We start from the raw sequence: 115,343 nt of genomic DNA on the forward strand, positions 1-115,343 counted from the left end.
TACTATAATACAAAACGGATGAAGGCGAAGTTAAAAATGAGCCCGGTACAATACCGAACTCATTTTGAGCAAGCTGCCTGATGAAATAACCGTGTCTAACTTTTTGGGGTCACTTCAAAAAGCTAGGTTAAGGCTTTCGTTTATTTGTGTTGGTCTTGTGGAGGGATTTTCACATATTCTAAAAATTACCATGAAATAATAGATTTATTAATCTATAAATAATTTAATACACAATTGATGGTTATAATTGAATCGGCATGTAATTTTTAGTTCCCTTTATTCTACTTTGTAAGACTATTAAGCTAAGCATTAGACCTATCTAATGTTTTCCCGCGCTCTTTTTTCATAATGATCTTTTTTAAATCTATTTTCGTAGTTAAAATCCCTACTAAAACAAGAACCGCCCCTAAGTAACCTTTTGCTTGAAGTACTTCACCTACAAAAATAAAAGCAAACAATGCAGCGAAAACGGGTTCTAATGAAAAAATAAGGCCTGTATGTGTTGGAGTCGTATACTGTTGGGCTGCGGTTTGGCCGATAAAGCCAATCGCACTGCACAGAATACTTAATGCTAAAATAGAAATCCATGATTCTGTTGTGTTAGGAAGATGTGGCTCTTCTAAAAATAAAGATAGCAGCAGCGCCCACGCCCCAGTAAAACCAAGCTGTAAAATCCCAAGGGTAATGGAATCTACATTCTTCGTCAACTTATCAGTAACAATGATGTAAATGGCATAAAATAATGCTCCTAAAATAATGAGGAAATCTCCCGAACTAATCTTTAACCCATTATTTAAAGTTAAAAGGGCTATGCCTAATATTGCGAAGCCTACGCCAAAAATAATTCTTTTTTCCACTTTTTGTCTAAAAAAGACTGCTAATAATAATGGAACAAAGACAACAGCGAGACTAAATAAAAATCCTGCATTGGAAACAGATGTGGATTCAACTCCAATCGTGACAACCGATATGGCTAAGAACAAGATAGTTCCTAATAAAAACCCATATTTAATTATATGAAAATCAATATGCATGAAGCGTTTGTAAAATACGAGCCCTGCTAAAACAAAAGCTATACCAAACCGCAATGCGATTAAGTTAAAACCTTGAATAGACTCAAGGCCCATCTTCATAAATAAATAGGATGAACCCCAAAACATAGTGACGATCAGCATTGTTAAATCTGCCTTAAATTGTTGAGTATTCATTCCTGTCCTATTTACACCCTCGAGCGCCTTATTTCCATTCATTTTTTATCACCTGACCGATCCAAAAATTGATTATTTTCCATTATAATTGTAAAATTTGAATAAGAAAAATGAATGTTTTTAAATAAATGCATGAAAATATTTCATGCAAAAGGAGTGATTAAACTGTCACTTGCTAAGTTTGAAATATTTAGTACCGTTGTAGAATTAGGGAGCCTCACGAAAGCAGGGGAAACACTCGGTTTAACGCAATCCGCTGTGAGTCATGCCATTGCCAGCCTTGAATCAGAATGGGGATTTTCTATACTCAATCGCGGACGTTCAGGTATTCATCTGACGAGCAATGGAGAGCGTATCTTAAAATACATTCGTGAAATTCTAAAATGGAACGAAGAAATGGTTCAAGAAATAGCGAATATCAATGGTCTGGAAATCGGGACAGTACGGATTGGAACGATTTCGAGTGTGTCTATTCACTGGCTGCCTGAAATCATGAAATTGTTTAATGAGTTTCATCCTTCTATCGAAATCAAACTGCTAGAAGGGGATTATGATGATGTTGAGCATTGGATATCAACTGGCTTGGTTGACTTTGGCTTTGTCTCCCTGCCGACATCACAGCATTTTGAAGTGATTTCATTAAAAAAAGATAAAATGCTCTGTATCCTCTCAGATAAACATCCTCTTACTGAGCAAAAGGAGATTCGTTTTGAAATGATCAAAGAGGAGCCCCTAATCAAGTCGAAAAAAGGGAGCGATAACGATTTAAAAAGAATTTTAAAAGAAAACAATGTCACCCCAAATATAAAATTTGAACTCTCAGATGACCAAGCAATTATTTCAATGGTTGGAAATGGCATGGGAATCAGTATCCTTCCAGAAATGGTATTGCATCGGGTGCCAGCCAACGTTCGAATTCTTAAGTTAGAGGGAGAAAATTACCGTACAATTGGTATTGCTGCTACATCTTTTAAAAGCCTTGCTCCCGCTACGAAAAAGTTCATTGAATATTTGAAGTCATGGATAAGTGAGCCTGCACGCTCCAATGAGATTTAACAATGGAATTAGTCCGTCGGGGTCAGGCTTCAACCTTTTCTTTCCTACCTTTTAAGAGTTGATATCTAAAGGGGGCTTTTAGTAAGTGAAAGGATTGCTTATTTACCAAAAAAGGCAAAAACGTTGGCTAATGTGCAATGGAGAGACTTTCCTTGTACCACACATGGTAATAAGCGGAGCTATCGGGCAATGGAGAGACTTTCCTTTTACCACATAAGGCAATAAACGGAGCCGGCGGGCAATGGAAGGACTGCTCTTTTACCACAGAAGGTAATAAACGGTATTGGCGGGCAATGAAAGGACTTCCCTTTTACCGCATAAGGCAATAAACGGTGTTGGTAGGCAATGGAAAGGCTTTCCTTTTACCACAAAAGGCAATAAACGGAGCGGCCGGGCAATGAAAGGACATCCCTTTTACCACATAAGGCAATAAACGGAGCTAGCGGGCAATGAAGAAGTAATTCTTCAAAAAATATGCACCGAACTCCTGATGAAATAAAAAATGGAGCATTGTATATGAACAATGCTCCATTAAAGTTACTAAGTTTTCTAATTACTCACCTAGATCCACATTATGATACACTTGCTGCACGTCGTCTAATTCCTCAAGGGCATCAATCATTTTTTCAAATTTTGCTTGTGCATCTTCTGGCAATGTGATTTCATTTTGGGCAAGCATCGTGATTTCTGCAACTGTAAATTCGGTTACACCTGCATTTTTTAATGCTTCCTGTACGGCATGAAAATGGTCAGGCTCTGCATACACAATCACTGAGTCTTCCTCTTCTAAAATATCGCGTGCATCTACATCAGCTTCCATAAGGATTTCAAGCACATCATCAGCTGTTTTACCCTCAAGGCCAATAACAGCAGTTGCATCAAACATGTATGCCACAGATCCGCTGACTCCCATATTTCCGCCGTTCTTTCCGAATGCCGCACGTACATCTGATGCTGTGCGATTCACGTTATTTGTTAAGGCATCAACAATGACCATTGAACCATTAGGCCCGAAGCCTTCGTAGCGAAGCTCGTCATAGTTCTCATCAGATCCACCCTTAGCCTTATCAATCGCACGGTCAATAATATGTTTTGGTACATTGTATGTTTTCGCGCGTTCTAGTACGAATTTTAATGCTTGATTCGCTTCTGGATCAGGCTCGCCCTGCTTGGCTACTACATAAATCTCGACTCCGAATTTCGCATAAATCCGACTAGTATTGGCATCTTTAGACGCTTTTTTTTCTTTAATATTATTCCATTTACGGCCCATATTGACCACTCTCTTTCTACTTTGAATCGCTCTAATTGAAATGAGACTTATAAAAACATGCTCTGTCCTCATTTCCTTCCATAAAAATATTAATACTAAATAGGCTTTTTCTTCAATACCTTTTCAAAAAAACTTGATTCCAATTTGATTAGAATTGAAACCATTTTTGCTTCAATATTCCATATTATACCTCACCTCATTCAATTTAACGAATCACTAGCAAATAAGAGGATATTGCCTCAGCATGGTAGAATAGGTTTTTATCAATAGTGAAGGAGTGTAACATGAGCGAACATTTAATTCATTATACAGAGGAAATTCCAAATCCCGATCAGCTATATCTGCTTTATAATCATGATGGCTGGAATGATTTTTTGAAGTTGCCGAAAGAAACCCTGCATAAAGCCATGCTCCAAAGCTGGTGTGTTGTCAGCGCTTATGACGGCGAACAATTAATTGGCACTGGGAGAATCATTTCCGACGGTGTCATCAATGGCTATCTTTGCGGTTTAATTGTCCATCCAGATTATCGAAATAAGGGCATTGGAAAGGAACTCGTGCGGAGATTAGTGGGAAAGGGTAAAAATGCAAACTTATATGTTCAGCTATTTAGTGAAGAAAAAAATGCTTCCTATTATGAAAAGCTTGGCTTTGAAATTTTTACTGTTGGGATGAAGCAAGTTTAACAATGAAGCTTCGGGTTTTTCTGACAAACTGAATGATATTTTGATTGAAAGACAGGCACTAAACCGTAGAGTTTTCTGAATTTTCCTATTTACTATTAAAAACATTTGCGTTATGATAATACCACACTATTTTCGGGGAGGTTAGGAACCATGAAAAAATCAAAAGTCATTTCCTTTGCGCTGCTTTTTGTTTTTTCCGCCTTCCTAATTACCCAATATCCAGGGGGACATACGAAAGCTTTCGTGAGCCATGAACAAAAAGCGGTCATGTCATCTGATTCGCTGGAAGAGTTTCTTTTAAAGGAAGATATTAAAAAGAACCTGTTCAAACCCACTTTTAACATGGAAGCTAAATGTGTATTAGCACTTGCCTTTTTCTTATTTTATAGCAAGTTAATAAGGTCTTCCCGCAAAAACATTTTCTTTACACCGGTATTTTACCAATCGAATTATGTGATCCACTCTCCTTCTTTTTCATAAAAAAATAAGGAGGGGAAATATATGTGGATCCGCTTTCTCATGATTGGTGTATTTTCACTTACTGCATCAAGTTTGTTATTTTATCAGGGAATGGAAATTTTCCATGCATTCACTGATTTGGTTAGAAAGAATTAACTAATATAAAGCCCGTTTCAGATTGCGCTGAAACGGGCTTCTTTACGCTCAAAAACTAGTACTCAATATCTTCAAAGTCCTTCGGCTGAGGGACTGGCTGTTTCGAATTTGGATCGGCAAACTCCCTTATCAGCCTTTGTTCATCTGTTTGCTCATCACGCGCGTTTTCATGATCTCTTTTCTGCTCCTTCATATCGATCATCCCCTTTTTGAATGATTGTAACTTCTTCTTTAAAAGGGTTCGCTATTTATGAGGAAAAATTCATCTATTCATAACAAGAGCAACTTTTATTATTTATTCACCAATGTTTTTAGGCGGGACCCAGGAAAATGCGTGTTATTAACCCAAGGCCACCGTTTTCGATGGTGGCCTTGAAAAATGCGTGCAATGAACTATTCATTGAGACCGTTTTTGATGCTTGCCAAATTAAACGCGCACCATTAACCTGTCATGGCCGTCATAGCCCCCAAATTATCCAGCTTTCTCTTCTATCATCTCACCTTTCTTCTCCTTCGAAAAAAACCAGCCGCCTAGTGCGATAGCGATCAGCACAGCATAGAATGTGATTTTCCACCCCATCGAATGGGCAAATGATGAAGGGATTATAGATAATGCTGGGTGGGCAAGTGTGATGACTGATAGCTTCACTCCGACCCATCCGACAATCATAAAGGCGGCGATTTCCAAGCCAGGCTTTGTTTGCAGCAGCTTAACGAAAAAGTTTGCAGCAAATCGCATAATAATTAATCCGATAAAGCCTCCTGCAAAGATGACGATAAACTTCCCGCCATCAAGTCCTCCGATATTCGGCAAGCTTGTATTTGGCAGGGCTACGGCTAAAGCAACCGCTGCGAGTATAGAATCAATCGCAAACGCAATATCAGCTAGCTCTACTTTAAAAACAGTCATCCAAAAACCTGATTTTTTCTCCCCTTTATTTGCTGTTGCTTGTTCCCCTTTTTTCACGACTAGCTTTCTAAAGATATGGTTAAAGGCAATAAATAATAAATATAGGGCACCAATTGCTTGAACCTGCCAAATATCAACTAAATAAGAAATCGCAAACAGAGAGCCGAATCGGAAAATAAATGCCCCGGCAAGACCATAGAATAGCGCTTTTCTTCTTTCCTTTTCAGGTAAATGTTTGACCATTATAGCTAATACAAGCGCATTATCTGCTGCCAAAAGCCCTTCGATTCCTATTAAAAGTAATAATACCCATCCATATTCTAATAAAAGTGATAAGTCCATTATTTAAAATACCTCCATTTAAAATTAAATGCATTTAATTAGTAAATGTGTTATGTCTAATTATTTTTCCTATTTTGTAATGTTGCTTTCTCCTCGAGACGTTTTTCAATATTTTCTAATAGAGCTTTGTCTTTCATGATTTCTTCCTTGTTTTCCTTTAGTAGCTCAGCAAAATTAAGTTTTCTTCTCTTTAGCATGTTGAATCCCCCTATTTTCTGATTGTCCTTTTCAAATCTTGCCAACAAAAAAACCTTTACCTACAGCGGTAAAGGTTTTAAAAACAAACAAAAAGACCTTTACCCCAAGTAGGTAAAGGTCTTGCTAACAACGATAGTAAGTTGCCGACAAGGCCGGGAGTCATAAACTCCGAAGTGACGACTTTGCCGTAAAAGCTACTCCCCTTTAGGAGAAACTATTCAATTTCATTTCTTACATTAAGAATAAAAGAATGTTTATGAATTGTCAAACACATTTTTTTACATATTATAACGTAAGCCAAAACGGCTCGTTTTCTTTTTCGTTATAATATGCTTATTATCAATGCGCTTTTCAATTTCATCAAGCTGTTCTCGATCTCTTAATAGCTCTTCTCTATTTTTACTAATTAAACTTGATAATGTGACTCTTTTTCTACTCATTTTACATATCTCCCTTATCCCATGTTGTTATAGAATTTATCCCCGTTTTGCTTTTGCTAAAATTCAAATATTACGCGTGAATGGCTCTCCCATCAACAGCCAATGCCGCTTCGCCAATTGCTTCTGCTAATGTCGGGTGTGGATGAATCGTTCTAGCTATATCCATAGCTGTTGCTTCGAGCACACGGGCAAGGCCCGCTTCGGTAATCATATCAGTCACATGAGGTCCGACCATATGGGCGCCTAGCAGCCTATCCGACCCCTCTTCTACGACAAGTTTCACAAATCCGTCTGATTCACCGAATACAAGCGCCTTTCCAATGGCACGGAAAGAGAATTTTCCTGTCTTCACTTTATAGCCTCTAATTTTCGCTTCATCCTCTGTATACCCAACACTCGCTACCTCAGGGCTGCTGTAGATGCACTTCGAAACTAAGCTTAAATCAAGTGGAGCCGGATATTTACCAGCCATATGCTCAATCGCGATGATGCCTTCATGAGAAGCCACATGGGCAAGCTGCAAACCGCCAATGACATCACCGATTGCATAAATGTTCTCTTCATTTGTTTGATAAAATTCGTTTGTCACAATAAATCCGCGTGCCACATCGATTGTCGTATTTTCAAGACTAATGCTCTCTATATTCGGAAGGCGGCCAACTGAGACAAGCAGTTTATCAGCTGAGAATGTTTTTTCTTCCCCTTTATGCTCGGCTTTAATTGTGACCCCTTCTCCTTTTTCCAGCGTTTGCGGAAGTACTTTTGCACCTGTTACAATCTTAACCCCTTTTTTCTTCATTAAGCGCTGGACTTCTTTAGAAATATCGGCATCTTCTGTCGGAATGATCCGATTAGCAAATTCGATTACGGTTACTTCTAATCCGAAGTCTACGAGCATGGACGCCCATTCAATTCCAATCACTCCGCCGCCAACAATAATGATTGATTTCGGCAGTTCTTCCATTTGCAGTGCTTCATCTGATGTCATCACATATTTTCCGTCTGCCTCTAATCCTGGAAGTGTTCGCGGACGTGATCCGGTAGCAATGACTATATTTTTAGGAACAAGAGTCGCCTCTTCTCCATTGTTTAACTCTACTAAAATATTTCTAGACTCTAAAATTCTGCCTTTTCCTTCATACACATCAATTTTTCCTTTTTTCATTAAGTGCTGTACACCTTTAAATAGGCGATCCGTTATTTCTGTTTTCCTCGCCTGCACTTTGGAAAAATCAAGTCCAACTTCGGGAGCGATCACGCCATAAGCGGCAGCATTTTTTGTCGTAGCATACACTTCCGCACTTCTAAGCAGCGCTTTACTCGGGATACAGCCAGCGTGAAGGCATGTTCCGCCAAGCTTTCCTTTTTCTACGATCGCTGCAGTTAATCCAAGCTGCGAGGCACGAATGGCTGCAACATAACCACCTGTACCGCCACCAATAATAACAATATCATATTCTTTGGTCAAAACAATCTCTCCTTCGGGATATATTGTGAACATCTTAACAATCTTCCCAATTTCACCCTTCATCCACTTATCTCAATTCAGTTTTCATACGAGCGTAATCGCCGTGAACACCAACAATTGATTGTGGTTTATATAAGAAAGGACAGAAAAAGGGTATGATTGTCTACCCTTCTCTGTCCTTTTACCTGAGAGTTTATGCCCAAATTCATATGGGGTCCCCTTGGGTGTCGTACAACTTTATCCCACTCTTAACGGGCAGTAAGATCCTCCACTGATGGAAGATTCACTTTATACGAGCTCTCCAGAGATGCGTCCCGCTGTGGTTCCTCTACCTGAGAGATTTGTTCCAAGGGTCTCTTTTTGGAACTTGCTCCTTCGGTGGCTAATTGTAATGCTCTCTCCCACAGCCGTCATCCGCCTGTATTGAATTTTCTATAAATTTAGAATAATACTTTAGCGCTGTAATGTCAACCATTAATTTTATATTATTATAATAATTTGATAGGGTATTCACAATTTGTTCAAAACTACAAATAATTCCTATTGGACCTTCAATTAAAGAGGGAATTTTTTTTTGTAGAATATGGAAGGTAATATTTGCATTTACTAAGATTGAGCATTCATTTAGGAGGATGTTAATTGGGTTATTTCTATTAGCTATTATTTTTACCTCTTTATCTTATTTTCTAGGAGATCGAACTTTATTTCAGCAGATTCACTGGGTTCATCCCTTGATCATCGGCACATCAGTCGGTTCAGCAGGCGCATTAGCCGAAAAACTGCATGCTCCAATGTGGCTTATCATCGTTCTACCGTTCCTAATTGGAATGGGCTTGTTGCTCTCTTTTCTAGATTGGAATGTATTTGAGTTTTTATGCACCTATATTCTTACTCTATTCTATTACACGATTTTGCATATTATACTGAGCAAATTTACAAACTTTCATTCTCTTATTCCTGCGTGGAAGCTTAATTAGTAGTGTGAAAAATTATTGACACTTTTCCCTTCACATATTAAAATAATATTCTTTGAGAAAAATCTCAACGTGGTTCGTAACCATCCCACGATAAAAAACTAAGGAGAGAATTGAATATGAACGTCAAAACCCTTGTTGGGAATGGGATTTTAGCAGCATTATATATTGCTGTTTCCATGCTCATTCAGCCTTTTGGATTTACTAATATCCAGTTTCGGGTTTCCGAAATGTTTAACCACCTAGTTGTATTTAATAAGAAATATATTTTCGGAATGGTGCTAGGTGTATTTTTAACAAATTTACTGTTTTCACCAATGATCGCCTATGATCTCATTTTCGGTGTTGGGCAAACGGTTATTTCCTTATTAATTACGATTGCTTGCTGCCGTTTTATTCAAAATATATGGGCTCGCATGGTTGTGAACACGCTTGTTTTCACCTTTACTATGTTCTTAATTGCTCTTGAATTGCACCTTGCCTTTGGTATGCCTTTTATGTTTTCATGGCTTACAACTGCAATTGGTGAATTCATCGTTATGGCTGTCGGAATGCCAGTCATGTATGCACTCAATAAGCGCGTAAATTTTGAAAAATTAATATAAAGTCTATGGAGATGCCTAATTAAAGGCATCTTCTTTTGTTGTTCAGCTCCACAAGGAACTCTTCTTCGAATAGTCGTCGTAGGAACAATTTGAACTTTAATTGTTTCGAAGGCACTTCCGCATTTCTATTTTCTATACAGTTACAGCTGCAAAAAATTCATCATAAAGCGCCTGTACCGCTCTCTTTTCATCTATTTCCTTTACACCGAACATCATACTTACTTCGGACGAGCCTTGGTTAATCATTTCGATATTTACTCCAGCTTTTGCTAATGCTTTAGAAGCTCGAGCTGTCGTTCCGATATTATGGCGCATGCCTTCTCCTACAACCATGATCAGTGCAAGGCTATGTTCAATGACCACTTCATCTGCATCGAGCTCTGTTTTAATTCTTTCAATAATCTTCTCTTCCATTCCTGGAGCAAATTGATTTTCTCTCAAGATAACCGAAATATCATCAATGCCTGATGGTGTATGTTCATAGGATAGGCCGAAGCTTTCCAAAATAGCCAGTAGTCTGCGCCCAAAGCCAACTTCTCTATTCATTAAGTATTTGCTCACATAAATGCTACAAAAGCCTTCATCACTTGCAATTCCTACAACCGGGCCATTTGTGTTATTACGCTCATAAACAATTTTTGTACCTGGGGCAGATGGATTATTCGTATTTTTAATTTGAACCGGAATGCCTGCGCGGAATGCCGGAACAAGCGCTTCATCATGCAAGACGGTAAAGCCTGCATAGGAAAGCTCCCGCATTTCCCGATACGTTAATTCCTTAATTTCCTTTGGACGATTAACAATAAATGGATTTACCGAGTAAACAGCATCGACATCTGTAAAGTTTTCGTAAAGCTCTGCTTTCATCCCATTTGCTAAAATGGAGCCTGTAATATCAGACCCGCTTCGTGAAAAAGTAAAGACATCCCCTTCCGCGCTATAGCCAAAAAACCCAGGAAAAATAATAATCCCGGAACGATTTCGCAGTTCAAATAAACGATCATAGGCTTCAGGTAAAACTTGAGCATTGCCTGGCTCAGCAGTTACTAGCAGGCCTGCCTCTTTTGGATTGACGTAATGAGCCTCGACACCTTGTTTACGGAAATATGCTGCCACAAGCTTTGCATTATTATCCTCTCCGCTCGCTTTAAGCAAATCCATAAATTTATCGGGATCGCTTTTATCTGCCTTCAATCTGCGAAATAAATCCTCTTCAAGTTCATTAATAATGTCATCATCCAAATACAATTCCTCAGCAATTGCAGCATATCTTTCAATGACCGCATCAAACTTTTCCTTAGGATCTTTATTTTGCAAACAAAGGTCTGCACACTCAATCAAAAGATCGGTTACTTTCTCGTCTTCACTATATCTTTTCCCTGGTGCTGATACGACAACTACTTTTCTCTCTGGATCAGAAACAACAATCTGGAAGACCTTTTCAAGTTGTTTTCCGGATGCTAAAGAAGATCCGCCAAACTTTACGACTTTCATTCTGACATCTCCTAACTGTTAGAAAAACACAAGACAATTCTCTAACTCTTAAAATGATTAAATATGATGCTCATCTAAAATATATCCCTAATTTTACTCCTATTCAGAAAATAATCAAGAGTTTTTCCTCCATACAGAGACAACTGTTTACCTTAAGTGGACACCGCAGTATTAATTACCTATATTCTCCAATTCCTTTTCCGCCTCTTTGCTTAGTTTTCCCTTCTATAATGGTTATCTCTAACAACTTTCCCACTTTTTCAAATATAATAGTGGAAACAGTAAGACATAAGGGAGCAGACTATATGGGAATTCTTATTGTAGACGATAACAAGGCCAACCTTTTTGTAATAGAAAATATTTTAAAGCGTGCAGGTTATGCTGATTATTTATCTTTTACTTCGGCTCAAGATCTATTTACATATTTACAAAATGAACGACAAGTAAACAATGACAAACAAGCGGATATGATCCTTATGGATATTATGATGCCGGAAATGGATGGGATTGAAGCATGCAGGCAGCTGCAGCAAGTTCCACATTTAAAGGATATTCCTGTCATTTTCGTTACGGCTCTAGAAGACTCAAATAAAGTGGTGGAGGCGCTTGATGCCGGCGGGATTGATTATGTAACGAAACCAATTAATAAAACAGAGCTGCTTGCACGTATTCGAGTTGCCTTAAGATTGAAATATGAAAAGGATTGGCATATTGAACAAGAGGAAAAGATTCGAAATGAATTAGAATTATCAATGAAGGTACAGACAAGTTTATTAAGTGAGCCCATTTATAGGGATAATCTATTGTTAAAGGCTTCATATTTACCAGCATATAAATTAGCAGGAGATATGTATTATTGGCATAAAATTAACGATCACCGCTATGCGGCCATCCAGCTTGACATGATGGGACATGGCATTTCAGCTTCCCTTGTTTGTATGTTCATCTCTTCCGTTTTGCGAGATTCTATCTCCACGTTTGCAGATCCAGAATATGTCATACAAGAGCTTAACCTCTGGATGAATTCTTTAAATCGGAAAAACCAGCAAATTCCTTACTATTTTACAGCTATTTATTTTGTTCTCGACACGAAAGAGAAAACGCTAGAATATGTGAATGCTGGCCACCCAACTGGGTTTGCTCTCATCAATCAGACTGAACTAATTGAAATGCCCAGCAATACGTGTGCAGTGGGCTTTTTTGAAGACATTAATATAAAAAAAAACGTCGTCAGCTATTCTGATTCTATTCAAATTGTCCTCTGTACAGATGGTGTTGAAGAAACAATCGAAAAAACGGAATCAAATGAGTTTGACTATATTAAGAGGCTAGCCTCTTCCTTCTGGAAAGACTCAGAAAACAAAGAACCCATTGATTACCTACTAACAAAAAAACAACAAGTCAACGCAGATGACGACATGTGCGTCGTATTAATCCAGGCGAAATAATAATCTGTGTAGTAACGGACATTTATGAAGACTTGCTTGAGGTGAATTGTCCGTTATCGGGATTATAATGGACAATTTAGTGACTTACATGAGGTGAATTGTCCGTTCATAGAGATCATAACGGACAATTTTTAAAAATTCTTCTTTATTAAAAATGCTGTCCAGTAAGTCAGGAGAAATTGACTTTCTAGACAGCCTCTTTTTTCTTTATTACAAGTTCACATCCACTTTAATATACTTTTCCTCATCTTTATCAATGCCAATGTAACGCAATGTTTCCGCATGTGTTTGGTGATTGTATATGGACATTAAGATTGAGATAGCAATGCCTTTTTGATAAGCATGGTAGCCGAATGTTTTTCGCAGTGTGTGCATACCAATCTTGCCGTTTATCCCGACATCTTTGGCCGCTTGATTAATAATGCGGTAGGCCTGCTGCCGTGTAATGGGCAAATTGTTTTTTTTCGATTTAAAAAGATAATCCTCATTTTTAAAATCAAATGTGGATAGATAGCTTTGTAATGCTTCTTTTACACGGCTATTAATATAATGAGAATGATGTTTCACTTTTTTTTCATCATAGATATGAAGGAATTCCTTAATTTCCGCCCCGTCCCAAATATCTTCCACTTTTAATGTTAGCAAATCATGCACCCTTATGCCTGTATTAATGCCTAACACAAATAATAAAAAGTCTCTCCATGATTGCTTTTTCAAGTTTTCTTTCATTGCATTAATTTTTTCGATATCCTTTATCGGGTCGACATATTCCACAGAAGCTCCTCCTGAAACTAAATTCTACTCAATAAAGTATCAGAAATAATCATTATAAACAATACAGTATGACTTTATTCTCCTTCAAGAAACTCCTTAAGATCATCCTGAACGGTTTCCTTCGTCAGCTCCACCTTTGAATGATAGGCCGCTCGATTGAGGAGATGGCTAACAACTGGAGAAGTTAGAAATACAAAGAAAATCCCAAGAATTAAACGAATGCTGAAGTATCCATCTGTAAGCAAAAAGAAAAGAAAGGCCCCAAATAGCGTACAAAGCACACCTAAGCTAGCACTTTTTGACACCGCATGAGAACGTGAATACACATCAGGCAAGCGTATTAATCCGATTGCGCTTAAAAAGCTTAAGATCGTTCCAAACAAAAGAAAGATAGCGACGATGATGTTAATGTACACGTTTTCGTTCAATAACAACACCTCTTTCAATAAAACGGGCAAAGGCAATCGTTCCGACGAAGGAGAGAATGCCAATTAATAAAATAATGTCTAAAAAAGCATGTGTCCGTAATAATATGGAGAGACAAGCCACTCCAGCAATAAGGTTCACTCCGATATTATCTAAAGCCATCACCCGATCCGGTGTAGAAGGTCCTTTAATCACGCGATAAAGAGCCGCTAATATAGAAAGGGCTAAGAAAAATAAACATATCAATAAAAATTGATCAAACATTATCGAGTAACCTCCTTAATTGCTTTCTCATATTTGATTTGCGACTGGAATACAGCATGCTTAGAGTCTGGCAAATTTAAGGCATGGAGATAAAAAACTTTATTGTTTGGAGAGATTTCCATCACTACGGAACCCGGGGTCAAAGTTAACAATAAGGCCAGTAGAGAAATTTCTAAATCACCCTCTAATTCCGTTTCCATCTTAAAAATGCCAGGAGTAACATTAAGTTTTGGCCTAATGACCTCTTTAATTATTGCAAAACTTGAAATAACAGATTCTGTAATAAACAAAATAAACAATTTCAAAATGGCGATAAATCTACGCAAATAAAAAGATGAAGGAAAAAAGCGTCGTAAAGAAAATAGCACAACAATTCCAACTATATAACCACTAAAAAAGGATAGAAAACTCCATTCATCTTGGAAAAACATCCATAAAAAAGCGATAAACAAATTAATTAACACTTGAACAGGCAATAATCTCCCCCCTATCAGAAATGCGGAAGCGACTTCGGAACAATTACAGATCAAATTATTCCTGCGATGACTATTCGAAGAAGCTTTCCTAAGTGGTCAGCCCCTCGAGCTAGACACTAAAACGTTCATTGACTTTCGCCCATTACCGCTTCGATATATAGCGCTGGATTCAATAAGCCTTCAGCCGCCATTTTTACATAGTCATGGATCCCCTCGGCTCCTAGCCCTAAGACAATCGTTAAGGCGGTAAGACAGCCAATCGGGAATAATAATCCCTTGGTAGAGCCTTTCTCTTCTTCCCTACTCAAATGTGTTTCTCCCCAAAAAACATTCATAAAAATTTTCATGATGGAATACAAGACCATTAAACTTGTTAGTAAACCAATTCCACCTAGCCAAAAATACTCCGCTTCAAACGTTCCCCGAGTAATAAACACCTTTCCTAAAAACCCACTTAGTGGAGGAATACCAGCCAATGATAAAGCGGCAATAAAGAACATCCATCCTAAAAAAGGATGATTCCGAATAAGTCCGCTCATATCCTTCAGCTTACTTGTTCCCGTTAATATAATGATCGTTCCTCCTAGGAGGAAAATTAGCGCTTTAATCAAAATGTCATGTATGAGGTAGTAAAGAGAACCCATCAGCCCATGAAAGGAAAATGAAGCTAAACCTGCCATAATAAATCCAACACCAATGATGACGTTATACGTAATGATTTTTTTAATATCCCCGTAAGCGACAGCCCCGACCGCCCCAAGAACCATTGTTAATGCCCCAAGAATCCCAATGATGAAATGTGTAATTTGCGGCTCGTGGTAAAAAACGAGTGTAAACATACGAAATAAAGCGTATATCCCTACTTTTGTTAATAGAGCAGCAAATAAAGCGGCAATGGCCGGCGGCGGAGCGCTATATGCATCTGGCAGCCAAAAGAACAGCAATAACCCTGCCTTCATGCCAAAAACAATTAAAAACAATAATGAAACGGTCGTTAGCAGCCCGTCCTGCCCAACTTCAGCTACTCTTAGTGAAAGGTGAGCAAAGTTCAATGTCCCAAGCACAGCATAGAGATAAGCAATCCCTACAAGAAACAGGGATGAAGAAAGAACATTAACGAGGACATACTTGATAGACTCTCGAAGCTGCACCTTCGTTCCCCCTAATGAGATAAGCACATAGGAGGAAATTAACATCACTTCGAAACAGACGAATAAATTAAATAAATCACCTGTCAAAAAGGACCCATTCACACCAGTGAGCAAAAATAAATAAAACGGGTAAAAATAATAGTTCTCTCGCTCTTTTCCAATCGTATGAAAAGCGAAGAGTAAACAAAATAACGCGACAATACTCGCACTCAAAAGCAATAATGCCGAAAACATATCCGCAACAAGGCTAATGCCAAATGGAGGGGCCCAGCCTCCAGCCTGCAGAGTTTGAAGCCCATTCCATTTAATTTCCCTCATTAAAAAGACAGATAAAAACGCCATAGTAGCAATAGTTAGTACACTGAGTATACGCTGAAAACGAACGTTTTTTCTAAAGATAATCATGACCAGTCCAGCAATGAGCGGAATGATGATCGGCATAATAACTATATTATTCATCCATATTTCCCCTTAAACGGTCCATATCATCAGTCCCTGTCACTTTGTACGTACGATAGCTAAGCACTAAAAAGAGAGCCGTAACCGCAAAGTTAATCACAATAGCGGTTAAGATTAGTGCTTGTGGCAACGGGTCGGTAAAGGCTGTTTGAATGTCGCCTAATAAAGGAGGCCCTCCCTTTTTTAATCCACCCATCGTCAAGATGAGCAAGTTCACGCCATGACTGATGATCGATGTTCCTAAAATAATTCTGATTAAGCTTTTACTCAAAACTAAATACGTGCCAATCGAAAATAACAAACCTACAAGAATAGATATAAGTGTTTCCATCTACTTGCCCTCACTTATACTCAAAATGATTGTAATAGCCGTTCCAATAACGGCTAAAGCCACCCCGACATCAAAAAGAACAGCCGTTGCAAGCTCTGTTTCCCCGAAAATCGGCAAGTGAAAGTGACCAAATGTTTGATTCAAAAATGGTTCACCAAAAAATAACGAGCTGACTCCTGTAAGGACAGCTATCAGCACACCGAAGCCAGCCATTTTTTTAAAGTCAATCGGGATATTTTTGCGGACAGTTTCAATATCAAAGGCAAGGAAGAGAAGAACTAGCCCAGCCGCCACACTTAGTCCGCCAATAAATCCTCCCCCCGGATTATGATGACCCCCGAAGAAAAGATAAATAGAAAACGTTAAAATAATTACGATTGCCGCTTTCGTCACTGTGCGCAATAATACATCATTCGGACTCATTCTTTCCGATCCCTCCCCGCTAATTGAAGTTTGATTAACGTATAAACACCTAAACCCGCAATACATAAAACAAGTATTTCCAGCATCGTATCAAATCCCCGGAAATCAACGAGAATCGCATTAACGATGTTCTTTGCCCCGGCAAGGGTGTATGATTGTTCAAAGAAATTTGAAATCGATGCGAAAAGCCGATGATTATTAACCGCTAACGCAAGAAGTGTAACGACCGTACCGACTCCTATTGAAATGACAGCATTCGTCAGCTTGAACTGTATCCGGCTCACTTCTTTCCGCAGCTTCGGCAAATGGTAGAAGCATAGCAAGAACAGGGCTGAAGTGACCGTCTCAACAACAAGCTGAGTGAGCGCCAAATCAGGAGCACGGAATATAACAAAGAATAAAGATACGAGATAGCCAAGTGCGCCAAGAGCAATAATGGCTGTTAGCCTTGATTTAGAGAGCAGCACCGCAAAGCCGGAAATGACCATAGCGCCTAATAGCACACCTTCATAGATGCTCACTCCTGCTTGATTTGAACCTAGGAAGGTAATTCCGTCTGACAGCCAAAGCGCTCCACCTAAAATTACAATCATAAAACCAAAAATATAGACTAAATAATCCCTCATTTTCCCTGTCATATACTTATTTGTTACTTTATATGACATCATTTCTGTTCCTTCTAATGATTGGTTATACAAATGATTGAGGGTGAGTGTTTTCGGAAAGAAATGATAAAGGACTGTCCAGCGCTTCAAGAATATATACATGATCGATCCAAAAAGAACGACACCGATCGTCATAAATAGCTCTGTATTCCAACCGTGCCAAGCCTTAATCGTTAGACCCACCCCTTCTGAATGAATAGGTAAGATCGCCATTAATGCAGGCTGTAAAAAGTTTTTCCCCACGACATTCGGGAAAAAGAAAATACCAATAACAAGAATAGCCAAAATTGCTGGCGGGATCAGCATGCCAATCGGCGCTTCCTTCGCAACTTTATCAATCTTCTCTGGCTGATGCTTCCCTGTAAAGGTTTTAAAAACAAGTATCATACAATAGATAAATGTGAAGACACTTGCAATCCAAGCAATGATTGGGACGAATAAGCCAAACATCTTCATGCCAAATACCGGCTGTTCCACGGCAGTTAAAATACTAGTAAAAAACATTTCTTTACTTAAAAAACCATTAAATGGAGGTAAACCTGCCATCGCAAAGCTGCCAATAATCGTCAATGTAAACGAAATCGGCATAAGGCTCATTAATCCACCTAATTTCCGAATATCGCGCGTCCCTGTTTCATGGTCAATAATCCCGATGACCATAAACAGGCTTCCTTTAAATGTTGAATGATTAATTAAATGAAACATTGAAGCTATGATGGCCATTGCATATACAGTCGATTCATCTCCATTGCCAAAATATAAAGACGCCGACCCTAACCCAAGCAAGCTCATAATTAATCCTAATTGGCTGATCGTCGAATAGGCGAGTAAAGCCTTTAAGTCCTTCTGATTGACGGCATTAATCGACCCGTAAACTAAGGTGATTAGACCCACTCCGGAAACAATCCAAAACCATTCACTGCTTCCGCCGAAAACGGCTGTAAATCTTGCTACTAAATAAATACCTGCCTTCACCATCGTCGCCGAGTGTAAATAGGCGCTAATCGGAGTCGGGGCTTCCATCGCATCAGGAAGCCAAATACTGAATGGAAATTGAGCAGATTTCGTAAAAGCCCCAAGCAAAAGCAAGATCATCGCTGGAAGAAATAATGGGCTCTCTGTAACGACATGCACCTCGCTCAATATTTCACGAATGTTGTATGAATCCGACATCATCGATAGCATGATTAGACCAGATAGCATCGCAAGCCCGCCAAAGATCGTAATCAGCATAGATTTTTGCGCACCATATCGGGAGTTTTTTCGCTGATACCAATACGCAATTAATAAAAAAGAGGAAATGCTCGTTAATTCCCAAAATACATATAAGACCAAAATATTGTCAGAAAAAACAAGCCCGAACATCGCTCCCATAAACAAAAGCATATAAACGTAAAAGTTATGGAGTGCTTCCCGCTCCTTCGACATGTAATAAATCGAATAGAGAACGACAAGGAACCCCACCCCAGAAATTAATAGGCCAAAAATAAGAGATAAGCCGTCCAAATAAGCAGTAATATTTACGCCTAGTGAGGGTATCCATGGCACCGACTGATAAATGGTTTGTCCGTTTGAAATGACAGGAATATACTGTAATAGCAATACAAAAACAGAAAGCGGAACAATGGCAACAAACCACCCTGTATGAACCCGCGGGGCAAATAGTTTATATAAAAATGGTGTCAGTATGGCAAAAATAAACGGTAGAAAAATCATGAAAAGTAATAAAAACACAATCAAATCCCCTCCAAACAAAGTTGAAAATCTTATTTTTTATAGTATTTGTCAATCTACCTTTTAAGATCATATGGAAATAGATTGACTGTTACAAAGGCATGATATATAGTCAAACATAGTTTAATCGAATCTAATTTCTATTAAACGCCATCTAACTCGAGGTGAAATGAAAATGAAACAAGTAAAGGGGCGTATGGACGAAAGCATCCTCGTCTGTGTTTACTTTGGTCCAAATGGAGAACGCCTTATTCAGCGCGGTTGTAAAATTGCGAGCATGCTCGATTGTCCACTCTATATTTTGACCATTGATCCCTTGCCATTTGATGATTTGGATGCCGAAAAATCAGATTATATTACGAGATGGCAGCAAATAGCTGAACATCATAGAGTTGAGGAGTTTATTTTAAAAGATAATGACAAGCGGCCTGTTTCGAAAGTCATCGCAGAAGTGGCACGCGAAAAACATATAACACAAATCGTACTTGGCCAAACGGCACAAAGCAGATGGGAACAAATTGCTAAGGGCTCCATCATAAACTCATTATTACGGGAAATTCCTTTCGTTGATCTGCATATCATTTCAGTTTCCCGCTCCCTTAAAAATCAAGAAGGGCTATTTGAAAAAGGAGTTCGTGCATATTTAGTGAAAGAAGAAGACCACTATCGTTTGAGCTTCAACCATACGAAGGAAGTCGATTTCGAAGGAATATTCTTTAAAGAACAAGGCACAGACTTTAATAATGGTGTTTTTAAATTTATGAAAGACAAAGAAACTATGCAAGTGACAGTAACAGATGACATTGTCAAAGAACTAAAAAATGTCAGAATGACAGAACCAATTGATATAGATCATCTTCATTAATCAAATGACAAACACTTTCAGCTTTATACTGCTGGAAGTGTTTTTTTGTGATCAAAATCGAAAGTTCATGCTGTTTTGATTAGCAACCTTTACTCATTTTCTAATGTTACATAAAATAAACTTACCAAAAAATAAGTAACATTACAATCATATTACATATAAAAATGGTCAAAAAAAAAAACAACTTCTATAAAAGAAGCTGTCCTAAAAGCTTTATGTTAAGCGTTCTATTTATTAGTTCATGAATGTCTAATCAGAAGTATTTTTTCGAAATAATTTTTCCTTTACGTTAAAATCTTCGAACGTATATTGATTGGAGCGAATCGTTTCCTTGCTGCCAAGTCCGAGAAATCCCGCGGGACTTAGGCTTTCATTAAACAGTTGGAGCACACGCCCCTGCAAATCGATATTAAAATAAATCAATACATTACGGCAAATGATCACATGAAATTCATTAAACGACCGATCCGTGACCAAATTATGCTGGGCAAAAACGATACGTTCAAGTAAATGGGGATTCAGATACGCTCCCTTACAGTCGGCTGTATAATATTCAGAAAAAGACTTCTTTCCCCCAGCAAGCAAATAGTTTTTCGTATATAGCCGCATTTTCTGTAACGGGAGAATCCCGCGCTCCGCTTTTGCGAGAACCACTTCATTCATATCCGTTGCGTAAATTTTTGTTAAGTGGCCAAGGCCTTCTTCCTCCATCAAAATGGCCATCGAATATACTTCCTCCCCAGTTGAACAGCCCGCATGCCAAATTCTAATTTCGGGCAGCTCCTTAATAACAGGGATGACCTCGTCTCTAAAGGCTTTGAAAAAGGAAGGATCGCGAAACATCTCTGTTACATTAATCGAAAAATCACTTAATATTTTCTTTAAATAGGACTCATCGTGGATAATTTTTTCCGTTAAGCTCGTTATTGTCGGCAACCGCTCCTGGCTTAAGCGATTTTGCACTCTTCTCATAATCGAAGACTTCATATATTGCCTAAAATCATAGCCTGAGAGGCGGAAGATCGCTAATAATAATAAGTCTAGCTCTACTTCCTCTTTATTTACTTTAAACATACTTTATCATCCCAAATTTTTGTATACAAACTAAGAATCTGCCTGCTTGAGATTTAGAAGAATCACGATCATACTAAGACAGCCAGACACGCATCGCCGAAAGGAGCTGATCGAGCTTTAGCGGCTTGCTAATATAATCTGATGCACCTGCTTCGAGGCATTTTTTGCGGTCATAATTCATCGCTTTCGCTGTTAAAGCAATAATCGGGAGTTCCGCGAATTCTTCAAGCTCGCGTATTCTTCTCATTGTTTCATACCCGTCCATAACAGGCATCATAATATCCATTAATAAAATATCAATTTTTTCTTCTTTCTCCATCGCATTTAGGCATTCCATCCCATTTTCAGCTGTAAGAACATGCATGCCTTCTTTTTCAAGGGCGTTTTTAAGAACGTAAATATTGCGGTGGTCATCATCAACGACGAGGACCGTCTTCTCTTGTAACGTGGCAGTTGATGGTACTTCCTCCCGTTCAATGGATGGAAGATGCTCATTTTCATGTAGCACGTCTTTGTCGATTGCGGAAGCTGTTTCAGCATGGATTGTTTCCTTGCCTTTTTCCGGTAAGCCTTCTGGCAAACTTGGAATAAGTAAAGTGAAACTGCTGCCCTTTCCTTCCTCGCTCTCTACTTTACATACCCCACCAAGAAGTTGTGCAAACTCCTTTGTAATGGATAGACCAAGCCCTGTCCCACCATACTTTCTCATCGTTGCCCCATCCACTTGCTGGAACGCTTCAAAAATCTCTTCCTGCTTCTCTGCCGGTATCCCGATTCCCGTATCAGCAACAACGACTTTTAACCATGCATTCGTGTGATGGAATTGAGGCACTTCATGACTGCCTGCCTCTTCTAATTTAACGGAAACAGAGCCTTCCTCTGTAAATTTAAAGGCATTCGAAAGCAGGTTTTTAAGCATTTGTCGGAGACGTTTTTCATCTGTAAAGATTAAATACGGAATGTCTACACTTGAAGATACTGTAAATTCAAGATTCTTCTTCTTCGCAAATTGCATAAAACTTTGTTCTAAGCTATCTGTAAATTCACATAAATTCACTTCTTCAAAATGAATTTCCAGCTTCCCTACCTCTACCTTTGAAAGGTCTAATATATCATTAATTAAATCTAATAAGTCTTGGCCTGATGAATGAATCATCTTCATGAATTCGACCTGTTCCGAAGTCAAGCCATGATTCGTGTCGTCAATAAACATTTCAGAAAGTAATAGAATGCTATTTAAAGGGGTCCGCAATTCATGAGACATATTGGCAAGAAATTCTGTCTTATATTTGGAGCTGATCATAAGCTCTCTCGCCTTTTCTTCCAGCGCTTCCTTCGCAGCCCTTAATTCTTCCGATTTCAGCTCCGCATCATTCGTTCGTTCTTCTAATTGCTCATTGATCATCTGCAATTCCTCTGCCTGGGTTTGGAGATCCTCTGCCTGTGACTGCAGCTCTTCCGATTGTGACTGCAATTCTTCGGATTGCATTTGCAGCTCCTCAGTCTTTGCTTGAGAATCTTCGAGCAAATGAGCAATTTCCATTCTTCCTAATATATTCGTAATCGCGATGCCAAGCGTATCAAGGACCTCATCTAATAGCTTAGCTTGAATAGCTGTAAATTTCTCTAAGCTTGCTAATTCTATGACAGCGACCACTTCATCCTTCATCATGACTGGTGCCATGAGAATACTTCTTGGACGAACACTTCCAAGTCCTGTTGTGATCACCTGATAATCATTTGGAATCTCATTTAGAATGAAAATCTTTTTATTAACCGCACATTGACCGACAAGCCCTGCACCAGGGGTAAATTGAGCCCGGCCAACTTGATGCTCTTTACCTGCATAGGAAGCGATGTTTCGATAAAAAGTTTTATCTTTTTCATCTTCTTTTAAATAAATCGCTCCTAGACATGCATTCAATGTGTTGGATAATTCGTTTATTAAATCCGTTGCAAGCGCTTGGATGTTTACATGCTGACTGTACAAATGAACAATGTCAGCCGAATGAGATTGAATCCAATTTTGTTCTGTAATCTCGGCCATATACTTCGTTTCATTCTTATTATATGTTTCTAAAGAAGCCGCCATTGAGTTAAAGGAGTTGGCTATTTCACCAAATTCATCCTTCGTATCAATCTCAATTCTTGGCAGGCTTGATAGATTTTTATAATCAATTCGATCAAGCCCCATTAATATTTTGGAGATAATCTTACTCGTACTCCTAATTAATGTAACTGTTACAATCACGATCATGATAAGTGCTAATGAAACAGCTGAAACTAAGACAATCACTAGCTGTGTATGGGTGCTTGTTGCACTTTCTAATGATTGGTCCATTAATGTTTCTTGATATTTTATAAATTCATCGAAATCGTGTAAAAGCTGATCACGATTTCCTCGTTCACTATCATATAATTCCTGCAACTCGCTTGTTTCCCCATCCTTAAGTTTTTGGATAAAGTCCTTTTCCATTTGATTATAGGATGTATAGGCCGCTTCGATTTTTTTAACAAGCAATGTTCCTTGTTCTGTATTAACTGTACTTGCCAGCTCGAGCATATGTTTTTGAATGCCGCCTTCATTTTGCCTTAATAAATCCTCGACAAGCTCGGGATCCATTTCTTCTTTCACAATTAAGATTCGCAATAGCTGCCGGTCGGTCTGATCAAAAAATCTTCTAATTTCTAATGCTTGGTTCACTTTATAATATCGATCTTGTACAATCTCAATCATATTTGCTTTAATGACATTTGCCATAAACAAAATAGCAAACATCAATAAAAGCAAAAAAAATACAGTCAATCCTAAACTGAGGTATTGCTTCTTTTTAAAACTCACTGACATATGCCTCCTTCAGGATGTATTAAGGGGGAAATATGCGGCATGCAGGATTGTCGTTCAGCTTGAGAAGCGAAGCCGAACGACATTATTTGAAGCCTTACTAATTTTGATAAATCTGATTTCCTGCGCTCGTCATCCATTCAAGCTGCAGAAGCTTAATCTGGAATAAAGTTATTGGATCACGGTATAATTCTGGATTCTCCCTCATTTCCCGCAATGACTCTTTACTCATTTGGATTTGCTGAACCGCTTCATTGACTGCATCTGTTAGTGCATGAAATGATGGGCTAAAGAACATGCTCACATCTCGGTCGATAGACTTTTCAAAGAGCTCAAACGGCTGAAAGAATTGATCGGTCACCACAGCAGCCACTTCACGATAATCTTCGTTTTCGATATATTGCTTATATTTGTTATAGAGCATCGATTTATTTTGCATCACTCCTCCAAGCAGCTTACCGGCACTCTTTAACAAAAACTGAGAGGGAGAAAAGCGGTTAAGTATGTTGATACTTTCAAATTGACTGCTTCCTCTCGTCATTCGGTCTGCATCTCTGCTCCAGTCTTCAAGCACTTTAAAATCACCAGCAAATGTTAATTTATCCTTCTCATACAGATCATTAAAACTTTGCCCCATTTCATCAAAAAATGTTTGTGCTTGATTAAACTCAAGTCCGGTGTCAGAAATCCACTGATGCATCTCCTTATGAAAGCTTGGCATAATGACTTCATCTAAATGACGGCGAATACGGCTATTCATCTCATTATTTAGCACCGTATGAATCTTGCCAAAGTCACTGTCTTCCGTTATGAGTTCTGAGCATTCGCGCAGCAAGACAGGAATGTCCTCGATAAGCTGAGCTCTCTTCTCATCCTTCATTTTTGCAAACGCTTTTGTTGCGATGAGAATTTTTTCCTCTTCTAAGTCATGGACTTGGTTCGTAGCTCCATTTAATTTTGTCACCATTTCTTCATTCCATTTAATTGACTCGACATAGCCCTCCTCCATCTCCACACGTCTCTCAAGGAGGAACTTAATTGTTTTACGTATATAATGCTGGACTTTAGCTGTGCGTTTTTCTTCTAGAAGCTGATGGCCATTTATTGCTATAAAGAAATTCGCCAATGCATCAAGCTGATCCTCATGGCCGGAAAAGGCAAATAGCCTTGCTTCTGGAAAATACGTATTCACTTTAGATGCAGCAATGTCGATTATTTCCTGCGTCACTTCATCGGAATAGATACTATTCAATACGAAGTGAATTGGCAGCTCTGGAGATTGCTCACGGAATTTCAAAACAATTTCCAGCTCTTCCTCTGTTAACGCATGCTTCGGATTTAGGACAAAAAGCAGACCGTCAGCTAACTGCAAATATTGGAACACATCATTTCTGAATCTGTTTAGCCCCGTGATACCTGGTGTATCAATAAATGCCAGCCTCTTATGGCGAAGGTATGGCAATGGTTTTTTATATAAAATAACGGTCTGAGCGTTTTCTTCAATGTTTGAGCATTCTTGAAGCTCTTTCTCTCCCTCATCGGAGATTTCCTGTATTACTACCTTCTCATTATCTTTAAACACCACTGTTGTAGACAAATAATCATCAATCAAATTTTCTCCAAGTAATCCATTAATGAGATTCGATTTTTGGACACCTTCCACCCCTGCAATTAATAAATGGGAAGCATGTAAATCAAGGAGTTCCTTTACCATCCATTCAAAGCGATAGCCGATCTCGATTCCATTCTTTCTTGCCCAAGCAGTAACAGCTTGGAATAGCTCGAATGAATCCGCTAATCCGTTCTTATCGATCATAGGATGGCTCATCTTCTCTTCCGCAATATTGATTGTTTCAAGCCCAATACTCGATGGGAAAATTTCACTCCAGGCAAGCGTTGAAGCCGCAGCCGTCAATTGGTGAGTAGAATCAGACAATTTCAGCCAATTCGTTAAATGGTTTGGAACTAAATGTGAGATATCTTTTAGCATATGCATTCCGCTAATTATTTCAAAATATGTATCATGATAAAGGGCGGACAGCTCCCTCCATGAATGGACACTTCCCCCTTCCATATGAAGAAGGATGTGATTAATTTCTTTAATCCAAGTAAAATATTCATCTCCGTGTCGATAATGATTCCACAAGGCAGACGCTAGATTCTCAAATCTTGCTAAATCAAGCGGGAATAACGTTACAAGGGCTTCGGAAAAATAATTCGGTTCCAGTTTTTTTGTCTTTCCTTGAACGATATATGATTCTAGCGTGTCAAACCAACGAAGATTTCCTGTACGGACCGCTTCATTAACTGCTAGCTCAATCGCGTTTTTCCAATCTTGATGCTCCTCAAAGAATTCCTGTGCTAAGCTCGTCACATTCTTGTAATCTGGATTAAAAGCGATAACTTCTTTAATCGACTCTCCGGCAGAATCAAGCTTGCCACGCGCAATGTAAGTGGCAAAAAGCTGCAGCAACACTTCTGTTTTCAAGACATCGGACTCCGTATGGATTGTCTGATATAAATCTTCCGCACTGCTGAGCAAATCCAATTCAAAATAAGCATCAGCCATATTTTTCTTTGCCCATGGCTCCAGTTCGTTCTGAATATTCTCCCACTTAAAAATAGCTGCTTCATAATCGTGATGAATGAAATAAACTTCACCTTGGGCAAAGCGAATATAAGAAAGCTCAGGTACTGCCTCCTTCTGCTCGAGGTTATACAACTCCCCTAATGCCTTAATCGGGTGAACATTCTCCATTCCTTCGATCAACGTTTTATAATACTTTTTATTAATCAGCTGTTCATCTATGATCATCTTGCTACCTCCGCAAAATTATTTTCACTTAATCTCTATTCTTTATTCTAACAAAATATCATTTTATAAGAAAAGGGACATGGGGACAGGTCCATTGTCCCATTGGGAGAAATCAAAAAAGCATTAATATGCAAATGCCTAAAGCACTCAATTGATTTACATGGATAATAACAGTAAAATAAGAAATAACTACATCTCAAAGAAAGGCTGATACCGGTTTGGAACAAAATTCGTCAAACTTTATTAAAAATATTATTATTGAGGACTTAGAAACAGGTAAACACAAAAACATTATTACACGGTTTCCTCCTGAACCGAACGGGTATCTTCATATCGGGCATGCCAAATCAATCGTGATCAACTTCGGGCTTGCTGATGAATTTAATGGAAGAACACATTTACGATTTGATGATACCAACCCATTAAAGGAAGATCAGGAGTATGTTGATTCCATCAAGGCAGATGTACAATGGCTCGGTTATGAATGGGAAGAATTGCATTTTGCATCTAACTATTTTGAGGAAATGTATAATCGTGCCGTCATCCTTATTAAAAAAGGAAAAGCTTATGTCGACGATTTATCACAAGAAGAAATTCGTGAATATCGCGGCACATTAACAGAGCCAGGAAAGGAAAGTCCATATCGCGAGCGATCTGTCGAAGAGAACCTTGATCTATTCGAACGGATGCGCAATGGCGAATTTGAAAATGGCAGCAAGGTTTTACGCGCCAAAATTGATATGGCTTCGCCAAACTTGAATATGCGTGATCCTGTGATTTACCGGATTTCCCACGTCTCCCATCATAATACGGGTGATAAGTGGTGCATTTATCCGATGTATTCTTTCGCTCATCCACTTGAGGATGCGATCGAAGACATTACGCATTCCATTTGTACGACTGAATTTGAAGATCAGCGTCCATTATATAATTGGTTCGTTGAAGAATGTGAAATGGAAAGCAAGCCTCAGCAAATTGAATTCGGCCGCCTAAATATTGAAAATACAGTTATGAGTAAACGAAAGCTAAAGCAGCTTGTTGATGAAGGCTTCGTTGACGGCTGGGATGATCCGCGCATGCCGACGATTTCTGGATTAAGAAGAAAAGGCTTTACACCAGGAGCGATTCGTGAATTTGTTAAAGCTACAGGGATTACCAAAGGCTCAGGTGCTGTTGAAGAAGCGATGCTAGAGCACTTTGTAAGGGAAGATTTAAAGCTCACTGCTCCACGCACAATGGGTGTCCTAAATCCGCTTAAACTTGTGATAACGAACTATCCAGAAGATCAGGTTGAGATGCTTGATGCAGAGATTAATCCTGAAAATCCTGATATGGGTATGCGCCAAATTCCATTCTCAAGAGAAATTTACATTGAGCAGGATGACTTCATGGAAGATCCGCCAAAGAAATACTTCCGTCTCTTCCCTGGCAATGAAGTGCGTTTAAAGCATGCCTATTTCATTAAATGCAATGAAGTGATTAAAGATGAAAATGGACAAGTTATTGAAATTCATTGTACGTACGATCCAGAAACGAAAAGTGGTTCTGGGTTCACTGGACGTAAAGTGAAGGGAACCATTCATTGGGTCGATGCTAAACATGCCATCCCAGCTGAATTCCGTTTATATGAGCCATTAATTCTCGATGCCGAATTAGAGGCGGAAGCGGCTGATGATAGCTCAGAAGATAAAACATTCCTGGATTATGTGAATCCGAAATCACTTGAAATTGTTCAAGGCTTTATTGAGCCGAATATGGAGGACGTAAAACCTCAAGATAAATTCCAATTTTTCCGCCACGGCTATTTTAATGTGGATTCTAAACATTCCACAGCGGAAAAGCCTGTATTTAACCGGATTGTTTCACTGAAAAGTTCATTTAAACTTTAGAAGATGAGGACCTCTTCCATTGCAATTCATGTATTACATTCAACTTTAGGAGGAAGATAAAATGACAAATCAGCACGATAACCAAGCTTTGCCGCCAAAAACATGTACTATTGAGCGCTTAGTAACCGTTCCAGCGGACATTGAAAAAGTGCTTTCTGGAAAGAAGACAGCTACTCGCCGCAACGGCCGCTATGCAGACGTCGGTGAAATTATGGAACTACAAGGCCATAAATTTGTCGTTGAAAAAGTGTACTCACAGTCATTAGGAGAATTAACTGATGAACACGCTAAACAAGAAGGCTATGAGACAGTTGAGGAATATAAAGAATCAATCCTATCCTATCACCCTGGCATGCCTTGGCTGCCACAAATGAGAGTTTGGGTACATGAATTCCGTCCAGTTTTGGATTAATAAAGTTTTTTAGATGGACACTCTTTATCGCTTTATTTTATACATCCATGTTGGCAGTGCCGTTCTTTCAATAGGCCCATTTGTAGTATTAATTCCAATTGCAAAAAAATTGCTGGGTGCTGACACTCAAGTCCAGCAAGCCTACCTTGATATTTTTCGCTCCACTGTCCGGCTTGTGAAGCATGCCGGACATGTCTTGGTCGGCAGCGGAGCTCTGCTTATCGCCATGGGACATTGGACGTGGAAAACATCGTGGATTATTGCTACATTAGCTATCATGTTTGGTTCCGTTTTTTTCCTGGCGCGAGCCTTTACGCCTACAATGCGCAAATTTCAGCAACACGATCAAGACCAAAGCAAGCTTGTCCAAAAACTTTCACTGTCAACATGGCTTTATTTAATTCTTCTCTTAATCATGCTTTGGCTCATGGTCGTGAAACCTGTTTTATGGTGAAGAATTCATAGCTATTTATCTCTTAATAATATATTTCATTCTCAAAGAGGCCAGTCTCCGATAGGAGCTGGCCTTTTTTCTTTGCACTAAGCACTGCTAACAGATTACTTTGCCACGGGAGGAATAAACACAATTCTTATTAGACAAATTAAATATAAAGTGCCAGCCGGAACAGACAAGGAATAAGCAATGGAACGCGCGAACGCGATAGTGTACAAAGGGACACGCTCATTCTTTTTCCTATTCTCACCAACAATAAACTGAAAGCTTCTAAAGTTTTTATCGTGTGAATGATCATTTAAATGTTGCGAAATGACTTTTGGAAAGAGGTAAAGTTAATGAATGTAAAAGGTCTTAAAAAAGCTAGAAAGGGTGTAGGTCTAGGGGCTACTTCAGCTGTTGCATGGGGAATAGATACAGTGATAATTGGCGTTATTATCGCTAGTACACCTTTTAAACAGGCTACTGTGCTTGCTCCTATTATAGCTGCTTTCATGCATGACTTTTTCTCTGCCCTATGGGTATCTTTTTTAATGATTGTAAAAGGTGAATTTATTAATGTATTAAAGTTGATCAAAACAAAGAGCGGAGCGATTTTAGTTCTTGGAGCATTGTCTGGTGGACCTTTAGCAATGACTTTTTATTTTCTTGGTATTCAATATGCAGGAGTAACGTATACGGCAAGCATTGCTTCTATATTCCCTGGGATTGGCGCTCTGCTTGCTTTCTTTTTTTTGAAGGAAAAAATGTACAAAAGAACTTGGTTCGGCGTTATTTTAAATATCATTGGAGTGATAATATTGGCATATGTGCCATCAAAGTTTAACGGCGAAAGTAACTTTATCATCGGAATCTTGTTTTCATTGGGGGCCGCCATATTTTGGGGACTTGAAGGGGTAATCGGTGCCTGGGGAATGAAAGGAAAAGAGGACGTTCCTCCCATTCCTCTCTATGCCATTAATATAAGACAGATGACCTCCGCACTTTGTTATGCCATATTAATTGTACCATTTATTCATGGATATCCATTAGTCTTTCAAGCAGCATCTTCTAAGATCGTTTGGGTAATCGTTATAGCGGGTTTATTAGGGGCTGCCAATTATTCTTTATACTACATGTCCATTGATTTAATCGGTGCTGCTAGAGGTCAATCGCTTAACAATACATATGTTTTTTGGGCAATCGTAACCGAAATTTTATTTATAGGTACCCCTGTCAACATACAATTTGTTATAGGTACAATAATCGTACTATTAGGTTCTGTCCTCGTTTCAGGAAACCTTAAAAAGCCAAAGACCTGAGTAATATACTATTTGGCTTATGAAGTGCGATATTTTTTTAATTTTATGGTTATCTTTGTTACCTTCTTCAATACCTTATTGGAAAAAGTCATATAAAATAGAGGTTGAAACATATTAGTCATGTATAATATGTTTCAACCCCTTACTTCTTTCCAGGAATAGCATAGCCACAGTCCTGAAATCACTTTATTCCTGTAAAATTAATTCTGTTAGATTAACAAGAGAACAGCTAAATTAATTACTTTATACTTTTTTTATTCATATTGAGAGATAAGACCTCGTCCAATAAAGTTTGCAGACACAGGCTTTTTGCCTACTTCCCTTGCCCAGATTGATAATTGTCCTATATGGTGAATTTCGTGGGCAATGACATGTCGTATAACCTCACCCCAAGTGTCAGTTACAATTCTTCCATCTGGTAGAGTATCGTAAAACAGTTGTTTTTCTTTACTATTATCCCAGTTGTTCACAAAGTTCTCCACTTCCGATCGAAATTCAGCGTCCAATTTTCGAACCTGATTTAAGCTTTTATAATCCTCAAAACTCTCCTCAAAGTCTGTTTTTCCTTGTAATAGACGTATCCAGCTCCACTCCACATCAACTATATGGAAGAGTGTATGCAGTATACTTCCTACTCCACCAGTTCTGGTTCGTAGAAGTTCCTCTTCACTTAATCCCTCACACCACTGATACCATTCTTCTCTGACCATCCAGTTATATCGAAAAAATGTTTTCAATGAAAGCCCTCCCGTATTTAGAAAATAAGTTAAATGAATTTGAGAATAAAACAAAACTGAGTTCAGTATTACTTACTTAACTAACCCTGTTTATATTCCTTCTTAAACCTGCTATCGTTAGTTAAAATAAAATCACTCACAAACCACACTTGCGTTAACAAAAATATCCATTTTATTTTTAAAATTTTTTTCAATAATCTGGCCCAAAACATGAAGGGACGCATCCCAAAATAAACGCGTCCTTTTTTTGAATAGAACCACACATTTTAGTAACACTTTTAGATTAATATTACCTATATGAGTCATGAGTTGGACGAAACAAGTCTTCGTCTGCATTTCTTACAAGTGAAAAGTGTTCGACATTATAATGACCGTGGAGAGTCCTATTATGATGCTTTATGATTTGTTCAGCACTTAAAACATCATTGTCCGTTGTTGAATGCCCATCACCGACTAAAGTTACATCTAAACCACTAATAGTAGCTGTTCTAACTGCACTATCTATACAGTGTTGTGTTTTACAGCCCATAACAACAACATGTTCAATCTGCTGAGATCGTAAATGATTTAGAAGATCTGTTCCATGAAAGGAATTCGTTGCAGATTTATCGAAAATCTTTGCTTTCAAAGGTACATTAATTTTATTGTGAATTTGAAAACCTTCACCTTTACCTTCAGCAACATCGAGATCCCTTACAAACACAACTGGAATATCAGATTCCCTTGCTTTTCCAATCACTTTATTGATATTCCTAATAAGCTGCTCTTTAATAAAAACCGCACTTTCTTCTTGATTCCCGTCAATTAATTCTTGTTGAGCATCAATAATTAATAATGTTTGATTCAAATGATTTTCCCCTTTCATTTGTTGGAAAACACTATATAATTTAATTTAGTTAGACGTTTTCCCCTTATTATTTTTAACGCTAACTTTTCTTTTGTTTGTCATAATATCTACCCCCTAAACCAATATTTCTTAATAAATCAATATTTGGAATTTTTAGATAACCCAATCTTAACACATTCCTTTATTTAAGTGAAATTCGCAAGGAAGAAAATTTTTTCAACAATCCGGCCCCAAAATGAAAATGAGCGTTTACCCCTGTTGAATATCGATAATATTTATCAACTGGGCTATGCAAATCGAACACCTAACAGTCCCGTAACAATACCAATAATGATGCCAAGCGTACAAAGCATGAACCAGATTCTCCTGTTATTTGGTTTGTTAAAGGAATACCAACCAAGCACTACTAAAAGAATGCCCTCAATTAAAAACCATGGTTCGAACAGTAAAAGATCCCATAACACATAGGCATGTTCATTAACATTGAACGGATCTAATTCTACCCCGATAACTCCTGTAATTTGAAGTAATCGGTAGACTATTCCATAAATGCCGTGGGAGGCAGCTACTGAGGAACCTGCCAAGGCTATCGTTAACAACAACCATTTTAACGGCTTTCTATTCCAAAAATAGATCAATGCAATCCCGAGAAGCCCCGCTAACGTAAGAATGACTGAGGCAACCCAATTCACTAGTTCCCATTGGGGTAATGCTAATATAGATGGCTTTAATATCGTTAGACCGGCCGTGCCCCCCAGTGCCCAATAAAGGTGGGGGATCATATAGACTATCGACCAAATAAAAACAGCATATCCCGACCATACCAAAGACCGTGTTCGCGATTGTTGTAGTTGCGGATTGAGCAACTTAGGGTCGTTTGCCTTCGTATTCGTCATATAACTCTCCTATCTTTCTTTAAGATTTAACACGACTTCATTAACTAAACTATTATACATTCAATGTGGTCAAAAGTTTCCGAATGTTCAATGTATATTGAGCCAGTCGTTCAACAAACTCCCTTTAACGGAACAACTTATTCCTCAATAATCGCACCCGTTACTTTAAGTACAATATTTTACAACCTATCCCAAAATTTGGTCTGATTAAAATGGACTTATTCTGTTTTTTTTACATTTTTGATTATTTTCAACATCATCTTTGCAGCAACACTATGCCCGTAAAACTGATTGACCGTTCCTGTAAAGTATAGATCAGTCTTCGGATGGTAAAATGAAAAAGCACCTGTCTGCCCCCAATGTCCGATTAATCCATTTTTCAATTCTTTAATAGATATGGGTTGACTTGCAATCCCAACACCATAAAAGAATAATCCTGGACTAAAAAGAATTTTCCAATCGTTAAGCTTATTAAAATATTCCTTTGGAAAGAAATGTCCATTGATAAATGCCTTTAAAAATATCATAGATTCCTTCGCTGTCGATACAATGCCTCCTTCTGGTCCTATTGATGACATATATTTGGGTAAGTAGATTTCCTTATCTTTGTAATAAATAGGTGCTGGTCGTTTATCATTCACATCTTCATATAAGTACGTATTCTCTAATTTTAGTTCATCAAAAATAAATTCCTTGAAAACCGTATGGATGTCTTTGTTTGTTATCGTTTCAATGATCTTACCTAAAAGCTGATAATTTGTATCGGAGTATTGAGCCTTTTTACCAGGAGCAAATTTTGGTTTCTTTTGTTTTACACTTGCTAATGTTCTTTCAAAGCCCCAACTCTGATCTATTCCTGCTGTTAATTCCCCAATCACATCAGAGGAAAAGTAATCAGGTATTCCTGATGTATTGGACATTAAATGTTTGATTGTTATATTTTTGGAGTGTTCTATGCCTTTAAATAGGTGGAGTTCATGTAGAATTTCATCAGAAAAATATTCGGAGATTTTATTTTGGAGATTCAGACACTTTTCAGATCTTAGTTTTAGTAAAACAGCCGTGACGTATAATTTTGTTACGCTTGCGATAAAATATGGTTTATCTGTAGTTAGATTTCCAGCCCCGCATAAGAGCGATAAAGAGTTGTCTCCACTTTCGACACATAATACAGCACAATAAATGTTTTTCTTTGATACTGCAGTTGACACTAATTCATCAACAAATGATGGATTAATTGTTGTTAACAATTATAATAGCCACCTCTCATTCATAATGGTCTTTCACTTTTATCTTCCATCTTCCAAAAAATAAATCCTTCAAGTATCAAAAGTTTAATGTTGGTTCTTCATCTAAAGATTTATATTCACAACCTCAATACTTATAACCATAATACTGATAGCATTATTCTCGTTAAACTATCCTACTAAAGTTATGTGGTTCAACGCAGCTTGCGGAGGACTTAACACAAGAAGCGTTTGTTCGTGCGACTGTTTATTTACACACATTTGAAGGAGAAGGGCTCGTGCTTGGCTATTTAAAGTCGCTCGTAATGCGTATCTAGATGAATGGCGCAAGCAACAGCGATGGCGGACAATCCCTCTTTTATCGATCTTTTCACCGAAAGAGTAATTGCTTACTTGAAGGGGCGTTTATGAAATACTAAATGATCGATTTCTTACTAACAAACATTGAGAAAAAATTTTTAGTTACTTCATAAATACGCCCATTTCTTGAAGGTCAATTAATTCATTTTTTTAAAACTTCTCCCCTATTAAATTTCAATAAGTATAGGCACTATCATTGGATCTTTCTTCGTTTGCGTATATATATATTGTCGTATTGACTTTTTTATTTGTTTTTTCATTACATTCCATTGGTTTCTATTCGCTTCTTGTAGTTCGTTAACAGTTTCTATTGTAAGTCGATTAACGTCTCTTCGAATTTCTGAGAAATCCCTATCCACAAATCCACGAGAAATGGTTTCGGGTTCAGAAATCAATTTTCCTTCCGCTTTGCTCATTGTTAAAATAATCATAAGCATTCCATCCTCTGAAAGCTTTTTGCGGTCCCGCAACAAAAATTCTCCAACAGTACCTACATCCCTTCCGTCTACGTAGGTACTCCCAACCGGTATTTTCCGGGTCTGACGGGCAATGTTATGTTCAATATCGACGACATCGCCATTATTGATGATAAACGTATTTCCTCTCTCAACTCCAACGGATTCAGCTAATAAACGGTGATGGTGTAGCATTCTAAATTCACCGTGAATGGGAATAAAATATTTTGGTTTCATTAACGTAAGCATTAGTTTTAAATCTTCTTGATAACCATGACCGGAGACATGCATTCCAGACGTACTTCCTGTTCCATAAATCACTTTGGCTCCAAGTGCAAAGAAGTTGTCTACGACACTCGTGACATTCCGTTCATTTCCAGGTATAGGACCTGCTGCAATGATAACCGTATCCCCAGGTAAAATGTCGACACCGCGAAAGTTTCCAGTGGAAAGGCGGGAAAGAGCGGCCAATGGCTCCCCTTGACTCCCCGTACATAAAATAGCCACCTTTTCAGGAGCCATTTCATTAATTTCATGCGGGTCAATTAACATCCCATCAGGAACTATTAAATAACCACGTTCCATAGCAACCCCTACAACATTAACCATACTTCGCCCAAGTAAGGCAAGTTTTCGCTTTGTTTTATGTGCTGCATTTACGACTTGCTGAACACGACTAATGTTTGAAGCAAAGGTAGAAACAATAACTTTGCGTTCGGCTTTCATAAATGCTGTTTCCACATGTTCACCTACCATTTGTTCCGATGGGGTCAAGCCAGGACGTTCTGCATTGGTACTCTCAGACAATAGAAGCAAGACCCCCTCATTGCCTATTTCAGCCATTTTGTGAATATCCGAATGCTCATTATTAGCAGGGGTTAAATCGAACTTGAAATCCCCCGTATGTACAATATTTCCTTCTGGTGTGTGAAAGACTATTCCCAAGCAATCAGGAATACTATGGGTCACTTTGAAAAAGCTTACACTCATTTCTTCGAATTTCAGGTTTGAGTTTGAATTGATTTCAACAAGTTCGCTTTCTCTTAGAAGTTTATGTTCTTTTAATTTGAGTTCAATTAATCCTAGTGTGAAGCGTGTGGCATAAACGGGTACATTCAATATTTTTAAGAAAAACGGGATTCCCCCGATATGATCTTCATGTCCATGTGTGACAATTAAAGCCCTAACTTTATCTTTATTTTCCACTAAATAAGCTATATCAGGGATAATCAAATCAATGCCTAATAAACTTTCATCTGGAAACTTATTGCCACAGTCAATTATCACGATTTCGTTTGAATATTCGATTGCATACATATTTTTCCCGATTTCATTCAAGCCGCCTAAGGCAAAGATAGATAATACATTCTTTTTTGTACTCAAATTTATATCCTCCCACTTTAAATATAATCTTAGTATGCCCTTTGGGTTTCCATTTATCGGCGGGTGAAATATTTACGAGAAACGTCTGTCCCTTCTGAATAGTAAGAGTTTTCTTTTTTTGTTATGATAAACCTATCATGAAAACAGGGGGAGTCCTAGTGAGTAGCAGAAAATTAATCGTTACCCAGAACTTAGACCAACATCTAATAAAATCAATACAAGAAGTTGTCCCAGATTGGGAGCTAATCATCGGGAAAGATAAAGCTGTCTGGGAGAGTCACTTAAAAGAAGCTGAAATCATCGCTGGCTGGAAAAAAGAGATTGGGGAACATGCTCTCAATAACGATGCAAAGTTGCGCTGGATTCAATCATGGTCTGCCGGTGTCAATAGCATGCCTTTAACAGAATTGAAGGCTCGACACATCCAGTTATCTTCAGCAAACGGTGTTCATTCATTCCCAATTTCCGAAACGATCTTTGCCCTCATGCTCGGACTAACAAGAAAAATACATGCTTATGTAAAGAATCAGCAAACGAAAAAGTGGCACCATTCAGGGTTAAAGCTAGAGCTTCATGGAAAAACAATGGGGTTATTCGGCGTGGGAGCGATCGGAAAGGAAACGGCAAAAATTGCGAAAGCATTTGGAATGAACGTTCTTGGCTTCCGCCGTTCAGGCCAGCCCGAGGAATTTGTTGATGAGATGTATACGCTCGATCAAATCAATGATATATTACCGCAATGTGACTATGTCGTCGTCACTCTCCCACTCACAGAGGAAACTAAATACTTGTTTGGAAAAGAACAATTCAACGTCATGAAGCCTTCTTCTTTCTTCATCAATATCGGCCGCGGCGATCTTGTCGTGGAAGCCGATCTTATTGAGGCATTAAGTGACGAGAAAATTGCTGGAGCAGGTTTAGATGTATTTGAAAAAGAACCACTAAGTGAAGTCAGTCCACTTTGGGAGCTAGAGAATGTCATTATCACGCCTCATACGGCCGGTTCAACCGAACATTATGACTGTCGCGTCATTAAAGATATTTTTATCCCGAACTTAAAAAGCTATCTTAAAGAAGAGAAGCTGCCAATTAATTTAGTAGATTATGAGAAAGGGTACTAAGAATAAAGGCTTGAGCGCTAGTGCTCAAGCCTTCAGTTTCGTTTGTGTCTGTTCGATATCCCTGTTTTTACGTCTCTTCAATAATTCCTCTAATGCACCTGAACCAAGAATTACACCCGAAACAATGAACAGCAGACCGAGTAAATGAGTAGAAGTTATGATTTCTCCTAAAAGGATGGCTGAACCGACTAATGAGAAAAAAGTACTTAAATTAATAAAAATGGACGCTTCGGCAGGCCCAATCTTTTTGATGGCTGAGTTATAAAACATATGACCTAATGCCGTTGAAAGAATCGCTGAGGAGATAAAGGCCACCCATATTAAAAACGGAGCTTGGAAAATGCCTTCAAAGCCGTTAGGCTCTTTCCATAAACTTATAAAAAATAATATAATGCCGCCAAAAACGAGCATATAGCCTGTTAACAAACGAGGATCCAGCGTTTTCGCGGCCTTACTGATGAGAATAAAGCTGAACGCCTGTGAAAGAATCGAAAAGAACACATACAGATCTCCAACAGATAAACCCGATAATCCCTTTTCCCCTGATAGAACGATGAAAGAAACACCCGCACTCCCAAATAGGAAGCCAAGCACTTGAATCCAAGTTGGTCTATTCCGTAAAAGGACTGACGAAAGAATGGCCGTTAACAATGGTCCCGTTCCTAAAATTAACGCCCCATTTGTTGCTGTCGTGCCGGTTAATCCAAGCGATAAAAAGAAATGATGACCGACCACGCTGAACAAGCTGCCTAGAATAATAAACTTCCATTCTCCCATAGTCGGCTTTCGAATTTTTTTCATGATCCCCAAAATGATAAACACCGTGACTCCAGCGGTAAAAATCCGTAAAGAGGTAATCGTGATTGGAGGAAAATAGCCAACTAATATTTTTATGATTGGCACATTAATCCCCCAAGCAACCATAACCCCTGTTAACAAAAGATAGGTCCGCACGTTTTTCAAAATGATTTCCTTCTTCCTAAATATTGAAATGGTTAGACCTATTTTATCATGCAAGACTTTACTTTATCATTCAATTTGAACCAAATAGTTGGAAAAACTTACCCTAAGCCCAAAAGAAAAACCAGTCCTTCTTGAAAGAACTGGTCTTTTTATCCCTATTATCTTACAGCCTGCTCATGGTATTCGTCTTTCTCTGCTTTTACTTTAGGGCCCTTCTTCGGTTTTGGTCCCATATTGTCAAAACGTGCTAAATCATAAACTGCAGCCCCAACAATTTCAGCTACATCCTGAAGCTTTTCTTTGCTGATTTTGTCAATGGAATCCTCTGGTGTATGGTACCAAGGCTCAGACGGGCTATGAATAAATAACGCGGCTGGAATCCCTGCTTCAGCAAAAGGAACATGGTCACTTCGGCCACCTTGACCGTACGGAGTTGGCTCACCGTTCAATCTTGTACTTGAAGCTTGAGCAAGCTCTGTTACTAGATTTGGTTTGCCATCAAGAGTTAGTAAAACTAAATCTCCAGCATCTCTGCTTCCGACCATATCAAGGTTGAAGTTAGCAATCGTTCTCTCTTTTTCATCTTCTGATAGATTATTAACATAGTAGGTTGAGCCAATTAAACCTAGCTCTTCCGCGCCAAATGTAACAAAGCGGATTTCAGTATCGGTTGGCACATTTTTTAATACTCGTGCTAGCTCAAGCGTTGTTGCTGTTCCAGAAGCATCATCATTTGCGCCCGGTGCACCCGCAACTGAATCGTGATGCGCACCTACTACGATAATCTTATTTGTATCCTTTTGTTTATTTGTCGGTTTTTTAGTTGCTATGACATTATGAGAAAGATTTTCTCCCGTTCTAGCACCCTCAATTTTTACAGATGCCTTCAAAGCTGTACCTTCATTTAGCTTAGCCAGAAGTGCTTCACCCTCCGCCTTCGTTAAAGAAACAGCTGGAACATATTTATCATTTGCTTCGCCGAGTGTTCCATTTACTGCACCGCTCGTGTTATTAAATATAATAACTCCAGCGGCCCCTTTTTCAGCTGCATTTAACACTTTTTCACCGAAACTAATGTCACCGCGCTGAATGAGGGCAATTTTTCCTGTTAAATCTTTATTTGCAAGCTCTTCTTTCTTCCCTAACCCAGCATAAACAAGATCGCCAGTCACATTCCCGCTGACTGAGTATGTAAAGGAAGCAGGATTAAGCTTTCCGTCGTGACCATTTACATTCAATTCAACCGTATGTGGAGCTGTATATCCATAGAATGTAAACGGCTGAATTTCTACATCATATCCGTAAGATTCAAATTGCTCCTTAATAAACTTGACAGCTTGATCCTCCGCTTCAGTCCCTGCCACACGCGGTGTTTTCGACAAATGTGCAATATTTTTATAAATATTTTCTGCATTAATCTTCTTGATAACCATATGATCAAACACGTTAACTGGCTGAGCTTGTCCAGTTTCAATCGGCTTCGCATAAACAGCCTGTGTTCCAATAGCACCAAATGCTAATGTCGTAGCTAGTGCAATTGATATAATTGGCTTTTTCATAGTACCCCTCCTAGGAATCATTTATATAAATATTAAACTGTTCAAAATATTCCAATAAGGGGATTTCTTACTATTAGCTACTAGGAAGAAGTATCTATTTTTGCCAAAGTTTCCTATTAAATGACAAAAGGACCAGGAAATAACTACCTGGTCTTTTAAATCTAGTAAATTTTTTATATCAATATATTCCCTCTAATCTTCATCCTTCACATCAATATCTTCAGGGATCGGCTCATTTAATATTTCCTCTACCAATTCTTTGTATTTTTCCATTTGCTTGACATGTGTATTAAACTGTTCTTTATAAATTAAATATTGCTCGCCATCATAAATCGTACGGATTCGCTTTTGCAAAATAAGATTTTTGACATATGACTCCGAACATGAGAGAAATTCAGCTGTTTCTTTAATAGTTAAGTACATAGATTCCTACCTTTCCTTAATAAAGGGTTCTTTTTCCTATTATTCTTCCAAATATTTAATGAAGGTCTTTATTTGCCTTCCAATCTAGGCTAAAATGTTTATTAATGTTATTTTCAATATAACAATACTATTATGAACGACGAAAAATGAAAAGTTTCTTTAATTATTTTTCATATGGAATAGGGGTTACAATATCAAATGAATAAATCGAGATTTGTTTTATTATATGTAACCATAAGTATTGTATGGCTGTTCGGCACGGACTTCGTGCTTAGCCAATTCCAGCCTTCACCTCTCATAAAAGTGATTGAAAGATGTAAAGAACTTATTTATATTCTAACAACAGGATGGTTATTTATTTATTTTTTACAAAAGACAGAAAAGCTAAGACACTTTAAGGATGAGGAAAAGCGATTATCTACTCTTATCAATTCAATGGTTGACTTTGTAAACTTTAAAGATGGCGAAGGGCGATGGATCGAAGCGAATGAATTTGGGTTAAAATTATTCCAGCTTGAAAATGTTGATTATAAAGGAAAAAAAGATTCAGAGCTCGCCGAGTTTACTGAATTTTATGGAGATGCCCTGCGTTATTGCGAGATTTCAGATGAAGAGGCGTGGAAAAATGGCGGTGTCACACATATTGAAGAGGTAGTCCCCCTGCCTAATGGGATGGAAAAAACGTTTGACACGATCAAGGTTCCGCTTTTTCATAAAGATGGCAGCCGAAAAGGGCTTGTCATTATTGGCAGGGATATTACCGAAAGAAAATTATTCGAAAACCTATTAAAAAGAAGCAGGGAACAGTACAAATCCTTATTTGAGTATAGTCCAGATATCGTCTACATGATTAATTTGAACGGTGTAATCACCGATGTCAATCCGCAATTTAAAGCGATAACTGGCTACGATGATCGGATGGTCCTCGGAAAAAGTGTCAAAGAAATGCTCTCCAAAGAAGATCAAGAGCTTGTACTGGAGTCAATTTCCAATATCATCAATGGGGAAAATGTCGAGAAATATGAGATGAATATCCCCCATGCAAATGGCGATACCATCACTTTACAATGTACGAACCTTCCGATTTTCGTAAATGAAAAAATCGACGGGATTGTCGGGTATGCAAAGGACGTCACACTGCTAAGGCAAACAGAAGAAAGATTAAGAAGGACTGAAAAGCTTTCTATTGTAGGTGAGCTTGCTGCAAGTGTTGCACATGAAATCCGCAATCCGCTCACCTCACTCATTGGCTTTGTTCAGCTTTTGCAAAAAGAGAATGAGAAGGATCATTTATACCACAAAATTATGCTCGATGAATTAAACCGGATTAATTATATCGCTGGAGAACTTCTCATGCTGGCCAAACCCCAGCAAGTCCAATTTACTCATGCAAACATCCATTTAGTTCTATTTGAAGTCGTTTCCTTGCTGCAGTCTGATGCAAATTTATATAATGTGCAAATTGAACTTGTAGCTGATCGGGAAGAATATTTCATTAAATGTGTACCAAATCAATTAAAGCAGCTGTTTATTAATATTATCAAAAATGCCATTGAAGCTTCAGCTAACAAAGGCAAAATAACGGTCTATTTATGTTCTAAGGAAAATGACAGTGTATGTGTAACTGTCAAAGATGATGGCTGCGGAATTCCCGAAAAACGATTAGAAAAAATCGGAGAGCCTTTTTATTCATCGAAGGAAAAAGGAACTGGCTTAGGTTTAACTGTAAGCTATAAAATCGTACAATCTCATAATGGTTCGATGATCTTCAACAGTAAAATAAATGAAGGAACCGAAGTAGTAATGAAATTCCCCGCTGCTATTGAGAAAAAGCTGGAACAAGCTCTATGATTAGTAAAACTAAGGCATTCGCCCAGTCTTTTTTGGCGAATGCCTTAATTTTTCTTATGTGATATTACGAGCAGGATTTCAAACTAGTTTCCATATTACTTTAGTATGCTAATAAACTTAAACTTTTCTATTAGCCAAAAATAAGAAGCTCAAATCATCAAACATTTGATGGTTTGAGCTTCTTTTATTTTTACAGTTATTACCCCTTTATCTCCAGCAGCTTTTGGCGTAAATCATTTTCCATTGATGCGAGCTCCTGCTCAGCCAAGCGGCGCTTGTGGCGACCCTCCTCTTGAATTTTTAATGTTTCTTCAAGAGTGGAAATTAAATTCGCCTGTGTTTTTTTCAATGTTTCAATATCGACAAGGCCGCGCTCATTTTCCCGTGCTGTCTCAATTGTATTCGTTTTTAGCATTTCAGCATTTTTCAGCAGCAGTTCATTTGTCGTTTTGGACACTTGCTTTTGTGCTTCTACGGCGTGACGCTGCCTGATTAATGTCAATGCGATCGCGACTTGGTTCTTCCATAGCGGGATGGCTGTCATAATAGATGATTGAATTTTTTCTACTAACGCCTGATTTGTATTTTGAATTAGACGGATTTGCGGAGCACTTTGAATCGTGATTTCCCGGCTTAATTTCAGATCATAAAGCCGTTTATCCAGTCGATCAGCGAACTGGATCATATCATTGACTTCCTGGAACTTCATTTGATCATTCGATACTTCTGCAGATTTCTTTAATCCTGGGATCGTCTTCCCATGCAATTCCTCAAGCTTAATTTCTCCAGCGGCAATATACACATTTAATGCATGAAAATATTCCTTGTTATTTTCATAAAGCTTTTCTAGCATAACGACATCGGATAGGAGAATATTTTTACTGCGTTCTAGCTTCACGCTAATCCTGTCAATTTGTGCGCCTGTTTTTTGATACCGAGACAAAGTCTCCTGGATTGTGTTAGAAATCCGTCCAAACATGCGGGCAAGGAAAGATGTTTTCTCCATTTTTAAATCATCTGGATTAACCTCATTGAACTTCATCATTAATTCGCTAATGATTTCCCCTACTTCTCCGATATCCTTTTTCTGAACCTGCTCTAGCATCGTATTCGAGAAAGCCAATAATTTCGACTGTGCCGGCGTCCCATAGGAAATCATGGCTTGATGGTTTTTCGGATCAATCTGCTCCGCAAGCTGTAAAGCCTTTATTCGATTTTCTTCCGGAATCACATCAATGAGCCTGACTTGTTTTTCTACAGCAGGCTCAAGTTTGCTCGTAAGCTCTTGGTTATCATCAAATGGGTTAGAAAGTAAATCATCCATTAAATTCGACGTGCTTGTGTTTTTTAACAGGGATGGATTTTGTTCACTCATCTTAGTCTCCTGCTTTCATCAATTATTCGAGAATCCTTGAGGGATTTTATTGTATGCTTTGCGACATCAATTTCAAAATTCAATTGATCAATATCATCCGAGATGACTTTATACAAGTCCTCTTCTACTAAAACCGTTAACTCCTCCAATGTACGGCGAGTTTCATATAATGATTGATCGAGCTCAAACGTCTTCTTTGGCTGCGTAGATAAAAACACATACTTCTCCGATAGCTCAACAGCAGAGTCTAAATGGGAAAAGTAAAACGGCTCCGCCTTATAAAATCGTTTCGGTTCTTTTTTCGTTAACCGATAGATTTTTCTTGTCGTTCTCATGAGCTCCATCCTTTGTTTTAAAGAGGGGATGTGCCGAATGGAGAAAAGCGCTTTATGCAAACGAGCTATTTTTGGTTTTGCTTCATCTATATTCTTCTTAATATATTGGTATTCCTTCCTCTTCAGCTGGTGCCGCTTTAAAAAACGATGCTTTAAAATCATCCCGGTCAGCCCGTAAGCGAATGCTCCGACCACCAGTCCAATCCCACCCGCAAGCCAGAAAGATTGTGCAAATGTAAAATAGCTAATCAGCCAAACACTCGTAGATACCGGAATGGCAATTAATATTCGCAGCAAAAATGCTAAAAATTGATTCATCGTCATCGACTCCTGACATCAAATTCGCCTTGGCGTATTTGCGCCCAGATTTTTATCGAGCCTGCTCGATAAATTCCTTTAAAAATCTGAGGTATCCGCCGGAGGCTTAACTTTATTCAGCTAAGGTTTAACCCCTCACTGAATTGAATCTCCGTTTGCACTCATCTTACCATTTTAAATGGGGAGATAAGTGCTGAATAAAGGTATCTTTACTATTTATACGTTCTTTCTAAATCTAAGTTTCAGTTTTGCGAAATTTCCTTCTCACTATAAACATACACGAAATAGAAGCTCACATCTATAGACCCTGACCTTAAATTTATCTAAGACTTAAGACGTAGGGATACGGTGGAGATATTTTTGGAGGTGGCTTGGCAAATGTGATCTTCGAGGTAGCCATGCGAGCGTTTTTAGACGTCACCTTGGAAACGCGTCCCATTAAGCGTTCATGGGCACCGTTTTGGGGCGTGACCTTGGAAAACAAGCTCCATGAAGCGGTCATGGGCACCGTTTTGGGGCGTAACCTTGGAAAACGCGTTCCATGATGCGGTCATGGGCACCGTTTTGGGGCGAGACCTTAGAAAACGCGTTCCATGATGCGGTCATGGGCACCGTTTTTGGGTGCGACCTTGGAAAACACGCTCCATAAAGCGTTCATGGGCAACGTTTTGGGGCACGACCTTGGAAAACGCGATCCATGAACCTTTCATGGGCAACGTTTTGGGGCACGACCTTAGAAAACGCGCTCCATGAAGCGTTCATAGGCACCGTTTTTGGACTCTGCCTCGGAAAACACGTTCCATGAATTATTTATCTTACTATCGCCCTATAAAAGACCAATTATAAGAAAAACTGTCCGTCATGACCCTCGTATGAAGTGACCCCTAAAAGTTAGACACGGTTATTTCATCAGGCAGCTTGGAAAAAATGAGTTCGGTATTGCACCGGACTCATTTTTAATTTTGCCTTCATCCTTTTGTTTTCAGACAATGGGAATTTTAAACTTTAAATCTGTTTATAAGTAATTTCAATTCTTCTGCCATATCTGCTAAAGTACTTGCTGACAGTGAGATTTCTTCAATTGATGCCAATTGTTCTTCCGTGGAGGCCGATACTTCTTGCGTATGAGATGCCACCTCTTCTTCAGCTTTTGTAATATATTCCATTGAGTGAACTACCCGCTCAGAACCAGCAGCTAATTGCTCCGCTGCAGATGAAACTTCTTGAATCTGATTCGACACTTTATTAATAGAATCTTGGATCGTCACGAATGATTCACCGGCTTGATTTACGACTCCAATTCCTTCAAGAACTTCAGCTGTAGCAAATTCCATTGATTGAACTGCACTAAAGGTTTCATCTTGAACTAAAGCGATTAGTTGGGTAATTTCTTTTGCAGATTCCGCGGATAGTTCAGCTAGCTTTCGAACTTCATCGGCAACGACAGCGAATCCCCGTCCTTGTTCTCCGGCCCTTGCCGCTTCAATCGCTGCATTTAAAGCAAGCAGGTTTGTCTGATCCGCTATTCCTGTAATGGAGCTTGTAAAGACCCCAATCTCTTGTGACCTTTCCCCTAAACCTTGAATGACTTTCGCCAAGCCATTGACAGTTTGATTAATCGAATTCATTTGTCTAACAGCTATTTTTATTGCCCGATCTCCCTCTAATGCCTTTTCTGAAGCCTCTATAGCAGTGGAGGAAACTGTTAAAGCATTTTGAGCAATTTGATGGACGCTCGAAGACATTTCATTCACAACAAGAAAGCTTTCTTCCACACTTTGAACTTGTTGATCTGCATCCTTAGTCATTTCACTCATTTTCATCGTAATTTGCTTTGTTACCATATTTGTTTGTTCTGCGCTTGAATTTAATTCTTCCGAAGAAGCTGCAACTTGTTGTGCACTTGTGTTAACCTTCTCAATGATCTCACGCAAGTTTTGCGCCATCACATTTAATGTGTTTGCTAAGTCACCTATTTCATCTTTATTCTTTACTTTTATGTTCTCAACGGTTAAATCTCCTTCTGCAATCCTTTTAGCATAATTAATTAAAGAAGTGATCGGCTTTGTTTTTCTTTTCAGTATACTAATTGTAATAAAACTTGCTAATAACATTGGCAGGAGTCCCAGCATAAAGCTAGCTTTCACTGAATCCCATGTTCTCTCACTTACAATCTTTGCGTTGAAATCAATTGCATTTATTGCAATGATTTCTTTATTAGGATCATGATCTTTAAATACAGGAGCATAGCCAGTCACGCGCTTCATTCCTCCGTATTCATATATTTTTGAGTAATGAGGATGTTTCGTTTCTTTAATTACTTTGATTGCCTCTTGATCAATATAGAATTGATCCCCTGCCTTAAAGCCTTGCTTTTGCAAATTAGAATCCGCTGCCAAAATCGTTCCATCCAAAAGGAGCATATATTGACTCTCAAAAATTTGCTTATGATCGGTAGTCCAATTTAAGGTTTGTTGAATCTCGTTTAATTTTTCTTTACCTCCATTAATTACTTTTTCAATATCACCAGGCGCAATTAATCCCGTCGTAATATTTGCACAACCTACAGCCTCAATGCCAGCTGCCTCGTATGTTTTGTCATATGTTACCCAGTAGTTTGATATGGTCGTAATAATCATTGAAGCAAAAACAACACATACAATGATTATTCCCAGCTGCCATGTAATACTTTTTCTCATAATCTGTTCCCCCATGTTAACCTCTTTGTTTTCTAAAATATAAGTCCATTATACCTAAACACAGATATATATTCGGTGCTTTATTACTATTATCGGCTAATTTATAGACTTCTCAACAACAAAAAACCATCCATAGTTCTGTGACAATGGATGGTTTCGTTGAAAGTTTTTTTACTCAATCACTGATTTTTCAATGGCCTGTTCAAAAGCAAGAATAATATCTTCTGGATGTTCGATTCCAACTGAAATACGGACAACTTCTCTCGTAATACCTAACGCTTTATTTGCTTCAGGAGGCAAAGCCCGGTGAGATGTCGTGAGCGGATGGGATACACTTGTCTCTACACCAGCAAGGGTCGGAACAATTTTTACCCAGGAAAGGGATCTGAAAAATTGATTCACATCAACATTCTTGGAAAGTTCTACAGATACCATGGCACCGAAACCTTCCTCCGCTTCGTTAAAAGGATAGTAAACCTTTGCAATATTTGTATTCCCTTGCAGTGCTTCAGCTAGTTTTCTCGCATTCGCAGATTGACTCTTTATTCTTAAAGCTAGTGTTTTTAATCCGCGGCATGTCAGCCAAGCTTCAAACGGACTTACATTCGCTCCGAGATTGACAACCTTCGCTCTTGCCTTTTCTATTAAATCTTCTCTTCCTACTACCACGCCTGCTGTCACATCACTGTGCCCGCCAATATATTTAGTCGCACTATGGACAACTAAATCCGCCCCTAGCATATAAGGGGTACAATGAAATGGTGTTGCGAATGTATTATCAATGAGTACTGATAATTGATGCCTTTTCGCAAGACTAACAACAGCTTCAAGGTCCTCCACTCGTAAAAGCGGATTTGTAATGGATTCTGTAAAAAGCAGCTTTGTATTTGGCTTAATGGCCTGTTCTACTATTTGAATGTCAGAGAAAGAAACGAATGATGTCTCAATCCCAAGCTCGTTCAATTCTTCTTTTAATAAATGGAAGCTTCCGCCGTATACGTCATCTGCAGCAACAATGTGATCACCGCTTTTTACAACGGCAAGCACTCCTGCCAAAATTGCTGAAAGCCCGGAAGAAGCCGCTACACCAGCAGGGGCGCCTTCAAGTGCTGCGACTGCTTGACCAAGCTCATCTGTATTTGGATTGCCGACGCGGGAATATAAGTAATTCCCCTCCCCTTGGTAGTATCCTTCAAGATCGTCTAAATCTTCAAATGTAAAAGCTGAAGTTTGATAGATTGGGGTTACCTTGCTTTTAATCGGCTTCTTGTTTTTTTCAACATTATGCAAAACGAGTGTTTCAAATCTTTTTTCCAAAACAGGCACCTTCCTTTTTAATAGATTCTTATTTATTTTGGAGATCTCAAGGGAAAAACCTTACCATGAAGTGTTCATGAAGCGCGTTTTGAGAGATTCCAAGAGAAAACTCGCACCATGATGCGTTCATGAAGCGCGTTTTGACTAATCCCATGAGAAAACACGTACCATGAAGCGTTCATGAAGCGCGTTTTGAGAGATCTCAACAGAAAACACGTACCATGAAGCGATCATGAAGCGCGTTTTGACTAATCTCATGAAAAAACACGCACTATGAAGCTCAGAAATCTAATTTATTAAAAATATTACTTTATTTTAACTTATATTTGAAGAATATTCTTATATTTTTTAAAATTACTAGAACTTTTTCAACTAGTGATTGAATCCGCTGAGTATCGATAAATCAAAAATCTGTCATGTGGATTATGTACTGACCCAGTAAGAAGGATTTCCTCCTTCAACTCAAAGACCGTTTGATTTTCTAAAAAATAAATATAATCCTCTGATGGATAATAAAAAATTAGCTCAATTTCCCTTGGATATTCTTCAACCGAAAGCAAAATATTATTTACAACCTTCATAAAAATTTGTATGGAAAATGGGTTAAAAAAATAAAACCGATTGTCTGGGGGATCAATTTTGTATTCCTCAGCCAAACAGCACTGAAAGGAGACTTCACCTCTTCCATTTTTATTTTTCTTCAAATAGCTGTCCAAGTTTTCCAAGGCTTCCCGATAATAGTTCTTGTTCATCTCCACACCAACAGCTGAAGCATTAAACAGATAATTGCAATAAAAGTTTAATCTCCCTTTTCCACATCCAAAATCAACTAGCCGATCACCGCTGTTCATTTCATAATGCTGAAACAATGTTTCTAATGCGCTATATGGGGTGGATTCATATCGGTGATAATGAATTGATTGATTAAATCCCTTTTGATTACCACCTGTTTTAATATTCAGCAAAGCATCATAATATTGTTCTTTCATCGAATGCTCCTATTCCGACGTATTCTGCTCACACAAAAGCATTTTAGTATTATTTTATCTTAATTAGCAACAATGAAAATAGTCCACAAAAAAAATGAAGCTGGTCCAAACTGAAACCCAGCTTCATTTTTACTATCAAACTATTAAACTATTTACGAACCAAGCTATAAACTGAAGCGCCTACTAAGTCCCCAGCCTCTTTTAATCTTTCTATACTAATATGTTCGATTTTATCTAGTGGTGTGTGATAATACGGCTCTAGGTTCGCTGTACCTGGCTCTCTGCGAATGAAATTCACAGCTGGAATTCCTGCATCGTGGAACGAAACGTGATCGGAAGCTCCGCGCTGATAGAGAACTAGTTCAGATGGTGTTCCAATTCTTGCAGCGGTAGCCTTCGCTGTATTAGTAACGATGTTTGCTTGTCCATCCACTGTATTCATGAAAATGGCTGTCGCATTTTCCCATGAGGTCCCGACCATATCCATGTTAAAATTCGCAATGCTCCTTTTGATTTCATCTTGACTTAGCTGGCTCACATAAAATTCAGAACCAACAAGGCCAATTTCCTCAGCCCCAACAAAAACGAATCTTAATTCTTTTTCGATTGGGTAGCTTTTTAGAACCCTTGCCAGCTCTAAAGCAACAGCTGTTCCTGAAGCATTGTCACTGGCACCTGGTGCAAATGGAACACTGTCAAAATGGGCGGATACATGCACAATGTCGTGATTTTTACCTTTTTGTGGTGTTCTAGTTGCAATAATATTTTGGGATTTTGCATTTTCAATTCGTTTCACTTTTAACGTTAGCGTCTTATTCTGTGCAGCTATATCTTTAAGTAATGCTTCGCCGCTTACCTTTGAAATTCCGCCTACCGGTATCGCGGCATCACCACCAATAGAAGGATTTAGAGGTCCAGGTGAATCTACATTATTATAAATCAGCACTCCAATAGCTCCAGCAGCCACGGCGTTGTCCACCTTTTCCTTAAATGTGATATCTCCTCTTGAGATAAGAGCGATTTTCCCAACGGCCTCCTCAGTAAAATCGACTGTTCTTCCAAAGCCGGCATCGTAAAGCTTTGAAGAGATCCCTTCCTCTGTTGTATCACTAGAGCCTGCAGGGATACTTACCATCACTTCATTTTGATCACTTGTTACTAAATAACCCGTCATTTTATCCGGAATACTAAACTCTTGTATTTTTACCTCGTATCCATAGGAAAGCAAGCGTTCCTTAATGAACTCGGCAGCGCGTTGCTCTCCTTCAGTACCGGTGACCCGCGGACCGATCGTTTCAGATAAATAATATACATCTTCATAGACCCGCTCAGCACTGACTCTAGCAATTACCTTTTGATCAAAGGCTTTTTCACTTGGATGGTCAGCCTGATTGACTGCAGCCTCAGCAGTTATAGCGGAATTAATGGGAGCAAAATATAAGCTGGAAGTAACGAGAATGGCAGAAAGTAAAACGGAAGAGCCCTTTTTCAAAACGAAAACCTCCTTGAGTTATGAATTCTCAAGATGTATTCGCTTTGATTTCCTATAAACCTTCAAAAAATTTACAAACGAAACTTTCAACCTAGGCTAGTTATTAAAGCACGGATATAGAGGACTATTCGTATCATTATCAATTAGGTCTTTAGGCCAATAAAATAATAACAGCACATTCAGCAAGAACTACTAAATGTGCTGTCACACAAAATATTGAATTTCTATTGCTTTTGTTCTCCAGAAACTGCATCATCTTTCAAGCCTGCCCAAAATGCAACTACAATAGATAACACAACAACGATAAACGGTGCATAAAACATTAGAAAGTGCTCCATCACATCAACCTCCCTTAACTCTTTCCCCGAACATAATCCTTATCAAATAAAAACAGTCTTAAAAGCAGCCATAATGAAGGTATCAACAGGCATAATCCCGCAATAAACGCAATAATGAGCGCAACGGCCATCGCTTCATTTGTAAAGCTGTCATAGAGAGTTAAGTATGGATATAACAAGTACGGATAGTGAGAAATTCCATAAGCAAAAAAGGCTAGTGTAAATTGTCCTGCCAATAATCCGAACGCAAGGCCATATTTCTGGCGCCTCCATATTAACCACACGGTACCAAGGAATAGAACAAATGATAAGCCAAACAGCCACCACATATTAAGCATTCGAGCATAATGCTCAGCATTATGTTCACGCAGCTCCACAATAATTCCAGCAGCTGAAATCATTAGTGGGGCCGCCCAGATCAATGCATATTTTCTTAATAGATCTGTTGCTTTTTGATCTTGAGCTTTATTCGCATACCACGTTAGAAAAACAGCTGAAATGTAGAGAACGGCGGCCAAGCTTAGCACAACAATGCTCCAAGTGAGCGGACTTGTAAAAAGTGCCCAGTAGTCCAACACCGGTTGATTATCAACAATCGAAACGAACCCGCCTTCCGAAATCGTCAACACAATCGATAGCGATGCTGGGATAAACAACCCCGAAAGACCGTACATAAATGTGTAGCCCTTATGTCCCCGCGATCCATACGTCTCAAAAGCATAGTATGATCCGCGAATCGCGATTAAAATAATCGCAATACTAGCTGGAACAAGTAGAATCGTTCCATAATAAAAAGCTGTTTTCGGGAAAAATCCGACCATACCGACAAAGAAAAAGACAAGAAAAACATTAGTGACTTCCCAAACAGGAGACAAATATCTTTGAATAATATTCGTTAATATATGCTTTCGGCCTGTAAGCAAGCTATACGCATTAAATACTCCAGCCCCAAAATCAATGGAAGCTACAACCACATACCCAAACAAAAATAGCCAAAGAACAGAAATACCAATCAATTCATGTGTCATACAAGATCACCACCTATTTCTGCATGCCTATCTTCTAGTTCTTTTTCAACCGGATTTCGTCTAAACATTCTCGTTAGCACAACGATACTTCCAATTCCTAAAATCAAATATAACCCGGCAAATAACACAAGCATGAGATTCACTTGTCCACTTGTAGTCGCCGCTTCCGATGTCCGCATAATTCCTCGCAATATCCACGGTTGCCTGCCCACTTCCGCAAACCACCAGCCTGCTTCCATCGCAATCACTGTAAGCGGACCTCCCGCAACGATAAACCCGCGGTACCAATTTGCCTTAACAAACGCCCAGCCCTTCCATTTTCCAAACACATACACAGCGGATAAAACAGTCATCCACATGCCAATTGAAACCATAATATCGAATAAATAATGGATATAGAGAGGAGGAATTTCATCCGCCGGAAACTGATTGAGCCCAGTGACTTCCGCATGTAAATTACTGTGAGCCAAAATGCTTAGTGCAAAAGGAATTTTAATGGCATATTTAACTTTACCATCCTTTAAAACACCAAATAAGTAGAGAGGGGCGCCTTCCTCAGTTTCTAGATGCCATTCAGCTGCAGCTAATTTTTCCGGCTGATATTCTGCTAAATATTTACCGGAGAAATCACCAATGACAGCAGTAGCAATCGAGAAAATCAAGCCTAGCTTCATTGTTAAATACAGCGCCTTTTTATGGTATATATGATTAGAGCCCTTCAGTAAGCGAAAAGCGGCAATCGCAGCAAGGATAAAGGCTGATGTCATATAGGCAGTGACAACTACATGCGCAACCTTTGTTGGCATAGCAGGATTAAACATCGCTATTAGCGGGTTAATATTAATGATCTGACCATCTACTAGGTCAAACCCTTGTGGTGCATTCATAAAGGCATTTACGATCGTTATAAACACTGCCGAAAACGAGGCACCGGCCGCCACTGGGATTAATAAAAGCATATGTTTCTTCTGATTCTCAAACCGATCCCAAGTATATAAATAGATGCCTAAAAAAATGGCCTCAAAGAAAAACGCAAACGTTTCCATAAATAAAGGTAGCGCGATAACATTACCAGCTAGCTCCATAAAGTTCGGCCATAAAAGTGAAAGTTGCAAACCAAGCGCTGTTCCCGTGACCACCCCAACAGCAACTGTAATGACAAAGCCTCTCGCCCATCTTCTTGCAAGTAAAATATAATGCTCATCATTCTTTTTGATCCCAATCCATTGGGCAATCATAATCATGAGCGGAACTCCAACACCAATCGTGGCATAAATAATATGAAATGATAAAGTGAGTTCGGTGAGAACTCGACTATAAAATACAGCATCCTCATTTCCCATTCCGAAAATCCCTCCTTAACCGACAACGACTCTTCTTAGCAGTGAAATAAGAATAATGCCAGCAACTGTAAATACGATCCGTATTAATATCTTTTCTTGCTTTTTATACAAGCTCATCCCTCCCTACAGATGAACATCCTTAAACTTATGAAGGAAAAATAATACTGTTGAAATCCATTCGCTAATGTATAAAGTTCCCATCTTATCCTTGATTAAACCAAAAAGATATCATTACAAAAGAAAAAAGCCTGCCCCCTTATCACAAGAGAACAGACTTCTTTAAGTTCGATTTTTATTTACGCTTTTTCTTTTTCGTCATTCTGCCTAAAAGGAATGCTCCAGCGGCAACTCCAAGGACTGTGTTTGTCTTTTTGTTGAATACTTGCTTCACAACAAGATTTAAGTTTTGCGGTCTTTCTGCAAGGCGGCGCATGAAATAGCCGTACCAGTCCTTACCGAATGGCACATACGTACAGAAGTTATAGCCTTCTTTCGCTAATTTTAGCTGCATATCTTTTCTAAATCCGTAGAGCATTTGGAATTCAAATTTATCATTTGGAATATCATTTTTTTTAACGAATTCCTTTACATGATTAATAATATTATGATCATGAGTAGCAATCGAAGTAAATTTTCCATTTAATAAATGATACTCGATCAACTTAATAAAGTTAGCATCAATCTCACTTTTGTCTTGGTATGCGTATTGCTCAGGCTCTTTATAAGCCCCTTTTACAATACGCAGACGATAATTTTTGTATTTTTGGATATCCTCTTCGGCACGATAGAAATAGGCCTGGATAACTGTTCCAATATTGTTATACTCTGTAGAAAGCTCATCTAAAAGATCAAATGATGGTTGTAGATGTCCATAGTCTTCCATATCAAAATTAATGAAAATATTATATTGATTCGCTTTATCGACAATTTCTCTTAAATTATTTAGACAAAATTCATAATCAATATCTAAACCTAACTGAGTCGGCTTCAAGGAAATATGAGCATCCACTTTTTCTTGATGAATTGCTTCAATCACCTTTAGGATTTGTTCTTTTGCTTCCGTTGCTTCCTCTTCTTTAAATACAAATTCCCCTAAATTATCAACAGTACAAGAAATTCCATGTGCATTTAATTCTTTAATGCTTTCGATTGTTTCTTCTATATTTGTTCCCGCTACGACATTTTGTGCACCCAATTTTAACCCGTACTTTTTAGCAGCACTATTTAGGAATTGGTTTTGGGATAAGCCAATAAAAATATCTTTTAACATAGCGAATGCTCCTTACTGTTCTATTTTCAATATAATTATAACATATCTGTTTCGCCAACTTCTTCATATCTTCTATCTTTTCCGATTTTCTTTGACAAAATTAGAGCCCATTCATTATTTTAGTATGCCTTTATTTACTCTACTATTTTGGTCAACATTCCCCATTCCTATAGACAATTCAAATGAAAGAATATAAAATTTGAAATTAACATGAATGACTTTTCCAAATTTATCGCAGATTAACGGGCTGTAAGACTCCCACGTCAAAAAGTTTAGAAAACAAAAACTTCTAAAGTGGGAGATCTAACAGCCCGTAAAGGCCCGACGACGGACAGGATGTCCTAGTCAGGCGAAAGCCACAGGACGTGGCGTATTGAGCGTGATAAGTTCAACTAACATTCAGTGGGAGATGAAGGCCCCCACTGAATGAAGTTTCCCTAATTTTATTATAGAAAAGGTGGATCAAATGGAATATTCAGATCGCTTAAAAAAACTCCCTGTTCAATTCTTTGCTAGCTTAGTTGAAAAGGTAAGCAAAGCCGTTGCAGAAGGGCGGGATGTCATTAATTTAGGACAAGGAAATCCCGATCAGCCAACACCGCCTCATATTGTTAAAGCGCTTCAAATGGCGGCTGAGGATCCTAAAACTCATAAATATTCTCCCTTTCGCGGAATTCAGGAACTCAAAAATGCAGCAGCTGAATTTTACTATAAACAATATGGAGTAGAAATTGACCCATCAACTGAAGTAGCCGTTCTTTTTGGCACAAAAACTGGCCTTGTCGAACTCCCTATGTGTCTACTAAATGAAGGAGACCTTATGCTATTGCCAGACCCTGGCTATCCTGATTATTTATCTGGGGTTGTCTTAGCTAACGTTAACTATGAAACCTTTCCATTAAAGGCGGAAAATAAATTTCTGCCGGATTATAACGCCATTTCTTCAAACATAAAAGAAGCGGCAAAACTAATGTACTTAAACTATCCTAATAATCCAACAGGCGCTACTGCTGACAAAGCCTTCTTTGAAGAAACTGTCGCGTTTGCGAAGGAACATAATATTACTGTATTGCATGACTTTGCCTATGGTGCTATTGGCTTTGACGGGAAAAAGCCTACTAGTTTCTTAGAGGTCGAAGGGGCTAAAGAAATTGGGGTAGAGATGTATACATTATCCAAAACATATAATATGGCGGGCTGGCGTGTCGGCTTTGCGGTTGGAAACGCTAAAATTATTGAAGCACTCAACCTCATTCAAGACCATCTATATTGCAGCCTTTTCCCAGCTGTACAAAAAGCGGCAGCAGCAGCTTTGACTGATGACCAGAAATGTGTTGAGGAGCTCGTTGCCCGCTATGAGAGCCGCCGAAATGTTCTGATTGAAGAATGTAATAAAATTGGTTGGAAAGCTGAAGCACCAAGTGGATCTTTCTTTGCTTGGCTTCCTGTCCCTAGTAGTTTTACAAGTGAGTCCTTCGCTGATTATTTACTAGAGAAAGCCGATGTAGTAGTCGCGGCTGGGAATGGGTTCGGCGAATATGGAGAAGGATATGTCCGCGTTGGCTTATTAGTTGACGAAGATATTCTCGTGAAGGCTATTGAACGAATTGGGAAACTAAATTTGTTTTGATTTATTTTTCTTAAGCAAAATGAATGAGCCAGTGATTTCTTTAAAGAGTCATCTGCCTACATCAAAGTGAGGTTGGATGACTTTTTTATTTCTCGAGTATTTTAAATATTATTCTAGAATAACGAAATATTTTTATTATTTTTTATAGAAAAGTAGTCCAAAAGTCAGCAAGATGTGCTAAAATACTCTTAAAATTCCAACTCTTTCTAAAAAAGGATAGGGGATGAGATTGTACAGAATTGTTATTGAACGGGAAGATGATGTGTATATGGCAAGCACCATCGGCAAAAGGGCTGCTGAAGAATTAGGCTTCAATAAATGCCTACAAACAAAATTAGTTGTTTCGATTATGGAATTAACCCGTAACATCGTCTTTTATGCAAAAAAAGGCGAAATACTTATACATCCGGATCCCCATGGTATTGAGATCATCGCAATTGATCAAGGACCTGGAATTGCCAATCTGGAACAAATTTTAAACCATTCATACAAATCCAAAACAGGATTAGGCTTAGGAATTTCTGGGGTGCAACGCTTAATGGATGAGTTTGAAATTACTAGCACGATTAATAAAGGCACGAAAGTACGAGCCGCCATACGGCTCAGTAATGGGGGTAAATAACTTGATTAAATCGCCTACCTCTAATGAAGCCTCATACGGGATGATTGAACTCAATCAAGATGGAACCATTTTGAAAATGAATACAGTGGCAAAAAGACTTTTAATTTCCGAAGAAAGTGACTCGAACAACCTTTTCCATCGCATTAAAAACAATGAAATTAAAACAAAGCTACATGAATGTTTCATGGGAAAATCCAATGAATTTATCGTGGTCATCGATACCCAGCCCCACTTTTTTTTATTTCATCGCACATTTAAAAATGAAAAGCTAGATAAAATACATATCTTTTTGTTTAATTTAAACCAATTGCAAAGCTTTCACGATCATAATAATTGGAATAATCATCTTTTGTCTTCCGTTGGAGAAATGGCTGCCGGGATTGCCCATGAAGTGCGGAATCCTTTAACTGCAGTAAAGGGGTTTCTCCAATTAATGGAGCAAAATTATACACAAGAGTATTCGCAAATAGCCCAAAGCGAATTAGATCGGGCCATCCAAACTTTAAATGATTTAATGAGTGTATCCAAGCCTGAATTTTTCCAAGAAGAGCATTCAACCTTTAATTTATGTTCGGAAATTGAAGCGATTTTGCTGCTTTTCCAAAATCAGCTATATCATATTCATTTAATAAAAAAATTCGAGCATGAAGGTTCCATGATTACCGGCAGAAAAGGTCAGATAAAAAAAGCTCTCTTCAACTTAATCAAAAATGCAATCGAAGCTATGCCCGATGGCGGCACTTTAATCATCGAGCAATATGAAGATGCCAGTGAAATACATCTCCGTATAACAGATTCCGGTGTTGGCATTCCAAAGGACAAGCTTCGTTTATTAGGGACTCCCTTCTTTTCACTCAAGCAGGATGGGAAAGGAATGGGACTCGCTCAAGTTTTTAATGCCATACAAAGTAATAACGGAAAAATTCGTGTAACAAGTGAGGCAGGTCAAGGAACCACCTTTTACCTTTCCTTCACAAAAATACTGCGACACACCAATTCATACACAGGGGGCCATTCAATGATTAATACGGTAAATACAAAAGTTGAATTAGCACAATTCTTGCAGGATAATTTAGATTTTTATACAAAAGAGTGGATTCAATATTTACAAAGAAACAAAAGTTACCTTACCACATTAATGAAAGAACATAATCTTCTTGAAGAATACGAAATGGAAGGAAATCCAATTATTAAAGTCGTTGCAGGAAACATCCTTGAGTTAAAAACAGAATTAATTATGGATCATGCACGGGATAGAGGGAGTAAAAGTGCCAAATCTGACTTTCCAATCCATTTATCTTTAGAACTTTTTCAATCAGCCCGCGGCATTATCTGGAATGCCATTAAAGAGTTTTATTCAGAATCGAATAACTCATTAAGCATGGAGGAGTTTTTTGCATTAGAACGCTATATAAACGATATTATCGATTTATATATTGACTCCCATACGTCATATTATGTTAGTTACAAGGATGAGTTGTTAAAGAGCCATCGTGAAACTTTTGATGAATTATCTGTTCCAATCATCCCAATTGCCGAAGGAGTGTGTATCCTTCCAGTAGTTGGAACGGTTGATACTTATCGGGCCAAAAAAATTCGCGAAAAAACTCTCTTTAGAGTAAAAGAGTTAAAAGCCGAGCAATTAATCATTGATCTTTCAGGTGTTCCTTATATCGATACATCTGTTGTGAATCACTTATTTAAAATAGTAAAAGGCATAAAAATATTGGGCTGCTCTACGATCCTAACAGGAATTAATCCTGATACTGCGGAAACGATGATTGAACTCGGAATCGAAATCGATAATGAGGTAAAAACAAGATCTGATCTACAACAGGCTTTGCAGGATATACGCCCATTCATAAGCCGAAAATAAGTTTGTTCATGTCGTCTGCGCTAGTGATTACTTCGAACATCAAGGCATGTTCAATGACAATTAAAATACACCAAAAAGCACATTTCCAATAAAAGTAGGAAATGTGCTTTTTCGAATTAGTTTTCTGCTAATTTTGCTAATTTATTGCCTTCAGGCTTTTTTGCCATCGGATCCTCTGTCTGTTTGGAACGCTTAATAAAGAAAGCAAGTACAAGGGCTACACCCGCGATAAAGGTTGCCACGAAGAAAGCATCATTAATCCCTTCCAGCATTGCCTTCATCATAATTTGCTGCTTCATTTCGGCGGCTGCAGATGCAGATACCTGCCCTGTCGCATGCTTCATCGCTTCAGCGGCCAATTCAGTGGCATGTGTTTCCGTCCGATTAGACATCAGTGTAACTAGTAAAGCTGTACCAATTGCACCAGATACTTGGTTCAAAGTATTGTTCATTGCCGTACCATGTGGGTAGAAACGTGCCGGAAGCTGATTTAAACCATTTGTCGAAACCGGCATCATCACCATCGAAATTCCAAGCATTCGAATAGAGTTTAAAATAATCAAATGAGTATAAGTCGTATCTAGTGAAAGCTTGCTAAAATAATAAGTAGTTATGGTTGTAATTGCTAAACCAATGACAGCCAATATTCTTCCACCAATTTTATCAAATAATTTCCCTGTAATAGGTGACATAAGTGCCATAAGAATCGCTCCAGGCAACATCATTAATCCTGCATCCATCGGTGATATCCCGCGAATCGTCTGCACATAAATCGGAAGTAATAACATTCCCGAGAACATGGCCATATTTAATACCATACTGATAGATGAGGATAAGGCAAACATCGGATACTTAAAGACGCCAAAGTTAAGCATCGGGCGTTCCATTTTAGATTGACGTAAAATAAACCAGATAAGAGCAACTACACCAATAATAATGGTTAAATATACTTGTGGGCTATCCCAGCCATTTTTCCCTGCCGAACTAAATCCATATAGCAAACCCCCAAAACCTGCACTTGATAAAAGAACGGAAAGGAAATCTAAGCGAATTTCCACCTTATCTTTCTTATCTTTAAGCAGGAAAAAGCCTACTAATAGAACGATGACAGCAATTGGCGTCACAAAATGGAACAGCATTCTCCAATCATAATTCTCAATAATCCAGCCTGATAATGTCGGACCGATTGCTGGCGCTGCCATCATAATTAATCCGAAAAACCCCATTGCCGTTCCTCTTTTTTCAATTGGGAAACTAACTAGCATCACATTCATTAATAGCGGCATCATAATAGCTGAGCCAGATGCTTGAATCATTCTTCCCGCCAATAGCAATGGAAAGGCATGAGCAAAGCCTGCTAAAACCGTTCCGATCGTAAATAATCCGATAGCAATCAAAAATAAATGTCTAACTGAATATTTTTGAATTAAGAAGGCAGTAGTTGGAATTAATACGCCATTTACTAACATAAAGCCAGTCGTTAGCCACTGGACAGTAGAAGGTTCCACTTTAAGGTCCATCATGATTGATGGAAGTGCTATATTTAGTAATGTATTATTTAAAAATGTAATAAAAGCTCCGATCATTAAAATCGCCAGAATCCCGTAGGGTGGACGATTTGATTTTTTTATGGAATTTTCCATTCACTTTCCCCCTATACACTAAGTCTATAATTTTGTACTCGTGTTTCACAGAACAATATCATATACCATGTGTTCAATTTTTGCAATAAGAAAATGCTTATATTTATTAAGTTTGTCTAAAATAAAAAAGTAATGTACTATATTTTTATACAGTGAGTCTAAATTATTTTAAAGGTGATCAAATGAATGCTAGAAAGCAACATGTAATAAAAGTTGCCCATCAATTATTTATGGAAAAAGGATTTCAGACAACATCCATTCAAGATATTTTACAATTAAGCGGGATTTCAAAAGGAACGTTTTATAATTATTTTTCATCTAAAAACGAATTATTAATCGCCCTTTTTAAGTCAATATATAAACAGCTCGAAAAGGATCGAAATGATTTACTAATAGGACAAGATCCGTCTAATATAGAGATCTTTATTAAACAAATTGAATTACAGTTGGAAACAAATCGATCAAATAAGCTGATTTCTCTTTTTGAGGAGGTCTATTTCTCGAGCGATGAGGACCTTAAGCAATTGATTAAGAGAGGCCATTTAAGCATTCTTCGCTGGACATACAATCGTTTCATTGATATCTTCGGCGAAAGCAAAAGACCCTATTTACTGGATTGCTCCATCATGTTTATGGGTATTTTGCAGCATAATCTTAAATACAATGGAATGGCCCATAACTCAAATGCAAACATATATAAAATCGTCCGTTATAGTGTCAATCGAATTGTAAAAATTGTGAATGAGGTAGCTGAATCTGGGGATCAATTACTAGGACCTGAATTGCTAGAAAACTGGCTACCCAAATGCAAAGGGAACACAGTAGATTTCCATAACGACGTGATAAACACAGTTTCGGAGTTAAAAAAAGAGTTAGCCAACCATGAAAACCAAACCAAGTTTTGCGAATTACTGGATTTTATTCAAGAGGAATTATTGGATTCAAAAAAACCGCGAAGATTTCTCATAGATATAGCTCTTCAAACACTGACAATGGAAAAAACATTTTTGGAAAATAAGGAACTTAATAAGCTTGAACATCTGATTGCAGCACATTTTACTCAAATTGAGGAAACAGACTAAAGGTTCATTGGACTTAACGCCATCACTGGTGTTAATAGCATTTTTCTAGATCTCTTTTAGATTAGATCTTTCTCAGAAAACTTTAATCTGCCTTTAAATTGTTTGTAATGTTAATAATTTATTCTTATAACCAAGGAACAACATACTAAAAAATATAGGAGGTTGTTTACTTTGGTAAAAAACTTTAACGTAAACAAAAAATTATTTAAAGGCCAATTTCACGAAAGACATACGTTTTCAGTAAATTTTCAAGGAAATGAATATCAAGGAATTTATCATAATGGTAAGATTTCTTGGTTCAATCCTCAACCCATAAATCATATCAAAGAAAAGTATTTAGCTATTATGGAATCCATCGTTCATAAAAAAATGTGTTATAGATAATTGATAAAAGACCCTTTCCTGATAGCGGAAAGGGTCTTTCGATATATTTTACTTAGAATGATAGAACGTTTTGCTAAACAGAGTAAGCTCTTCAATTCTTGCTTTGTCCGGCTCTATATGTTTTGTTAATTTAACGTTCGCTTTAAGAATTCCCTTGTCCGCTCTTGGGTTGGATGGTTGAAAATTTGCTCCGGGCTTCCTTCTTCGGCAATGACTCCTTTATCCATGAAAACGACCCGGTCAGAAACTTCTTTCGCAAATTCCATTTCATGGGTCACAATCAACATGGTTAACCCTGTGTCTGCAAGCTCCTTCATGACCTTCAGTACTTCTCCTACCATCTCGGGATCCAGTGCCGATGTAGGTTCATCAAACAGCATCACATCCGGTTCCATTGAAAGGGCTCTAGCAATCGCTACACGCTGCTTTTGACCACCTGACAATTGTTTGGATTTCGCATTTACGTATTTATCCATACCGACAATTTTCAAATATTTCATCGCAATTTTTTCGGCTTCTTCTTTCGAACGCTTTAACACCTTTACTTGCCCGACAACACAATTGCTTAAGACCGTATGATTATTAAATAGGTTAAACTGCTGAAAAACCATTCCAAGCTTTGTACGGTAAGCGTGGATGTCATGTTTATCGTCTAAAATATTTTCGCCATTGTAAATAATTTGCCCGCCGCTTGGTTTTTCTAAAAGATTCACACAGCGAAGAAGAGTAGATTTACCAGACCCAGACGAGCCAATGATGCAGACAACTTCTCCTTTGTTCACTGAAAAGTCAATGTCTTTTAATACTTCATGCGTTCCAAAGGATTTGCTTAAATGCTGTATATCAATTACTTTTTCCATATATGCTCCTCCTTCGATTTTGTCTAGCTCCAGCGCCTAGGGGCTCGAGGTCATAAGTCAATCTGTCAAAAAGGTTAAAGAACAACCTTTCTGCCAGCTTGCCTAATGCTTGTCGCCCCTGACCACTAAGGAAAGCTTCTTAGAATAGTCATCGCAGGAACAATTTGATCTGTAATTGTTCCGAAGGCGCTTGCGCTTTTCTGATTAACGAGCTTTTGTTTCAATCATGCTGTAGTTTTCCGGGCCATCTAGTTTTCTTTCAAAATAGCGCAGAATTAAGGTGACCGTAAATGTCATAACGAAATACAGAACACAAGCTACAAAGAATGGTTCAAAGTATTTGAAGCTGATGCCTGCCACTGTTTTTGTCTGGAAATATAATTCCGTCACTCCAATAACGTTCAGGACGGACGTATCTTTAATATTAATGATAAACTGATTACCAGTAGCTGGTAAAATATTACGGATCACTTGCGGCAATACTACGTTAAGCATAGTTTGCACATGATTCATACCAACTGCCTGAGCGGCTTCAAATTGTCCTCTGTCGATAGAAATAACCCCGCCGCGAACAATTTCCGCCATATAAGCTCCCGTATTAATGGATACGATCACGATTGCTGCAACTGTTACGTTCATATCAATGCCAAAAGCTAAAGCAGAACCATAAAAAATAACCATGGCCTGTACAATCATCGGTGTTCCTCGGAAAAACTCTATATACATAGAAAGAATAGCATTAACTATTTTTAAAAATATGCGTTTGAATTTTTTTTCAGGCACAGGAATTGTACGTATGACTCCTGCCAATAAACCTATAATTCCGCCAATGACTGTTCCAATGATGGAAACAAAGAGTGTCATCCCTGCTCCCCGAAGGAACATCGGCCAGTTGTTTGCAACCATTGTTAAAATATATTCTAAGCTCATACTTACCCCCTATTAGAAATCGAAAGCGCCAGGCGCTGAAGCTAGACAGAATTTAAATACCGGCTGCAAAAGGATGCAGCCGGTATTCACTTCTATATTATTCTGCTGCTGGTTGACTTTTCACCGCAGTATCCATAATATTTTGGCGTTCTTCTTCAGAAATACCTGATAAGATTTCGTTGATTTTACCTGTTAATTCACTGCCTTTTTTAAGTCCAACTGCTACAGCTGTATCAGCCTCATCTGCTTTGAATCCATCTTTAAATTCAACCATAGCAAAGTTACCATTAGCTGAAGAAGCACTAATTCCTTCAGGACGTTCTGATACATACCCATCAATTATTCCTGACTCTAAAGCGACACGCATCGCAGGGAAATTGTCCATAGCCGGCTTTTTCTGTACGCCTTCAATTTGATCAATGACAGCATAGTGAGATGTATTTAACTGACCAGTCACTTTTGCCCCTTTGAAATCTTGGATAGAAGTAGCCCCTTCGAAAGGTCCACCCTTTTTAACGACCATAACAAAATGTGAAGTATAGTAGTTTTCTGAGAAGTCTATCGTTTTCTTACGCTCTTCAGTTGGGGACATACCTGCAATAATGGCATCCAATTTGCCTGATTGTAATGCCGGAACAAGCCCATCCCATTCCGTTTTCACAATGACTAATTTTTTACCTAAACCTTCAGCAATTTTCTTGGCGATTTCTACGTCATATCCGCCTGCATACTCAGCATTGCCATCGATTTTCACACCGCCATTGGAATCATCTAATTGTGTCCAGTTGAATGGAGCATATCCCGCTTCCATCCCTACTCTAAAAACTCCCTCTGATTCTTCAGATTTATCTGTAGTTTTTCCCGCATCACTGCTTGTGCCACATCCTGCCAATAACAGAATCATAGATAAAGACATGGCTAATAATATTGATAATTTTTTCCTCATGTCCATACTCTCCTTTTGTCCTAGTAGTTTAGTATATTTCCGCGTTAAAAAAGGTATGCCTGCCACTTATCACAAAAGTGGGATTGTTTATTTTATTTCGTCTTTTAACAAAATAAAAAGAGACCTAAGGAAAACTCAGGTCTCGTTACATGCATTTTAGCCTAAAGTCCTCTTCTTTTCCCTTCATGAGATAGCACCCCTCAATAAACCGGGAAGTTTATTGAGACAGTCCTGTAGCTATTAACTACAGACCCAGCTAAATAATATTGAGAATATTATTAGCTTCGGCGATATTTCCTTCTCGTTAGCATCATGGCTTCTCAAACTCCACTAAAGACTGTTAAATATCGCGCCTCTACCTCACTAGTAAAAGTGAGGCCTTATTAAATTGTTACATGTAGTCTATTACAAACAGTGGTTCATGTCAAGATACCTAGAATTGTTGGGAGAAAGAACCTCTTTGCGCGTTTTTATAGATAGCTATCAAGAATTACTAGACTTGAGGAATTTTGAATGTGCTATGAGACATTCATAGTGAGCGTTTTGGGAGGGGAACTTGGATAACGAGTGCTATGAAGTGGTCATGGCGACCCTTTGAGATGGCGAACTCGGAAAACACGTACCATGAACCACTCATGGCGACCGTTTGTGATGGAGTCTTCGGAAAACGAGTACTATGAACCTTTCATGGAGTGCGTTTGAGATGGCGACTTCGGAAAACGTGTGCTATGAAAAGGAATGTCCGGTATAAAAACATTGATGGCTCATGGGTAAGATGAGGCATTAAAAAAAGCTGTCCGGGAAGACAGTTAATCGACTTCTGGACAGCACCATTTTCACTATTGTTTATTTCTCGTAATAATCTTGGGAGTGATAGGCTCTAAATCCGATAGATTCATAAAGCCGTAAAGCATTGGCATTTTTGGCTTCTACTTCTAGAAAAATAGGAAAACCAGTTTGATGCTCCTTAATTACCGCATTCGTTAGCGCTTTTCTGCCAATCCCCTGTCCTTGATATTCAGGAAGGATTGCAAATCCATAAATCCAAGCTTCTCCATCGGTGCGGGAGATGCGCATTTTTCCAACAGACTTCTCACCAGACATGACAATATAATATTGATCCATATCCCATCTTGGTCGTCTATTATATTCTCTTGCCTCATCTTCTTTAAAACCAAAGCATTGCACATTTAATTGAACCTCTAATTCAAAGTCGTCGGGAGTGGATAATCTTAGTTTGACCTCTTCATTTTCAGACAAATCCTTTTCTTCCCATTTCATTTGATGCTCGGAAAATGCATAGGAGCATGGAATTGTTTGCAAAAATTTCTTCGCAGACTGTGAATTTGAAGGTGCATTTAAGAGAATCTGTGTAAAGCCCCTTTCATTTACTGCTTGTAAAGCAGTATGATAAAGCTCAGTAAAGATTCCTTTTCTACGAAACTCAGGATGAACCATCCCACATAATTCAACTTTATTTCCAAACCCATATAGAGCGATAAATCCTACTAGCTGCCCGTCCTCATAATGTAAAAAGTCATTTGTCTCATTTTCTGGGCGCTCATTTAACATCTCCCAATTAAGCTTTAACTCAAATGACTCATTCGCCTCGCAAGCTTGTTGCAGCTCTTTAATGTCCAGTAATTGTTTACTAGTTAACAAGAATGTTCCCCCTTGAATTAAATCAATCCTGACTTAGTGGGTAAATGTCGTCGGCCGCATTTCACTGCGCTGGTGATACTTTGTACATAAAGGTTGCTAAACTAACCGACTACGTTTCTTTAAAAAATAATGACTTATTTCGATACATGAGTTGTGAAATCTGCAAGTAATCTAGCACCAAATCCCGTTGCTGATTTCACATAATAGCCCTCTTCTTCACTTTCCATGACCCCTGCCATATCTACATGCAACCATTTACAAGATTCAGGCACAAAGCGGCGGAGGAATAATCCTGCTGTAATGGATCCTGCTTCACCTTTTGAACTTATATTGCAAAAATCAGCATAATCACTCTTTAAATATTTGTCATATTCATCCACTAATGGCATCGGCCATACGAAATCGCCATTTTCTTTTCCAACAGTTTTCATTTCGCTAGAAAGCTGCTCATCCCCGAACACACCAGCTAATTTTGTACCAAGAGCATTGAAGATTGCACCTGTTAGTGTGGCTATATTCACAACGTATTCAGCTCCCCATTCACCTGCACGAATCAGCCCATCGGCTAGGATTAAGCGTCCTTCCGCATCCGTGTTCCCAACTTGGACTGTATGCCCATTTTTATAACGAATGATTTCACCAGGAAGAACGGATGTATTATCAGGTGAATTCTCAACCATTGGAATCAATGCGACTACATTTACTTTCTCATTTGATGCGGCTAACAGCTTCATCGCTCCAGCAACCGCAGCTGCTCCGCCCATATCCATTCTCATATCACTTAAGTTTCTACCGCTCTTTAAGCTAATTCCCCCTGTGTCGAACGTAACCCCTTTTCCAACAAGAGCAACAAGTGGCTTTGATTCGTCGCCTCGGTAAACAAGTTCAACAAATGCAGGCTTATATTTACTTCCGCGTCCGACTGTTAAAACGCCGTTCATTTCCATTTCTTCAAGCTTTTCTTTATGAAATACATTTACTTGAACATTCGTATGGGCAAACTCATCTTGTAAAACCACAGGGAATGTTTCAGGATTCAATACATTTGGCACTTCATTCATTAAATCACGGGAAAAATTAGTTGCCTCTGCACGAATTTTTCCGCTTTCGATGAATGACTCTAAATCTCCCGCACCCTCAATGAGTAATTCAGTTTGAAAAACAGTTTCTTTTGACTTATAAATGACAAACTTATATGAGCCTAAGTGCCAGCCTTCCACAAAAGCGGTGACCAATTCTCCAAGTTTCAAGTTTGGCAACGCTTTGCTGAGATGGTCTGCCTCAACAACTGCTTTCTCTACTTTTCGACTGCTTAAATCACGGGAAATAGCACCCGCAATCATACGAACTTTTTCATATGACTGCTTCGCTTCTTCTACTTCCTTTACGGTGGCTACTAGTTCTTCTTCATGAAACAAAGTTGTAAATTCCGCTTTACTATTTTCAACAAATTGCTTAATTTGATGGTTATTTTGAATACGAGAATCATTGGAAAATAATATTGTTGCCTGTAATGACATTGATTCTTCCTCCCTTTTCTATATCACATTATTTATTTCGTTATGCGAAAAGTAAAATCCTTTATTAAAGCAGTTATTTTATGAAAAAGATGCTGCTTTCTTCTTTGGCCTTCTCACTTCCTTTAGCTCAGGATGTAAATGATGTATGACGGATGGTCTGGCAAGGTAAAGAACTACCCCTATTAATAAAGCCGAGGAGAAAAACAAAATCCAATGAGCTGGAAAAATATCATACAAAAATCCATACAACACCATTCCTAATGGCATCAGTGCCATTGCCATCGTTTCTAGAATGGAAAAAACTCGCCCCTTAAAATCATCATCGATTTTCTTTTGCAGCATGACTTGTATAGGTGTATTCACGATAATTAATAAAATACCAAAGCCAAACATAATCAAAATATAATAAGCTAAAACGATGCTATACGGCATTATGATGAGTAAAGGGATGGCCATACCGCCTATCGTCATTCCCAGTCCAATAATACCTCTTTTTGACAGAACTAAAGGAAATTCCACTTCTTTTCTGACAGAAAAGAATATGGACATCAACAGCATTCCAAACGCTAATGCCCCGCCTGTTATCCCAAAATGGGTAGGAGGCATTTTCAGCTTTTCAATCAAAATAAATGAATAGCCTACTTCGAACGCACCAAATAAGAAATTAACAAGGAGCCCAATCCAGATAATTGTCATTAAGATCGGCTGTAATTTCAAATAGCTGATCCCGGCCTTCATACTTTGCCACATCGTTTCTTTTTTCTCATTTTCTGCATCTGTCTTACGATTGGAAAAGAGCTTAAAATTCATTGTTGATTCAAGAATGACAGCAAAAGATGAAGCAACCATATACATAATTAAGAAAGTTGGCATGGAGACAGCTCCGTATAGTAATCCACCAACAGCAGGACTGCCAATGGAAGCAAATGAAATCGACATTTGATTTAGTGACATCGCCCTTTGAATTCTTTCTTTGTCAACAAGTCCGGTAATCGACGAAGTAAAGGTTACCCCTGAAAAAGCAGAAGTAATGGAGAGAATACATGTTGTCGCATAAATTGCTCCAAGTGATAAACCTGATGAGAGAGTAACAAAAAGCAATCCACCAATAGCCAACGTCGTACTAATTTGCGCCGCAATGACAATCATTTTTCGCGAGTACCTGTCTGCTGCATACCCTACAAAAGGAGAGATAAGGGTTCGCGGCAAAATATTACATATAAGGTTTGCGGCAAAGCTTGTCGCCGACCCTGTCAATTGCAAAATATAAAAGCTAATAGCAAAGGAATAAACTTGAGCCCCAAATGAAGAAATCAGTTTACTAATTGTAAATGTCCAAAGATGATAGGTTGCTTTTCTCAGCTTTAAAGCATCATCCATAACTATCCCCATTTCAAAAAGTTTAATTTTATTAAACATATCGTACCACACCACCTCTTCCCTTTCAAGAAAAAGTTTAATATAATTAAACATAATGATTTAACTTAGGAGTGTGCCTATTTATTATGTTAGGAGAACGAATCCGAAAAATAAGAAAACAAAAAAAAATGACCCTTGAAGAACTTGCCGGGGACGCTTTAACGAAAGGAATGCTCAGTCTTATTGAAAATAATAAGGCGAATCCTTCGATGGAAAGCTTGCATTATATTGCTGAACGTCTTGGTGTCGAGGTATCTGATTTATTAGAGGAAATAAGTACACAGGAGTTAAGGAAAACCCTTGATATAGCAGAAGAATTATACAATGCAAAAAAATTAAGTGAGACAGAGACTGCATTCAAAGATACAGATAAAGATAAAGAAATTATCAGTCTCATAAAGCCTTACATCTCAAGCCTTACTCAAGGCTACGAATCAGCACGGTTATTAGACATTTACAGCCGTAGTCTTTATAACGAAAAAGTAGCTGGGTGGCAGAAGTTTTCCGAACAAGCAGCAGACATTTATGACCAAATGAACCTTACTTCCCAGCGTGCAGCGATTGGGATTTTACGCGCACACGAGAAATTCATCGATCACCACTATGACCAATCTTTAGAAATATTTTTAAATGAACGTGCCAAAATCGAGGACAATCATGCCTATATTGACCCAAAGACCAGGCTTGATCTTGATTATCAAGAAGCCGTTTTATATTTTGCTGTCGGCCAAACAGAAGCTGCAACCCACGCCATGGAAAGAGCCATCGCCTATTCAAAAAAACATCGGATTTTCTATCGCATTGACGATTTATATAGACTTGCAGCTGGATATGCTATGATTACAAAAGATACAGATAAAAAATTATACTACTCCAATAAACTTAGGCAATATGGCGAGTTTGCAGACGATCAATATTCTATACTCTTTTATCACTTAATGATGATTGAAACGCTAACGTCTAATCATGAATATGCAAAAGCCATTCAAAAGATTAATCAATGTTTAGCAGATTCGAACATATTCGAGATACTTAAATTTTATTTTTATATTGAGAAAGGCAAAGCCCTATACGGCCAAGATCGCTATGAGGAAGCCCTTCATTGTTTTGAAAAAATAGGGATACCAAAGTTTACACATCATCCGATTGATTTATCTCTATTTTATGTAGTGGATTCCTACAAAGCACTTTGCCATCTTAATTTAAAAAATTGGGACGAGGCGCTTCAATTTGCGAAACTTGCGGTAGATCATTTCGAGCCGATGCCGGGGAATTCTCTTAAAGAGTTTGCGAAGGAAACGTATAATCAAATAAGAAAAGTGGCCAAGGAAGAATGAGTTCCTTGGCTTTTATCTATAACATTTCCCTTTAAATCAGGTAATTCCAACAATAATAAAAAGAATTCAATCGCCATTTAAGACTTTTTACTCCCTAACGAAGTCTAACGTTTAGTAATAAATAAAGGGGGGTTCTCCTTGGATATTAGTAAACTATTAAAAAAAGCAAAAAAAGGAGATGATCACGCATTTTATGAACTTATGCAGCTTCACAAAACGCGCTTATTAAAGATTGCCTTCTCTTATTTGCGAAATGAAGAGGAAGCACTGGAGGCTTTACAGGAAGTAACATTCAGAGCGTATCGCTCCATTAATAAAGTAAAGGAAGCTGAATATTTTTCAACATGGCTCATTCGAATTATGCTGAATTACTGCCATGATCAAAGCCGGAAGAATAAGAGAATAGCAGATCCCTCTCTATTGGATAACTTAGCGGAATCAATGGATCACAATCAAACATTAGAAATCCAAGAAGCTTTGCTGAAAATAGACGCTCGCTGCAGAGAAGTCATTATCCTCAAGTATTATCACGATCTTCGGATTAAGGATATTGCTGAAATACTAGAAAGTCCAGAAAGCACGATAAAAACATGGTTATATAAAGGACTGAAAGCACTGAGAAATCAGATGGAGGATAGGAGTGGATTGAATGTTTGAAAAGGAAGAAAAGGAACTTGAAAAATCGAAAGATTTGTACAATGAATATGCCTTTTCTGATGATCAGGCTAATTCAGCCATCTTGAAAGGCATTCATCGCGGAAAAGAACTAAAGCTAAAAAAGAGGAAATTACGCCCGTTAAAAATACTATTAACAGCAAGCATTATCATTATATCCTTTTTCACAACAGTAAATGTTTCTGAAACAATGGCTACTTATATGAAAAACATTCCGGGAATGGACAAGATTATAGAATTAGTCCGCTATGACAAAGGGTTGCTGGCGGCAGCAGAAAATGATTATATTCAAAAAGTGAATGCTTCTGTCGAACACGCCGGTATACAACTAACAATAGATTCTGTAATCTATGATGAAAAAAGTTTAACTTTGTTTTATAACTTTCATGCTGAAAATGAAGATCTTCATGTCATAGGTGATTTTAAACTCTTAAATAATAAAGGCGAAGAACTTTCTACTCAAAAACACGGAACAGTTTGGTCAATAGAAAATTCGCTATTAGAATTACGATTCACACTTAATGGACAAAAACAGCTTCCGAAGGATCTTATTGTTTCAGCCCAATTTAGTATTGATGGGCAAAACTACAAAGATGTTTGGGAAATTCCGTTGCATTTAGATGAAAGCAAGTTTGTAGAAAAGAAAGTGTTTAAACTGAATGAAACAGTAGTCATTGAAGGACAGGAGATGACTATTAAAAATATAGTCATATATCCTTCACAAACAGATGTGCATGTTTCATTTAATCCACAAAACAGTAAGCAAATTTTCGGTTTTAATGATCTTCGGTTAGTAGACGAAACGGGGGAGGTTTGGGATTTAAGAGTGAAAGGTAATGATTCTATTAATGAAGACGAATTCATCATACATTTGGAAAGTAACTACTTCTCCAATCCGAAAAAATTAAATTTGCAATTCAGTTCTCTTCGGGCCCTTGATAAGGATGAACGATGGCTCGAAATCGATCCAGTAAACAAAAAAATTCTCAAAGCACCTAAAGACGGGAGATTTAAAGAAGTCGAAATATGGGAAGATGAAATTCGAATCAAATTAGAAACCAAATCTAACTCCAATGTCGATTTAATATTCACACATGCTATAGATCAGAACGGTAATATTATAGGTGAAAATGAAGGAGTAGGTATAGCACCTGATAAAGATTCTATTATATATCAAATCCCATATCCTTCTGAAAAAGCTCCACCTGGACCGATTAAATTAGAGTTGCTTGACTATCCGGCAACGATTGAAAAAGAAGTGAACATAAAAATAAAATAATTATTAATAATAATCATGGCTATCCAGCAAGTCTGTTTTTCCTGACTTACTGGATAGCTTCATTCAACAAACCTTCTTAAAAACAGTCCAAAAAAGGAGTAGAAGGACATTTCAGCTTATTTATTCTTTCTTCTATCAACTTAATTTTAAAATACGTTCCCGCAGCTCTTGATGGAACATAAAAAAAAGCCTACCATCGACACGTTAAAACATTAACGTACCTAAAGTAAGCTCTAATCTTCAAGTTTTATTTTTCCAACGCTAGGTTGCTTTCATTCTCATCATGTGCTAAAAAATCAGCTAAAGCTTGTTTGTTTTTATCAAAATCAATGGACAAGACCTGCCCCACATTTAAACGTTCATTCTTATAAGAATCATTAATTGGAATTCTTATTGTCTCCACCTGTTTGGACTTTCCCGCAATCACACCTTTTCCAATGGCGAGAATGGTTCTCGTATCAACATTCGTATCTATGTATGGGTCTGCCACTCCGAGTATTTTAGGGAGATTCACTAAACTATGGATCGTAACGGCTTGCTCCTTAATTTTCGACATTACTTCTTGCTGACGTTCGACCCGTCCAAAATCACTTAGGCGATCGTGACGAAAACGGACATATCCAAGCAACTCATTTCCATGTAAAACTTGTTTCCCAGGATGCAATGTCATTTCAATTCCATACGACATTTCATATGGAATATCAACCTCTATCCCATTAGGAGCTACAATATCTACTATTTTCGAAAACCCGTTAAAGTCCACAACTGCGTAGTAATTAATATCAACATCAAAATTTTGCTTAATCGTTTTTCTGACTAATTCTGGCCCTCCGATAGCAAAGGCGGCATTTATTCTATGCTTTCCGTGATCCGGGATATCCACATACGTATCTCTCATAATTGAAGCAATTTTCAAGCGATGAGATTCTTGATTATAATGTGCAATCATTAACGTATCAGATTGCCCATTCTCTTCTCCTCTTGTGTCACTTCCAATTAGGAGAATATTAATTTCCCCGAATTCCGGCTCCGAACCTTCGAACGATTCAAACGTTGTACCATCATCTTTGTACACCCCGTCACTCGCCATAGAGAGACCTTTATTATATTGATACATACTATAAGCAGCCGCAGTTATTATTAATAAAGTCACTACTAAAAAGAGGTTTCTAATCCACTTACCTTTAGTCTTTCTATTTTTCTTCATATATAACATCACCAATCATTTAAATAATAGCTGTAATATTGTTGCATATTTATAGTGTTATAGCCTTTATGTTAGATCTGGTTCTTTTTTTGCAAGTAAGCTTAAAACAATCTGTACTGCAATCGCATCATCTAAATAGCCTATTGGAAAGATATAATCCGGAATGACATCGACCGGTAAAATAAAATATATGAGTGCGCTTCCAATTAAACCAAGTTCAACTGGGGTACCATTCTTTAAGCGGAACCTTTCATACATATCCTTCAAATGATTGATAAATGGACCGATGCTGCCAACCTTTTGAAGCTTTACCTCGAAGTCATTAAGAATTGTTTTTTCTCCCTCTGTTGTCTGTGTGTATTGTTCATAGTTAGCTAACTGCTGCTCAACGCTTTCTATAGTAAACTGTTGATCATATAAATTAGCGGATTTGAGGAAATTTTTAATGCTGTTCACTGAGGCATGAATATCTGAAAGCTGTCCATCTTCCTTCTGTTCAATTGGGTATCCAGCAGCTACAAATAAATCAACGATGGGAACACCGAGAGTGTCTGCAAACTTTTGTAAGTGTTCGGGAGTCGCTTTTCGTTTTCCATTTATGATTCTTGAAATTGTAGCTGTATTGATTGCGGTGAGTTCACTAAGCTTCCGCATTGACAATGATCGTTCCTGCAATAGGTCCTTTAATATTAAACCTAGATTATTTATTTTTTGTGACACTATTCGACTCTCCTTTCTTAATGGATTTTTTAATTGTAGAGTGAGACATGAACACCCAAAAACTCTTCACCCGCAATATAGTAAGTTATGATTGACTGATTTTACTAAAGTCAATGTTATTATGAAATATAAACCAACGTTGACTTTATGTCAACGCGTATTATTCAAATATGGGGATTGAGGATTGTTCATTGTTCCACTCTACGAATCGATTTGCTGACTAGAAAAATGCCGTAAACGCAATCACTAAAATGAGTATTCCACTGATAACCGTTCCAAATTGACCAACAGTAAATGAACCAATACGAACATTAGCTAATTTAGATCCTAATTTCACACCTGCCCATACTGTAATGAAGCTACCGAATGCAGCTGTTAAAGAAATTGCCAGCGGGGAAAGGCCAAGTAAACCGGCACCTAGACCATTCGTAAGAGCATTTGCAGATAAGGCAACACCAAGTATAATCGCTTCCCCCCAACCAATTTCACCGGAATTATCTGTATCAGCTATCTCAGGATTCTCAAGAATCCCTTTTATACTATTAGACTGTTTACTATCCTCCCTACCCTCCTCTAAAATCCCTTTTTTACGCGGGACCGCCAATAAAATGATACGAATCCCAATAATAAAAAGCAGGAATGCACCAAAAATCACGGGAAGAATCCCAGGAAGTACGTTTGAAAGCCAAAGACCAAACGTGATCCCCGCCATACTCATTAGAAAACAAATGACCGCAATTAAAATATTGGATCCTATCCGAATTTGTATCTTTCGAATTCCGTATGATATTCCTACGCCCAAATTATCAATACTTGATGAAACAGCAAAAGCTAAGATGATTAGCCAACTCAAAGTAAACACTCCTTTATTTTTTTACCACTGTATTGCTTTTATTGACAAAAAGTGCATGTCTACCTAAATAACGTTGATAATTTGGCAACAAAAAAAGGTTCAGATCGCCCTCATCCAATTCATATAAAAAGATCAATAAAAGAAAATAAATTGTCGAATGTTGGTTCTAAATCAAAAAGTTGCGCATGAGCAAAAAATATTTACTTGGACAAAAAACCGTGCTAAGATGTTTTCATAAAATATGTATGAGCAAATTCATGACTTTAAAAGTTGTATATATAAAAAGCATTGAACTCTAGGCAAGTTTTAAGGTGGGATAAATAATGCCAACTCAATCTCAAAATTCAGTTGAAGATCAAGGCTGGTTAAAACGAAGCACGAATGTGAGTTTAGAAGAGGTAAATAATACCGTTTCTGTTCCGAATAAGGGCGGTTTTTGGCGAAAGTTTTTGGCATTTGCAGGCCCTGGCTCCTTAGTGGCCGTCGGATATGTAGATCCGGGAAACTGGGCGACATCCATTGCAGGTGGTGCACGTTTCGGCTACACCCTGTTGATCGTTATTTTACTAGCTAATTTAGTTGCTATGCTCCTCCAAGCATTGTCAGCAAAACTAGGCATCGTAACTGGCAGAGATCTTGCGCAAGCAACAAGAGATGCAACAGGTAAGAAAACGGCTTTTATTCTCTGGATTTTAACGGAACTTGCCATTATTGCAACAGATTTGGCAGAGGTTATCGGTTCCGCAATTGCGTTAAATTTATTATTCGGGATTCCTTTATTGATGGGAATCGCCATTACGACATTAGATGTGCTGCTTTTGCTTTATTTACAAAAGAAGGGCTTTCGGATTATCGAAGCGATTGTTATCGTATTAATGGTCACCATATTCGGGGTATTTGCATTTGAGGTCATTATTTCAAAACCGGAAATATCCGCACTTTTTGGTGGATTTGTCCCGAAAGCAGAAATTGCCACAAATCCAGAAATGCTCTTTATTTCTCTTGGTATTTTAGGAGCAACGGTGATGCCCCATAATTTATATTTACATTCATCTATTGTCCAAACAAGACAATATAAGAGAACGACCGAAGGGAAAAAAGAAGCTCTAAAATTTTCATTGCTTGACTCGACGTTTTCGTTAACGGCTGCTTTTTTCATTAATGCCGGAATTTTAATTCTAGGGGCTTCCGCTTTTTATGGCACAAATTTAGATGTTTCGGAAATTGAAGCAGCCTATGAATTATTAAGCCCAACTTTAGGGGTAGGAATTGCAAGCACACTTTTTGCTGTAGCTTTACTGGCCTCAGGCCAAAACTCAACAATTACCGGAACAATAAGTGGACAGATTGTCATGGAAGGATTTCTCCAATTGCGAATTGCTCCTTGGCTTCGCCGCTTAATTACACGTCTCATTGCGGTCATTCCTGCTTTTGTTGTCACTTGGATTTATGGCTCTAAAGGAACAGGTGAATTACTATTATGGAGTCAAGTGGTTTTATCCCTTCAGCTCCCCTTTGCCGTCATCCCTTTAGTCCTGTTTACAAGCGATAAAAGGAAAATGGGTGAATTCGCCAATAAATTACCAGTAAAAATATTAGCGTGGATCTGTACCGTATTAATCGTTATTTTGAATATCTTTTTGATTGGTTATATTGTTGTTACGGGGCAGGATATTGGGTAGGATCGGAAGGCTATATGTTGTATATAAAATCCATATCCTTATGAAGATGCACCACCTGGACCTATTAAATTAAAACTTCTAGACGATCCGGCAACCATTGAAAAAGAAGTGAATATTAAAATCAAATAAAAGAAAGGGGCTGTTCCTAAAGTCTGGTAACTGAATTTGGGAACCCCCTTTCTTTTTGTAAAATGCACAAAAAAATCGCCCTATCTAGTAAAATGACAGGACGATTTTTTTATGTTCAATCCGAAGTTCAATACTGAAAATTAAATGGTTTGTTTTTTTAAATGATTCCTTAGTAAAAAAGCGGATTACTAACTATGGCATTCAAAGACAAGTAGATGGCGCCAGTCTGATGCTCATTTGAAGCTTGATTAGCTAAATGGAGGCCCCACCAACAAACCGAAATGTTGGCGATACCCCCTTATAACAAAAATATCCATTAAAATAATATTAATTTAATTCTATAAATCACAATGATAAACCTAACGTAAAATCTATTTTGTCAGCGTATTGAGGAAAATCAATTAGAGGATTTCTGTTCTTTTGAATAGTGAATATCTCTTTGTTGCGATGTTTTTCATAAATGGTTATGTTATATTCACGATGCCATTTAAGCAGCATCTCAATGTCCTTACTTCTATATTGGCTAATTTCTCTTGGATATCTTAACAAAAAATACAATGTTGCCCTGGCAGCCTCACCTTTTCCGCTTTCGGGTTCAAACTTACCCTCTTCATATTTTCCGCACTGTGCTCTGATCGCTTCCGTCTCCATTTGCGGTGAATAGTCCACAAAATCAAAATAAGGATGATTGGATCTTAAAGAATTGCAAGCTATTTCGCATGTAAAAAGATGATGTAAATCTCCTCTCATCGGATTATCCTTATCAAACCATGACTGAGGAACGACATGTTCACAATTATACATATTTTCACTTTCAATGGACGCCATCGCCATCTGTATTTCATAATCGGTTTTCGAGCTAATTTTTAGCACCTTTGTATAGGCTGCTATTCTTTTTCTTTCTGCTTCATAATCATCTTTTATGACTTGTTCAGGATCTCTTTCTTTTCCGGAATAGATGCTCTTCAACTTCCCGTCCATATGAAGGTCAATTCTTGAATAAAGATAATTCCTGGTATTAGAGTTATAAGGAAGCTGATTTTCATGTGTATCCGAAATTAACTGATTAAGTTTCTTATATAACTCTTTTTTGTCCACTTCATTAAAATCAATTTGATGATAATAATCCCTGATTGCCATTTGATCCTGTTCTTCATCATAATACTCTTTTCCATTTTCAAACCTCTTTTTGTTAAGCTCCAGCTCCAACAATGTGGCATGTAAATCTGCATTTTTATATGATTCTATATTTTTTATGTTCACTATTATGTTCCTCCTTTCTAGTTATATGCCTAACTAAATTGTCTGCTAGTAAAATTGAGAACAATTCACCTCCTCTTACGCAATTATACAACCTAAATATTACTTTTATTTTTCATTTAGGTTAATTCTTGTAGCATTACTATTAATTACTACATTACAATACCTTCACTTTCGCTGCTCTTATCCTATATGGCAGGTTCCCGAATTAAATTAAATCTACTTGACTATCCGGCAATTTAAAAAGAAGTAAATATAAAAATGCAATAAAAGAAATGCGATTCTCTTATTAGGAAATCGCATTTCTTCTTTTAAGGCAATCTTAGTTATATTCGTTTACAATATACAAAGAAAGAATCCGTTTAATACGATTCGCTAATACATTATTATATATATAACCCTATTCTTTTTAAAATGAGAATCAAATCAATCTTGTTAAAGATTTATTATTATAAAGGAGTGCATTTTATGTTCTACAAATTATCAAAAGAACAGCATGAACAAATGATAGGAGACATCCAGTCTTTCTTTTTTAACGAGCGGGATGAGGAGTTGTCAGAGTTTGCTGCGGAAAGGGTTTTGGAGTTTATTAAGGAGTCTATTGCTCCGCACTTTTATAATGCGGCAATTTCAGATGCTAAAACTGTTATGGAGCAACAAGTATTAGCGATAGAAGAGGAAATTTTAACTTTAGAGCGTCCATTGAGACGAAAATAATATTAAGAGCTGTTCAAAAAAGTTTTCTAACCTTTTGAACAGCTCTTTTTAAGCTTTACATTGTACAATACGATCACTAGCGAAAGATGCACTACGCATTCGACAAGGAGTAAGTTACCAGTAGTGAGGTGTTTCGATAATTAAATTCCTCACTTGTTCAGCCGTTTGCATCGTCAATGCTTGATCAGCAAGCTCTTTCATTTCCTTTTTTGATAATTGATTAATTTGGCCTCTTGCTTTCAAAATGGACGGGGCGCTCATTGAAAACTCATCCAATCCTAGACCAAGCAATACAGGGATCGCGACAGCATCCCCTGCCATTTCTCCACACATCCCAACCCATTTTCCGTTTGTGTGGGCTGCATCGATAACTAAATAAAAAAAAGAAAGAAACCGATGCTCTCACACCAATTTCTTTCTTCAAAAAATTTATTTCAATTTCAATAAAGCAACTGCCTCACAATGCATCGTCTGCGGAAACATATCCACTGGCTGCACTTCGACAGTTTTATAGCCGCCATCTTCCAGTAATCGCAGATCTCTCGCCAACGTTCCCGGATTGCAGCTGACATAAACAACTTTCTTTGGCTTCATGTCAATAATAGTGTTTAGTAATGCTTCATCGCAGCCCTTTCGTGGAGGGTCAACGACTAATACATCTGCTGAATTGCCTTGCTCATACCATTTCGGTATAACGACTTCAGCTTCGCCAACAGCAAATTCAGCATTGGTGATCCCATTCAATTCCGCATTTCGCTTCGCATCTTCAATCGCTTCTGGCACAATTTCTACGCCAAAAACCTTCTTCGCCCTTTGAGCGAGAAATAGAGAAATCGTTCCAATGCCGCAATATGCATCAATTACGTTCTCTTCACCGCTTAAATTTGCATATTCTAACGCTTTTTCATAGAGGACTTTTGTCTGTTCTGGGTTCACTTGATAAAATGAACGGGCAGAAATCGCAAATTTGATATCTCCGATGAAATCATAAATGACCTCTTCTCCCCAAAGAACCTTCGTCTGCTCACCAAAGATCACATTTGTTTTCTTTGAATTGACGTTTTGAACGATCGATTTAACGCCTTTTATGCGAGAAGTAATTTCTTCAATTATTTTATTTTTATGCGGAAGGTCATTTGTCCTCGTAATAAGCACAACCATAACCTCACCTGTTACAAGTCCATGCCTTGCCATAATGTGTCGAAGGTCACCTTTATGATTGCCTTCCTTATAGGCGCGAACGCCGTAACGGCTACAGATGTCGATAACTGTTTGAACGACTTCATCATTTTTTTCCTGCTGGATCATACATTCTTTCATATTTATTATTTGATGAGTTCGCTGCTGATAAAAGCCGCCGATTAGACCGCCCTCTTGTTCTCCAAGAGGCACTTGAGCTTTATTGCGATATCGCCAAGGTTCATTCATGCCAAGGACTGGATGAACGATGACATTGTCAAGCTTTCCAATCCTCTCTAGCACATCTCTTACTTGCTTCTCCTTCGCTTTCAGCTGTCCTTCATAGCTTAAATGCTGAAGCTGACACCCTCCACATTCCTTATAAATCGGACATGGGGCTTCAACCCGATATGGGCTTTTCTCGTACGTTTCAATAAGACGCCCAAATCCATAGCCTTTATTTACCTTGAGGACTTTAATCTTTGCCTTTTCACCTGGAAGTCCGTTCGGGACAAATAATGGATAGCCATCCACCTTTGCTACCCCTGCCCCATCATGTGTTAAATCTTCAAAAATAACATCTATATATTCATTTTTCTGTACTGGTAATGTTCTACTCATTGGTTTCTTCCTTTTTTCAGCATTAATAAGGGAAATTGTATCATATTATTGCGGTAAATATAAAATTTAGGGACAAAGGAGCTGAAACTTGTCCCCCTATCCCGCTAAAAAAGCCCGCTCCATTTTTATTCGGAACGAGCTTCTTCTATTTGATTGGAGCTTACCCAGTCTCTCGGCCGGTCTTCATCACGGATTTGATCTAATGGGACAAAGACTTCAAGGTGTCGATACAGATTAACAAATTCAGCTGGGAGCAGTCCGCCAAATTCTCCATCAAGATTCAGCTGTAGCTTTTCGCTCGATTTGACTTTAATCCGATTTGCTTGCGTATAAATGACATGCGGGTCATTTATATGCTCACCACGAACAGCTAATGTCGCGATGCGGATAAAATCTGCCAAGTTAGTCTTTTTTAAGATTAACAGCGAAAATAATCCATCATTAATCGATGAATCAGGAGCGAGCTTTTCAAAACCGCCTACTGAGTTAGTCAAGCCTACAAAAAAAAGCATAGCCTCTCCCTCAAATAACTTGCCGTCATACTCAATGCTCACTTCTGTCGAGCGAATGGATGGAAGCATCTCAATTCCTTTTAAGTAATAGGCAAGCTGCCCAAGCATCGTTTTTAATTTGCTTGGGACTTCATACGTAAGCTCTGTCAGCCTTCCTCCGCCAGCAATATTAATAAAATAGCGATCATTAATCCGTCCAATATCTACCGGGATTGTATCCCCTTTAACGATAATGTCTGTTGCCGCTTCAATATCTCTCGGGATATGAAGGGCTCTTGCGAAATCATTCGTAGTCCCTGCAGGAATTACCCCAAGCTTCGGCCTGTACTCCTGTTCTGCAAGCCCATTTACAACCTCATTAATCGTTCCGTCCCCGCCAGCAGCTACAACTAGATCATATTTGCGCTCCACAGCAATTCTTGCAGCTTTCGTCGCATCACCAGCACCAGTCGTAGCATGGCATGACGTTTCATAGCCGGCTATTTCAAGCCTTTGAAGAATTTCTGCAAGATTTTTCTTAAGAATTTCCCGGCCAGAAGTTGGATTATAAATAACTCTTGCTCTTTTCATAACCATCATCCTATTATTCATCTTTATAATACTTAATCCGTTTTCTCATTCAGTTAACATCATATCTAAAAGGTCCGTACATATCAATTTTTACCTAACCAGAAAAAGGCCTATTCCACTTACCACCAATTCAATTATTCCCAAAATCCAGCATTTTATTTCCTAATCCTCTCTTACTAATAGATGCTCCCTAGATGAAAAAGATACCCAGATGAGTCTAGGTATCCGTTTTTTCTGCACATATTTTAGGATCTATTCAACGGTATTTAAGCTTAGTTGATAGCTATTAATGATTTGAAGATGATGGGTTCCTTTCCCCATTTGGAATGTCGCTAGCTTTATGACATCTTCCCTATATTCATCCCGATCATTGTTCACATTTTCTTTTATGATACTCCACTTTTCTTGGTCACCGCTTATTTCTTGCACACCGGTCGCAGAAATTTTCACATCACTGGAATTTACAATTTGGACGGACAGATGTGATGCTCTGTCAACGGACCAGTCATTCATAAGTGAACGCGGTTTAAGAGTAATGGGATTATCATTTCCATTCACTTCAAGCTTAACATGGCTTGGGATCAGTATTGTTGCCGAAAGGCTGGCATATCTGCCAAATGGCCCTAAAGAATCGCTTGGCAGCCCTTTAACTTGAACGTAAATAGTATCTCCTTTTTCCTGAATCGATACATAATCATTAGCTTTGGAAATTAATTGTTCATTTTTCCTTACTTGTGTCTGATATGTACCGAACATACTAATCTCATTATTTGCGGTTCCCTCGATTGTAAGTGGATAGCGATCTGTATTAACTACTACCCTTTTTACCTCATTGCTAATTTTCTGTTCATAACTAGGCAGATCCAATGTTTGCTCTTCTCTTTGCAGCACATCATTCACTTTTGCCAAAATTCCTGTGGAGCTAATGATGGCAAAGCCAATACCAACCGTCCCTAATATTCCTACAAAGAAAATACTGAGAAAATCATACTTTAAAAAAGGTCTTTCCTCCTTTGAAAGGAATATAAAAACTAATATTTCGATCCCAAGAACGATGAGAATCGCTGGCCACCAAGACATCATGATCGTTAATAGCTGGTAGCCAAAAAATTGGGAAAATAGTAGAAAAATCCCGAGTAACAGGAGCGAAGCCCCCATCGAAAATGTACCTACACGCCAGGTCCTCATTATAAACCCCTTTCTCCCTTCTAATCTGCTTGAAACTCAACTACTCCTTAAGTTTCCATTCTCTTCTCTTTTTTTCCCACTATCAGCTTTAGACCGCCTCCAATGAGCAGGATACAAACAACAGCTGTTTGGAAATAACGCTCAAACCAATAACGGATGTCAAAGTTGATCATATCCATCAGCATTGGCGAAACGACGGGCAGTAAAATATTTGTTGTTAAATAATACAAGCCGAGTAGCACTAATCCAATACCAATCCATTTTTGATGATTAAATAAATAAGAAATAATCGGTGTATCCTCAAGAGGCTCACCCTCATACTTCGAGGCTTTCTGCAGGCCATCGAAGAAACTATAGAACCAAATAATCGGAATGAGGAAAAGGAAAATCCCTAATCTCAATACATCTAAAATATAAATAGAGAATAGGAAAGCAGCCATTAATTGAATTCCGCGGCGCTGAAGCCCAAGGTACAGATGACCGGCTCCGGGGAACACGGATAAGAAAGTAGCAATCGCCTTGCTTTTCTTTCCTTCCTCTCTGCGGGATTCAAAATCCTCTAATATTGTGCGGTCAATAAGCTGTTCACCGCGCTGCTTTCGATTTAACTGCTGGATCGCATCAAAAAATCCATAAACCCAAATAACCGGCAAAATCGCCCAAAAGGTTAAGAATTCACCTCTATGAGTCAATATCGACACAAAAAACACCATAACCGCTAAGCCGATAAAGGCAATTAATAATGTGATCCCGCGGTTCATTAAGCCGAGGTGAAAATGTCCGACTCCGGGGATAAAGGATAATAGAATCGTGCGGAACCGTTCATACTCGACTTCACTTTCAACCGAGGTACCTTCAGAATGCAGCTTCTCTTTACGGTGTAGAAGCCTTGACGCCGTAATTCCCGTATCAACCAAATTGATGATATATAAAAACACCCCTATCAATACGATCACTAATGCAACTTCGTGACCATTATGAGCGAGTAGCATAAAGGTAATGGCAATCAAGAAGAATTCCCCGAACATATAAGCAAAGCCACGCAAAACCTTTCCTAAATATAACAATCCTCCACCAGGGAAAAACCCCAATAAAAACGCGATAATCGGATTTTTCATTATTTATTAGCCTCCTTGCTTTTTTTCTCTAACGAATCTATCCAGGCGAAGGTTTTATCAACAATGCCTTCTGTTACCGATGTCCTTTTTTCCTGAAAGCTTGGCATTTGAACGCTTTCCGTATAATGAGTAATCGACTGAAATACTCCCGTTGACATTAAAAGAATCGTCATAGCGGCCGCGATGGAATAGTGGAAAATCGCTGATTGATAAAATGGTTTGTTTGCCTTTTTAACGCCTTTCCTTTCTGTCCGTGCAGGAGGCTCGTTCCGGGCGATTTGCGCCATGATGAGATCGGTAAAAGCCGATTCATTCTCAATGACAGGCAACGCACCTTCTACCTCGTCTACCGCTTGGATGTATATGTCTAAACATTGGTCACAAGTATAAAGATGGTTCTCATAATCTTCACGGACGTCATGATCAAGTTCATTTTTCACATATTTCGTCCACTCTTCTTTCGAATAATGCCTCATGAAAAATCGTCCTCCTTCCAATGCTTCCTCATCCAATTACGGGCGCGGTACAGTTTTGTCTCAATTGTCTTCACTTGAACATTTTGTTCCTCAGCAATTTGCTGATACGTTTTTTCGGCAATATAAAAATCATATATAACATGTCGATAATTCTCTGGAAGCTCATGAAGCTTTTCCCTGACACGAGTTAATCTTTCTTTAAAAATAAGCTCTGTCTCGATACTTTCCTTTTGAGTTCTCCATGCTGTGGCCTCTTCCAAATCCATTATATCTTCTCTCCGCAGCTCGCGCTTCCTCTTTACATCGATTGCATGATTAACAGCAATTCTCGTCATCCATGTTTTAAAGCCTTGATTATCATATTGGGAGAGAGAGGTATAAATCTTAATGAATACTTCTTGAGCAGCATCTTCTGCTTCCTTTTGGTCTCTCAATACCGCATAAATCGTCCGGAACAAATCGTTGCGGTACTTTTCAACCAAGAGCCGGAAAGCATGATCATTGCCGCTTTTTACTTTTTGGATAAGAACTTGGTCGCTAATCGCTCTCTCCCCCTTTCTGATGAGCTTCCACCCTAATAGACGAAAGATAAGCACTCTATCCCTACACAAAAAATAAATATTTTTAAAAAAAGTTTTATTAAGTAGAAAAAACGCTTAGGAATAGTTTTCCCAAGCGTCTTTGTTAAAGTGAAACTTCATTCAGTGGGGGGCTTTTTATTCCCCACTGAATGTTAGTTGCGGCCCACAGGATGTGGGTCACGCAGACGTTGCCACAGGACATGGCGTTCTTAGTTTGCGTTCTTTAAATCGGGCCTTTACGGGCTGTTAGATTTCCCGCGTAGAGGTTAAAGTGGGAGTCTTATAGACCGTTAATCTGCGATAAATATATTGAACTAAAAAAGCCAAATATAAAAAGCTAATACAGTAAATGAGAGGGTGATTGTTATGGCATAAATAAACGTCAAATTCTTTGTATTCCGTTTGGCGGATTTACGATAATTTGGATCTCCTTTAGAAATAAAGAAAATAGTTGTACTGACTGCAATGACTGTGGTGGCAATCACAAGCCAAATCACAAAATTCATTATACATCTACCCCTTAAACCATATTTTCTACATTAAGATTAGTGCAAATGAAATAATATAAAATTACCATTCTATGATAAAATGGACATAAACGTTTCACCCAGATTTGGAAGCCTCTAACACTATTCTCCCATAAAGGATGATATGATGACAATACTACTGTTTGTAATTTCCTATTTGCTAGGATCTATTCCGACTGCCCTAATTGTCGGGAGATTTGCCTTTAATATTGATATTCGGGAACATGGCAGTAATAATCCGGGTGCGACCAATACATTAAGAGTTCTTGGAAAAAAGGCAGCGATTCTTGTATTGCTCATTGATGTTGGAAAAGGAGCGCTTGCAGCATATCTTCCTATAGTTATAGGTACGAAGATTGATCCATTGTTAATAGGGCTTGTTGCTGTCATCGGCCACTGTTTTCCTATTTTTGCGGGATTTCGCGGGGGAAAAGCGATTGCTACTACTGCTGGTGTTCTCCTTGTCACGAATATGTGGATGTTTGCAGCGGCCTATTTTGCTTTTTTCTTTGTTACCTTCGTGACGAAGTATGTATTCCTTGGGTCCTTATCAGTCGGATTCGCCTTGCTCATTTTTTCCTTTTTTACTCCCGGCCGTGAGCATGAACTTATCTTTTCCATTTTTATATTGCTTTTAATTTTTCTCCACCGCTCAAATATTTACAACTTCCTTCATCAGCTTGAACCGAAAATTAATGACAAACGGCTTAAGGATGACCGGATTCCGCCAAAAAATAACAGCAAACGTGCCTAAACGGAAGGCTATTTTATATGTTTCTGACCGAATATTGGATTGTTCCATATTCGGTTTTTATTTTCATTATCTAGCTCGAAAAATACAACTTATAATTAAAAGTTGATTTTTTCTACTTATATATATATGGTAAAATAACTACAGGCTTTAATTGCCATAATCTATTTAATCAAGGAGAAGAACTATGTCAAAAGTATTTGTATTCGGTCATAAAAACCCCGACACAGACTCAATTTGTTCCGCTATTGCATATGCAGAGTTAAAAGCAAAATTAGGTGTAGAAGCTGAACCAATCCGTCTTGGACAAGTCAACGAGGAAACACAGTTTGCACTTGATACTTTCAATGTGGAGGCACCACGTCTTGTAGAGGCAGTTTCTAAGGAAGTTAATGAAGTCATTCTTGTCGACCATAACGAATTTCAGCAAAGTGCGGACGATATTCGTGATGTGAAAATTCTTGAAGTAATCGACCATCACCGCATTGCAAACTTTGAAACAAGCGATCCATTATATTATCGTGCAGAGCCGGTTGGCTGTACAGCAACTATCTTAAATAAGATTTACAAGGAAAAATCAGTAGAAATTAGCAAAGAAACAGCTGGATTAATGCTTTCAGCGATTATTTCTGATTCCTTGCTCTTTAAATCTCCGACTTGCACAGAGGAAGATGTAGCAGCAGCGCGCGAGCTTGCGGAAATCGCTGGTGTTAATGCGGAAGAATACGGTTTAGCCATGCTAAAAGCAGGTGCAGACCTAAGCGATAAAACAATTGCTGAACTAATTACTCTTGATGCGAAGGAGTTCCAAATGGGTAACTACAAAACGGAAATTGCCCAAGTTAATGCTGTCGATCTAAATGATGTTCTGAGCCGCCAGGACGAGCTTGAAGCTAAGCTAACAGAAGTGGCTAAGAATAAAGAGTTAGATCTATTCCTTTTCGTACTTACTGATATTTTAAACAACGACTCAGTTGCCATCGCTATCGGTAATGAAACGAAAGCAGTTGAAGAAGCTTATAATGTAAAGCTTGAAAACAACCGCGCACTATTAAAGGGCGTCGTTTCCCGCAAGAAACAAATTGTTCCAGGACTTACAAAAGCTTTAACAGAAAAATAAACTTATTTAAAAGAGGAGCGACCAACAGGTCCTCCTCTTTCCTATTAGTGATTAGAATGGAAAATCTGAGATGTTTCCTCTGTCAACTCTCCCATCAATCCCTTTACAGATGTTCTATTGGCTAGGCGTAATCCTTGTCCCGCCCATAAGGACATGAACTCCTTATTTTTTAATTTTGCAGCCTGCTTTCTGATTGCACCTGTTAGGTCATTTTGTATTGGGTAAGGGAGAATGGAGTCTGTTGAATTTTCCGTTTCTTTTATAAAGCGATTATTGATACCTCTTGCTAGCTTTCCAGAAAACGCCTTGGTTAGAGTCGTTGTGTCTTCCGTGCTATTTAATAAAGCCTCCTTATAAATTGGGTGTGCTCCGCTTTCTCTACATGGAAGAAAAGCCGTACCAAGCTGAACACCTTTAGCCCCAAGAATAAAGGCGGCGACTATTCCTCTTGCATCCATAATTCCACCCGCAGCGATAACAGGTAATTTGACAGCATCTGCAATTTGCGGGATTAAAGCCATCGAGCCAATCAATCCGCTTGCTTCCTCATGAAAGGTCCCACGATGTCCGCCTGCTTCACTCCCTTGAGCTACAATCATATCAACACCTGCTGCCTCCAGCTCCAATGCTTCCTTTACATTCGTCGCCGTTCCAATGACAATCGTTCCTTGTTTCTTTAGATCTTTAATCACATTTTCATCAGGAATGCCGAACGTAAAGCTGCATATCGGAACCTTCGTGCTTAAGACGACCTCCAACTGCTGCTCATACAGTGTATGATAGTTTTTATCAGTAAGTTGAATGTCATCCTCTAACATGAGCTCTGCTTTATAGCCAGATAAATGATTCAATGCTTCTGATCGTTTTTCCTCTGAAAAAGTAATCTCTTTATTTGGCACGAACAAATTTACACCAAAGGGCTTGTCTGTTAATTCTCGTATTTCTTTAATCGCAGATTTTATTTCTTCAGGCATCATATATCCGGCTCCAAGATTTCCAAGGCCCCCGGAGTTTGATGTCTCACTGATTAATTCTGGTGTCGTAATCCCGCCTGCCATTGGTGCTTGAAAAATTGGATAAGAAATGCCTAGCATGTCTGTTACTGTATTTTGGTTCCATCCCACAAACAAGCACATCCTTTAGTTATTTTTTCAGCTTAGCTATAATACTGTCTGCCACAGTATGCCAAATGGCTTCATCTACTTGATACGTTGCTACTAATTTTTTATACATGGCCATTTGCTTTTCTTTAAAATCGGGATCATCCTGTGAAGGTAGCTGGCCTCGTTCATAATCGACTTTTTCCTGAATTTGTTTGGCTCTCGGCCCCCAAACTGCATGCTCTTCTCCATCTCCATTGATAAAAATAAAAATTGGAATCGCACGTGATGTCCCATTCGTTAAATATTGATCCATTAATTCAAGGTTTTGATCTCTTAATAAGAAGCGAACCTCCATGCCGATTTCAGCAGCAATCTTTAATAATATCGGATTGTTGAGCAGCGCATCACCACACCAATCCTCTGTTAAGACAATGGCTTTCAAACCTTTATCTTTAAGAGTTGATAGTTTATCCCTCTCATCATCTGACAGCGAAAATTGCTCAAAAATATGATTAGTTTCTGCTTGATTCACCTTCATGCCAGTTATATACTCATCAGCTGTTAGCCCTTTTTCAAACCATTGCATTAAGTTCATCTACAAACTCTCCTTTCATACTATTCATTTCAACTTTTGTTCTTAACTATCCTTCTCTTGGGAGGAAATTGTCGGAAAAATGCTGTAAATAAGCAGCTTTTCCTGGGAAATACAACTGAAATATGTCGAAAAAGCTGATGGTTTTTCCCATCAGCTTTTTCTTTATCTTATCTTTTCTTTAATTCCTCTAACAATAGCTTATTAACTAATGGAGGATTGGCTTGTCCCTTTGTTGCTTTCATAATTTGACCAACAAAGAACCCAAGTGCTTTTTCTTTTCCATTTTTATAATCATCGATGATTTTCGGATTATTGTCCAATACTTCTGAGATGATTTTTAAAAGTGCTCCTTCATCTGAGATTTGAACTAATCCTTTCGCTTTCACAATTTGCTCAGCATCTCCGCCGTTTTCGATTAATTCTTTGAAAACAGTCTTGGCAATCTTGGAAGAAATCGTTCCGTTTTCAATAAGTTTAATCATACCAGCTAGCCCATCGGGGGTTAAGGCTGTTTCATCCAGCTCTTTTTGTTCCGCTTTTAGGTAAGCAGATACATCACCCATAATCCAGTTAGATGATGCCTTTGGATCTGCACCTACCGCTACTGTCGCCTCAAAGAAATCAGCTGTTTCCTTAACAACTGTTAATACAGCTGCATCATAGGCAGGCAGCCCAAGCTCTTCGGTATAACGTTTTTGTCGTTGATCAGGAAGCTCAGGAATTTCAGCGCGAGTACGCTCTTTCCATTCATCATCGATATGAACATCGATTAAATCCGGATCAGGGAAATAACGATAATCGTCTGCTCCCTCTTTCACACGCATAAGGATTGTCGTATTTGTCGCTTCATCATATCTGCGCGTTTCTTGATTAATCACACCGCCTGAACGTACTACTTCCTCTTGGCGCTTTACTTCGTATTCAATTCCTTTTCGAATGAAGTTAAAGGAATTTAAGTTCTTTAGCTCTGTTTTCGTGCCGAATTCTTCTTGTCCAACTGGACGAATAGAAATATTGGCATCACAGCGCAATGACCCTTCTTCCATCTTACAATCAGATACACCTGTGTATTGAATAATGGATTTTAGCTTTTCAAGATAAGCGTAAGCTTCGTTCGCAGTACGAATATCCGGCTCAGAAACAATCTCGATGAGTGGCGTGCCTGCCCGGTTAAAATCACATAATGAATATCCATTTCCATGTGTAAGCTTGCCAGCGTCCTCTTCTAAATGGATGCGAGTGATCCCGATTCTTTTCTTATAGCCATCCACTTCAATATCAATCCAGCCATGTTCTCCGATTGGCTTATCAAGTTGAGAGATTTGGTAAGCCTTCGGGTTATCTGGATAGAAATAGTTTTTCCGGTCAAATGTCGTCACAGGAGCGATTTCGCAGTTAAGAGCCATCGCAGCTTTCATCCCAAATTCAACTACTTTTTTATTTAGGACGGGTAAAACTCCTGGATAACCAAGGTCAACAACCGTTGTATTCGTATTCGGTTCAGCGCCGAAATGGTTCGGGCTTGCCGAGAAAATTTTTGAATCTGTTTTTAATTCAACATGTACTTCAAGTCCAATTACAGTTCCAAATTCCATTACGTTTCCCCCCTTACAACGTCGGTTTTTGTTTATGATAGTCAGTTGCTTGTTCGAAGGCATGTGCTACACGATATACGGTGCTTTCATCAAAATGCTTGCCAATGATTTGCAGCCCTAACGGCAAGCCGTTATCAAATCCGCATGGAATTGAAATCCCAGGCACACCCGCAAGGTTTACTGGAATTGTCAAAATATCATTTGCATACATCGTAAGCGGATCATCAATAGTCTCACCAATTTTGAAAGCGGGTTTCGGTGACGTCGGACCAACAATGACATCAAACTTGCTTAACACATCATCAAAATCCTTCTTAATCAGTGTACGGACTTTTTGTGCTTTCTTATAGTAAGCATCATAATAACCAGAGCTTAATGCAAATGTACCGAGCATGATGCGGAGTTTAACTTCATCGCCAAAACCTTCCGCACGCGTCTTTTTATATAAATCAAGTAAGTTTTCAGGATTCTCCGTTCTGTATCCATATCGAACTCCATCAAAACGAGCAAGGTTCGCTGAAGCCTCAGAAGAAGATAATAGATAATAAGAGGCTAATGCATATTTTGAATGAGGAAGGGAAACTTCTTCCCAAGTTGCGCCAAGCTTTTCAAGGACTTTTAACGAATCTAATACAGATTGGCGCGCTGTTTCTCCTACGCCTTCACCTAAATATTCCTTAGGTACAGCAATTTTTAACCCTTTTATGTCTCCTGTTAATGACTCTACAAAATTAGGAACTTCGATGTTAGCAGAAGTAGAATCCATCGGATCGAGTCCTGAAATCGCCTGTAATAAGTAGGCATTGTCTTCAACTGTGCGCGTAATCGGACCCACTTGATCAAATGATGAAGCAAATGCAACAACTCCGTATCTAGATACACGCCCGTATGTCGGCTTCATTCCAACAACACCACAAAAAGCAGCTGGTTGCCTAATTGAGCCGCCTGTATCTGTTCCTAAAGAAAATAACACTTCTCCAGAGGCAACAGCCGCAGCAGAACCGCCTGATGAGCCGCCTGGTACTACTTCTAAATTCCATGGGTTTCTAGTCTTTTTGAATGCAGAATGCTCGGTCGTAGATCCCATTGCAAATTCATCCATATTTAATTTCCCAATCGTAATCGTTTCTGCATTATGTAACTTATTTATGACTGTGGCATCATAAATCGGATCAAAGTTTTCCAACATTTTACTTGCGCATGTTGTACGCAAGCCTTTTGTTACGATATTATCTTTAACGCCGATCGGCATTCCGAATAGAAGGCCCTTTGATTCATCCGTACCTAATTTCTCATCTAATTTACTCGCTTTTTCACGAGCTGTTTCTTCATCTAATGTAATAAAAGCCTGTACCTTATCTTCAACTTCGCTTACACGTTTAAAAGACTCGTCAACTAGGTCAGTGACCGAAACTTCCTTTTTATGTAAAAGTTCATGTAACTCTGAAACTTTGTGATCAAATAAACTCATTGCTCTTCCCCCCTTACTCAATAATTGACGGCACTTTCACTTGTCCGTCTTGGTGATCTGGTGCATTTTTTAGAACTTCTGATTGAGGTAATCCCTTTTGTGGTACATCCTCTCTCATAACATTTTTCATATCTAATACGTGAGAAGTCGGTTCCACATATTCGGTATCTAATTCATTTAGCTCCTCAGCAAAGGCAATCATCGATCCTAGCTGTTTTGAGAACATCTCAGCTTCTTCCTCTGAGATTGCCAACCTAGCTAAGTTTGCAACATGTTTTACTTGTTCGGTAGAAATTTTAGACATTTATTGACACCTCCAAAAAGTGTTCATACCTTATAAACAATAATATTGATAATAACAAACTTTTGCACGTTAAAGCAATATTTTATCAGCTTCTGTCACTTACTCCACTGCCATTTTACCATTTGTTTCGACAATTCGCAGTTGATAGAACCATTATTTTTTCTAATTGAACGATTATTGGAAAAATGCACAAAAAAAAGCTAGTCATAAAACTAGCTACTTAAATTTCCTATAATTAACGCTTTGAAAATAGTGAAAAAAATCCTTTTTTCTTCTTTACTGCTTTTATCTTTGGTTCTTTTTTACTTACGAAAATTTCTTCTTTGTCAATTGCATAGTCATACGCAAGGGCTAAACCAATTTCGGAATTATAATCTTTATTAGTGACCATCGTATATTCAACATTATATTTGGATGCGATTTTTGTGTACTTCGATAGCTCTTCATAACTCATATTTCCATTTAAGTAAAGATGGGCCCTGCTATTTTTCTTTAATGCTTCTTCGACTTGAGGATAGATGCCCTGTTCTCTAATTTGTGATTGTTTAAGAGCGATCACAATCCGTTCGCGCAGTGTACCAAGGAACTTCCGCCGTTCATCGGGTTTTGTTTGCTTTTGACCGTGAATCCCCTGCATTAAAAAGTCATCAATATTTTTAGACAAAATCCTACCTCCTGCTCCTAACGTTTAAATATATTATAAAAATAGCTTTACGGACGTTTTTCCAAATAGAATATTTTTATCTTCTAAAATTAGGGCTAATATTATGTATGTATTATTGTACTAAGAGGTGCTTCCCGATTAAAAGTAGAATGCTCGACATAATTATTAACATTTGGTGACAAGATTTCGACTTTACTTTTAGAAAATATCAAAATAAAAATCCTCTCTTCAAATTTTGAAAAGAGGAAAAATGAAAGATATATAGTGAGAAATCACGATAGAATGTTTCAGAAAAACTTAGATTCAATTACACTTCGAAATTAGTAAACTTCCTATTCTGCAGAGCTAAATTGTGCTTCTTCGGTAGAACCTTTTAAAGCTGTCGTAGAGGATGTACCTCCTGTAATGGTCATGGATACTTGATCAAAATAGCCTGTTCCCACCTCTCTTTGATGTCTTGTCGCAGTGTATCCATATTTTTCACTCGCAAATTCAGCCTGCTGCAATTCAGAGTAAGCAGCCATTCCTCGGTCTTTGTAGCCGCGAGCCAATTCAAACATGCTGTGATTTAATGCATGGAAGCCGGCCAGTGTAACGAATTGGAATTTATAGCCCATTTCCCCAAGTTCAATCTGAAACTTCGCAATCGTTTCATCATCTAGCTTGCTCTTCCAGTTGAATGAAGGTGAACAATTATAGGCTAGTAGTTTGCCAGGAAATTGTTCATGAATGGCCTCAGCAAAGCGTTTTGCCTCCTCTAAATCAGGCTCAGCTGTTTCACACCACACAAGGTCAGCATATGGTGCATATGCTAAGCCTCTTGCAATCGCTTGATCAAGGCCCGCTTTTGTTCTGAAGAAACCTTCAGGAGTCCGGTCGCCTGTAATAAATGGGGCATCGAAAGGATCGATATCACTCGTAATTAAATCAGCTGCATTGGCATCTGTTCTTGCTATAACTAAAGTCGGCGCCCCCATTACGTCTGCTGCTAATCTAGCGGCAATTAAGTTTTTTACCGCTGTTTGTGTTGGCAATAAAACTTTCCCGCCAAGGTGGCCGCATTTTTTCTCTGAAGAAAGCTGGTCTTCAAAATGAACACCCGCAGCACCCGCCTCAATCATTCCTTTCATCAATTCAAACACATTTAACTGCCCGCCGAATCCCGCTTCTGCATCAGCTACAATGGGAGCAAACCAATCGATAGAGGTATCGCCCTCCATATAATGAATTTGGTCGGCTCGCTGCAGAGCCTGATTGATTCTCTTCACGACACTCGGCACACTATTCGCCGGATATAAGCTTTGGTCAGGGTACATATGACCCGAAAGATTAGCATCTGCCGCAACTTGCCAGCCGCTTAAATAGATAGCCTTTAGACCAGCTTTCACTTGCTGAACTGCCTGATTTCCTGTCAATGCCCCTAAAGAATGAACAAAGTCTTCTTCATTCACAAGCTTCCAAAGCTTTTCTGCCCCTCTTTGCGCGAGAGTATGCTCAATATCTACAGAACCTCTTAATCGAATAACCTCCTCTGCCGAATAAGGTCTCACGATCCCTTTCCATCTTGCATCCATTTCCCAGCTTTCCTGCAATTGTTTTACTCTTACTTCTGTCATTTTTCCCATCCTCCTTAAGATTAAATAATTCCCTTTCATTGTTGTTATATTACAATTAGCAATGTATGATTTGTATTATATAACAGCATCTCTAAAAAGGAAACCCCTTTTTTAGAAATTTTTAGAAAATTATGATTAACATGGTTAAAAAAGATTTTCCTAACAACAAAAAGAGTGATCTGCCAAAGGCAAACCACTCTTCCATTTATTAATACATTTCAGATGTTGTTTTTGCTTGCATATGAAGTAATAAGTAATCAGGGCCCCCTGCTTTGGAGTCTGTTCCTGACATATTGAATCCTCCAAATGGCTGGTAACCTACGATTGCACCCGTACAGCCACGGTTGAAGTATAGGTTTCCAACATGGAAATCTTCGCGGGCTTTTTGGATGTTTTCGCGGTTGTTTGTAATAACCGCACCTGTTAAGCCGTATTCTGTGTTGTTTGCGATTTCGATTGCATTGTCGAAGTCTTTCGCTTTTGTGAAGCCGACAACTGGTCCGAAGATCTCTTCCTTCATGAGACGTGCTTCTGGTGAAAGGTCTGCAAATACAGTTGGTTTAATGAAGTAGCCTTTTGAATCGTCTCCTTCTCCGCCTGTCATTAGCTTCCCTTCCTGCTTACCGATTTCGATATAGCTCATTACTTTATTATAAGCACTTTGGTCAATCACTGTTGCCATGTAATTGTTTTGATCTGTTGGATCGCCTTGTGTTAATTGATTTGTTAACTCAACGACACGGTTTAATACTTGATCGTACACATCCTCAACAACTACTGCACGAGAACATGCTGAACATTTTTGACCAGAGAATCCGAACGCAGAAGCAACGATAGAAGTAGCTGCTAGCTCAAGATCGGCTTCTTTATCAACAACAATCGTATCTTTTCCGCCCATTTCTGCGATGAGACGCTTCATCCAAATTTGGCCTTCGCTGATTTTTGAAGAACGTTCAAAAATACGGAGACCAACATCGCGAGAACCTGTGAAGCTGATGAAACGAGTATCTTTATGGTCAACTAAATAGTCGCCCACTTCCGCACCGCTTCCTGGTACGAAGTTAAGGACACCTGCAGGAAGACCTGCCTCTTCCATTACTTCTACGAATTTCGCTGCCACAATTGGCGTTGTAGAAGCTGGCTTTAATAGCACAGTGTTTCCAGTTACGATTGCTGCAACAGTTGTCCCAGCCATGATTGCTAATGGGAAGTTCCATGGAGAAATAATGATTCCAACTCCTAATGGAATATAGTCATAACGGTTAAACTCATTCGGACGGCTGTTTACTGGCACACCATCTTTAATGCGCAGCATTTGACGAGCATAGTACTCTAAGAAATCAATTGCTTCCGCTGTATCTGCATCTGCTTCATTCCAAGGCTTTCCTGCTTCTTTTGTTAATAAAGCAGAGAATTCGTGCTTGCGGCGGCGGATAATTGCAGCTGCTTTGAATAAAACATCTGCACGAGTTTCTGGCTTTACTTTTCTCCAAGTTTTGAATGCTTCAACAGCTGCCTGCATCGCTTTTTCTGCTAATTCTTGGTTTGCCTTTGAAACGCGGCCAATCACTTCTTCTTTATTAGCAGGGTTGTAAGAAACGATTTTTTCTTCAGTCTTGATGCGCTCTCCACCGATGACTAAATCGTAATCTTGACCTAAATAGCTTTCAACTGTTTTTAAACCTGTTAAGTACGCTTGACGATTTTCTTCTACTTTAAAATCAGTGAATGGTTCATGTCTGTATGCTTGTACCATAGTTTTCGCCTCCAAAATATCTTATGAAATGACAAATGGATACGCGGTGAACGTAAATAACAAACGATCCCTTACTGTTATTCTTGTGTAGCGTTTGCATCCAAATTTCATTTTAACATGTTTTGAATTTTCCATCCAAACATCTTGATTAAATTATAGGAAAGCGGCCTTTCAAGATGTGATATTATTCACTAGAACAATCTTCATTGATAAATATGCACAAAAGGCTCGTTTGAATTGGCCTTACGGACAATCAGTGCCTCCGGACCATAAACAGACGTCACACTTACTTGCACCGAAATATATTCAGGAAAGTGCTGCATCACAAGGCCTGTTACATATTGAGTAAAGCCTATCCCTTCAGCTTTTCCGTAAAACTGAATTGGGATATTAATTGATAGCTCCTGTAATTGACCACGTACATAAAATGCTCTACCGATTACCCCATTAAAATTAGGAAAATAAGATTCTACATCTTGTTTAAAGTTTAAAAATGATGTTAAGTCATCTCGATGAAGTTCAGTGGCTGCTGTTGAAGGAAATTGTACATACTGTTCATCGACCTTTTCCCAGCTGCCTAAATTAGAGATTCCCTTTGAAGCATTCGCATACGCAAAGAAATTACCAGGCACGACTGAAGTTTTGCTTTGCTGTTCAAATAACGCGATTGTAATAGGCACATCCTTCAATTCGTCGATTGTTCGCAATCGATTTAATACTTCTTCAGCTATTTTCTTTCCTTCTTTTTCAAGGGTCGCGTGAGAGATTTTCGTTTCATATGTCGGACCATATTGGATCTTTTGATAATAATAGACGGAGTTCAAGGCAAGTCCAATGACGACCCCGCCAAGCTTTACCTTTCCTTCCTCATTCTTCACCAGATAATTATGTTCCAATATATGAGCCAAATATTGCGGATTTTCATTATCTCCATTATCCAGAGGATTAAGGCCGATATTCTCATCTTCAGTTAATTTCTTTTCCTTTAATTGTTCTGCTGTGAACTTACGATTTAACCATAAACGAACAGTTTGTCTTTTTAAATATTGACCTTCTTGAAATAAGTATTTATCCGGATCCAATGTATTTTGCGCCACTCTCATTAATCCTGTTTCAAATTCATTAATATCATATCTTGAATTAATATTAGCTACGACTAAACCTCTTGATTCACTCGGCTTAAAAGGCAATATCGTTCGATAATATTTATCTGAAATTTTATAGTTTGGAATAATTGCTTTCTCGTTAGCATCCTGTTTTTCATGGACAACTTCATCTTGCTTATTAAACTTTGGTGCACAGCCCGCAAGAAAAAGGCTGAGAGAAAGAGCAAGCAACATTATTTTTTTCACGGTATTCCCACTCTCTATTCATTACCTCTACTCACTTTTATGGAAAACACGCGGTTACCGAGATTACATTAGTACGTAGAAGTAATTACTGTATAAAAATTTAATCCATTAATTCCCCGACAAGTCTCTCTTCATCCCAAATTTCAATTCCCAATTCCTGGGCCTTTGTTAACTTCGACCCCGCATCCTCACCAGCAATTACAATATCTGTTTTCTTGCTGACACTTCCAGAAACTTTTCCACCTAATGCCTCAATCTTTTCTTTTGCTTCGTTTCTGGAAAGCTGTTCTAGCTTTCCTGTTAAAACAATCGTTTTACCAGCAAAAATGGACTCAGCATTTTCAGCTGAAACTGGCTTTGGACCTTTATAGGTCATATTGACGCCTGCAGCTTTCAGCTCTTGAATTAGTTCTTTCACTTCTTCCTGTTCAAAGAAGGTAACAATAGAATCCGCCATTTTTCCCCCAATTTCATTGATGGCTGTAAGCTCTTCGTGGGATACAGTTTCAAGTTGATCCATTGTTTCAAATTGCTGTGCAATCGTTTTTGCGGCCTTCTCACCTACAAGACGAATACCTAAACCAAAAACAAGCTTTTCTAAGGAGTTATTCTTAGATGCCTCTATCGCTTGCAGTAAATTTTGGACAGATTTCTCTCCCATACGTTCGAGCTTAATTAATTGTTCATACTCTAACTTGTACAAATCTGCCACATCTTGTATAAGATTTTCTGCAAATAATTGGCTAATTACTTTTTCTCCTAATCCATCAATATTCATAGCATTGCGAGATACGAAGTGGATCAGCCCTTCACGAATTTGAGCAGGACATTTTGGATTAAGACAGCGCAAGGCAACTTCGCCTTCTAACCGAACGAGGTCACTTTCACATTCTGGACAGTGTGTAGGCATATGGAATTCAACCTCATCACCAGTTCTTCGGTCTGTTATCACATTGACGACCTCAGGGATAATGTCTCCTGCTTTTTTAATAATAACTTGGTCTCCAATGTGAATATCCTTTTCCCGAATAAAATCTTCATTATGAAGTGATGCTCGCTGAACGGTCGTTCCCGCTACACGGACTGGCTCCAAAATAGCTGTTGGTGTGATCACACCTGTTCTTCCTACACTTAACTCTATATCCTTTAATGTCGTGATTACCTCTTCTGCCGGGAATTTATAGGCAATTGCCCAACGTGGGCTTTTTGCAGTTGTACCTAGCTGGTGCTGTTGCTCAAGTGAATCTACTTTGATGACAATTCCATCAATTTCATACGGAAGCCCGGGCCGTTCTTTCGTCCACTTTTCTACATATTCAATGACTTCATGAATGGTAGCACATTTTTCCCGCTCTTTATTAGTCTTAAATCCAAGTGTATCGAGAAAATTCAATGCCTCACTATGTGAGTTAATAACTGTTTCACCCGTATCTGTCACACTGTATAAGAAAATATCAAGGTTTCTCGATGCTGCAATACGAGGATCAAGCTGGCGCAATGATCCAGCTGCTGCATTTCTTGGATTCGCAAACAGTTCTTCACCCTTATCCATTCTTTGTTTGTTCAAAGCCTCGAAAGAACGCTTTGGCATAAAGGCTTCTCCGCGTGCTTCAAGGGTTACTTCCCTATTTAGGCGAAGTGGAATGGAGCGAATGGTTCTTAAGTTTGCTGTTATATTCTCCCCTGTTGAGCCGTCCCCCCTTGTAGCCCCAAGCTCGAATAATCCATCCTCATAGCGAAGAGAAACAGCTAGTCCGTCGATTTTTAGTTCACAAACATAGGAAAAGTCATCCCCAACTGCTTGTCGTATGCGACGGTCAAAATCCAGTAAGTCTTGTTCATTAAAAGCATTGCTAAGACTCAGCATTTGGGATTGATGCTGTACTTTTTCGAACATATCAAGTACTTCTCCGCCAACGCGCTGTGTAGGAGATTCAGAGGAAATAAGCTCTGGATACTTGCCTTCAATTTCGGCTAATTCCCGTAATAGCCCATCGTATTCCGCATCAGAAACAGACGGCTGATCAAGAACATGATACTCATAATTATATTGATTTAAGAGATTCGTTAATTCTTTTACTTTTATTTCCGCGGCTTGAAGGTCCATGTAGTCAACCCTTTCTTAGAAAAACTAGAATCCTTCTTTTCGAAGAACAGCCTTTGAAGAGGGCTTTAAGTTCATCAATAGGCTGTTCATTATTTATGACTCTTTTCGAATAAATTGTTGTTTTAAGCCTTCAAAGTTTGCCCGTTGATTTCCTCTGCGGGCACTTGCTTTCCGCGGGAGGGACGGGAGCCTCCTCGGCGTTTCCGCCTGTGGAATCTTCCTCTTCCCTCTATTCCCGCAGGACATTGAATAATCATCCCTGAATTAACACCGCACGAAGAAAATACGAATGCATTTTCGAGGATCAAGTGCCCTCCGCTTCAATCAACTCAGAAGTTAAATTTAAATCGCATTAATAAAGCAACAAACATTATCCTTTTGTAATGGGAGCAAACTTAGCTAATAATCGTTTTATGCCGACTGGTTTCGGAAAAGCAATATCCAATTCAATGCCTTCTCCTTCCCCTTTCACACTAACAACGGTTCCTGTTCCCCATTTGCCATGCACCGCTTTGTCGCCAACCTTCCAGCCCATTTCATCTCCACCTGTTGCGTTCATGGCAGGACGTATGACTGGCTTTCTTTGCATTGGTCTTGCCGGAGAAGAACTAAATGCAGAATTTCCGAATGGAGAACGAGATGCTTTTGAAGGCTGCAGCCCATCTAATAACTCCTCAGGTATTTCTTTAATGAACCGAGAAGGGGCATTCATACTTGTACGGCCAAATAATGTCCGCATTTGCGCATTCGTAATAAATAGCTCTTCTTCTGCTCTCGTGATTCCAACATACGCCAGTCTGCGCTCTTCCTCCATTTCAGCCTCTTCCATAAGAGAACGGCTATGAGGGAAAACTCCTTCTTCTAGCCCGATTAGAAAGACAGTTGGAAATTCAAGCCCTTTTGCAGAGTGGAGGGTCATTAATACAACAGCATCCGCTTTTTCTCCATCGTCATCGAGCTTATCAATATCAGCTACTAAAGCTAAATCTGTTAAAAAGGCTACTAAGCTTTTATCCTCACTTGCCTCTTCAAAGCTTTTCGTAACGGAGAGGAACTCTTCCAAGTTTTCAAGGCGGCTTTGTGCTTCAATTGATTTTTCTGCTATAAGCATTTCCCGATATCCTGATTTCTCTAATAGTTCTTCGACTAATTCTGTTACGGAAATGTATTCTTGCATTTGCGTATAATTATTAATTATATCTCTGAATTCTGCCGCCGCCTTAGTGATTTTAGGACTTAACCCAATCAACTCAACCGATTGCAATGCCTGAAACATCGTCATATCATGAAGAAGTGCGAAGTTAGCAATTTTATCAATCGTTCCTGAGCCGATTCCGCGTTTTGGGACATTGATAATTCTTTGCAAACTAATATCATCATCTGGATTGGCAATCAGTCTTAAGTAAGCAAGAATATCTTTAATTTCTTTACGGTCATAGAACTTAATTCCGCCTACGATGGAGTATTCAATATTTGATTTGAGTAGTACTTCCTCCATCACACGGGATTGGGCATTTGTCCGATATAAAATGGCTATATCAGATAAATTGCGGTTTCCGTCCTTTGTCAGCTCCTTTATTTTTCCAACAACAAATTGCGCCTCTCCTTGTTCACTATCCGCTCGGTAATAGAAAATTTTATTTCCTTCAGGATTTTCTGTCCAAAGATTTTTCGGTTTGCGATTCATGTTTCTTGAGATCACTTGATTAGCCGCGAGAAGAATACTCTTCGTGGAGCGATAATTTTGTTCTAGTAAAATAACCGTCGCATTTTGATAGTCTTTTTCAAATGAAAGGATATTAGCAATATCCGCGCCCCGCCAGCGATAGATTGACTGATCCGAATCCCCTACCACACAAAGGTTTCTAAACCTTGCCGCTAAAAGCTTTACGAGCAAATATTGGGCTTTGTTGGTATCCTGATACTCATCGACATGTATATATTGAAATTTACGCTGGTAATATTCTAGTACTTCCGGGACTCTTTGGAAGAGCTGGATTGTTGTCATAATGAGGTCATCGAAGTCTAATGCTTGGTTTCTTCGAAGTCGTTTTTGATATTCTGAATAAACATCACCCACAACTTGCTGATAATAATCACCGGTAGTTTTCGCATATTCCTCAGGGTTTGTCAGCTCATTCTTGGCCGAGCTGATAGATCCAAGGATGGCACGGGGATCAAATTTCTTCGGATCAAGATTTTTATCCTTTAAAATCCCTTTAATGACAGACTGCTGATCCGTCGTATCCAAGATGGTAAAATTGCGGCTAAAGCCAATGCGATCAATATCTCTTCGCAATATCCTTACACACATAGAGTGGAAGGTCGATATCCAAATTTCATCCGCCGCTCCACCCATCATCCTCTGTATTCTTTCACGCATCTCGCGGGAAGCCTTATTTGTAAATGTAATGGCTAAAATATTATAAGGATTGACTCCTTTTTCTACCATTAAATAAGCAATCCGATGTGTGAGCACTCTCGTCTTTCCACTTCCTGCTCCCGCCATAATTAATAGAGGGCCATCCGTTTCCTTTACAGCTTTTTGCTGCTCAGGGTTTAACCCATTCAAAAGCTTATCTGTTAAAAAATTCATTTTTTATTTCACCGCCACACAAACATATGTTCTTATTTTGATAGTACCTCTTTTTGATAAAATATTCAACTTTTACTTAACAGCTTTTACGGTTTCAAGAGCAGCATTTAAATTGGAATAAATAATATTTCCAACGACAATTACATCCGAATGGGCCGCCATTTCTTTCGCCTGCTCGAATGTTTCGATGCCCCCACCGTAAAATAGCGTTGAGTTCTCAAGAGTATTGCTGACTTCTGAAACTAATTGAGGATCGCCATATGTCCCGCTATATTCCATGTAAAAGATCGGTAAGTGGAACATTTTTTCGGCCATCATTGCGTACGCCTTGACATCCTCTTTCGAAACTTTCGTATTTGCCTTCGTGAGCTTAGCAGCTTTGCATTCTTCATTAAGGATGCAATAGCCTTGAACGAGGATTTCATCCCAATTCATGATCTCGCCAAATTCCTTCACGGCCTCATGATGGAGTCCCGAAATCCACTTTGTTTCCGGGCTATTTAAAACTGTTGGAATAAAATACAAATCAAACCCTGGCGTAATCGCTTCAATAGAGGATACCTCAAGTACGCACGGAACAGTATAGCGACGAATTCGGGCCATTAAATCCAATACCTTCTCCAACGTTATGCCATCCGTTCCACCTACAATAATTGCGTCGGTTCCTGATTCGCATACCTTTTCTAAATCCTCATCTGAAATATATTTATTTGGATCGAGCTTAAACACATGGCGCCACTCGCGAACATCGTACATCCATACTTCCCCCATTCTATCATTCCATTTCAACATTATATCATTTGCGAATTGAATCAAAAAGTAAATCGAAAAACAACCAAAAATGTAGATTTTTTCAATGCACTTTCCTAATCAATTCCTAAAAACAAAAGGCTAAAGGACACATAGGGGAGGAAAACGCCAAGTATGTCCTTTAAATCGGCTTTTAAGGACACATAGGGGGAGAAAAACGCCAAGTATGTCCTTTAAATCGGTTTTATAGGACACATAGGGGAGAAAAATGCCAAGTATGTCCTTTAAATCGGCTTTTAAGGACACATAGGGGGAGAAAAATGCCAAGTATGTCCTTTAAATCGGCTTTTAAGGACACATAGGGGAGAAAAACACCAAGTATGTCCTTTAAATTGGTTTTAAAGGACACATAGGGGAGAAAAACGCCAAGTATGTCCTTTAACTCGACTTTAAAGGACACATAGGGGGAGATAAACGCCAAGTATGTCCTTTAAATCGACTCTTAAGGACACATAGGGGGAGATAAACGCCAAGTATGTCCTTTAACTCGACTTTTAAGGACACATAGGGAAGAAAAACGCCAAGTATGTCCTTTAAATCGGTTTTAAAGGACACATAGGGGGAGATAAACGCCAAGTATGTCCTTTAAATTGGCTTTAAAGGACACAAAATACGGGAAACAGGCAAAGCATGTCCTATAACTGGGTTTTAAAGGACACAATATAAAGGGAAACCTCAAAAGAATGTCCTAAACCCGAAAAAGCCGCGGGGATCAAAACCCGCGGCTTTTCATGTATAAATATAAATTTATTTAGCTGCTTCGTCTACCTTTATCCGTTCTAATGCCATTTCATAGGCATCATTGCCATAGTTCAAGCAGCGTTTTACACGGGAAATCGTCGCTGTACTTGCACCCGTTTCTGACTCAATCTTATGATAAGTTTTGCCCTCTCTAAGCATACGGGCAACTTCAAGTCGCTGTGACAATGATTGAATTTCATTGACCGTGCATAAATCATCAAAGAAGCGGTAGCATTCTTCTAAGTCCTTTAAAGATAAAACCGATTTAAATAACTGGTCTAGTGCTTTACCTCTTAATTTATCAATTTGCATCTATTCATACTCCTTTATAAATAATCTATTCACTGACATCAAATGATACAGTTTGTTCTAAGCCTGGATTAGAAGGGACGACATTGATCCACGTTTTTCCTGGAACAAACCCAACCTGCTGACCGTTTAATACAGGCAAAATTCTACCATCGATATTTTGCCACTTCACTTCACGCCATTGTCCCTTCTGCAGCAAGTATCCCCTGCCGCCTGAAGTAAGATTAATGGCTCGGCGTCCTGCGTTATCAATCACTTGATGATCTGTCTCAACAATGAATATATTATCAATCAACACTGGCTCACCAGTTTCATGGTCGGCCGTTAATTCCCCATTTGAGTACCGCTTATATTTCTGAAGTGCTTCATCATATTCATAGATAGAATTAAAGAGCTTACTATTAAAATAAGAAACCATCACTGATTTTGCTTCTTCCCCGTGCAAAGCCTCAACTTCTTTTTCAGTAAGAAATGAAAGCTTTGAAGGTGCATTATTCATTTGATAATTTCTTTGCTCAGCACCCTTTAAAAAATTTTCGAAGGATGAATAAGAGTTATGCGGTGCTTTCCGATCGGTCGCACGATAAAATAGCGTGCCATCATATGCCATTCCATTTAGGTTATCAATATAGCCTTTATCTAACAGCTCTTTCGCATCTGGACTGTATCCGTGAGCAATATATAGACTATCATATCCTTTCGCCAATTCAATATAATAATCTCTTGCACTTCTAATCGGACCAATTTTCTCCGGCTGTTCACTTTGATAAATCGCAAGAAATCTTGTTACATCTCCTTCAGCAAGCAGTTCATAAACGATATCGGCCTGACCGAGTCCTGATTGTGGCCGGGCCTCGGGATGATTATTGATCATAACGGCTATTGCTCTGCCGTTAGCCTGTTTGTCAGTTCCCATACCTGTTAATGGGAATTGATAAGGAAATTTCACTTCATTTGAAGAATCAATTTGCTCATCTGTTTTTCCCTGTTCCTCCCCGTTTTGTCCATCTTCATCAATAACTGTTTGATCATTTTTACTACATCCGGAAACAAGGAGGATTGCTGCTGCGAATCCAGCCAGCCATTTTTTTAACATAAAACACCTCTATACAGAAGATTAGCTGTTTAATCTTGATGCAGTTTCATTTTTAAAAATTTCTCTTTTACATTTTAACGCATTATCGTCGGAAAGAGTATTGTTTTATTCATCACATCATATATTCCTTGCTGAGTTACCCGAACATAAGGCAAGTGAGTAGATGAGAGGAATAAAAGTGAATAGATAGGGTCCGCATGCTTGTAACCTCTCTCACTTAAATAATGGCGAAGCACTTTTTCTTTCTCAATCACACTTTCAACATTTTCGTCAGACATAACTCCCATAATTTTTAACGGGATTTCCTGCACAATCCTGCCTTTTTCAGAAACTGTTATGCCACCGCCAATTTCCTTCATCCGATAAAAAGCATTTAGCATATCGTGCTTATTTTTTCCAATTAAAATAAAATCTCCCGTGTTAGAAAAGGAGCTCGCAAAGCCATCTAAATGGGTAGCAAAGCCTTTTAGAAGCGTATTTAAGCGCCACTTCCCGTGCTTATCAACTAGCATAAAAAAGCATTCATCATGTAAGGTGGATAATTGGTCACCTGAAACATCGATAGAGATGGAATAGGGCTTCAAAATTACCGTATTTTCCATATTAATCCCAAATGGCATCGAATATTGTAAATCATCATACTCAAGCTGCCAATCAATCTGTAGAGGCTTTAATCCATCCTCACTCATTGGCCAAGAACCGTATATATCTAAAGGGGCCCCATCCTTTTTGACCCATTTCCCTTTTGCCAAGACTGAAACAGGAGTAGGGTTCGTTTCATCTGAGAGAAAATTTATATTGGCTATTCTTCCTGTTGCGATATTTCCGTGTAAATGTTCAATATTATAGTGGCGCGCGACATTATTTGTCCCCATATTATAGGCATCTATAATCGGAACACCCTTTTCTATTGCAATTCTTATCATATGATCAATCATTCCTTGTTCGTAAAAAGCAGGAGTGGATCCATCTGTAGTGAAAATTAATTGATCATAATGGTTGATGCCTATTTCATGCATTTCCTCTAAGAGGATTGGTAAATCAGGGCGAATCGAAGAGTACCGCAGTGAAACGGTATATCCTTGCATTAAACGATTATAAACATCCTTCCCAGTCATCGCCTCATGGTCACAATCTGCACCAAGCAGCATCAGCTTTGCTAATGTTTTTTCGGATGCCCCTGGGAAATGTCCTTCAATTTTTTTCCTCATCCGCTTTGTTTCCTGTATCCAATGAAGAATTAAATCATCGCCAGCTAAAAGCTTCGGCCAGCATGTTAGTTCTCCACCTTGCAAAACGGCATCATGTTCGAGCCAAGATTTTATGTTACTAGACGAAAAAATCATTTCCTCATTATGTATTTCTGTTTGGGCATCAAAGCGGCACCACCAATACATCGAGGAAGGAATACTTTGCAACTCGTTAATAAAGGAAAACGCTCTCTTTTTATCCAATTGCAAGGCAATAACCATGTTGTCGTTAATTAACGTTGTTGTGCCGAATTGGGATGCATAGCTAGCAAATGAGTGGGGATTATATAACTGAAATGGATGTGCATGTGGCTCAATATAGCCTGGAACTAGCAAGTAGCCTTCACAATCCATAATTTCGCAACCATCCATGTTGGCAGGAAGTTGATCCCCCACATAGACAATGCGATCATGGAAAATCCAAATATGAGCCTTCATCCATTTTCGAAAAGCATGATTAAGATAGCGAGCGTTTTTAAGTAGCAGCGTTGGTGCTAAGTTACCATCAAGAACAGAAACATGGTTACGCAACTGCTTATTTTTCCACTTGTATCGCTGTTCTAGCACTTTAATCTCTCCCTTTGGGATTGCTTTTTCTTAAGTATCTATAAGGAACAAAGCATTGTAAGCCCTTTCATTTCTTTTATTTTAACATATGTCGCAATTTAACGCATTAAAGAATAGATGAATTTTGAAATATTTTTCGGAGAAGGTGAAGATGATGAGGATTAAACCGAATATTGGTTTGTTAAATGCACTGATCCGGATTACCGTTGGATTGACCGTTTTAGCATGCGCTTCCGCAAAGCTTGTTAAATGCCCATGGCGCCAATCAAATTTTTTATTTGTTGTTCTCGGGTCGATGAAAGTAGCTGAGGGAATTGTGAGGTACTGTCCTGTTACTGCTCTTTGCGAATGTGGGCAGGAAAAAATGCAAGAAATGAAAGAGGAAATAGTTGGGCAAAGCGAAATGAGCTCATATAACCCATCATAAAATTAAAGCCCCCAAAATTGGGGGCTTTAATTAGGATGCCAGGCATTGGTTTATATAAGTTTAAGAAAAGACATGTACGATCGCTTTGTGGCCAATATCTTTACGATAAAAGATGCCCTCACACTTTACCTTTTCTAATTCAGAATAAACCTTTTCCTGTGCTTCTTTTAATGTGTTGGCTTTGGCTGCTGCTAAGAAAACCCGGCCGCCATTTGTTACAAACTCACCTGATCCGTTCTTTTCCGTTCCCGCATGGAAGACTGGTACATCCTTGCTAATATTTTGTAGGCCAGATAAAACCGCACCTTTTTTATATTGCTCTGGGTACCCGACTGAAGCAGCGACAACTCCTAACATCATCTGTTTATCCCAAACTATTTGCGGTGTTTCGCCATTAATAACAGCAAGCATCACTTCAGCTAAATCCGATTTCATTCTTGGCAAAACAACTTGAGTCTCTGGATCGCCAAATCGGGCATTGAATTCAATGACCTTCGGGCCAGCCTCTGTAATGATAAGACCCGCGTATAAAATCCCGCAAAAATGTCTGCCTTCTTCAACTAACGCTTTAGCTGTCGGCTTTACAATCGATTCTATCGCTTTTTTCACAATGTCATTGCTAATATGAGGCACAGGAGAATACGCGCCCATTCCGCCGGTATTCGGCCCTTTATCACCATCATATGCCCGTTTATGGTCTTGGGCGATTTCAAGTGGAATGACTATATCTCCATTCACAAAGGCCATGAGGGAAATCTCTTCCCCAGTCAAAAACTCTTCCAAAACAACGGTTGAGGATGCGTCGCCAAATCTTTCGTTCAAAAGCATTTCTTCAAGGGCTTGCCTTGCTTCATCCATCGTTAAAGCAACTGTTACCCCTTTCCCCGCTGCTAAACCGTCAGCTTTAATAACAATCGGGGCACCCTTTTCCTCGAGATAAGCTTTTGCATCGTCATATGTGGAAAATACCGCATATTCAGCTGTAGGGATGCTGTATTTCTTCATTAGATCTTTCGCAAATGACTTGCTGCCTTCGATGATAGCTGCTTCCTTTTTTGGACCAAAGATTGTTAAGCCTTCATCTTGGAAACGATCTGATAATCCTTCAAGGAGAGGGACTTCCGGTCCAATGACCGTTAAACCAATTTTTTGTTCTTTGGCAAATTGAACAAGCTGATCATGGTTGTCTTCCGTCATATCAACCTGAGTCGCTACATCCATCATTCCTGGGTTACCTGGTGCAACAAATACTTGTTCCACTGTCGGGCTTTCAGAAAGCTTTTTGCATATCGCATGCTCACGTCCGCCTCTACCAATAACGAGTACTTTCACAATTATTAACCTCCACTAGGTTTTTTAATGTTGGCTGTTTTCGTAAATATTGTTGTTTTAAGCCTTCGAAGTTTGCCTGTTGATTTCCGCTGCGGGCATTTGCTTTCCGCGGGGAGGGACGGGAGCCTCCTCGGCGTTACCGCCTGTGGGGTCTCCCGCTTCCCTCTATTCCCGCAGGAGTCAAGTGCCCTCCGCTCCAATCAACTCAGATAGTTAAATTAAAATCACAATAATAAAGCAACAAACTTTACGAAATTAGTCTTAATGTTTAAAATGTCTAACGCCGGTGAACACCATTGTAATCCCATACTCATCAGCTTTTTTGATGGAATCTTCATCACGTACAGAGCCACCTGGTTGAATAATTGCAGTAATGCCAGCTTTTGCTGCTGCTTCAACCGTGTCATCCATCGGGAAGAAGGCATCTGACGCCATCGCTGCTCCTTTTGCTTGTGCTCCTGCCTGCTCGAGAGCAATTTTCGCGGCACCGACACGATTCATTTGACCCGCTCCAATACCGAGCGTCATATCCGCATTATTCACGACAATTGCATTTGATTTCACATGTTTAACGACCTTCCAGCCAAGCTTCAATGCCTGCCACTCTTCTTCTGAAGGCTCTCTTTTTGTCGGAATAGAAATATTTGCATCATCAAATGTGAACTGATCATAATCTTGAACGAGCAAGCCGCCTTCAATAGCCGTTAGTTTTCCTTCGTCTTTTCCTTCCACTTGGAATGGAATCGTTAAGAGACGAAGATTCTTTTTCCCTGTTAAAATCTCTAACGCTTCATTAGAAAAAGATGGAGCAATAATGATTTCAAGGAAGATTTCATATAATTTCTGTGCTGTTGGACCATCTACTTCTCTGTTGAAAGCAATAATTCCGCCAAAAATCGAAACTGGATCTGCTGCAAATGCTTTTGAAAAAGCATCAAATACTGTACTGCCGCTTCCCACTCCACAAGGATTCATATGCTTCACAGCAACCGCTGCTGGCTCTGCAAACTCTTTAACAATTTGAAGGGCAGCATCTGCATCATTAATATTATTGTAGGACAGTTCTTTACCATGTAATTGTTCAGCATTGGCAATGGAGAATTCCGATCCTAAAGGCTTGCGATAAAACGCTGCCTTCTGATGAGGATTTTCCCCGTATCGTAATGACTGTTTTAATTCATATGTGACCGTTAATTTTTCAGGCGCCTCTTCTTTAGCAAGCTTTGTCATATATTCCGCAATCATTGCATCATACGCTGCTGTATGACGGAATACTTTAGCAGCTAATTTACGGCGCGTGTCTTTTTCTACTTGGCCATTTTCCTTTAATTGTGCAAGCACAGTCTCATAATCAGCTGGGTCGACAACGACGGTTACATATTCATGATTTTTTGCTGATGCACGTAACATCGCCGGTCCGCCAATATCAATATTTTCAATGGCATCTTCCACTGTTACATCCGGCTTAGCAATCGTTTGCTGGAATGGATACAAGTTTACACACACAATGTGAATGGGCTGGATTTGATGCTCCTCTAATTGTGCCTTATGACTCAGCTCATCAAATTTAGCTAATAATCCACCATGGATTAACGGATTTAATGTTTTTACCCGTCCTTCTAATATTTCTGGAAAGCCAGTAACGTCGCTAACGCCTGTCACAGGAATCCCTATCTCTTCCAATGCCATTTTTGTGCCGCCTGTTGAAAGAATTTCAAATCCTAATTCGCTTAATTCCTTTGCGAATTCCGTAACTCCATTTTTATCAGAAACGCTAATTAGTGCTCTTTTCTTCATCAAATATGCCCTCCAAAAAATTTATCGCAGATTAACGGGCAGTAAGACCCCACCTCAAAACTTTAGATGAATCGAAGAAGTTCAGGTAGGAGATCAACTGCCTGTAAGGCCTGATTAGTTCGACTAACATTCCGTGGGGAAAAAGCCCCCCGACGGAATGAAGTTTCACTTTATGCCTTCAATTGTACGCTCAGTTAGTTGAAAGAGCTGTTACAGATTGTTCGTCAGTAATTTTTGTAAAACCGCTGGATAAAGTTGATGTTCAATCGCGTGGATTTTTTCTTCAAGACTTTCTTTCGTTTCCTCTGAACTAATTTCTACCTTTTGCTGCGCAATAATTGGGCCTGTGTCCATTCCTTCATCAACGAAGTGAACCGTTACTCCACTAACCTTTGCCCTCGCTTCCAATGCTTGACCAATAGCATTCTTTCCTGGAAAAGCTGGCAATAAGGAAGGATGAATATTAATGATCTTTCCCTCAAATGCCTGAAGGAGAGTTTGTCCAATGAGCCTCATATAGCCAGCCAAAATAATATATTCAACATTCAACTCTTTAAGCTTTTGCAAAATCACTTTTTCATAAGCTTCTTTATTCGGATATTCCTTAGCTGCAAAAATAAATTGTGGAATCTTTCCTTTTACAGCCCGTTCGATACAAAATGCGTTCGGCTTATCACAAACAAGCAATAGAATATCAGCCTGAAGCTCATCATTTTGAACTGCATCAATAATAGCTTGGAAGTTTGTTCCACTGCCAGAAGCAAATACGGCCATCTTTTTCATTATAAAATCTCAATTCCTTCTTGATCAGTTACTTTTCCGATGAAATAAGCCTTCTCCCCATTCTCATTAAAATGAGACAATACTTCATTCGCGATTTCTTGATCTACTGCTAAAACCATTCCCGTTCCCATATTAAAAATATTGTACATTTCTTTTCGGTCTAAATCGCCGATCTTCTCCATTAACTTGAAGACAGCAGGAACCTCCCAGTTGCTTTCTTTTAACTCGGCTCCTAAGCCTTCTGGAAGCATTCGCGGAATATTTTCAATAAAACCGCCGCCTGTAATATGGGCCATCCCTTTAATTTTGAATTTTTCTAATGCAGAAAGAATCGGCTTTACGTAAATTTTCGTCGGACGCAATAGCTCTTCTCCCAACGTACAGCCTAATTCATCAACATGTTCCGTTAATGACATGTTCGCTTGATCAAAAAATAATTTTCGAACTAAAGAATACCCATTGCTGTGGATTCCACTTGAAGCAAGACCGATTAGGACATCTCCACTTTTAATATCTGATCCATTGATAATGTTTGCTTTTTCACATGCACCGACAGCAAATCCAGCAAGATCATATTCTTCTTCTGTGTACATGCCTGGCATTTCAGCTGTTTCTCCGCCAACTAATGCACAGCCTGCCTGTTCACAACCATCAGCGATTCCTTTAACAATGGCCTCAATCTTAGAAGGCTCAGCTTTTCCGCAGCCAATATAGTCCAAGAAATAAAGCGGCTCCGCACCTTGAACGACGATATCATTCACACACATAGCAACAGCGTCAATGCCAATTGTATCGTGTTGATCCATCATAAAAGCGAGCATTAATTTCGTTCCTACTCCGTCCGTCCCAGATACGAGAACAGGCTCCTTTAAATTCAGAACTGATAAATCAAACATCCCGCCAAATCCGCCTAAACCACCGAAAACACCAGGGCGAACCGTTTTTTCTACATGTTTTTTCATACGCGATACCGCTTCATACCCAGCTTCAATATCCACACCAGCCTGCTTGTATGCATTTGCCATTAGTAGTCCTCCTCATCAGAAAAGCGCTAAACAATTTATTTTCAAATCAGTTCAAAACAAAAGCGACATCTTTCAATGCCGCTTTATCAAATTCATCGCAGATTAACGGGCTGTAAGACCCCACACTTTAAGCAGCTGATAGTAGCATAAAGTTCTGAATGGGGATCCAACAGCCCGTAAAGGCCCGACGACGGACAGGATGCCCTAGTCAGGCGAAAGCCACAGGACGTGGCGTTTTGAGCGTGATTGGGTTCAACTAAGCCGATGAAAGGCACATCGGCAAGTTTCACTGTATCTCATGTATTCGTTCAAAATTATTTATATTCCAAAAATGATTAACAAACTGGAACCTTTTCTTCGCTATCAACTGGATTGATTTCCGTTGGATAATTACCTGTAAAGCAAGCAAGGCAAAGGCCTTGTGATTTTCCAGATTCATTTTTGTTAATCGCTTCGACCATTCCATCCACACTTAAAAAGGTTAATGAATCTGCCCCCATAATCTCTCTAATTTCTTCGATTGAATGATTGGCAGCAATTAATTCTTTTCTAGTGGACATGTCAATCCCGTAGAAGCATGGATTTTTAATTGCTGGTGAGCTAATGACAACATGCACTTCTGTTGCTCCTGCTTCTCTAAGCAAATTAACAATTCTTTTGCTCGTTGTCCCGCGAACAATCGAATCATCCACCATAATGACGCGTTTTCCTTCGACAACTCCTCTAACCGGAGATAGCTTCATTTTTACCCCTTGGTCTCTAAGAGCTTGTGAAGGCTGGATAAATGTCCGGCCAACATAGCGATTCTTGATTAATCCCATTTCATACGGAATTCCTGTCGCCTCTGCATATCCAATGGCAACTGAAATACTTGAATCTGGAACACCTGTAACTACATCAGCTTCAATCGGGGCTTCAAGCGCCAATTGCTTCCCAAGTCTTTTCCGGGCTGAATGAACATTTATTCCGTTAATATTGCTATCCGGACGGGAGAAATAAATGTATTCCATCGTGCACATAGCTGTATGTGATGCCAATGAAAACATTTCCGAATGGAGCCCTTCATCACTGATGACAAGCAGTTCGCCAGGATAAATATCACGTTCAAATTTTGCGCCGACAATATCAAAGGCACATGTTTCTGAGGCTACGACATAAGCATTTCCTAGCTTCCCAAGAGCGAGGGGCTTCATGCCGTTCGGATCGAGAGCAACAATTAATTCTGTTTCAGTCATGATTAGGAAAGCATAGGCCCCTTTTAACATCGATAAAGCATTTTTCACCCGGTCCTTTAAAGAAGTAAATCCTCCTCTTCTAATGAGATGAGCCAAGATTTCCGTATCTGAGCTTGTTTGGAAAATACTCCCTTGGTTTTCAAGCTGATTTCTTAATGCTTTAGCATTGATTAAACTTCCGTTATGGCAAAGAGCCATGCTCCCAGTTTGTGAATGGAATAGGAGAGGCTGGATATTTTCATATCCGCTTCCCCCATTAGTTGAATACCTTACATGGCCAATAGCCGAGTTGCCTGATAAGTCTTTCATCGATTC

104 protein-coding genes, 1 pseudogene and 4 riboswitches (1 of these 109 running past the window's edge) are annotated in these 115,343 nt (G+C 38.7%); of the genes and pseudogenes, 29 read left to right on the forward strand and 76 right to left on the reverse strand.

Going from position 1 to position 115,343, the window contains the following annotated elements; genetic code table 11:
* A partial coding sequence (locus F7731_RS18625) for an IS3 family transposase (RefSeq protein WP_151536060.1) occupies window positions 1-81 on the forward strand: 81 nt, incomplete at its 5' end.
* 221 nt (window positions 82-302) lie between these two features.
* Here the strand turns inward: F7731_RS18625 and F7731_RS18630 are convergent.
* Window positions 303-1,250: a DMT family transporter gene (locus F7731_RS18630; RefSeq protein ID WP_246197315.1), complete on the reverse strand. Its 948-nt coding sequence runs from the start codon at window positions 1,248-1,250 to the stop codon at window positions 303-305.
* Between the two features lie 123 nt (window positions 1,251-1,373).
* Here F7731_RS18630 and F7731_RS18635 point away from each other — a divergent pair, with 123 nt between their 5' ends.
* Window positions 1,374-2,264, forward strand: coding sequence for a LysR family transcriptional regulator (locus F7731_RS18635; protein WP_151536402.1), 891 nt, complete (start codon window positions 1,374-1,376; stop codon window positions 2,262-2,264).
* 553 nt (window positions 2,265-2,817) lie between these two features.
* Here the strand turns inward: F7731_RS18635 and F7731_RS18640 are convergent.
* Entirely contained in the window at window positions 2,818-3,537 is a 720-nt protein-coding gene (locus F7731_RS18640) for a YebC/PmpR family DNA-binding transcriptional regulator (RefSeq protein WP_151536302.1), read from the reverse strand.
* 284 nt (window positions 3,538-3,821) lie between these two features.
* On the opposite strand from F7731_RS18640, the gene F7731_RS18645 reads away from it, so the two are divergent.
* The gene (locus F7731_RS18645) at window positions 3,822-4,223 is read left to right on the forward strand and encodes a GNAT family N-acetyltransferase (protein WP_151536303.1); all 402 of its coding nucleotides are present in this window, start codon (window positions 3,822-3,824) and stop codon (window positions 4,221-4,223) included.
* A 150-nt stretch (window positions 4,224-4,373) separates the two neighbouring features.
* Window positions 4,374-4,703 (forward strand): hypothetical protein, encoded by a 330-nt coding sequence (locus tag F7731_RS18650; RefSeq protein WP_151536304.1) that lies wholly within the window; start codon window positions 4,374-4,376, stop codon window positions 4,701-4,703.
* Between the two features lie 190 nt (window positions 4,704-4,893).
* Here F7731_RS18650 and F7731_RS26590 read toward each other — a convergent pair whose 3' ends face one another.
* The 5 genes from F7731_RS26590 to lpdA form a co-directional block, all read right to left on the reverse strand.
* Window positions 4,894-5,031, reverse strand: coding sequence for a hypothetical protein (locus tag F7731_RS26590; protein WP_170289747.1), 138 nt, complete (start codon window positions 5,029-5,031; stop codon window positions 4,894-4,896).
* A 279-nt stretch (window positions 5,032-5,310) separates the two neighbouring features.
* Window positions 5,311-6,090: a TerC family protein gene (locus tag F7731_RS18655; protein WP_151536305.1), complete on the reverse strand. Its 780-nt coding sequence runs from the start codon at window positions 6,088-6,090 to the stop codon at window positions 5,311-5,313.
* A 56-nt stretch (window positions 6,091-6,146) separates the two neighbouring features.
* Window positions 6,147-6,287: an FbpB family small basic protein gene (locus F7731_RS18660; protein ID WP_151536306.1), complete on the reverse strand. Its 141-nt coding sequence runs from the start codon at window positions 6,285-6,287 to the stop codon at window positions 6,147-6,149.
* 279 nt (window positions 6,288-6,566) lie between these two features.
* Window positions 6,567-6,728 carry an FbpB family small basic protein gene (locus F7731_RS18665; RefSeq protein ID WP_151536307.1) on the reverse strand — a complete coding sequence of 54 codons (162 nt, stop codon included), beginning with the start codon at window positions 6,726-6,728 and terminating at the stop codon, window positions 6,567-6,569.
* A gap of 70 nt (window positions 6,729-6,798) precedes the next feature.
* Window positions 6,799-8,196 carry a dihydrolipoyl dehydrogenase gene (lpdA, locus tag F7731_RS18670; RefSeq protein ID WP_151536308.1) on the reverse strand — a complete coding sequence of 466 codons (1,398 nt, stop codon included), beginning with the start codon at window positions 8,194-8,196 and terminating at the stop codon, window positions 6,799-6,801.
* 163 nt (window positions 8,197-8,359) lie between these two features.
* Window positions 8,360-8,506: riboswitch (glycine riboswitch) on the reverse strand.
* Window positions 8,507-8,610, reverse strand: a riboswitch (glycine riboswitch).
* Between the two features lie 218 nt (window positions 8,611-8,828).
* On the opposite strand from lpdA, the gene F7731_RS18675 reads away from it, so the two are divergent.
* Both F7731_RS18675 and F7731_RS18680 read left to right on the forward strand, forming a co-directional pair.
* Window positions 8,829-9,173, forward strand: coding sequence for a hypothetical protein (locus F7731_RS18675; RefSeq protein ID WP_151536309.1), 345 nt, complete (start codon window positions 8,829-8,831; stop codon window positions 9,171-9,173).
* 63 nt (window positions 9,174-9,236) lie between these two features.
* Window positions 9,237-9,281, forward strand: a riboswitch (PreQ1 riboswitch).
* A gap of 8 nt (window positions 9,282-9,289) precedes the next feature.
* Complete coding sequence (locus F7731_RS18680) at window positions 9,290-9,775, forward strand: QueT transporter family protein (protein WP_151536310.1); 486 nt, start codon at window positions 9,290-9,292, stop codon at window positions 9,773-9,775.
* A gap of 132 nt (window positions 9,776-9,907) precedes the next feature.
* Here the strand turns inward: F7731_RS18680 and F7731_RS18685 are convergent, their stop codons facing one another.
* Entirely contained in the window at window positions 9,908-11,269 is a 1,362-nt protein-coding gene (locus F7731_RS18685; protein WP_151536311.1) for an aspartate kinase, read from the reverse strand.
* A gap of 305 nt (window positions 11,270-11,574) precedes the next feature.
* Here F7731_RS18685 and F7731_RS18690 point away from each other — a divergent pair, with 305 nt between their 5' ends.
* A complete protein-coding gene (locus F7731_RS18690; protein ID WP_151536312.1) occupies window positions 11,575-12,717 on the forward strand; it encodes a SpoIIE family protein phosphatase in 1,143 nt (380 codons plus the stop codon).
* A 210-nt stretch (window positions 12,718-12,927) separates the two neighbouring features.
* On the opposite strand, the gene F7731_RS18695 is transcribed toward F7731_RS18690, so the two are convergent.
* From F7731_RS18695 to F7731_RS18730, 8 genes are all read right to left on the reverse strand, one after another.
* Window positions 12,928-13,491, reverse strand: a complete 564-nt coding sequence (locus F7731_RS18695) for a tyrosine-type recombinase/integrase (RefSeq protein ID WP_151536313.1) — start codon at window positions 13,489-13,491, stop codon at window positions 12,928-12,930.
* A 74-nt stretch (window positions 13,492-13,565) separates the two neighbouring features.
* Window positions 13,566-13,919, reverse strand: a complete 354-nt coding sequence (mnhG, locus tag F7731_RS18700; protein WP_151536314.1) for a monovalent cation/H(+) antiporter subunit G — start codon at window positions 13,917-13,919, stop codon at window positions 13,566-13,568.
* Window positions 13,897-14,181, reverse strand: coding sequence for a Na(+)/H(+) antiporter subunit F1 (locus F7731_RS18705; RefSeq protein WP_151536315.1), 285 nt, complete (start codon window positions 14,179-14,181; stop codon window positions 13,897-13,899). The genes mnhG and F7731_RS18705 overlap by 23 nt, the downstream gene beginning before the upstream one ends.
* Window positions 14,181-14,657 (reverse strand): Na+/H+ antiporter subunit E, encoded by a 477-nt coding sequence (locus F7731_RS18710; protein WP_151536316.1) that lies wholly within the window; start codon window positions 14,655-14,657, stop codon window positions 14,181-14,183. The genes F7731_RS18705 and F7731_RS18710 overlap by 1 nt, the downstream gene beginning before the upstream one ends.
* Before the next feature lie 125 nt (window positions 14,658-14,782).
* Window positions 14,783-16,267: a Na+/H+ antiporter subunit D gene (locus F7731_RS18715; RefSeq protein ID WP_151536317.1), complete on the reverse strand. Its 1,485-nt coding sequence runs from the start codon at window positions 16,265-16,267 to the stop codon at window positions 14,783-14,785.
* Window positions 16,260-16,598 carry a Na(+)/H(+) antiporter subunit C gene (locus tag F7731_RS18720; RefSeq protein ID WP_151536318.1) on the reverse strand — a complete coding sequence of 113 codons (339 nt, stop codon included), beginning with the start codon at window positions 16,596-16,598 and terminating at the stop codon, window positions 16,260-16,262. Before F7731_RS18720 ends, F7731_RS18715 begins: the two co-directional genes overlap by 8 nt.
* The gene (locus tag F7731_RS18725; RefSeq protein ID WP_151536319.1) at window positions 16,599-17,021 is read right to left on the reverse strand and encodes a Na(+)/H(+) antiporter subunit B; all 423 of its coding nucleotides are present in this window, start codon (window positions 17,019-17,021) and stop codon (window positions 16,599-16,601) included.
* Window positions 17,018-19,420: a Na+/H+ antiporter subunit A gene (locus tag F7731_RS18730; RefSeq protein WP_281352571.1), complete on the reverse strand. Its 2,403-nt coding sequence runs from the start codon at window positions 19,418-19,420 to the stop codon at window positions 17,018-17,020. Before F7731_RS18730 ends, F7731_RS18725 begins: the two co-directional genes overlap by 4 nt.
* A gap of 175 nt (window positions 19,421-19,595) precedes the next feature.
* Here F7731_RS18730 and F7731_RS18735 point away from each other — a divergent pair, with 175 nt between their 5' ends.
* Entirely contained in the window at window positions 19,596-20,285 is a 690-nt protein-coding gene (locus F7731_RS18735) for a universal stress protein (protein WP_151536320.1), read from the forward strand.
* Window positions 20,286-20,534: 249 nt separating this feature from the next.
* Here F7731_RS18735 and F7731_RS18740 read toward each other — a convergent pair whose 3' ends face one another.
* From F7731_RS18740 to F7731_RS18750, 3 genes are all read right to left on the reverse strand, one after another.
* Window positions 20,535-21,359, reverse strand: a complete 825-nt coding sequence (locus F7731_RS18740; RefSeq protein ID WP_151536321.1) for a CheR family methyltransferase — start codon at window positions 21,357-21,359, stop codon at window positions 20,535-20,537.
* A gap of 73 nt (window positions 21,360-21,432) precedes the next feature.
* Complete coding sequence (locus F7731_RS18745) at window positions 21,433-24,207, reverse strand: response regulator (protein ID WP_246197317.1); 2,775 nt, start codon at window positions 24,205-24,207, stop codon at window positions 21,433-21,435.
* Window positions 24,208-24,304: 97 nt separating this feature from the next.
* Window positions 24,305-27,019, reverse strand: a complete 2,715-nt coding sequence (locus F7731_RS18750; RefSeq protein WP_151536323.1) for a GTPase — start codon at window positions 27,017-27,019, stop codon at window positions 24,305-24,307.
* Between the two features lie 218 nt (window positions 27,020-27,237).
* On the opposite strand from F7731_RS18750, the gene F7731_RS18755 reads away from it, so the two are divergent.
* The 4 genes from F7731_RS18755 to F7731_RS18770 all read left to right on the forward strand — a co-directional run bounded on the left by F7731_RS18755 (window position 27,238) and on the right by F7731_RS18770 (window position 31,075).
* Window positions 27,238-28,908, forward strand: a complete 1,671-nt coding sequence (locus tag F7731_RS18755; RefSeq protein WP_151536324.1) for a glutamine--tRNA ligase/YqeY domain fusion protein — start codon at window positions 27,238-27,240, stop codon at window positions 28,906-28,908.
* Window positions 28,909-28,969: 61 nt separating this feature from the next.
* Window positions 28,970-29,320 (forward strand): ASCH domain-containing protein, encoded by a 351-nt coding sequence (locus F7731_RS18760; protein ID WP_151536325.1) that lies wholly within the window; start codon window positions 28,970-28,972, stop codon window positions 29,318-29,320.
* Between the two features lie 13 nt (window positions 29,321-29,333).
* Window positions 29,334-29,774, forward strand: coding sequence for a hypothetical protein (locus tag F7731_RS18765; protein WP_151536326.1), 441 nt, complete (start codon window positions 29,334-29,336; stop codon window positions 29,772-29,774).
* A 338-nt stretch (window positions 29,775-30,112) separates the two neighbouring features.
* Window positions 30,113-31,075, forward strand: a complete 963-nt coding sequence (locus F7731_RS18770; RefSeq protein ID WP_170289748.1) for a DMT family transporter — start codon at window positions 30,113-30,115, stop codon at window positions 31,073-31,075.
* A gap of 254 nt (window positions 31,076-31,329) precedes the next feature.
* Here the strand turns inward: F7731_RS18770 and F7731_RS18775 are convergent, their stop codons facing one another.
* From F7731_RS18775 to F7731_RS18790, 4 genes are all read right to left on the reverse strand, one after another.
* Window positions 31,330-31,812, reverse strand: coding sequence for a DinB family protein (locus F7731_RS18775; RefSeq protein ID WP_151536328.1), 483 nt, complete (start codon window positions 31,810-31,812; stop codon window positions 31,330-31,332).
* Window positions 31,813-32,101: 289 nt separating this feature from the next.
* Window positions 32,102-32,659: a cysteine hydrolase family protein gene (locus tag F7731_RS18780; protein WP_151536329.1), complete on the reverse strand. Its 558-nt coding sequence runs from the start codon at window positions 32,657-32,659 to the stop codon at window positions 32,102-32,104.
* A gap of 287 nt (window positions 32,660-32,946) precedes the next feature.
* A complete protein-coding gene (locus F7731_RS18785; protein WP_151536330.1) occupies window positions 32,947-33,555 on the reverse strand; it encodes a DUF3995 domain-containing protein in 609 nt (202 codons plus the stop codon).
* Window positions 33,556-33,773: 218 nt separating this feature from the next.
* On the reverse strand, window positions 33,774-34,805 hold the full coding sequence (locus F7731_RS18790) for a serine hydrolase domain-containing protein (protein ID WP_151536331.1): 1,032 nt from the start codon (window positions 34,803-34,805) through the stop codon (window positions 33,774-33,776).
* Between the two features lie 170 nt (window positions 34,806-34,975).
* Here F7731_RS18790 and F7731_RS18795 point away from each other — a divergent pair, with 170 nt between their 5' ends.
* Window positions 34,976-35,119 (forward strand): RNA polymerase sigma factor, encoded by a 144-nt coding sequence (locus F7731_RS18795; RefSeq protein ID WP_246197322.1) that lies wholly within the window; start codon window positions 34,976-34,978, stop codon window positions 35,117-35,119.
* 210 nt (window positions 35,120-35,329) lie between these two features.
* Here F7731_RS18795 and F7731_RS18800 read toward each other — a convergent pair whose 3' ends face one another.
* Entirely contained in the window at window positions 35,330-37,000 is a 1,671-nt protein-coding gene (locus F7731_RS18800; protein WP_151536332.1) for a ribonuclease J, read from the reverse strand.
* Between the two features lie 158 nt (window positions 37,001-37,158).
* Here F7731_RS18800 and F7731_RS18805 point away from each other — a divergent pair, with 158 nt between their 5' ends.
* Window positions 37,159-38,121 carry a D-2-hydroxyacid dehydrogenase gene (locus F7731_RS18805; protein WP_151536333.1) on the forward strand — a complete coding sequence of 321 codons (963 nt, stop codon included), beginning with the start codon at window positions 37,159-37,161 and terminating at the stop codon, window positions 38,119-38,121.
* A gap of 24 nt (window positions 38,122-38,145) precedes the next feature.
* Here F7731_RS18805 and F7731_RS18810 read toward each other — a convergent pair whose 3' ends face one another.
* From F7731_RS18810 to F7731_RS18820, 3 genes are all read right to left on the reverse strand, one after another.
* Window positions 38,146-39,075, reverse strand: coding sequence for a DMT family transporter (locus F7731_RS18810; RefSeq protein ID WP_343032869.1), 930 nt, complete (start codon window positions 39,073-39,075; stop codon window positions 38,146-38,148).
* Window positions 39,076-39,242: 167 nt separating this feature from the next.
* Entirely contained in the window at window positions 39,243-40,643 is a 1,401-nt protein-coding gene (locus F7731_RS18815; RefSeq protein WP_151536335.1) for a M28 family peptidase, read from the reverse strand.
* Between the two features lie 192 nt (window positions 40,644-40,835).
* Window positions 40,836-41,066: an excisionase family DNA-binding protein gene (locus F7731_RS18820; protein ID WP_151536336.1), complete on the reverse strand. Its 231-nt coding sequence runs from the start codon at window positions 41,064-41,066 to the stop codon at window positions 40,836-40,838.
* A gap of 198 nt (window positions 41,067-41,264) precedes the next feature.
* Here F7731_RS18820 and F7731_RS18825 point away from each other — a divergent pair, with 198 nt between their 5' ends.
* Window positions 41,265-42,917 (forward strand): PAS domain-containing sensor histidine kinase, encoded by a 1,653-nt coding sequence (locus F7731_RS18825; protein ID WP_151536337.1) that lies wholly within the window; start codon window positions 41,265-41,267, stop codon window positions 42,915-42,917.
* Window positions 42,918-43,116: 199 nt separating this feature from the next.
* On the opposite strand, the gene F7731_RS18830 is transcribed toward F7731_RS18825, so the two are convergent.
* Window positions 43,117-44,292, reverse strand: a complete 1,176-nt coding sequence (locus F7731_RS18830) for a toxic anion resistance protein (protein WP_151536338.1) — start codon at window positions 44,290-44,292, stop codon at window positions 43,117-43,119.
* Complete coding sequence (locus tag F7731_RS18835) at window positions 44,289-44,945, reverse strand: 5-bromo-4-chloroindolyl phosphate hydrolysis family protein (RefSeq protein ID WP_151536339.1); 657 nt, start codon at window positions 44,943-44,945, stop codon at window positions 44,289-44,291. The genes F7731_RS18830 and F7731_RS18835 overlap by 4 nt, the downstream gene beginning before the upstream one ends.
* Window positions 44,946-45,316: 371 nt before the next feature.
* Between F7731_RS18835 and F7731_RS26595 the strand changes: the two genes are divergently transcribed.
* Complete coding sequence (locus F7731_RS26595) at window positions 45,317-45,490, forward strand: hypothetical protein (RefSeq protein WP_170289749.1); 174 nt, start codon at window positions 45,317-45,319, stop codon at window positions 45,488-45,490.
* Window positions 45,491-45,943: 453 nt separating this feature from the next.
* Here F7731_RS26595 and F7731_RS18840 read toward each other — a convergent pair whose 3' ends face one another.
* The 8 genes from F7731_RS18840 to F7731_RS18870 all read right to left on the reverse strand — a co-directional run bounded on the left by F7731_RS18840 (window position 45,944) and on the right by F7731_RS18870 (window position 55,421).
* Complete coding sequence (locus F7731_RS18840) at window positions 45,944-47,644, reverse strand: methyl-accepting chemotaxis protein (protein WP_151536340.1); 1,701 nt, start codon at window positions 47,642-47,644, stop codon at window positions 45,944-45,946.
* A gap of 171 nt (window positions 47,645-47,815) precedes the next feature.
* The gene (locus F7731_RS18845; RefSeq protein WP_151536341.1) at window positions 47,816-48,961 is read right to left on the reverse strand and encodes a trans-sulfuration enzyme family protein; all 1,146 of its coding nucleotides are present in this window, start codon (window positions 48,959-48,961) and stop codon (window positions 47,816-47,818) included.
* A 368-nt stretch (window positions 48,962-49,329) separates the two neighbouring features.
* Entirely contained in the window at window positions 49,330-49,950 is a 621-nt protein-coding gene (locus F7731_RS18850) for a class I SAM-dependent methyltransferase (protein WP_151536342.1), read from the reverse strand.
* Between the two features lie 148 nt (window positions 49,951-50,098).
* Entirely contained in the window at window positions 50,099-51,442 is a 1,344-nt protein-coding gene (locus F7731_RS18855; protein WP_151536343.1) for a DUF4910 domain-containing protein, read from the reverse strand.
* A gap of 224 nt (window positions 51,443-51,666) precedes the next feature.
* Window positions 51,667-51,780, reverse strand: coding sequence for a cytochrome bd oxidase small subunit CydS family protein (gene cydS, locus F7731_RS27345; protein ID WP_425482022.1), 114 nt, complete (start codon window positions 51,778-51,780; stop codon window positions 51,667-51,669).
* Between the two features lie 14 nt (window positions 51,781-51,794).
* Window positions 51,795-52,808, reverse strand: a complete 1,014-nt coding sequence (locus tag F7731_RS18860) for a cytochrome d ubiquinol oxidase subunit II (protein ID WP_151536344.1) — start codon at window positions 52,806-52,808, stop codon at window positions 51,795-51,797.
* Window positions 52,805-54,151, reverse strand: coding sequence for a cytochrome ubiquinol oxidase subunit I (locus tag F7731_RS18865; RefSeq protein WP_151536345.1), 1,347 nt, complete (start codon window positions 54,149-54,151; stop codon window positions 52,805-52,807). The genes F7731_RS18860 and F7731_RS18865 overlap by 4 nt, the downstream gene beginning before the upstream one ends.
* Window positions 54,152-54,443: 292 nt before the next feature.
* On the reverse strand, window positions 54,444-55,421 hold the full coding sequence (locus F7731_RS18870) for a proline dehydrogenase family protein (RefSeq protein WP_151536346.1): 978 nt from the start codon (window positions 55,419-55,421) through the stop codon (window positions 54,444-54,446).
* A 466-nt stretch (window positions 55,422-55,887) separates the two neighbouring features.
* Here F7731_RS18870 and F7731_RS18875 point away from each other — a divergent pair, with 466 nt between their 5' ends.
* From F7731_RS18875 to F7731_RS18885, 3 genes are all read left to right on the forward strand, one after another.
* Complete coding sequence (locus F7731_RS18875) at window positions 55,888-57,051, forward strand: pyridoxal phosphate-dependent aminotransferase (RefSeq protein ID WP_151536347.1); 1,164 nt, start codon at window positions 55,888-55,890, stop codon at window positions 57,049-57,051.
* 229 nt (window positions 57,052-57,280) lie between these two features.
* Window positions 57,281-57,673, forward strand: coding sequence for an anti-sigma regulatory factor (locus F7731_RS18880; protein WP_151536348.1), 393 nt, complete (start codon window positions 57,281-57,283; stop codon window positions 57,671-57,673).
* 1 nt (window position 57,674) lies between these two features.
* Window positions 57,675-59,549, forward strand: a complete 1,875-nt coding sequence (locus F7731_RS18885; RefSeq protein ID WP_246197319.1) for an ATP-binding protein — start codon at window positions 57,675-57,677, stop codon at window positions 59,547-59,549.
* A 116-nt stretch (window positions 59,550-59,665) separates the two neighbouring features.
* Here the strand turns inward: F7731_RS18885 and F7731_RS18890 are convergent, their stop codons facing one another.
* Window positions 59,666-61,192: a DHA2 family efflux MFS transporter permease subunit gene (locus F7731_RS18890; RefSeq protein WP_151536349.1), complete on the reverse strand. Its 1,527-nt coding sequence runs from the start codon at window positions 61,190-61,192 to the stop codon at window positions 59,666-59,668.
* A 182-nt stretch (window positions 61,193-61,374) separates the two neighbouring features.
* Here F7731_RS18890 and F7731_RS18895 point away from each other — a divergent pair, with 182 nt between their 5' ends.
* Both F7731_RS18895 and F7731_RS18900 read left to right on the forward strand, forming a co-directional pair.
* Entirely contained in the window at window positions 61,375-62,274 is a 900-nt protein-coding gene (locus tag F7731_RS18895) for a TetR/AcrR family transcriptional regulator (RefSeq protein WP_151536350.1), read from the forward strand.
* A 171-nt stretch (window positions 62,275-62,445) separates the two neighbouring features.
* A complete protein-coding gene (locus F7731_RS18900) occupies window positions 62,446-62,658 on the forward strand; it encodes a DUF5342 family protein (RefSeq protein ID WP_151536351.1) in 213 nt (70 codons plus the stop codon).
* A 125-nt stretch (window positions 62,659-62,783) separates the two neighbouring features.
* On the opposite strand, the gene F7731_RS18905 is transcribed toward F7731_RS18900, so the two are convergent.
* From F7731_RS18905 to F7731_RS18930, 6 genes are all read right to left on the reverse strand, one after another.
* Window positions 62,784-63,518 carry an amino acid ABC transporter ATP-binding protein gene (locus F7731_RS18905; RefSeq protein ID WP_151536352.1) on the reverse strand — a complete coding sequence of 245 codons (735 nt, stop codon included), beginning with the start codon at window positions 63,516-63,518 and terminating at the stop codon, window positions 62,784-62,786.
* Between the two features lie 204 nt (window positions 63,519-63,722).
* Window positions 63,723-64,448, reverse strand: a complete 726-nt coding sequence (locus F7731_RS18910) for an amino acid ABC transporter permease (protein WP_151536353.1) — start codon at window positions 64,446-64,448, stop codon at window positions 63,723-63,725.
* Window positions 64,449-64,545: 97 nt separating this feature from the next.
* The gene (locus F7731_RS18915) at window positions 64,546-65,394 is read right to left on the reverse strand and encodes a transporter substrate-binding domain-containing protein (RefSeq protein ID WP_151536354.1); all 849 of its coding nucleotides are present in this window, start codon (window positions 65,392-65,394) and stop codon (window positions 64,546-64,548) included.
* 183 nt (window positions 65,395-65,577) lie between these two features.
* Window positions 65,578-65,760: riboswitch (Lysine riboswitch) on the reverse strand.
* Window positions 65,761-66,240: 480 nt separating this feature from the next.
* Window positions 66,241-67,056 carry a GNAT family N-acetyltransferase gene (locus tag F7731_RS18920; protein WP_151536355.1) on the reverse strand — a complete coding sequence of 272 codons (816 nt, stop codon included), beginning with the start codon at window positions 67,054-67,056 and terminating at the stop codon, window positions 66,241-66,243.
* Window positions 67,057-67,190: 134 nt separating this feature from the next.
* A complete protein-coding gene (locus F7731_RS18925) occupies window positions 67,191-68,576 on the reverse strand; it encodes a leucyl aminopeptidase family protein (RefSeq protein ID WP_151536356.1) in 1,386 nt (461 codons plus the stop codon).
* Window positions 68,577-68,654: 78 nt separating this feature from the next.
* Window positions 68,655-69,995, reverse strand: coding sequence for an MFS transporter (locus tag F7731_RS18930; RefSeq protein ID WP_343032868.1), 1,341 nt, complete (start codon window positions 69,993-69,995; stop codon window positions 68,655-68,657).
* An 86-nt stretch (window positions 69,996-70,081) separates the two neighbouring features.
* Between F7731_RS18930 and F7731_RS18935 the strand changes: the two genes are divergently transcribed.
* The 3 genes from F7731_RS18935 to F7731_RS18945 all read left to right on the forward strand — a co-directional run bounded on the left by F7731_RS18935 (window position 70,082) and on the right by F7731_RS18945 (window position 73,286).
* Complete coding sequence (locus F7731_RS18935) at window positions 70,082-71,332, forward strand: helix-turn-helix domain-containing protein (protein WP_151536357.1); 1,251 nt, start codon at window positions 70,082-70,084, stop codon at window positions 71,330-71,332.
* A 138-nt stretch (window positions 71,333-71,470) separates the two neighbouring features.
* Window positions 71,471-71,989: a sigma-70 family RNA polymerase sigma factor gene (locus F7731_RS18940; protein WP_151536358.1), complete on the forward strand. Its 519-nt coding sequence runs from the start codon at window positions 71,471-71,473 to the stop codon at window positions 71,987-71,989.
* Window positions 71,982-73,286, forward strand: a complete 1,305-nt coding sequence (locus F7731_RS18945) for a DUF4179 domain-containing protein (protein WP_151536359.1) — start codon at window positions 71,982-71,984, stop codon at window positions 73,284-73,286. The genes F7731_RS18940 and F7731_RS18945 overlap by 8 nt, the downstream gene beginning before the upstream one ends.
* Window positions 73,287-73,533: 247 nt before the next feature.
* Here the strand turns inward: F7731_RS18945 and F7731_RS18950 are convergent, their stop codons facing one another.
* The 3 genes from F7731_RS18950 to ytaF form a co-directional block, all read right to left on the reverse strand.
* Window positions 73,534-74,493 (reverse strand): LCP family protein, encoded by a 960-nt coding sequence (locus F7731_RS18950; protein WP_246197320.1) that lies wholly within the window; start codon window positions 74,491-74,493, stop codon window positions 73,534-73,536.
* A 66-nt stretch (window positions 74,494-74,559) separates the two neighbouring features.
* Window positions 74,560-75,216 (reverse strand): DUF1232 domain-containing protein, encoded by a 657-nt coding sequence (locus tag F7731_RS18955; RefSeq protein WP_425482025.1) that lies wholly within the window; start codon window positions 75,214-75,216, stop codon window positions 74,560-74,562.
* 217 nt (window positions 75,217-75,433) lie between these two features.
* Entirely contained in the window at window positions 75,434-76,066 is a 633-nt protein-coding gene (ytaF, locus tag F7731_RS18960; protein WP_151536362.1) for a sporulation membrane protein YtaF, read from the reverse strand.
* A gap of 323 nt (window positions 76,067-76,389) precedes the next feature.
* Here ytaF and F7731_RS18965 point away from each other — a divergent pair, with 323 nt between their 5' ends.
* Window positions 76,390-77,748, forward strand: a complete 1,359-nt coding sequence (locus F7731_RS18965; protein ID WP_151536363.1) for an Nramp family divalent metal transporter — start codon at window positions 76,390-76,392, stop codon at window positions 77,746-77,748.
* A gap of 474 nt (window positions 77,749-78,222) precedes the next feature.
* On the opposite strand, the gene F7731_RS18970 is transcribed toward F7731_RS18965, so the two are convergent.
* Window positions 78,223-79,140: an endonuclease I family protein gene (locus F7731_RS18970; protein ID WP_246197321.1), complete on the reverse strand. Its 918-nt coding sequence runs from the start codon at window positions 79,138-79,140 to the stop codon at window positions 78,223-78,225.
* 465 nt (window positions 79,141-79,605) lie between these two features.
* On the opposite strand from F7731_RS18970, the gene F7731_RS18975 reads away from it, so the two are divergent.
* Complete coding sequence (locus F7731_RS18975) at window positions 79,606-79,854, forward strand: DUF2164 domain-containing protein (RefSeq protein ID WP_151536364.1); 249 nt, start codon at window positions 79,606-79,608, stop codon at window positions 79,852-79,854.
* Window positions 79,855-79,968: 114 nt separating this feature from the next.
* On the opposite strand, the pseudogene F7731_RS18980 reads toward F7731_RS18975, so the two are convergent.
* The 8 genes and pseudogenes from F7731_RS18980 to F7731_RS19015 form a co-directional block, all read right to left on the reverse strand.
* Window positions 79,969-80,229 (reverse strand): annotated as a pseudogene (locus F7731_RS18980) (putative PEP-binding protein); the annotation flags it as partial.
* A 54-nt stretch (window positions 80,230-80,283) separates the two neighbouring features.
* Window positions 80,284-81,654 (reverse strand): 23S rRNA (uracil(1939)-C(5))-methyltransferase RlmD, encoded by a 1,371-nt coding sequence (rlmD, locus tag F7731_RS18985; RefSeq protein WP_151536366.1) that lies wholly within the window; start codon window positions 81,652-81,654, stop codon window positions 80,284-80,286.
* Window positions 81,655-81,779: 125 nt separating this feature from the next.
* Window positions 81,780-82,736, reverse strand: a complete 957-nt coding sequence (locus F7731_RS18990; protein ID WP_151536367.1) for a diacylglycerol kinase — start codon at window positions 82,734-82,736, stop codon at window positions 81,780-81,782.
* 252 nt (window positions 82,737-82,988) lie between these two features.
* The gene (locus F7731_RS18995; protein ID WP_151536368.1) at window positions 82,989-83,924 is read right to left on the reverse strand and encodes a hypothetical protein; all 936 of its coding nucleotides are present in this window, start codon (window positions 83,922-83,924) and stop codon (window positions 82,989-82,991) included.
* A gap of 47 nt (window positions 83,925-83,971) precedes the next feature.
* Complete coding sequence (locus tag F7731_RS19000; protein ID WP_425482023.1) at window positions 83,972-85,042, reverse strand: hypothetical protein; 1,071 nt, start codon at window positions 85,040-85,042, stop codon at window positions 83,972-83,974.
* Window positions 85,042-85,518 (reverse strand): anti-sigma factor, encoded by a 477-nt coding sequence (locus tag F7731_RS19005; protein WP_151536370.1) that lies wholly within the window; start codon window positions 85,516-85,518, stop codon window positions 85,042-85,044. The genes F7731_RS19000 and F7731_RS19005 overlap by 1 nt, the downstream gene beginning before the upstream one ends.
* Complete coding sequence (locus F7731_RS19010) at window positions 85,515-86,108, reverse strand: RNA polymerase sigma factor (RefSeq protein ID WP_246197323.1); 594 nt, start codon at window positions 86,106-86,108, stop codon at window positions 85,515-85,517. The genes F7731_RS19005 and F7731_RS19010 overlap by 4 nt, the downstream gene beginning before the upstream one ends.
* A 305-nt stretch (window positions 86,109-86,413) precedes the next feature.
* Window positions 86,414-86,605: a hypothetical protein gene (locus F7731_RS19015; protein ID WP_151536371.1), complete on the reverse strand. Its 192-nt coding sequence runs from the start codon at window positions 86,603-86,605 to the stop codon at window positions 86,414-86,416.
* Between the two features lie 148 nt (window positions 86,606-86,753).
* Between F7731_RS19015 and plsY the strand changes: the two genes are divergently transcribed.
* Together plsY and F7731_RS19025 are read left to right on the forward strand one after the other, a co-directional pair.
* Window positions 86,754-87,380 carry a glycerol-3-phosphate 1-O-acyltransferase PlsY gene (gene plsY, locus F7731_RS19020; RefSeq protein ID WP_151536372.1) on the forward strand — a complete coding sequence of 209 codons (627 nt, stop codon included), beginning with the start codon at window positions 86,754-86,756 and terminating at the stop codon, window positions 87,378-87,380.
* A gap of 184 nt (window positions 87,381-87,564) precedes the next feature.
* The gene (locus F7731_RS19025) at window positions 87,565-88,497 is read left to right on the forward strand and encodes a manganese-dependent inorganic pyrophosphatase (RefSeq protein WP_151536373.1); all 933 of its coding nucleotides are present in this window, start codon (window positions 87,565-87,567) and stop codon (window positions 88,495-88,497) included.
* A 44-nt stretch (window positions 88,498-88,541) separates the two neighbouring features.
* Here the strand turns inward: F7731_RS19025 and F7731_RS19030 are convergent, their stop codons facing one another.
* The 15 genes from F7731_RS19030 to F7731_RS19100 form a co-directional block, all read right to left on the reverse strand.
* Window positions 88,542-89,621, reverse strand: a complete 1,080-nt coding sequence (locus F7731_RS19030; protein ID WP_151536374.1) for an NAD(P)H-dependent flavin oxidoreductase — start codon at window positions 89,619-89,621, stop codon at window positions 88,542-88,544.
* Between the two features lie 19 nt (window positions 89,622-89,640).
* The gene (locus F7731_RS19035; RefSeq protein WP_151536375.1) at window positions 89,641-90,195 is read right to left on the reverse strand and encodes a thioredoxin family protein; all 555 of its coding nucleotides are present in this window, start codon (window positions 90,193-90,195) and stop codon (window positions 89,641-89,643) included.
* Between the two features lie 167 nt (window positions 90,196-90,362).
* The gene (gene gatB / locus F7731_RS19040) at window positions 90,363-91,790 is read right to left on the reverse strand and encodes an Asp-tRNA(Asn)/Glu-tRNA(Gln) amidotransferase subunit GatB (RefSeq protein WP_151536376.1); all 1,428 of its coding nucleotides are present in this window, start codon (window positions 91,788-91,790) and stop codon (window positions 90,363-90,365) included.
* A gap of 13 nt (window positions 91,791-91,803) precedes the next feature.
* On the reverse strand, window positions 91,804-93,261 hold the full coding sequence (gatA, locus tag F7731_RS19045) for an Asp-tRNA(Asn)/Glu-tRNA(Gln) amidotransferase subunit GatA (protein WP_151536377.1): 1,458 nt from the start codon (window positions 93,259-93,261) through the stop codon (window positions 91,804-91,806).
* 13 nt (window positions 93,262-93,274) lie between these two features.
* Window positions 93,275-93,565, reverse strand: a complete 291-nt coding sequence (gatC, locus tag F7731_RS19050; RefSeq protein ID WP_151536378.1) for an Asp-tRNA(Asn)/Glu-tRNA(Gln) amidotransferase subunit GatC — start codon at window positions 93,563-93,565, stop codon at window positions 93,275-93,277.
* Between the two features lie 235 nt (window positions 93,566-93,800).
* A complete protein-coding gene (locus F7731_RS19055) occupies window positions 93,801-94,229 on the reverse strand; it encodes a YueI family protein (RefSeq protein ID WP_151536379.1) in 429 nt (142 codons plus the stop codon).
* Window positions 94,230-94,561: 332 nt separating this feature from the next.
* Complete coding sequence (gene aceA / locus F7731_RS19060; protein WP_151536380.1) at window positions 94,562-95,845, reverse strand: isocitrate lyase; 1,284 nt, start codon at window positions 95,843-95,845, stop codon at window positions 94,562-94,564.
* A gap of 208 nt (window positions 95,846-96,053) precedes the next feature.
* A complete protein-coding gene (gene pruA / locus F7731_RS19065; protein ID WP_151536381.1) occupies window positions 96,054-97,601 on the reverse strand; it encodes an L-glutamate gamma-semialdehyde dehydrogenase in 1,548 nt (515 codons plus the stop codon).
* A 203-nt stretch (window positions 97,602-97,804) separates the two neighbouring features.
* On the reverse strand, window positions 97,805-98,953 hold the full coding sequence (locus tag F7731_RS19070) for a CamS family sex pheromone protein (RefSeq protein ID WP_151536382.1): 1,149 nt from the start codon (window positions 98,951-98,953) through the stop codon (window positions 97,805-97,807).
* 100 nt (window positions 98,954-99,053) lie between these two features.
* Window positions 99,054-101,060: an NAD-dependent DNA ligase LigA gene (gene ligA / locus F7731_RS19075; RefSeq protein WP_151536383.1), complete on the reverse strand. Its 2,007-nt coding sequence runs from the start codon at window positions 101,058-101,060 to the stop codon at window positions 99,054-99,056.
* Window positions 101,061-101,430: 370 nt separating this feature from the next.
* Entirely contained in the window at window positions 101,431-103,656 is a 2,226-nt protein-coding gene (gene pcrA, locus F7731_RS19080) for a DNA helicase PcrA (protein ID WP_151536384.1), read from the reverse strand.
* Between the two features lie 72 nt (window positions 103,657-103,728).
* The gene (pcrB, locus tag F7731_RS19085; protein ID WP_151536385.1) at window positions 103,729-104,412 is read right to left on the reverse strand and encodes a heptaprenylglyceryl phosphate synthase; all 684 of its coding nucleotides are present in this window, start codon (window positions 104,410-104,412) and stop codon (window positions 103,729-103,731) included.
* Between the two features lie 801 nt (window positions 104,413-105,213).
* Window positions 105,214-105,519, reverse strand: coding sequence for a YerC/YecD family TrpR-related protein (locus tag F7731_RS19090; protein WP_151536386.1), 306 nt, complete (start codon window positions 105,517-105,519; stop codon window positions 105,214-105,216).
* 25 nt (window positions 105,520-105,544) lie between these two features.
* Complete coding sequence (locus F7731_RS19095; protein ID WP_151536387.1) at window positions 105,545-106,612, reverse strand: DUF3048 domain-containing protein; 1,068 nt, start codon at window positions 106,610-106,612, stop codon at window positions 105,545-105,547.
* Window positions 106,613-106,686: 74 nt separating this feature from the next.
* Window positions 106,687-108,429, reverse strand: a complete 1,743-nt coding sequence (locus F7731_RS19100; RefSeq protein WP_151536388.1) for an adenine deaminase C-terminal domain-containing protein — start codon at window positions 108,427-108,429, stop codon at window positions 106,687-106,689.
* 151 nt (window positions 108,430-108,580) lie between these two features.
* Here F7731_RS19100 and F7731_RS19105 point away from each other — a divergent pair, with 151 nt between their 5' ends.
* A complete protein-coding gene (locus tag F7731_RS19105) occupies window positions 108,581-108,856 on the forward strand; it encodes a YgaP family membrane protein (protein WP_425482024.1) in 276 nt (91 codons plus the stop codon).
* Window positions 108,857-108,916: 60 nt separating this feature from the next.
* On the opposite strand, the gene purD is transcribed toward F7731_RS19105, so the two are convergent.
* The 5 genes from purD to purF form a co-directional block, all read right to left on the reverse strand.
* Window positions 108,917-110,188 carry a phosphoribosylamine--glycine ligase gene (gene purD, locus F7731_RS19110; RefSeq protein WP_151536389.1) on the reverse strand — a complete coding sequence of 424 codons (1,272 nt, stop codon included), beginning with the start codon at window positions 110,186-110,188 and terminating at the stop codon, window positions 108,917-108,919.
* A gap of 261 nt (window positions 110,189-110,449) precedes the next feature.
* Window positions 110,450-111,985 (reverse strand): bifunctional phosphoribosylaminoimidazolecarboxamide formyltransferase/IMP cyclohydrolase, encoded by a 1,536-nt coding sequence (gene purH, locus F7731_RS19115; protein WP_151536390.1) that lies wholly within the window; start codon window positions 111,983-111,985, stop codon window positions 110,450-110,452.
* 210 nt (window positions 111,986-112,195) lie between these two features.
* Window positions 112,196-112,768: a phosphoribosylglycinamide formyltransferase gene (purN, locus tag F7731_RS19120; protein WP_151536391.1), complete on the reverse strand. Its 573-nt coding sequence runs from the start codon at window positions 112,766-112,768 to the stop codon at window positions 112,196-112,198.
* Window positions 112,768-113,793, reverse strand: a complete 1,026-nt coding sequence (gene purM / locus F7731_RS19125; RefSeq protein WP_151536392.1) for a phosphoribosylformylglycinamidine cyclo-ligase — start codon at window positions 113,791-113,793, stop codon at window positions 112,768-112,770. Before purM ends, purN begins: the two co-directional genes overlap by 1 nt.
* A 335-nt stretch (window positions 113,794-114,128) precedes the next feature.
* A protein-coding gene (purF, locus tag F7731_RS19130) for an amidophosphoribosyltransferase (protein ID WP_151536393.1) crosses the window boundary here: on the reverse strand, window positions 114,129-115,343 show its 3' portion. Its footprint extends 201 nt past the window's final position; only the last 1,215 of its 1,416 coding nucleotides appear in the window; the start codon falls outside the window, past its right edge; its stop codon occupies window positions 114,129-114,131.

The organism is Cytobacillus depressus (assembly GCF_008923245.1).
Classification (GTDB): domain Bacteria; phylum Bacillota; class Bacilli; order Bacillales; family Cytobacillaceae; genus Cytobacillus; species Cytobacillus depressus.

Excerpts from the sequence above, each read along its gene's own strand:
- F7731_RS19005 (WP_151536370.1), bottom strand. The coding sequence starts at position 85,518 with ATGAGGCATTATTCGAAAGAAGAGTGGACGAAATATGTGAAAAATGAA.
- F7731_RS18860 (WP_151536344.1), bottom strand. The coding sequence starts at position 52,808 with ATGACACATGAATTGATTGGTATTTCTGTTCTTTGGCTATTTTTGTTT.
- F7731_RS18645 (WP_151536303.1), top strand. The coding sequence starts at position 3,822 with ATGAGCGAACATTTAATTCATTATACAGAGGAAATTCCAAATCCCGAT.
- F7731_RS18865 (WP_151536345.1), bottom strand. The coding sequence starts at position 54,151 with ATGGGAAATGAGGATGCTGTATTTTATAGTCGAGTTCTCACCGAACTC.
- F7731_RS18770 (WP_170289748.1), top strand. The coding sequence starts at position 30,113 with ATGAATGTAAAAGGTCTTAAAAAAGCTAGAAAGGGTGTAGGTCTAGGG.
- F7731_RS18745 (WP_246197317.1), bottom strand. The coding sequence starts at position 24,207 with ATGTCAGTGAGTTTTAAAAAGAAGCAATACCTCAGTTTAGGATTGACT.
- F7731_RS19025 (WP_151536373.1), top strand. The coding sequence starts at position 87,565 with ATGTCAAAAGTATTTGTATTCGGTCATAAAAACCCCGACACAGACTCA.
- F7731_RS18660 (WP_151536306.1), bottom strand. The coding sequence starts at position 6,287 with ATGCTAAAGAGAAGAAAACTTAATTTTGCTGAGCTACTAAAGGAAAAC.
- F7731_RS18850 (WP_151536342.1), bottom strand. The coding sequence starts at position 49,950 with ATGAAAGAACAATATTATGATGCTTTGCTGAATATTAAAACAGGTGGT.
- F7731_RS18840 (WP_151536340.1), bottom strand. The coding sequence starts at position 47,644 with ATGAGAAAAAGTATTACATGGCAGCTGGGAATAATCATTGTATGTGTT.
- purH (WP_151536390.1), bottom strand. The coding sequence starts at position 111,985 with ATGAAGAAAAGAGCACTAATTAGCGTTTCTGATAAAAATGGAGTTACG.
- F7731_RS18830 (WP_151536338.1), bottom strand. The coding sequence starts at position 44,292 with ATGAGTGAACAAAATCCATCCCTGTTAAAAAACACAAGCACGTCGAAT.
- F7731_RS18965 (WP_151536363.1), top strand. The coding sequence starts at position 76,390 with ATGCCAACTCAATCTCAAAATTCAGTTGAAGATCAAGGCTGGTTAAAA.
- F7731_RS18665 (WP_151536307.1), bottom strand. The coding sequence starts at position 6,728 with ATGAGTAGAAAAAGAGTCACATTATCAAGTTTAATTAGTAAAAATAGA.
- F7731_RS26590 (WP_170289747.1), bottom strand. The coding sequence starts at position 5,031 with ATGAAGGAGCAGAAAAGAGATCATGAAAACGCGCGTGATGAGCAAACA.
- F7731_RS18820 (WP_151536336.1), bottom strand. The coding sequence starts at position 41,066 with ATGTACTTAACTATTAAAGAAACAGCTGAATTTCTCTCATGTTCGGAG.
- F7731_RS19105 (WP_425482024.1), top strand. The coding sequence starts at position 108,581 with ATGATGAGGATTAAACCGAATATTGGTTTGTTAAATGCACTGATCCGG.
- F7731_RS18995 (WP_151536368.1), bottom strand. The coding sequence starts at position 83,924 with ATGAGGACCTGGCGTGTAGGTACATTTTCGATGGGGGCTTCGCTCCTG.
- F7731_RS18975 (WP_151536364.1), top strand. The coding sequence starts at position 79,606 with ATGTTCTACAAATTATCAAAAGAACAGCATGAACAAATGATAGGAGAC.
- F7731_RS18740 (WP_151536321.1), bottom strand. The coding sequence starts at position 21,359 with ATGTTTAAAGTAAATAAAGAGGAAGTAGAGCTAGACTTATTATTATTA.
- F7731_RS19035 (WP_151536375.1), bottom strand. The coding sequence starts at position 90,195 with ATGAACTTAATGCAATGGTTTGAAAAAGGGCTAACAGCTGATGAGTAT.
- F7731_RS18910 (WP_151536353.1), bottom strand. The coding sequence starts at position 64,448 with ATGAGCTTAGAATATATTTTAACAATGGTTGCAAACAACTGGCCGATG.
- F7731_RS18655 (WP_151536305.1), bottom strand. The coding sequence starts at position 6,090 with ATGGACTTATCACTTTTATTAGAATATGGATGGGTATTATTACTTTTA.
- F7731_RS18735 (WP_151536320.1), top strand. The coding sequence starts at position 19,596 with ATGAAACAAGTAAAGGGGCGTATGGACGAAAGCATCCTCGTCTGTGTT.
- pruA (WP_151536381.1), bottom strand. The coding sequence starts at position 97,601 with ATGGTACAAGCATACAGACATGAACCATTCACTGATTTTAAAGTAGAA.
- F7731_RS19015 (WP_151536371.1), bottom strand. The coding sequence starts at position 86,605 with ATGAATTTTGTGATTTGGCTTGTGATTGCCACCACAGTCATTGCAGTC.
- F7731_RS18705 (WP_151536315.1), bottom strand. The coding sequence starts at position 14,181 with ATGTTTGATCAATTTTTATTGATATGTTTATTTTTCTTAGCCCTTTCT.
- F7731_RS18785 (WP_151536330.1), bottom strand. The coding sequence starts at position 33,555 with ATGACGAATACGAAGGCAAACGACCCTAAGTTGCTCAATCCGCAACTA.
- F7731_RS18650 (WP_151536304.1), top strand. The coding sequence starts at position 4,374 with ATGAAAAAATCAAAAGTCATTTCCTTTGCGCTGCTTTTTGTTTTTTCC.
- F7731_RS18690 (WP_151536312.1), top strand. The coding sequence starts at position 11,575 with ATGGGAATTCTTATTGTAGACGATAACAAGGCCAACCTTTTTGTAATA.
- F7731_RS18950 (WP_246197320.1), bottom strand. The coding sequence starts at position 74,493 with ATGAAGAAAAATAGAAAGACTAAAGGTAAGTGGATTAGAAACCTCTTT.
- F7731_RS18890 (WP_151536349.1), bottom strand. The coding sequence starts at position 61,192 with ATGGAAAATTCCATAAAAAAATCAAATCGTCCACCCTACGGGATTCTG.
- F7731_RS18750 (WP_151536323.1), bottom strand. The coding sequence starts at position 27,019 with ATGATCATAGATGAACAGCTGATTAATAAAAAGTATTATAAAACGTTG.
- F7731_RS18640 (WP_151536302.1), bottom strand. The coding sequence starts at position 3,537 with ATGGGCCGTAAATGGAATAATATTAAAGAAAAAAAAGCGTCTAAAGAT.
- gatA (WP_151536377.1), bottom strand. The coding sequence starts at position 93,261 with ATGAGTTTATTTGATCACAAAGTTTCAGAGTTACATGAACTTTTACAT.
- F7731_RS18720 (WP_151536318.1), bottom strand. The coding sequence starts at position 16,598 with ATGGAAACACTTATATCTATTCTTGTAGGTTTGTTATTTTCGATTGGC.
- F7731_RS18990 (WP_151536367.1), bottom strand. The coding sequence starts at position 82,736 with ATGAAAAGAGCAAGAGTTATTTATAATCCAACTTCTGGCCGGGAAATT.
- F7731_RS18925 (WP_151536356.1), bottom strand. The coding sequence starts at position 68,576 with ATGTCATTACAGGCAACAATATTATTTTCCAATGATTCTCGTATTCAA.
- F7731_RS18935 (WP_151536357.1), top strand. The coding sequence starts at position 70,082 with ATGTTAGGAGAACGAATCCGAAAAATAAGAAAACAAAAAAAAATGACC.
- F7731_RS18815 (WP_151536335.1), bottom strand. The coding sequence starts at position 40,643 with ATGAAAAAGCCAATTATATCAATTGCACTAGCTACGACATTAGCATTT.
- F7731_RS18905 (WP_151536352.1), bottom strand. The coding sequence starts at position 63,518 with ATGGAAAAAGTAATTGATATACAGCATTTAAGCAAATCCTTTGGAACG.
- purN (WP_151536391.1), bottom strand. The coding sequence starts at position 112,768 with ATGAAAAAGATGGCCGTATTTGCTTCTGGCAGTGGAACAAACTTCCAA.
- pcrB (WP_151536385.1), bottom strand. The coding sequence starts at position 104,412 with ATGTACGATGTTCGCGAGTGGCGCCATGTGTTTAAGCTCGATCCAAAT.
- F7731_RS18895 (WP_151536350.1), top strand. The coding sequence starts at position 61,375 with ATGAATGCTAGAAAGCAACATGTAATAAAAGTTGCCCATCAATTATTT.
- F7731_RS18760 (WP_151536325.1), top strand. The coding sequence starts at position 28,970 with ATGACAAATCAGCACGATAACCAAGCTTTGCCGCCAAAAACATGTACT.
- gatC (WP_151536378.1), bottom strand. The coding sequence starts at position 93,565 with ATGTCTAAAATTTCTACCGAACAAGTAAAACATGTTGCAAACTTAGCT.
- rlmD (WP_151536366.1), bottom strand. The coding sequence starts at position 81,654 with ATGAGTAGAACATTACCAGTACAGAAAAATGAATATATAGATGTTATT.
- F7731_RS18930 (WP_343032868.1), bottom strand. The coding sequence starts at position 69,995 with ATGTTTAATAAAATTAAACTTTTTGAAATGGGGATAGTTATGGATGAT.
- F7731_RS18825 (WP_151536337.1), top strand. The coding sequence starts at position 41,265 with ATGAATAAATCGAGATTTGTTTTATTATATGTAACCATAAGTATTGTA.
- pcrA (WP_151536384.1), bottom strand. The coding sequence starts at position 103,656 with ATGAATTTTTTAACAGATAAGCTTTTGAATGGGTTAAACCCTGAGCAG.
- F7731_RS19000 (WP_425482023.1), bottom strand. The coding sequence starts at position 85,042 with ATGAAAAATCCGATTATCGCGTTTTTATTGGGGTTTTTCCCTGGTGGA.
- F7731_RS18680 (WP_151536310.1), top strand. The coding sequence starts at position 9,290 with ATGAACGTCAAAACCCTTGTTGGGAATGGGATTTTAGCAGCATTATAT.
- purM (WP_151536392.1), bottom strand. The coding sequence starts at position 113,793 with ATGGCAAATGCATACAAGCAGGCTGGTGTGGATATTGAAGCTGGGTAT.
- F7731_RS18870 (WP_151536346.1), bottom strand. The coding sequence starts at position 55,421 with ATGTTAAAAGATATTTTTATTGGCTTATCCCAAAACCAATTCCTAAAT.
- F7731_RS18715 (WP_151536317.1), bottom strand. The coding sequence starts at position 16,267 with ATGAATAATATAGTTATTATGCCGATCATCATTCCGCTCATTGCTGGA.
- F7731_RS18675 (WP_151536309.1), top strand. The coding sequence starts at position 8,829 with ATGTTAATTGGGTTATTTCTATTAGCTATTATTTTTACCTCTTTATCT.
- F7731_RS18835 (WP_151536339.1), bottom strand. The coding sequence starts at position 44,945 with ATGAATCAATTTTTAGCATTTTTGCTGCGAATATTAATTGCCATTCCG.
- aceA (WP_151536380.1), bottom strand. The coding sequence starts at position 95,845 with ATGACAGAAGTAAGAGTAAAACAATTGCAGGAAAGCTGGGAAATGGAT.
- ligA (WP_151536383.1), bottom strand. The coding sequence starts at position 101,060 with ATGGACCTTCAAGCCGCGGAAATAAAAGTAAAAGAATTAACGAATCTC.
- gatB (WP_151536376.1), bottom strand. The coding sequence starts at position 91,790 with ATGGAATTTGGAACTGTAATTGGACTTGAAGTACATGTTGAATTAAAA.
- F7731_RS18630 (WP_246197315.1), bottom strand. The coding sequence starts at position 1,250 with ATGAATGGAAATAAGGCGCTCGAGGGTGTAAATAGGACAGGAATGAAT.
- F7731_RS18685 (WP_151536311.1), bottom strand. The coding sequence starts at position 11,269 with ATGAAAGTCGTAAAGTTTGGCGGATCTTCTTTAGCATCCGGAAAACAA.
- F7731_RS19095 (WP_151536387.1), bottom strand. The coding sequence starts at position 106,612 with ATGTTAAAAAAATGGCTGGCTGGATTCGCAGCAGCAATCCTCCTTGTT.
- F7731_RS19090 (WP_151536386.1), bottom strand. The coding sequence starts at position 105,519 with ATGCAAATTGATAAATTAAGAGGTAAAGCACTAGACCAGTTATTTAAA.
- F7731_RS18725 (WP_151536319.1), bottom strand. The coding sequence starts at position 17,021 with ATGAGTCCGAATGATGTATTATTGCGCACAGTGACGAAAGCGGCAATC.
- F7731_RS18875 (WP_151536347.1), top strand. The coding sequence starts at position 55,888 with ATGGAATATTCAGATCGCTTAAAAAAACTCCCTGTTCAATTCTTTGCT.
- plsY (WP_151536372.1), top strand. The coding sequence starts at position 86,754 with ATGACAATACTACTGTTTGTAATTTCCTATTTGCTAGGATCTATTCCG.
- F7731_RS18765 (WP_151536326.1), top strand. The coding sequence starts at position 29,334 with ATGGACACTCTTTATCGCTTTATTTTATACATCCATGTTGGCAGTGCC.
- F7731_RS18915 (WP_151536354.1), bottom strand. The coding sequence starts at position 65,394 with ATGAGGAAAAAATTATCAATATTATTAGCCATGTCTTTATCTATGATT.
- F7731_RS18945 (WP_151536359.1), top strand. The coding sequence starts at position 71,982 with ATGTTTGAAAAGGAAGAAAAGGAACTTGAAAAATCGAAAGATTTGTAC.
- cydS (WP_425482022.1), bottom strand. The coding sequence starts at position 51,780 with ATGGAGCACTTTCTAATGTTTTATGCACCGTTTATCGTTGTTGTGTTA.